At 53.3% G+C, this 112,811-nt stretch carries 109 protein-coding genes and 1 tRNA gene (2 of these 110 only partly in view); 59 read left to right on the top strand and 51 right to left on the bottom strand.

The annotated features are described in order from the left end of the window. On the bottom strand, positions 1 to 2,472 hold the 5' portion of the coding sequence (locus ACQ66Q_RS14945) for a M14 metallopeptidase family protein (protein ID WP_430457533.1). 72 nt of this gene lie to the left of the window's left edge; 2,472 of the gene's 2,544 nt are visible here — the first part of the coding sequence; its start codon is at positions 2,470 to 2,472; the stop codon falls past the left edge of the window. A 128-nt stretch (positions 2,473 to 2,600) separates the two neighbouring features. Here ACQ66Q_RS14945 and nfuA point away from each other — a divergent pair, with 128 nt between their 5' ends. The 3 genes from nfuA (at position 2,601) to ACQ66Q_RS14930 (ending at position 4,432) form a co-directional block, all read left to right on the top strand. Next, the gene (nfuA, locus tag ACQ66Q_RS14940; RefSeq protein ID WP_430457532.1) at positions 2,601 to 3,179 is read left to right on the top strand and encodes a Fe-S biogenesis protein NfuA; all 579 of its coding nucleotides are present in this window, start codon (positions 2,601 to 2,603) and stop codon (positions 3,177 to 3,179) included. Between the two features lie 64 nt (positions 3,180 to 3,243). Then, complete coding sequence (locus ACQ66Q_RS14935; protein WP_430457531.1) at positions 3,244 to 3,417, top strand: hypothetical protein; 174 nt, start codon at positions 3,244 to 3,246, stop codon at positions 3,415 to 3,417. Continuing rightward, positions 3,407 to 4,432: a polysaccharide deacetylase family protein gene (locus ACQ66Q_RS14930; RefSeq protein ID WP_430457530.1), complete on the top strand. Its 1,026-nt coding sequence runs from the start codon at positions 3,407 to 3,409 to the stop codon at positions 4,430 to 4,432. The genes ACQ66Q_RS14935 and ACQ66Q_RS14930 overlap by 11 nt, the downstream gene beginning before the upstream one ends. Before the next feature lie 14 nt (positions 4,433 to 4,446). Here the strand turns inward: ACQ66Q_RS14930 and ACQ66Q_RS14925 are convergent, their stop codons facing one another. Genes ACQ66Q_RS14925 through ACQ66Q_RS14905 form a run of 5 tightly spaced genes read right to left on the bottom strand, consistent with a single transcriptional unit; the run spans position 4,447 to position 8,343 of the window. Then, positions 4,447 to 5,094 carry an SCO family protein gene (locus tag ACQ66Q_RS14925; RefSeq protein ID WP_430457529.1) on the bottom strand — a complete coding sequence of 216 codons (648 nt, stop codon included), beginning with the start codon at positions 5,092 to 5,094 and terminating at the stop codon, positions 4,447 to 4,449. Between the two features lie 39 nt (positions 5,095 to 5,133). Then, entirely contained in the window at positions 5,134 to 6,042 is a 909-nt protein-coding gene (gene cyoE / locus ACQ66Q_RS14920; RefSeq protein ID WP_430457528.1) for a heme o synthase, read from the bottom strand. After that, positions 6,039 to 7,091, bottom strand: a complete 1,053-nt coding sequence (locus ACQ66Q_RS14915; protein WP_430457527.1) for a COX15/CtaA family protein — start codon at positions 7,089 to 7,091, stop codon at positions 6,039 to 6,041. The genes cyoE and ACQ66Q_RS14915 overlap by 4 nt, the downstream gene beginning before the upstream one ends. Next, on the bottom strand, positions 7,088 to 7,615 hold the full coding sequence (locus ACQ66Q_RS14910; RefSeq protein WP_430457526.1) for a hypothetical protein: 528 nt from the start codon (positions 7,613 to 7,615) through the stop codon (positions 7,088 to 7,090). Before ACQ66Q_RS14910 ends, ACQ66Q_RS14915 begins: the two co-directional genes overlap by 4 nt. Further along, positions 7,615 to 8,343, bottom strand: coding sequence for an SURF1 family protein (locus ACQ66Q_RS14905; RefSeq protein WP_430457525.1), 729 nt, complete (start codon positions 8,341 to 8,343; stop codon positions 7,615 to 7,617). The genes ACQ66Q_RS14910 and ACQ66Q_RS14905 overlap by 1 nt, the downstream gene beginning before the upstream one ends. 13 nt (positions 8,344 to 8,356) lie before the next feature. Here ACQ66Q_RS14905 and ACQ66Q_RS14900 point away from each other — a divergent pair, with 13 nt between their 5' ends. Beyond that, complete coding sequence (locus ACQ66Q_RS14900) at positions 8,357 to 8,566, top strand: DUF2909 domain-containing protein (RefSeq protein WP_430457524.1); 210 nt, start codon at positions 8,357 to 8,359, stop codon at positions 8,564 to 8,566. 54 nt (positions 8,567 to 8,620) lie between these two features. Here ACQ66Q_RS14900 and ACQ66Q_RS14895 read toward each other — a convergent pair whose 3' ends face one another. The 5 genes from ACQ66Q_RS14895 to lexA form a co-directional block, all read right to left on the bottom strand. Beyond that, on the bottom strand, positions 8,621 to 9,502 hold the full coding sequence (locus ACQ66Q_RS14895; protein ID WP_430457523.1) for a cytochrome c oxidase subunit 3: 882 nt from the start codon (positions 9,500 to 9,502) through the stop codon (positions 8,621 to 8,623). Position 9,503: 1 nt separating this feature from the next. Further along, positions 9,504 to 10,070 carry a cytochrome c oxidase assembly protein gene (locus tag ACQ66Q_RS14890; RefSeq protein ID WP_430457522.1) on the bottom strand — a complete coding sequence of 189 codons (567 nt, stop codon included), beginning with the start codon at positions 10,068 to 10,070 and terminating at the stop codon, positions 9,504 to 9,506. 9 nt (positions 10,071 to 10,079) lie between these two features. Next, positions 10,080 to 11,672, bottom strand: coding sequence for a cytochrome c oxidase subunit I (ctaD, locus tag ACQ66Q_RS14885; RefSeq protein ID WP_430457520.1), 1,593 nt, complete (start codon positions 11,670 to 11,672; stop codon positions 10,080 to 10,082). 3 nt (positions 11,673 to 11,675) lie between these two features. Beyond that, entirely contained in the window at positions 11,676 to 12,824 is a 1,149-nt protein-coding gene (gene coxB / locus ACQ66Q_RS14880) for a cytochrome c oxidase subunit II (RefSeq protein ID WP_430457519.1), read from the bottom strand. A gap of 260 nt (positions 12,825 to 13,084) precedes the next feature. After that, positions 13,085 to 13,717, bottom strand: a complete 633-nt coding sequence (gene lexA / locus ACQ66Q_RS14875; RefSeq protein ID WP_430457518.1) for a transcriptional repressor LexA — start codon at positions 13,715 to 13,717, stop codon at positions 13,085 to 13,087. A gap of 154 nt (positions 13,718 to 13,871) precedes the next feature. On the opposite strand from lexA, the gene plsB reads away from it, so the two are divergent. Beyond that, positions 13,872 to 16,298: a glycerol-3-phosphate 1-O-acyltransferase PlsB gene (gene plsB, locus ACQ66Q_RS14870; protein ID WP_430457517.1), complete on the top strand. Its 2,427-nt coding sequence runs from the start codon at positions 13,872 to 13,874 to the stop codon at positions 16,296 to 16,298. 27 nt (positions 16,299 to 16,325) lie between these two features. Here the strand turns inward: plsB and tesB are convergent, their stop codons facing one another. Next, positions 16,326 to 17,201 (bottom strand): acyl-CoA thioesterase II, encoded by an 876-nt coding sequence (gene tesB, locus ACQ66Q_RS14865; protein WP_377248847.1) that lies wholly within the window; start codon positions 17,199 to 17,201, stop codon positions 16,326 to 16,328. A 71-nt stretch (positions 17,202 to 17,272) separates the two neighbouring features. After that, on the bottom strand, positions 17,273 to 17,575 hold the full coding sequence (locus ACQ66Q_RS14860; protein ID WP_430457516.1) for a hypothetical protein: 303 nt from the start codon (positions 17,573 to 17,575) through the stop codon (positions 17,273 to 17,275). Positions 17,576 to 17,672: 97 nt separating this feature from the next. On the opposite strand from ACQ66Q_RS14860, the gene ACQ66Q_RS14855 reads away from it, so the two are divergent. Both ACQ66Q_RS14855 and ACQ66Q_RS14850 read left to right on the top strand, forming a co-directional pair. Further along, complete coding sequence (locus ACQ66Q_RS14855) at positions 17,673 to 18,152, top strand: EVE domain-containing protein (protein WP_430457515.1); 480 nt, start codon at positions 17,673 to 17,675, stop codon at positions 18,150 to 18,152. Between the two features lie 57 nt (positions 18,153 to 18,209). After that, complete coding sequence (locus tag ACQ66Q_RS14850) at positions 18,210 to 18,449, top strand: hypothetical protein (RefSeq protein ID WP_377248856.1); 240 nt, start codon at positions 18,210 to 18,212, stop codon at positions 18,447 to 18,449. A gap of 9 nt (positions 18,450 to 18,458) precedes the next feature. Here the strand turns inward: ACQ66Q_RS14850 and ACQ66Q_RS14845 are convergent, their stop codons facing one another. Next, positions 18,459 to 18,980 carry a hypothetical protein gene (locus ACQ66Q_RS14845; RefSeq protein WP_430457514.1) on the bottom strand — a complete coding sequence of 174 codons (522 nt, stop codon included), beginning with the start codon at positions 18,978 to 18,980 and terminating at the stop codon, positions 18,459 to 18,461. Positions 18,981 to 19,076: 96 nt separating this feature from the next. Next, positions 19,077 to 20,798, bottom strand: a complete 1,722-nt coding sequence (locus ACQ66Q_RS14840) for a DUF885 domain-containing protein (RefSeq protein WP_430457513.1) — start codon at positions 20,796 to 20,798, stop codon at positions 19,077 to 19,079. A 332-nt stretch (positions 20,799 to 21,130) separates the two neighbouring features. Between ACQ66Q_RS14840 and ACQ66Q_RS14835 the strand changes: the two genes are divergently transcribed. The 13 genes from ACQ66Q_RS14835 (at position 21,131) to hemB (ending at position 31,722) form a co-directional block, all read left to right on the top strand. Continuing rightward, a complete protein-coding gene (locus ACQ66Q_RS14835) occupies positions 21,131 to 22,147 on the top strand; it encodes a diguanylate cyclase domain-containing protein (RefSeq protein WP_377248865.1) in 1,017 nt (338 codons plus the stop codon). Positions 22,148 to 22,152: 5 nt separating this feature from the next. Continuing rightward, a complete protein-coding gene (locus ACQ66Q_RS14830; RefSeq protein ID WP_430457512.1) occupies positions 22,153 to 23,238 on the top strand; it encodes a DNA alkylation repair protein in 1,086 nt (361 codons plus the stop codon). 74 nt (positions 23,239 to 23,312) lie between these two features. Beyond that, positions 23,313 to 24,080, top strand: a complete 768-nt coding sequence (gene ubiE, locus ACQ66Q_RS14825) for a bifunctional demethylmenaquinone methyltransferase/2-methoxy-6-polyprenyl-1,4-benzoquinol methylase UbiE (protein ID WP_430457511.1) — start codon at positions 23,313 to 23,315, stop codon at positions 24,078 to 24,080. 11 nt (positions 24,081 to 24,091) lie between these two features. Beyond that, positions 24,092 to 24,718 carry a ubiquinone biosynthesis accessory factor UbiJ gene (locus ACQ66Q_RS14820; protein ID WP_430457510.1) on the top strand — a complete coding sequence of 209 codons (627 nt, stop codon included), beginning with the start codon at positions 24,092 to 24,094 and terminating at the stop codon, positions 24,716 to 24,718. Next, positions 24,715 to 26,343, top strand: coding sequence for a ubiquinone biosynthesis regulatory protein kinase UbiB (gene ubiB, locus ACQ66Q_RS14815; RefSeq protein ID WP_377248877.1), 1,629 nt, complete (start codon positions 24,715 to 24,717; stop codon positions 26,341 to 26,343). The genes ACQ66Q_RS14820 and ubiB overlap by 4 nt, the downstream gene beginning before the upstream one ends. Positions 26,344 to 26,443: 100 nt before the next feature. Next, the gene (gene tatA, locus ACQ66Q_RS14810; RefSeq protein WP_377248880.1) at positions 26,444 to 26,749 is read left to right on the top strand and encodes a twin-arginine translocase TatA/TatE family subunit; all 306 of its coding nucleotides are present in this window, start codon (positions 26,444 to 26,446) and stop codon (positions 26,747 to 26,749) included. Next, positions 26,749 to 27,234 (top strand): Sec-independent protein translocase protein TatB, encoded by a 486-nt coding sequence (tatB, locus tag ACQ66Q_RS14805; RefSeq protein WP_430457509.1) that lies wholly within the window; start codon positions 26,749 to 26,751, stop codon positions 27,232 to 27,234. The genes tatA and tatB overlap by 1 nt, the downstream gene beginning before the upstream one ends. Then, a complete protein-coding gene (gene tatC, locus ACQ66Q_RS14800) occupies positions 27,212 to 27,979 on the top strand; it encodes a twin-arginine translocase subunit TatC (RefSeq protein WP_430457508.1) in 768 nt (255 codons plus the stop codon). Before tatB ends, tatC begins: the two co-directional genes overlap by 23 nt. A gap of 13 nt (positions 27,980 to 27,992) precedes the next feature. Continuing rightward, positions 27,993 to 28,499, top strand: coding sequence for a hypothetical protein (locus ACQ66Q_RS14795; protein WP_430457507.1), 507 nt, complete (start codon positions 27,993 to 27,995; stop codon positions 28,497 to 28,499). 100 nt (positions 28,500 to 28,599) lie between these two features. Beyond that, positions 28,600 to 29,118 carry a hypothetical protein gene (locus tag ACQ66Q_RS14790; RefSeq protein ID WP_430457506.1) on the top strand — a complete coding sequence of 173 codons (519 nt, stop codon included), beginning with the start codon at positions 28,600 to 28,602 and terminating at the stop codon, positions 29,116 to 29,118. Beyond that, complete coding sequence (locus ACQ66Q_RS14785; RefSeq protein ID WP_430457505.1) at positions 29,108 to 29,911, top strand: TatD family hydrolase; 804 nt, start codon at positions 29,108 to 29,110, stop codon at positions 29,909 to 29,911. The genes ACQ66Q_RS14790 and ACQ66Q_RS14785 overlap by 11 nt, the downstream gene beginning before the upstream one ends. Continuing rightward, complete coding sequence (locus tag ACQ66Q_RS14780) at positions 29,904 to 30,725, top strand: GGDEF domain-containing protein (RefSeq protein WP_430457504.1); 822 nt, start codon at positions 29,904 to 29,906, stop codon at positions 30,723 to 30,725. The genes ACQ66Q_RS14785 and ACQ66Q_RS14780 overlap by 8 nt, the downstream gene beginning before the upstream one ends. Then, the gene (gene hemB / locus ACQ66Q_RS14775; RefSeq protein WP_430457503.1) at positions 30,709 to 31,722 is read left to right on the top strand and encodes a porphobilinogen synthase; all 1,014 of its coding nucleotides are present in this window, start codon (positions 30,709 to 30,711) and stop codon (positions 31,720 to 31,722) included. The genes ACQ66Q_RS14780 and hemB overlap by 17 nt, the downstream gene beginning before the upstream one ends. 64 nt (positions 31,723 to 31,786) lie before the next feature. On the opposite strand, the gene gppA is transcribed toward hemB, so the two are convergent. Together gppA and rhlB are read right to left on the bottom strand one after the other, a co-directional pair. After that, positions 31,787 to 33,331, bottom strand: coding sequence for a guanosine-5'-triphosphate,3'-diphosphate diphosphatase (gppA, locus tag ACQ66Q_RS14770; protein WP_430457502.1), 1,545 nt, complete (start codon positions 33,329 to 33,331; stop codon positions 31,787 to 31,789). After that, a complete protein-coding gene (gene rhlB / locus ACQ66Q_RS14765) occupies positions 33,297 to 34,583 on the bottom strand; it encodes an ATP-dependent RNA helicase RhlB (protein ID WP_430457501.1) in 1,287 nt (428 codons plus the stop codon). Before rhlB ends, gppA begins: the two co-directional genes overlap by 35 nt. A gap of 162 nt (positions 34,584 to 34,745) precedes the next feature. On the opposite strand from rhlB, the gene trxA reads away from it, so the two are divergent. The 4 genes from trxA to ACQ66Q_RS14745 all read left to right on the top strand — a co-directional run bounded on the left by trxA (position 34,746) and on the right by ACQ66Q_RS14745 (position 39,316). Continuing rightward, complete coding sequence (gene trxA, locus ACQ66Q_RS14760) at positions 34,746 to 35,072, top strand: thioredoxin TrxA (protein ID WP_430457500.1); 327 nt, start codon at positions 34,746 to 34,748, stop codon at positions 35,070 to 35,072. A 192-nt stretch (positions 35,073 to 35,264) separates the two neighbouring features. Continuing rightward, positions 35,265 to 36,533 carry a transcription termination factor Rho gene (gene rho, locus ACQ66Q_RS14755; protein WP_430457499.1) on the top strand — a complete coding sequence of 423 codons (1,269 nt, stop codon included), beginning with the start codon at positions 35,265 to 35,267 and terminating at the stop codon, positions 36,531 to 36,533. A 271-nt stretch (positions 36,534 to 36,804) separates the two neighbouring features. Further along, positions 36,805 to 38,100 (top strand): NAD(P)/FAD-dependent oxidoreductase, encoded by a 1,296-nt coding sequence (locus tag ACQ66Q_RS14750; RefSeq protein ID WP_430457498.1) that lies wholly within the window; start codon positions 36,805 to 36,807, stop codon positions 38,098 to 38,100. Between the two features lie 145 nt (positions 38,101 to 38,245). Beyond that, on the top strand, positions 38,246 to 39,316 hold the full coding sequence (locus tag ACQ66Q_RS14745; RefSeq protein ID WP_430457497.1) for a DUF3083 family protein: 1,071 nt from the start codon (positions 38,246 to 38,248) through the stop codon (positions 39,314 to 39,316). Here the strand turns inward: ACQ66Q_RS14745 and thpR are convergent. The 9 genes from thpR to ACQ66Q_RS14700 all read right to left on the bottom strand — a co-directional run bounded on the left by thpR (position 39,313) and on the right by ACQ66Q_RS14700 (position 48,899). Then, positions 39,313 to 39,867: an RNA 2',3'-cyclic phosphodiesterase gene (thpR, locus tag ACQ66Q_RS14740; RefSeq protein WP_430457496.1), complete on the bottom strand. Its 555-nt coding sequence runs from the start codon at positions 39,865 to 39,867 to the stop codon at positions 39,313 to 39,315. The two genes, ACQ66Q_RS14745 and thpR, sit on opposite strands and share 4 nt — an antisense overlap. Continuing rightward, positions 39,857 to 40,396 carry an isochorismatase family protein gene (locus ACQ66Q_RS14735; RefSeq protein WP_430457495.1) on the bottom strand — a complete coding sequence of 180 codons (540 nt, stop codon included), beginning with the start codon at positions 40,394 to 40,396 and terminating at the stop codon, positions 39,857 to 39,859. The genes thpR and ACQ66Q_RS14735 overlap by 11 nt, the downstream gene beginning before the upstream one ends. 25 nt (positions 40,397 to 40,421) lie before the next feature. After that, positions 40,422 to 41,483 carry a DUF418 domain-containing protein gene (locus ACQ66Q_RS14730; protein ID WP_430457494.1) on the bottom strand — a complete coding sequence of 354 codons (1,062 nt, stop codon included), beginning with the start codon at positions 41,481 to 41,483 and terminating at the stop codon, positions 40,422 to 40,424. A 163-nt stretch (positions 41,484 to 41,646) separates the two neighbouring features. After that, positions 41,647 to 42,963, bottom strand: a complete 1,317-nt coding sequence (gene deoA, locus ACQ66Q_RS14725) for a thymidine phosphorylase (RefSeq protein WP_430457493.1) — start codon at positions 42,961 to 42,963, stop codon at positions 41,647 to 41,649. Between the two features lie 9 nt (positions 42,964 to 42,972). Continuing rightward, positions 42,973 to 43,401 (bottom strand): cytidine deaminase, encoded by a 429-nt coding sequence (locus ACQ66Q_RS14720; protein WP_377248932.1) that lies wholly within the window; start codon positions 43,399 to 43,401, stop codon positions 42,973 to 42,975. 94 nt (positions 43,402 to 43,495) lie between these two features. Beyond that, a complete protein-coding gene (locus tag ACQ66Q_RS14715; RefSeq protein ID WP_430457492.1) occupies positions 43,496 to 44,692 on the bottom strand; it encodes an MFS transporter in 1,197 nt (398 codons plus the stop codon). 192 nt (positions 44,693 to 44,884) lie between these two features. Next, positions 44,885 to 46,774: a methyl-accepting chemotaxis protein gene (locus tag ACQ66Q_RS14710; protein WP_430457491.1), complete on the bottom strand. Its 1,890-nt coding sequence runs from the start codon at positions 46,772 to 46,774 to the stop codon at positions 44,885 to 44,887. 141 nt (positions 46,775 to 46,915) lie between these two features. Then, positions 46,916 to 47,728 carry an amidohydrolase gene (locus tag ACQ66Q_RS14705; protein ID WP_430457490.1) on the bottom strand — a complete coding sequence of 271 codons (813 nt, stop codon included), beginning with the start codon at positions 47,726 to 47,728 and terminating at the stop codon, positions 46,916 to 46,918. Positions 47,729 to 47,738: 10 nt separating this feature from the next. After that, the gene (locus ACQ66Q_RS14700) at positions 47,739 to 48,899 is read right to left on the bottom strand and encodes a methionine aminotransferase (RefSeq protein WP_377248944.1); all 1,161 of its coding nucleotides are present in this window, start codon (positions 48,897 to 48,899) and stop codon (positions 47,739 to 47,741) included. A 178-nt stretch (positions 48,900 to 49,077) separates the two neighbouring features. Here ACQ66Q_RS14700 and mtnB point away from each other — a divergent pair, with 178 nt between their 5' ends. From mtnB to ACQ66Q_RS14670, 6 genes are all read left to right on the top strand, one after another. Then, positions 49,078 to 49,698 carry a methylthioribulose 1-phosphate dehydratase gene (gene mtnB, locus ACQ66Q_RS14695; protein ID WP_430457489.1) on the top strand — a complete coding sequence of 207 codons (621 nt, stop codon included), beginning with the start codon at positions 49,078 to 49,080 and terminating at the stop codon, positions 49,696 to 49,698. A 238-nt stretch (positions 49,699 to 49,936) separates the two neighbouring features. Beyond that, a complete protein-coding gene (locus tag ACQ66Q_RS14690) occupies positions 49,937 to 51,181 on the top strand; it encodes an efflux RND transporter periplasmic adaptor subunit (protein WP_430457488.1) in 1,245 nt (414 codons plus the stop codon). A gap of 38 nt (positions 51,182 to 51,219) precedes the next feature. Then, complete coding sequence (locus ACQ66Q_RS14685) at positions 51,220 to 51,918, top strand: ABC transporter ATP-binding protein (protein ID WP_377248953.1); 699 nt, start codon at positions 51,220 to 51,222, stop codon at positions 51,916 to 51,918. Beyond that, entirely contained in the window at positions 51,915 to 54,356 is a 2,442-nt protein-coding gene (locus tag ACQ66Q_RS14680) for an FtsX-like permease family protein (protein ID WP_430457487.1), read from the top strand. Before ACQ66Q_RS14685 ends, ACQ66Q_RS14680 begins: the two co-directional genes overlap by 4 nt. 51 nt (positions 54,357 to 54,407) lie before the next feature. Continuing rightward, positions 54,408 to 55,757 carry a sigma-54-dependent transcriptional regulator gene (locus ACQ66Q_RS14675; RefSeq protein WP_430457486.1) on the top strand — a complete coding sequence of 450 codons (1,350 nt, stop codon included), beginning with the start codon at positions 54,408 to 54,410 and terminating at the stop codon, positions 55,755 to 55,757. After that, positions 55,757 to 56,977 (top strand): ATP-binding protein, encoded by a 1,221-nt coding sequence (locus ACQ66Q_RS14670; protein WP_430457485.1) that lies wholly within the window; start codon positions 55,757 to 55,759, stop codon positions 56,975 to 56,977. Before ACQ66Q_RS14675 ends, ACQ66Q_RS14670 begins: the two co-directional genes overlap by 1 nt. On the opposite strand, the gene ACQ66Q_RS14665 is transcribed toward ACQ66Q_RS14670, so the two are convergent. Beyond that, positions 56,974 to 58,266 carry an NCS2 family permease gene (locus tag ACQ66Q_RS14665; RefSeq protein ID WP_430457484.1) on the bottom strand — a complete coding sequence of 431 codons (1,293 nt, stop codon included), beginning with the start codon at positions 58,264 to 58,266 and terminating at the stop codon, positions 56,974 to 56,976. The genes ACQ66Q_RS14670 and ACQ66Q_RS14665 overlap by 4 nt on opposite strands. A 69-nt stretch (positions 58,267 to 58,335) precedes the next feature. Here ACQ66Q_RS14665 and ACQ66Q_RS14660 point away from each other — a divergent pair, with 69 nt between their 5' ends. The 6 genes from ACQ66Q_RS14660 to ACQ66Q_RS14635 all read left to right on the top strand — a co-directional run bounded on the left by ACQ66Q_RS14660 (position 58,336) and on the right by ACQ66Q_RS14635 (position 62,468). Next, positions 58,336 to 59,280: a glutaminase gene (locus ACQ66Q_RS14660; RefSeq protein WP_430457483.1), complete on the top strand. Its 945-nt coding sequence runs from the start codon at positions 58,336 to 58,338 to the stop codon at positions 59,278 to 59,280. Positions 59,281 to 59,435: 155 nt separating this feature from the next. Beyond that, a complete protein-coding gene (locus ACQ66Q_RS14655; protein WP_377248971.1) occupies positions 59,436 to 60,314 on the top strand; it encodes a LysR substrate-binding domain-containing protein in 879 nt (292 codons plus the stop codon). A 113-nt stretch (positions 60,315 to 60,427) separates the two neighbouring features. Then, positions 60,428 to 60,880, top strand: a complete 453-nt coding sequence (locus ACQ66Q_RS14650; RefSeq protein WP_377248975.1) for a hypothetical protein — start codon at positions 60,428 to 60,430, stop codon at positions 60,878 to 60,880. A gap of 30 nt (positions 60,881 to 60,910) precedes the next feature. After that, the gene (locus tag ACQ66Q_RS14645; protein WP_377248978.1) at positions 60,911 to 61,111 is read left to right on the top strand and encodes a hypothetical protein; all 201 of its coding nucleotides are present in this window, start codon (positions 60,911 to 60,913) and stop codon (positions 61,109 to 61,111) included. Positions 61,112 to 61,269: 158 nt separating this feature from the next. Next, positions 61,270 to 61,692 (top strand): DUF3010 family protein, encoded by a 423-nt coding sequence (locus ACQ66Q_RS14640; protein WP_430457482.1) that lies wholly within the window; start codon positions 61,270 to 61,272, stop codon positions 61,690 to 61,692. A 101-nt stretch (positions 61,693 to 61,793) separates the two neighbouring features. Beyond that, a complete protein-coding gene (locus ACQ66Q_RS14635; RefSeq protein WP_430457481.1) occupies positions 61,794 to 62,468 on the top strand; it encodes a polysaccharide deacetylase family protein in 675 nt (224 codons plus the stop codon). 15 nt (positions 62,469 to 62,483) lie between these two features. Here the strand turns inward: ACQ66Q_RS14635 and ACQ66Q_RS14630 are convergent, their stop codons facing one another. The 3 genes from ACQ66Q_RS14630 to ACQ66Q_RS14620 all read right to left on the bottom strand — a co-directional run bounded on the left by ACQ66Q_RS14630 (position 62,484) and on the right by ACQ66Q_RS14620 (position 65,135). Then, positions 62,484 to 63,116 (bottom strand): flavin reductase family protein, encoded by a 633-nt coding sequence (locus ACQ66Q_RS14630; protein ID WP_430457480.1) that lies wholly within the window; start codon positions 63,114 to 63,116, stop codon positions 62,484 to 62,486. Next, entirely contained in the window at positions 63,113 to 64,558 is a 1,446-nt protein-coding gene (locus tag ACQ66Q_RS14625) for an alanine/glycine:cation symporter family protein (RefSeq protein ID WP_430457479.1), read from the bottom strand. The genes ACQ66Q_RS14630 and ACQ66Q_RS14625 overlap by 4 nt, the downstream gene beginning before the upstream one ends. Positions 64,559 to 64,688: 130 nt before the next feature. Further along, positions 64,689 to 65,135, bottom strand: coding sequence for an SRPBCC family protein (locus ACQ66Q_RS14620; protein WP_430457478.1), 447 nt, complete (start codon positions 65,133 to 65,135; stop codon positions 64,689 to 64,691). A gap of 214 nt (positions 65,136 to 65,349) precedes the next feature. Here ACQ66Q_RS14620 and ACQ66Q_RS14615 point away from each other — a divergent pair, with 214 nt between their 5' ends. Further along, the gene (locus tag ACQ66Q_RS14615) at positions 65,350 to 66,597 is read left to right on the top strand and encodes an alkaline phosphatase family protein (protein ID WP_430457477.1); all 1,248 of its coding nucleotides are present in this window, start codon (positions 65,350 to 65,352) and stop codon (positions 66,595 to 66,597) included. Positions 66,598 to 66,602: 5 nt separating this feature from the next. Here ACQ66Q_RS14615 and gloA2 read toward each other — a convergent pair whose 3' ends face one another. Next, entirely contained in the window at positions 66,603 to 66,989 is a 387-nt protein-coding gene (gene gloA2, locus ACQ66Q_RS14610) for an SMU1112c/YaeR family gloxylase I-like metalloprotein (RefSeq protein WP_430457476.1), read from the bottom strand. 9 nt (positions 66,990 to 66,998) lie between these two features. After that, a complete protein-coding gene (locus tag ACQ66Q_RS14605) occupies positions 66,999 to 68,186 on the bottom strand; it encodes a dipeptidase (RefSeq protein ID WP_430457475.1) in 1,188 nt (395 codons plus the stop codon). 245 nt (positions 68,187 to 68,431) lie between these two features. Here ACQ66Q_RS14605 and ACQ66Q_RS14600 point away from each other — a divergent pair, with 245 nt between their 5' ends. Continuing rightward, positions 68,432 to 68,743, top strand: a complete 312-nt coding sequence (locus tag ACQ66Q_RS14600; protein WP_430457474.1) for a hypothetical protein — start codon at positions 68,432 to 68,434, stop codon at positions 68,741 to 68,743. A gap of 70 nt (positions 68,744 to 68,813) precedes the next feature. On the opposite strand, the gene ACQ66Q_RS14595 is transcribed toward ACQ66Q_RS14600, so the two are convergent. Beyond that, positions 68,814 to 69,599, bottom strand: a complete 786-nt coding sequence (locus ACQ66Q_RS14595) for an arylamine N-acetyltransferase family protein (RefSeq protein WP_430457473.1) — start codon at positions 69,597 to 69,599, stop codon at positions 68,814 to 68,816. 204 nt (positions 69,600 to 69,803) lie between these two features. Between ACQ66Q_RS14595 and ACQ66Q_RS14590 the strand changes: the two genes are divergently transcribed. From ACQ66Q_RS14590 to ACQ66Q_RS14570, 5 genes are all read left to right on the top strand, one after another. Then, on the top strand, positions 69,804 to 70,121 hold the full coding sequence (locus ACQ66Q_RS14590; protein ID WP_430457472.1) for a hypothetical protein: 318 nt from the start codon (positions 69,804 to 69,806) through the stop codon (positions 70,119 to 70,121). Positions 70,122 to 70,288: 167 nt separating this feature from the next. Continuing rightward, entirely contained in the window at positions 70,289 to 71,389 is a 1,101-nt protein-coding gene (locus ACQ66Q_RS14585; protein ID WP_430457471.1) for a hypothetical protein, read from the top strand. 86 nt (positions 71,390 to 71,475) lie between these two features. Next, positions 71,476 to 72,678: an S-methyl-5-thioribose kinase gene (mtnK, locus tag ACQ66Q_RS14580; protein WP_430457470.1), complete on the top strand. Its 1,203-nt coding sequence runs from the start codon at positions 71,476 to 71,478 to the stop codon at positions 72,676 to 72,678. A 30-nt stretch (positions 72,679 to 72,708) separates the two neighbouring features. Further along, the gene (locus tag ACQ66Q_RS14575; protein WP_430457469.1) at positions 72,709 to 73,071 is read left to right on the top strand and encodes a VOC family protein; all 363 of its coding nucleotides are present in this window, start codon (positions 72,709 to 72,711) and stop codon (positions 73,069 to 73,071) included. Continuing rightward, positions 73,056 to 74,039: a sialidase family protein gene (locus tag ACQ66Q_RS14570; protein WP_430457468.1), complete on the top strand. Its 984-nt coding sequence runs from the start codon at positions 73,056 to 73,058 to the stop codon at positions 74,037 to 74,039. The genes ACQ66Q_RS14575 and ACQ66Q_RS14570 overlap by 16 nt, the downstream gene beginning before the upstream one ends. A gap of 20 nt (positions 74,040 to 74,059) precedes the next feature. Here the strand turns inward: ACQ66Q_RS14570 and ACQ66Q_RS14565 are convergent, their stop codons facing one another. After that, positions 74,060 to 74,839 (bottom strand): GGDEF domain-containing protein, encoded by a 780-nt coding sequence (locus tag ACQ66Q_RS14565; protein WP_430457467.1) that lies wholly within the window; start codon positions 74,837 to 74,839, stop codon positions 74,060 to 74,062. Between the two features lie 587 nt (positions 74,840 to 75,426). Between ACQ66Q_RS14565 and ACQ66Q_RS14560 the strand changes: the two genes are divergently transcribed. From ACQ66Q_RS14560 to ACQ66Q_RS14545, 4 genes are all read left to right on the top strand, one after another. Beyond that, a complete protein-coding gene (locus tag ACQ66Q_RS14560) occupies positions 75,427 to 77,664 on the top strand; it encodes a TonB-dependent receptor (RefSeq protein ID WP_430457466.1) in 2,238 nt (745 codons plus the stop codon). A 629-nt stretch (positions 77,665 to 78,293) separates the two neighbouring features. After that, positions 78,294 to 78,965 (top strand): hypothetical protein, encoded by a 672-nt coding sequence (locus ACQ66Q_RS14555; RefSeq protein WP_430457465.1) that lies wholly within the window; start codon positions 78,294 to 78,296, stop codon positions 78,963 to 78,965. A gap of 169 nt (positions 78,966 to 79,134) precedes the next feature. After that, positions 79,135 to 79,497, top strand: a complete 363-nt coding sequence (locus tag ACQ66Q_RS14550; RefSeq protein ID WP_430457464.1) for a hypothetical protein — start codon at positions 79,135 to 79,137, stop codon at positions 79,495 to 79,497. A gap of 143 nt (positions 79,498 to 79,640) precedes the next feature. Then, a complete protein-coding gene (locus ACQ66Q_RS14545; protein WP_430457463.1) occupies positions 79,641 to 80,255 on the top strand; it encodes a DUF5610 domain-containing protein in 615 nt (204 codons plus the stop codon). A gap of 9 nt (positions 80,256 to 80,264) precedes the next feature. Here the strand turns inward: ACQ66Q_RS14545 and ACQ66Q_RS14540 are convergent, their stop codons facing one another. From ACQ66Q_RS14540 to ACQ66Q_RS14515, 6 genes are all read right to left on the bottom strand, one after another. After that, the gene (locus ACQ66Q_RS14540; protein WP_430457462.1) at positions 80,265 to 80,663 is read right to left on the bottom strand and encodes a thiol-disulfide oxidoreductase DCC family protein; all 399 of its coding nucleotides are present in this window, start codon (positions 80,661 to 80,663) and stop codon (positions 80,265 to 80,267) included. 138 nt (positions 80,664 to 80,801) lie between these two features. Next, a complete protein-coding gene (gene ppc, locus ACQ66Q_RS14535; RefSeq protein ID WP_430457461.1) occupies positions 80,802 to 83,432 on the bottom strand; it encodes a phosphoenolpyruvate carboxylase in 2,631 nt (876 codons plus the stop codon). Positions 83,433 to 83,683: 251 nt separating this feature from the next. Then, complete coding sequence (locus tag ACQ66Q_RS14530; protein ID WP_430457460.1) at positions 83,684 to 84,457, bottom strand: EAL domain-containing protein; 774 nt, start codon at positions 84,455 to 84,457, stop codon at positions 83,684 to 83,686. Next, positions 84,399 to 85,820, bottom strand: coding sequence for a cation:proton antiporter (locus ACQ66Q_RS14525; RefSeq protein WP_430457459.1), 1,422 nt, complete (start codon positions 85,818 to 85,820; stop codon positions 84,399 to 84,401). The genes ACQ66Q_RS14530 and ACQ66Q_RS14525 overlap by 59 nt, the downstream gene beginning before the upstream one ends. A gap of 65 nt (positions 85,821 to 85,885) precedes the next feature. Then, positions 85,886 to 86,683: a hypothetical protein gene (locus ACQ66Q_RS14520; RefSeq protein ID WP_430457458.1), complete on the bottom strand. Its 798-nt coding sequence runs from the start codon at positions 86,681 to 86,683 to the stop codon at positions 85,886 to 85,888. Positions 86,684 to 86,773: 90 nt separating this feature from the next. Then, positions 86,774 to 86,847 (bottom strand) — tRNA-Gly (locus ACQ66Q_RS14515). A gap of 350 nt (positions 86,848 to 87,197) precedes the next feature. Between ACQ66Q_RS14515 and ACQ66Q_RS14510 the strand changes: the two genes are divergently transcribed. Beyond that, on the top strand, positions 87,198 to 88,751 hold the full coding sequence (locus ACQ66Q_RS14510) for an L-lactate permease (RefSeq protein ID WP_430457457.1): 1,554 nt from the start codon (positions 87,198 to 87,200) through the stop codon (positions 88,749 to 88,751). Between the two features lie 146 nt (positions 88,752 to 88,897). On the opposite strand, the gene bfr (ACQ66Q_RS14505) is transcribed toward ACQ66Q_RS14510, so the two are convergent. From bfr (ACQ66Q_RS14505) to ACQ66Q_RS14475, 7 genes are all read right to left on the bottom strand, one after another. Continuing rightward, a complete protein-coding gene (bfr, locus tag ACQ66Q_RS14505) occupies positions 88,898 to 89,365 on the bottom strand; it encodes a bacterioferritin (protein WP_377249056.1) in 468 nt (155 codons plus the stop codon). A gap of 5 nt (positions 89,366 to 89,370) precedes the next feature. Next, positions 89,371 to 89,844, bottom strand: coding sequence for a bacterioferritin (gene bfr / locus ACQ66Q_RS14500; protein WP_377249059.1), 474 nt, complete (start codon positions 89,842 to 89,844; stop codon positions 89,371 to 89,373). 257 nt (positions 89,845 to 90,101) lie between these two features. Then, complete coding sequence (locus ACQ66Q_RS14495) at positions 90,102 to 91,040, bottom strand: hypothetical protein (RefSeq protein ID WP_430457456.1); 939 nt, start codon at positions 91,038 to 91,040, stop codon at positions 90,102 to 90,104. Next, the gene (locus ACQ66Q_RS14490) at positions 91,037 to 91,369 is read right to left on the bottom strand and encodes a PadR family transcriptional regulator (RefSeq protein ID WP_430457455.1); all 333 of its coding nucleotides are present in this window, start codon (positions 91,367 to 91,369) and stop codon (positions 91,037 to 91,039) included. The genes ACQ66Q_RS14495 and ACQ66Q_RS14490 overlap by 4 nt, the downstream gene beginning before the upstream one ends. Before the next feature lie 222 nt (positions 91,370 to 91,591). Beyond that, a complete protein-coding gene (locus ACQ66Q_RS14485) occupies positions 91,592 to 92,116 on the bottom strand; it encodes a hypothetical protein (protein ID WP_430457454.1) in 525 nt (174 codons plus the stop codon). 88 nt (positions 92,117 to 92,204) lie between these two features. Continuing rightward, positions 92,205 to 93,560 carry a DUF1501 domain-containing protein gene (locus ACQ66Q_RS14480; protein WP_430457453.1) on the bottom strand — a complete coding sequence of 452 codons (1,356 nt, stop codon included), beginning with the start codon at positions 93,558 to 93,560 and terminating at the stop codon, positions 92,205 to 92,207. 10 nt (positions 93,561 to 93,570) lie between these two features. Beyond that, positions 93,571 to 95,190 (bottom strand): DUF1800 domain-containing protein, encoded by a 1,620-nt coding sequence (locus tag ACQ66Q_RS14475; protein WP_430457452.1) that lies wholly within the window; start codon positions 95,188 to 95,190, stop codon positions 93,571 to 93,573. A 185-nt stretch (positions 95,191 to 95,375) separates the two neighbouring features. On the opposite strand from ACQ66Q_RS14475, the gene ACQ66Q_RS14470 reads away from it, so the two are divergent. Further along, complete coding sequence (locus tag ACQ66Q_RS14470) at positions 95,376 to 96,089, top strand: VC0807 family protein (protein ID WP_430457451.1); 714 nt, start codon at positions 95,376 to 95,378, stop codon at positions 96,087 to 96,089. On the opposite strand, the gene ACQ66Q_RS14465 is transcribed toward ACQ66Q_RS14470, so the two are convergent. Then, positions 96,031 to 96,804: a substrate-binding periplasmic protein gene (locus tag ACQ66Q_RS14465; protein WP_430457450.1), complete on the bottom strand. Its 774-nt coding sequence runs from the start codon at positions 96,802 to 96,804 to the stop codon at positions 96,031 to 96,033. The two genes, ACQ66Q_RS14470 and ACQ66Q_RS14465, sit on opposite strands and share 59 nt — an antisense overlap. A gap of 58 nt (positions 96,805 to 96,862) precedes the next feature. Continuing rightward, the gene (locus ACQ66Q_RS14460; RefSeq protein WP_430457449.1) at positions 96,863 to 98,053 is read right to left on the bottom strand and encodes a cystathionine beta-lyase; all 1,191 of its coding nucleotides are present in this window, start codon (positions 98,051 to 98,053) and stop codon (positions 96,863 to 96,865) included. Between the two features lie 161 nt (positions 98,054 to 98,214). On the opposite strand from ACQ66Q_RS14460, the gene ACQ66Q_RS14455 reads away from it, so the two are divergent. The 7 genes from ACQ66Q_RS14455 to ACQ66Q_RS14425 all read left to right on the top strand — a co-directional run bounded on the left by ACQ66Q_RS14455 (position 98,215) and on the right by ACQ66Q_RS14425 (position 105,805). Beyond that, positions 98,215 to 99,276, top strand: a complete 1,062-nt coding sequence (locus ACQ66Q_RS14455; protein ID WP_430457448.1) for an ABC transporter substrate-binding protein — start codon at positions 98,215 to 98,217, stop codon at positions 99,274 to 99,276. A gap of 87 nt (positions 99,277 to 99,363) precedes the next feature. Further along, a complete protein-coding gene (gene ubiD, locus ACQ66Q_RS14450; RefSeq protein ID WP_430457447.1) occupies positions 99,364 to 100,857 on the top strand; it encodes a 4-hydroxy-3-polyprenylbenzoate decarboxylase in 1,494 nt (497 codons plus the stop codon). Beyond that, positions 100,857 to 101,159 carry a 2Fe-2S iron-sulfur cluster-binding protein gene (locus tag ACQ66Q_RS14445; RefSeq protein ID WP_430457446.1) on the top strand — a complete coding sequence of 101 codons (303 nt, stop codon included), beginning with the start codon at positions 100,857 to 100,859 and terminating at the stop codon, positions 101,157 to 101,159. The genes ubiD and ACQ66Q_RS14445 overlap by 1 nt, the downstream gene beginning before the upstream one ends. A 21-nt stretch (positions 101,160 to 101,180) precedes the next feature. Further along, the gene (gene fre / locus ACQ66Q_RS14440) at positions 101,181 to 101,903 is read left to right on the top strand and encodes an NAD(P)H-flavin reductase (protein ID WP_430457445.1); all 723 of its coding nucleotides are present in this window, start codon (positions 101,181 to 101,183) and stop codon (positions 101,901 to 101,903) included. Positions 101,904 to 101,915: 12 nt separating this feature from the next. Further along, entirely contained in the window at positions 101,916 to 103,151 is a 1,236-nt protein-coding gene (locus ACQ66Q_RS14435) for a DUF3142 domain-containing protein (RefSeq protein WP_430457444.1), read from the top strand. A 10-nt stretch (positions 103,152 to 103,161) separates the two neighbouring features. Continuing rightward, positions 103,162 to 105,336, top strand: a complete 2,175-nt coding sequence (locus ACQ66Q_RS14430; RefSeq protein ID WP_430457443.1) for a hypothetical protein — start codon at positions 103,162 to 103,164, stop codon at positions 105,334 to 105,336. A gap of 61 nt (positions 105,337 to 105,397) precedes the next feature. Beyond that, entirely contained in the window at positions 105,398 to 105,805 is a 408-nt protein-coding gene (locus ACQ66Q_RS14425; protein WP_430457442.1) for an acyl-CoA thioesterase, read from the top strand. 53 nt (positions 105,806 to 105,858) lie between these two features. Here the strand turns inward: ACQ66Q_RS14425 and ACQ66Q_RS14420 are convergent, their stop codons facing one another. Next, complete coding sequence (locus tag ACQ66Q_RS14420) at positions 105,859 to 106,833, bottom strand: LytR/AlgR family response regulator transcription factor (protein WP_430457441.1); 975 nt, start codon at positions 106,831 to 106,833, stop codon at positions 105,859 to 105,861. 114 nt (positions 106,834 to 106,947) lie between these two features. Between ACQ66Q_RS14420 and ACQ66Q_RS14415 the strand changes: the two genes are divergently transcribed. Further along, on the top strand, positions 106,948 to 108,159 hold the full coding sequence (locus tag ACQ66Q_RS14415; protein ID WP_430457440.1) for an acyltransferase family protein: 1,212 nt from the start codon (positions 106,948 to 106,950) through the stop codon (positions 108,157 to 108,159). 319 nt (positions 108,160 to 108,478) lie between these two features. Continuing rightward, the gene (locus ACQ66Q_RS14410) at positions 108,479 to 109,798 is read left to right on the top strand and encodes an ABC1 kinase family protein (RefSeq protein ID WP_430457439.1); all 1,320 of its coding nucleotides are present in this window, start codon (positions 108,479 to 108,481) and stop codon (positions 109,796 to 109,798) included. Between the two features lie 178 nt (positions 109,799 to 109,976). Here the strand turns inward: ACQ66Q_RS14410 and ACQ66Q_RS14405 are convergent, their stop codons facing one another. Continuing rightward, a complete protein-coding gene (locus ACQ66Q_RS14405) occupies positions 109,977 to 111,371 on the bottom strand; it encodes a pre-peptidase C-terminal domain-containing protein (RefSeq protein ID WP_430457438.1) in 1,395 nt (464 codons plus the stop codon). Positions 111,372 to 111,790: 419 nt separating this feature from the next. Here ACQ66Q_RS14405 and ACQ66Q_RS14400 point away from each other — a divergent pair, with 419 nt between their 5' ends. Continuing rightward, positions 111,791 to 112,811: the 5' portion of a TonB family protein gene (locus tag ACQ66Q_RS14400; RefSeq protein WP_430457437.1), read on the top strand. Its footprint extends 311 nt past the window's final position; only the first 1,021 of its 1,332 coding nucleotides appear in the window; the start codon lies at positions 111,791 to 111,793; its stop codon lies off the right edge, out of view.

The raw sequence follows: 112,811 nt of genomic DNA, 5'->3' as shown, positions 1-112,811 counted from the left end.
CCGGCCTGACCCGACAAAATAACCGCGAAATACCGGGTTATCGGTCATCGCAACAATACGGCCGTCGCCGACATTCTGTGCCAGCACCGTTGCACTGTTGCGAAACGCCTTCACTAACGCCGGATCCGCATAACCAGCCAGCTGAGCCTGGTCGCTATAACGCGCGACTGTGACAAATGGCTGGGCCGACGGCTCCAGTAGCAACAAATCATTCTTAAATACCGGCAGTTGCTGCCTTGCGATACCAAAGCTCAGCGGATGGCTTAAATCGAGTTCCGTCTGAAAAATCGCGCCGGCAATGCGCTGACGGCCCGCCAGCTGTTCTTTGTCACCATAAGCTGGTGCATCCATCGTCACCAGTGCCTTCAGTTCACTGGCTTTTTTCACTTTGGCCTGCAGCAGGTTTTTTTCCACTAACCAACTGACCGCAGCTTTTTGCGCCCACAGTACACCGCCCTGTTCCAGCCAGGTCTTCAGCTGAGCGACTTCAGCTTCGCCCCAGCTACTGTAATTACCGTCCGGCATTAACAGGTGGGTATAACGGCTCAAATCGAGTTTTTTCAGCCGCGCCGGCTCTGCCATCGACGGAGAAATGCCCGCCAGCCGTTCGGTGGCAAACCACAACTCACCGGCTTCGGTAGAATTCATCCCTGGCCCGGCGATCAGTAACACTTGCGGTAACTTCAGAGGTTTCACCTGATTACTGCCAAGGTCCTGACCTTTCGGAGTTAAGCCGGAAGTCAGCGCCACCAGCGGCAATTGATGTTGCTGCTGCAAACTCACAAGCTTTTGTTGCCAGCCGTCTTGCTGCAGACCCGCCGGCAACAGCACGGTGCCCGCGGCAAATTCAACCGGACCTGTTGCCGTCAATGCGCTGAATGCTTTTGGCGCCACGCGCAGTTGAAAACCAGCCTGCAGCAACCTGGCGGTCTGCACCGGAGCTTGCTGATCGGCCCAGTGCAGAGCATAAGCATACGCATCGGCTTGCAGTGCCACAGGCTTATCTGCAGGCGCGGTCCAGGCTTGATCAGACAAGGCCGATGGCACTTTGCGGCTGGCAGCAAATTCGATGTTATAGGCGTACGGCAAGGTCCAGGCCGACACATCATAAAAAGTGTTGTCGCGGAAATTGGTGTCAGTGTTAAACGCCGCTTTAATCAGGTTGTACTGGTTTTGCTCCACAGGCACAAAATAACTGCTGCCTGCTGCAAATGACTTGCCGTTGATCTGAAAATCTTCAGTCAGCGCATAAGCCTTGATCTGATGTTGTTGCAACAATGTCAGCAAGGCCTGTAACCGGCTTTTATCCGCTGATTCATGTAATAAATAGCCGCGCACCACGTCCAGACGCGCCTGCTCTATGGAGTTTTGCGCAAACTGGTACTGCGCCTGCTGCAGATCCTTTTTGTGCGCCACCGCGCCAGTCAGCGTCGAAAACGACGTGCGGTACTGGTTATCAATAGCAAAAGGGAAGCTTAAATCAGACTGCAGACTTTCCTGCAGATGACCCCGGCTGCTGCCCTGCTCAAACAAAATACCGACGCTGCCATGCACATCCGGATAGGTCGAACCTTTGCCGACATAAAAATCATCAAAGGCTTCTTCGGTAAAATACAGCCGGTTCACTTCATCCAGCGCTTTGGCATGGAACTGCGCCAGCTGATTGGTCAGTTTGATGGTGGACTCCGGCGCAAAAGGACTGTTGCGGCTCGGGATCCCTGGCTGGAAAAAAAAGGTGCTGTTGGTGCCCATTTCGTGGAAATCCGCCACGATTTGCGGCCGCCAGCGGTGGAACTGCTTAATCCGCGCCTGACTTTCCGGGTGTTGCAGCAACAGCCAATCACGGTTCAAATCAAACCAATAATGATTCGGCCGGCCATTCGGCCAGGGTTCGACATGCTCACGGTGTTGCGGGTCCGCGACTGGCGAGGTGCCCTGATGCATATTAACCCAGGTCGCAAAACGGTCATTGCCGTCCGGATTCAGGCTGGGCTGCAACAGGATAATGCTATTGTCGAGTAAGGCCTTCACTTGCGGATCGTCAGAGGTCAGCAACTGATGCACCACCCGCATGGATGCATTGGCGCCACTGGCTTCATTGCCGTGAATGCTATAGCCGAGCCAGACAATGGCCGGCAGCGACGGATCTGGTTGTTTTTCGCCACGACTGATCGCCAGATGTGCTTCGCGGATTTGCTCCAGTCGCTGCATATTACTGGCCGAACTCAGCGTCAGTTGCAATAACGGCCGTTGTTCATGAGTCCGGCCTATCACTTCAAACTGAGTCCGCTCGGGTGCAGCAGCAGCGACAGCGCGCAGATAAGCTTCAATCTGATCGTGGCGGGCGTGCCATTGGCCGGGTTCAAAACCCAACACTGTTGCCGGTGCCGGCACCATCGGCGCCGTTTGCGCAGAAAGTGCACTGTGAAATACCGATGTTGTCAGAAACACCATAAGAGCTAAATTTCGCACCAGCCGTCCTCCATCAATTCGACGCCCCACCTTAGCAATAAAGACCTGCTCCGCTCAAGCAGGCTTGGCAAGGCCGATTTGCGGGCGTATCATAGGCATTAACCTAGTAATTTAGTCAGGTACTACCGATGATCATGATCTCCGAATCGGCACAAGCGCATTTTGTGAAACTGTTAGAAAAACAGGCCAGTGGCACCAACATCCGGGTGTTTGTGGTCAATCCCGGCACGGCCTCCGCCGAATGTGGTGTGTCTTATTGTCCGCCGGACGCGGTTGAATCGACCGACCTGACCGTGCCTTTTAATGGTTTTGATGCCGTCATCGATGCCGACAGTAAGCCGTTTCTGGTTGACGCCGAAATCGATTTTGTCACCGATCAGATGGGCTCCCAACTGACGTTAAAAGCGCCGAATGCCAAAGTGCGCAAGGTGAGTGACAACGCGCCGCTGAAAGAGCGGGTGCAATATGTCATCGATGCCGAGATTAATCCGCAGCTGGCCAACCATGGTGGCCGTGTCTCAGTTGTTGAAATGACCGATACTGGCGTTGCGGTACTGCAATTTGGCGGCGGTTGTAACGGCTGCTCTCAGGTCGATCTGACACTCAAAGAAGGCATTGAAAAAGAGTTGCTGAACCGTTTTCACGGTGAGTTGAATGGGGTGCGGGACGTCACTGACCATCAACGCGGCGAACACTCTTATTATTAACAGCATGCCCAAACTTCCTGTAACAGCGGCCCAATGTGGCCGCTTTTTTATCGCAGGACTCTGCGTGTTTTGGCTGTTGTTACTGGCGATTTGGCTGGTACCAGCGAAACAAACTGGTTTGCTAATGGGGTTACAATGGGTCTGGCTCAGCAGTTTTGTGCTGACACTGACCAGCTACATACTGATATTGCTGCAACGCATCGGTATATCGTTGCTGCAGGAGTCTGATGATGAATAAATTGCTGTTTCTTGCCTGTGCGCTGGTCGCTTCGTTTGCCACGCAGGCTGCTGTCATTTTGCAATACCACCATGTCGCCACCGACACACCGCGCACGACCAGTGTGACACCTGCCGAATTTCGCCAACAGATGCAGCATTTAAAGGATTTGGGTTATCAGGTCGTCAGTCTGGATACGATTATCGATGGATTGGTCCGCAATCAGCCACTTGCCGATAATGCGGTTGCCATCACCTTTGATGATGGCTTTGCCAATGTATTCACCAACGCCCGACCTATCTTAAAAGAGTTTAATTACCCCTATACGATGTTTCTCGGGCCGGCACTGATTGACCGGCGCGAAGGCCCGGTGCTCAGCTGGCAACAAATTCAGACTATGCAGCAAGAAGGCGCCATCATCGCCAACCATAGCTCCTATCATCATCGCCTTGCCGTCCCGAACAAGGGCGAGAGCAAAGCACAGTGGCGGCAACGGGTTAAAACGGACATTTTGCTGGCGCAGCAACAGCTTGAAGAAAAGCTCGGACAACAGCGTAAATGGCTGGCGTATCCATATGGCGATTTCAGTGCCGAACTTGAAGCGCTGGTGAGCGAACTGGGCTTTATCGGCATAGGACAGCAATCAGGCGCAGTTGGGCCAGGAGTATCACTGACTCGCATTCCGCGTTACCCGTCTTCCAGTCAATTTGCCGCGATGAAACACTTCGTGCCTAAGCTGAAAACTTTGGCTTTGCCGGTGACGGATTACAGCGGCGCCGATCCGGTTAGTACTACAAACCCGCCAGTACTGACACTCAGTGTCGATAGCAGCGATTTTCGCACAACCAGCCTGAATTGCTTTTTTGACGGCAAACCACTGCCATTAAAGTGGTTGGACGCCGACACGTTCAGGGTACAGGCGACCGCCCCATTGAAACTCAATCACAATAGATACAACTGCACAGCGCCGAGTCGTAGCAAACCCGGCTATTTTTATTGGTTTTCACAGCCGTGGGTCTTTGTCAGCGACAAATAAGCATCCGCAAAAGGTCAAGGAGTGACTTGCTGTACTACCTCAGGAAAATCGCGCAGTAATTGTGCCTTGGTCACCACCGGCACACTGTTTTGGTCTGTGCCCAGCTCTGGTTTAAACATCGCAACCAGTTGTCCTTTAGGGTTAATCAGTACGACAGAAGCACTGTGATCGACACGGTAATCTTCATCGGTGGTGGTGCTGATCGCGTACATCAGCCCCAATTCACGCACAAAAGGAAACAGCTGGTCATGGTTGGCAGTCAAGCCAATAATGGCGGGTTGCTCGAAATAGCCCACATAGTTATTCAGCTGTGCCACTGTATCCCGTTTCGGATCTACGGAGACAAACCACAGTTGCAGAGCTTGTCCGGCCGGCAATGCTTTCGTCAGTTCTGCATAGCTGCCCGACAGCATCGCCATCGTCATCGGACAAATATCCGGACAAAATGTGTAACCGACAAAGGCCAGAGTCCAGTGTCCATTCAGTTGCTCACGACCAGCAGGTTGTCCGGTATGACTGGTCAGACTAAAAGATTTCAACTCCCGTGGCGCCGGATAGACCAGCACATTGGCAAATCCCGCCGGCTGTTGTAATTGTCGGTACACCAACACGCCCGCAACCACTGCTGCCAGCAACAACAACGTCGCCCAGATTTTTTGCATGTTCGCTTTCCTTATGGTTGTCACCCTACTGCGCTGGCCTTATTGCCAGCGCCAGAACCATTGCTGGTCCAGAATCAGCAGCAAGAATAACAACATCAGATGGTAAATGGAAAAGCGAAACATCAGCATCGGTTGTTTTGGATCGTCCGCAAACTTCAGCCGCCAGGCATGACTGATAAAACCCAGATTCAACAACAAACTGCCTGCCAGATAGAGCACGCCAGACATGCCAACTAAATAGGGCATCAGACAAACCAGCGTCAGGATCAGCGTATAAAACAGAATTGCGGTCTTGGTAAATTCGATGCCATGGGTCACCGGCAGCATCGGCATGTTGACCTTGGCGTAGTCATCCCGCCGATGAATGGCCAGCGCCCAGAAATGCGGCGGGGTCCAGGCAAAAATAATCATCACCAGCAGCCAGGGCTCAGCCGATAAAGTCCCGCTGATACTGGTCCAGCCCAACAGCGGTGGCATAGCACCGGCAAGCCCCCCAATAACAATATTCTGCGGCGTGGCACGCTTCAGAAACATCGTATAGATCCCGGCATAGCCAAACAGACTAGCCAGCGTCAGCCAGGCCGTCAGCGGATTGACCCAACCGTACAACACGACAAAACCCACAGCGGCCAACGTCAGTGCGAACCCCAATGCCTGTTGACTGCTCACCCGGCCAGTGGCCACAGGCCGACGCTGGGTACGGGCCATTTTCGCATCAATATTTTGGTCCAATACATGATTCAGTGCCGCCGCCGCTGCGGATAGCAAACCGATACCGCATAAAGCAATCATCATCACAACAGGCTGCGATTGTGCAGATGGCGCCAGCAGCATCCCGACCCAGGCGGTCAACAACAACAATGCCACCACTTTGGGCTTGGTCAGTTGATAATAATCCCGCCAGCTTTGCTGCTGTGCCTGCGTTAACGACATCTTACTGATACTCATGCCAGACTCCCTGAAGATGATGGACGTTGCATTCCAGAGTGTTGCCGCATTGATTGCATAGACCTGCTTAATTGCACCCGCGCGATAATAGTGGCAGCAAGCAGATTGGCCGCGACAAAGTTATGTGCCACGGCATTTGGCAACGGTAATAACCACCAGATGTTTAAGACACCCAATACAAATTGCAGACTCAGTAAAAACAACAGCAGCAGCGCCTGCCGGCGGTACACAGCGCCTTCTGCCTGATGGCGGGCACCAAAGCGCCAAAGCCGGATGGCAAAAGCACCGACCAACAACACCGTCAGCACGGCTCCCAGCCGATGGCTGATATGAATGGTCTGGCGCGCCTCTTTACTCATCACACCAAATTCATAATTGTCATGCCCCAGGTGCAGGTCAAAGGCCTCATCGAATTTCAGCTGTTCGGTCCAGCCGGCATGACACAAGGGCAATTCAACACAGGCCATCGCGGCATAATTGGCAGAGGTCCAGCCGCCAAGCGCAATCTGTAATACCAACACCAGACTCGCGCAGGTGCCGAGCAGGCGCAGCCGCGATGGCGCTGTCAGCGCAGGTGGTGCGGCCGCTACGGCGAGCTGTCGGCGATACAACCATAACAGCGTCAGTAAACTGAAACCGCCGAGCAAATGGCCCATGACCACCAGCGGGAACAGGTTCAGTGTCACAGTCCACATGCCGAGTGCCGCCTGAAAGACCACCAGCGCGAGCAATGTCGCAGGTAACAACCTGACTCTGCGCTCTGCCAATGTACTCAGAACAAATATCGCCGCGATCACCAGTCCCAAGGTACCGGCAAAATACCGATGCACCATTTCATTGCGTGCTTTATGCGGCTCCAGTGGCCGTTCCGGGTAACGACTGGCGGCGATGTCGGCATGATGCTCCTGCGGCAACTGCATAAAGCCATAACAACCTGGCCAGTCCGGACAGCCCAGGCCGGCATCGGTTAACCGGGTATATGCGCCCAGCACAATCACTACCATCGTCAGAGCAATGGCAAAACTAACCAGCCGTTTTAAGCCGTTCATACCGGCCCCCGGTCGAATTTCATCAGTTTCTGCAGGTCAGCCATCACATCTTTACCCAATAACGGAAAACTCTCGACTGCTGCCGGCAGCGGATAATGCAGCAACGCCAACCCCTGATGCTCGACGATAATCAGGCTACCGGCCGGCAGCCCGGCAAACGTACTTTGCACAACTGGTATCTGTGCTTTGGTATCGACGCTCACTGTCGGCAAAGCCGCTGATTGCGCGGCAAGTATTAGCAAATCCAGTTGATCTTGTTTGCGCCCAAGAGCCAGATGAATTTGTTGCATTAAGTTCACGACCGCCTGGCAATGACTGTCGCAGGTATCCGGTTGCAGATAGACCAAGCGCCAATGCGCCGAATTTGGCTCTGAGGCCGGCAACAGGCGGATCTCCTGCGGATACCAAACGCCTTTATTATTGACACCAGACTGGTACCAGCCGGTTTTTAGCAAGACAAAGGCCGCCAGCAATGGCACAGCCCCTACCAACAAAAACAAACTGAGAAAACGCTGCTTATTCATCAACTCTCCTTCTGATACCGGACTGCGACTGCTACAAAAACCACGGCGACCGCGAGCAGCGCCCACTGCAAGGCATATGCGCGGTGTTTTTCCGGGGGGAGAATCACCGGCGAATAATGCGGTTGGAATTCGCTGTGCTGCTGATAGAACACGGCATCGACCAGCGTCAGCCCGCTGCTGTGCGCTAAATCAGCCGGCACAATAGCCTGCACTCGTTGCGGGTAATTTTGACTCACTTCCACATTTTGCCCGATTACAAAAGGACGCGGTGCGTCGCGCAACACACCGCTTAATTCGAATGATGCCGGGACTTCGACCTTGGGTAAAACTGAGCGCTCAGACATGCCCGCCGTCCAGCCGAGGTTGACCAGTAGCACTAGCTTGCTGTCTTTGACCTGTACCGGAATTAACACGTCGTAACCGACAACACCGTTCAGGATTTGATTGTCGACCAACCAGATATAAGGGGGCAGCCAGAATGCTTCGCCTTGCAGCGGCGCACCGTCAAACTGGGCCAATTCAGCCACAGAAAGCTGTTGCAGCGGTACGCCATCCTGTTGTTGCCACGCAGAAATTTGCTGTAATTGTTGTGTTTTTTCTTCAGCGCGCTGCCATTGCCACCAGGCCAACTTGCTTAACAGTAAAAATGCCGCCACAGTTATCAGCACAGCCGCATATTGCCAGCGATTACCGGCACCACGCGCTGAATTCCCTGGTATATGCGTCATAAGGACACCTGCCATGCTGATCAAAATTGTCTTGGTTTGTTTGTTATTTTTTGTCGTGTTTCAGTTGTTCCGTGCCTTATGGCTGATGTTAAAAAACGACCCGAATCAGGCTTCGATGTCCAAGCATCTGGGCAGGCGCGTGATGTTCTCTGTGTTGGTTATGGGGTTAATCATTCTGGCACTGGCGCTAGGCTGGATCGAGCCGCACCAGCGGCCATATTGACAAAACCCGGTGAGCACGGACGAATTCAGTCGAATCCGTCCGGATCTGTTTCAGCTACAACACATAAACAAACACAAACAGGCACAACCAGACCACATCAACAAAATGCCAATACCAGGCAGCCGCCTGAAAGGCGAAATGGTTGTGCGCGGTAAAATGATTTTTCAACATGATGCGCAACCAAATGATCGCCAGAAATAACGCGCCGAGTGTCACATGCAGGCCATGAAAGCCGGTCAGCAAGAAGAATGTATTGCCGTAAATGCCCGAATCGAGGCGTAAATTCAGTTCCTGATAAGCATGCATATACTCATAAGCCTGCAATCCAAGAAAACTGGCGCCGAGCAGTACCGTCAGCAATAACATCAACCGCAGCTGCAGTCTTTTACCCTGCTCAAGAGCCACATGAGCAAACTGCAGCGTTACCGAAGACGTTAGCAGGATCAGCGTGTTATACAAAGGTAAGCCCTGCCAGGGCATTGCAGTGGTTTCGATACCACCGGGGGTTTTGGTCATAGGCCAGTGTGCGGAGAAGTCAGGCCATAGAATTTCTGCAGTCATGGCATTGTTGCTTTCGCCATCCAGCCAGGGCATCGCTATCATCCGGGCGTAGAATAACGCGCCGAAAAAGGCGGCAAAGAACATCACTTCAGAAAAGATAAACCAGCTCATTCCCTGACGGAACGATCGGTCCATCTGTGCGCTATACAGCCCGCCCATCGACTCATCGATAACATTGCGAAACCAACCCACCAACATAAAAACCAACAGCGCCACCCCGGCCAGCAGCATATATTCACCGTGGCCTTCTTTGTTGCGCGTGACTTCATTTACAAAATGGCCGGCACCAAAAGCCAGCAAAAATAGAGCAATAGCCCCGACAATAGGCCATGGGCTTTGCTCCGGTACATAATAGGTTTGATACGTCTTGGCCATGTTACTTCCCCGTCTGATAAACAGCAGCCACTTGCGCAGCTGGACTATGCTGGGTTACGTCGTACAGCGTGTAAGACAGCGTAATGGTTGAAAACTGCTCCGGCAGCGCCGGATCTACGTAGAACTGCAAAGGCATCAGCAATTTCTCGCCGGCTTTTAAAGTCTGGCGCTGAAAGCAGAAACATTCCATCTTGTTAAAATATAAAGCAGCCTGTCCGGGCGATACTGACGGCACTGCTTGTGCGACCATCAATGCCTGTGTCGGATTTTCTGCTTCGTAATACACCAATTTTATTTCGCCAGGATGCACCTGAATTTGCCGGGTTTGCGGCTGAAATAACCACGGCATTTTCGGATCCGGTTTCGCCAGAAACTCAATAGTGACCTGTCTTTTCAGATCGGTAACCGCTTTGTCTGCAGTCGCAGCCATACTGCTGGTTTTGCCATTCAGCCCGGTCAAATCACAAAATACGTCGTACAACGGCACCAATGCATAACCGAATCCAAACATGCCTCCGGTAATAAGTAGCAGTTTAAGTAACAGTGGTCTGTGATTGGGTGCCGTCATAAGTGGGTCCTATTTCACATCGGGTGGCGTCGTAAAGCTGTGATAAGGCGGTGGTGACGATAATTGCCACTCCAGCCCTTCCGCACCTTCCCAAACCTGCGCCGTCGCCGCCGGTCCGCCCTTGATACATTTCACCAGCAGCCAGACAAACAGCAGCTGTGACAAGCCAAAAGCAAAACCGCCGATACTAATCAACGCATTGAAGTCAGCGAACTGCAGCGCATAATCCGGGATCCGGCGCGGCATACCGGCAAGGCCAACGAAATGCATCGGGAAAAACAGCACATTGACAGAAATGAGCGAACACCAGAAATGCCACTGCCCCAGCGTCTCGTCGTACATATGTCCGGTCCATTTTGGCAACCAGTAATAGGCCGCAGCGATGATGGAGAATATGGCACCTGTCACTAATACATAGTGGAAATGTGCGACAACAAAATAGGTGTCGTGGTACTGGAAGTCAGCCGGTGTAATAGCCAGCATCAAGCCAGAAAATCCGCCAATGGTGAACAACACGATAAAGGCGATAGCAAACATCATCGGCACTTCAAACGTCAGTGCGCCGCGCCACATTGTCGCCACCCAGTTAAACACCTTCACGCCGGTTGGCACCGCAATCAACATGGTGCAGTACATAAAAAACAACTCAGCAAACACCGGCATCCCGGTGGTAAACATGTGATGTGCCCAGACCAGGAAAGACAACAGAGCGATGCTGGACGTGGCATAGACCATCGATGCATAACCAAACAACGGCTTACGTGAAAAGGTCGGAACTATGCTGGAGACGATGCCAAAAGCCGGCAGGATCATGATGTAGACTTCAGGATGACCAAAGAACCAGAAGATATGCTGGAACAAGACCGGGTCTCCACCACCTGCAGCATCAAAAAAGCTGGTGCCAAAGTACTTATCTGTCAGCACCATTGTCACGGTACCGGCCAGAACAGGCATCACTGCAATCAGCAAAAATGCCGTAATCAGCCAGGTCCAGACAAACAATGGCATTTTCATCCAGCTCATGCCTGGAGCACGCAGATTAAAGATGGTCACTATCACATTGATTGCGCCCATAATCGACGAAATACCCATGATATGTACCGAAAATACAAATAAAGCTGTGCTGTCACCGCTGTATTTGGTTGACAGTGGTGCATAGAACGTCCAGCCGAAACCAGGCCCGCCACCTTCCATAAACAGTGACATCAGCAGAATGGCAAAAGCAAACGGCAGGATCCAGAAACTCCAATTGTTCATCCGTGGTAATGCCATGTCCGGCGCCCCAATCATCATCGGGATTAACCAGTTAGCCAGTCCGGTAAAAGCCGGCATCACAGCACCGAACACCATGATCAGACCATGCACTGTGGTCATCTGATTGAAAAATGCTGGCTCTACCAGTTGTAAGCCGGGCTGGAACAGTTCGGCACGGATCACCATGGCCATCGCACCACCAATAAAAAACATGGTCAGCGCAAATAACAGATATAAAGTCCCGATATCTTTGTGGTTTGTCGTATAAAACCAGCGTTTCAGACCCGCTGGTGGATGGTGATGACCATGGTCGGCGTGATGATGTGGCTCAGTTGAGATTGTGCTCATGCCTTACTCCTTCTGTCCATTTTTCGCGGCCTGTATGTCAACTGCCTGGATCAGATCGCCGGTATTATTGTCCCAGGCATTGCGCTCATAGCTAATCACCGCAGCAATTTCCTGCAGGCTTAACTGTTTGCCAAATGCCTGCATCGCTGTGCCCGCCTTTCCGTTCAGCACAATGTTGATGTGCGCGGCTTTTTGGTCAGCTAAGGTTGCCATTTTACTGCCTTTGAGTGCCGGAAATACGCCAGGTAGACCCGTGCCACCGGCCTGATGACATGCAGCACAATAACCCTGATAAACTTTCTCCCCCAATGTCATCGCCTCGGCCATCGTCATTTGCATCGACAGCAATTCCTGCTCAGCCGCTTTGAGTTTGGCCAGCCTTACCCCTTCGGCCTCAATCCACCGGTTAAAATCATCGGGCGTTTTTGCGACGACCACGATCGGCATGAAACCGTGGTCTTTGCCGCACAGCTCAGCGCACTGGCCACGATATGTCCCTGGCTCATTGACCTGAGTCCAGGCTTCATTGATATACCCTGGATTGGCATCTTTTTTCACCGCAAAAGCAGGCACCCACCAGGAATGGATCACATCGTCTGAAGTCATCAGAAAACGAACTTTTTTACCAGTCGGGATCACCAGTGGGCGGTCAACTTCCAGTAAATAATTTTCGTTTTTCTGCAGTTTGTTCTGGATTTGTTTGGCAGGTGTCGCGAGTAGCGAATAATACTCCACCGGGTATTCAAGATATTTGTAGTGCCATTTCCATTGTGAGCCGGTGACCAATACCGTCACCTCGGATTTAGTGGTGTCTTCCATCGCAATGAGCGTCTGGGTGGCGGGGATTGCCATTAACACCAGAATAACGACGGGAATTGCAGTCCAAAGCAGTTCAACTTTGGTACTTTCATGAAATTGCGCAGGCTGCACACCTTTTGCTTTGCGATGATGGACAATGGACCAAAACATAGCTCCAAAGACCACCAGGCCAATTCCGCAACAAATGTAGAAAATAGTCATATGCAGGTCATACACCTGCTGACTTATCTCCGTAACCCCCTTGGTCATATTCAGGGGCATTTCTGCGGCAATAGCCGAATCGACACACAACAAGGCCAGCAGCGAGCAACGACTTACCATCGTGTTCGCCACAGCACGTCTCCTCTGTCAGTTTGCATAAACTGTTGCCAGAATCCGACGCGCCCACCGCTTTGCATCCCGATTCTGCAACTTATCGTTGTTATTTTTTCCTGTAAGAAACCGCCCTTGGCCTTCTAGTTGACCATTTGTTTTGGCCGGTTCTGGTTAAGAATTAGACAGATTCCGTGAAAAGCCAAGGTGAGAATGAAAAAAAACGCCACAATGTCTAAAACTGTGGCGCATCTGTGTAAATCAATGATTTGTTTTAAAAATCACCAGGTCTGAGTACGGACAACTCCGACGGCTAAACCTTCAATTGCAAAGAACTGCTGGGTTAAGTCTACTTTTATCACATTAAAGTCGTGGTTTTCAGGGTGTAAGTAAACAAACTGCCCCTCCTTGCGGAATCGCTTCACGGTGACATCTTCATCGACCCGCGCAACTATCACTTCACCTTGCCTGGCTTCTGTTGTTTTGTGCACAACCAGTAAATCACCATCCAGAATGCCGATGTCTTTCATACTCATGCCAGACACTTTAAGCAGGAAATCAGCTGATGGATGAAACAAGTTGGCATCGATCTGATGGTATTGTTCAATATGTTGTGTTGCCAGAATCGGCTGACCGGCAGCCACCCGGCCAATCAGTGGCAGTCCCTGAATTTCCGGCTCATTGGCCGCCACTTCAGTGGTATCTTCGATGAGGCGGATCCCCCGTGAAGTGCCCGGCAACATTTCAATAAAACCTTTTTTTGCCAGCGCTTTTAAGTGCTCTTCAGCAGCATTTGCCGACTTAAATCCGAGCTGTGTTGCGATTTCCGCTCGCGTCGGTGGCATCCCGGTCTGGGCCTGATAATCTTTCAGAAGTTGCAGAATTTCGGCTTGTCGTGGTGTAAGTGGTCGCATGATGCTGAATGCCTATACAGTGGATACTGGGAGTATATACAGTGAAAAGCGGTGTGCCAAGCGCGTTAAGGCACAATTTACTGGTAAGACCTGAATTTGGCGCTGTTTTTCATTCCGTGCTACAGTAGCGGGCTGTCGTTTTTGCAGGTTTCTTATGTTCGCCCGACTCACTTTTTTGGCCAGGATGCTTTATTGGCCACTCAAACCGCTGGTGCAGTGCAAAATTGTTGCAGCCCCGCCACCTCAGTCTGCATTGAGTGCAGACAAGCCTTTGTTTTACATCACCAAAGTATCTTCAGCCAGCGATCTGGCTACGTTGATGCGGGTCTGCCGCCAGCTGGGATTACCAGCACCGGATGACGAAGTGCAACTGGGTTCAGTGCGCTTGCCGCGCACATTGTATCTGGAAAATCCAAAAACCCTCAGTGGGCATCAGAACCCATCTGCAGCGCTGCAAATTGGTCAGCAGCTGTTAGAAGCTCATCTGGATCATACCCAGGATGCTCAACTCATACCGGTTTCGATCAATTGGGGCCGCGCTCCTGGCAAAGAAGCTAGCGTCAAAGCCATTATTGGTGAACAAGCCGCACCAAACTGGCTACGTAAGCTGTTGATAGTGCTCATTTCCGGCCGCCATACGCTGGTACAATTTTCCGATGCATTGTCATTACGGGACATGGCCGGCCAATATGGGGCGGCGGCTGATACTGCGCATAAGTTGTTGCGGATGGCTCGTTTCCATTTCTATCGCCAACAACTTGCCGCAACCGGCCCGCGCCAGCCTGACCGTGCCGCCCTGTTTAATGCGTTATTAGGGTCCGCCTCCGTTCGGCAAGCCATTGAAGAAGAAGCGCTGCAGAAACAAATACCATTGCCGGCAGCCCGACAGGAAGCACTCTTGTTGCTCGAAGAAATTGCCGCTGATCAACGTGAATCCACAGTGCGGCTTGGCGAGCGCTTTTTGCGCTGGTTGTTTGACAAACTCTATACCGGTATCCAGGTTCGCAATAACGAACAAGTACGAGAGCTGGCTCAGCGCGGGCACGAGATTGTTTATCTGCCCTGTCACCGCAGTCATATGGACTATTTGCTGCTCAGCTATGTGATTTATCAGCAAGGTCTGGCATCACCGCATATTGCAGCCGGTATTAACCTGAATTTCTGGCCAATCGGCAAAGCGTTTCGTCGGGGCGGTGCGTTTTTTATCCGGCGCAGTTTCAGTGGTAATAAGCTGTATTCAACGGTATTTCGCGAATATCTGACGCAATTGTTCCGCAAAGGTTATGCGGTAAAATACTACAGCGAAGGCGGTCGCAGCCGCACTGGCCGGCTGTTACAGCCCAAAACCGGCATGCTTGCCATGACTATTCAAGCGATGCTGCGTGGCATTGACCGGCCGGTCACTATCGTGCCGGTTTATCTCGGTTACGAACATGTGATGGAAGTGGGCACTTATTTACGTGAACTCAAAGGCACTCATAAAGCGAAAGAATCTGCGTTTGGTATTGTCAAAGCCGCGACAAAGCTCAGAAATTATGGTTTTGGCTTTGTAAATTTTGGCGAACCGCTGTCACTGAATCAGTTTTTGCAACAACAAGTGCCCGACTGGAAAACTGCCATTGACCCGCTGGAACCGCCAAGACCAGACTGGCTGAACCCGGTCGTGTCAGTACTAGCCCATCAGGTGATGCTGCGGATTAATCAAAGTGCCGCTGTCAACAGCGTGAATCTGCTGGCAACTTGTATTCTGGCCGCACCGCAACAGGTGTTGCCAAAGCCGCAACTGCTGGCGCAAATGGAGTTGTATCTGCGACTGTTACGCGACGCGCCTTATCATGCAAATGTGACACTGGCGGCAGGCTCTGCGACCGAATTATTACAGCATGCCGAGCGGCTGCAAAAAGTGCAGATTGAGCAGGATGACTTCGGCGCTTTGGTACGATTTGCACCACATGATCAAGTGCTGATGAGCTATTACCGCAGTAATATCAGTCATTTGTTTATGATACCGGCGATTCTCGCTACAGCTTTGTTACAACAACCACAGACCAGGCATGCTTTGCTGCAGTTAACTCAACAGCTGCAGCCGTTGCTGGAGCAAGAACTATTCCTGGCCCCTCAGCATCTCAGTCACTATGTCGATAGCCTGATTCAATTTATGCAACAGGAAGGTCTGATTGACTGTCAGGCAGAAACCGATATGTTCAGCGTGGCCGAACCAAAACGCGCCCAGCTGGAATTGCTGGCCTGTCTGGCTGATGCGGTCTTGCAAAGGTACAGTATGGTCCTGCAGCTTATCCGCGGCGCTGAACCGATGGAACGTGACGCACTGGAGCAAAAGGCACACCAGCTGGCGCTGCGGCTGTCGACGTTACATGGACTCGACTCGCCGGAGTTTCACGACAAGCGTCTGTTTGTCACGCTGATTAATGCACTGAAAGATCTGGGTTATATCCATGCGGATGCGCAATACAAACTGCAGATCAGTGAAAGCTTTGACGGATTGGATCAGCAAATCCAGCAACTGCTCAGTGCGACCGTCAATGCCAGTATCCGCCAAATTGGCAGTCAATCCGTTTAGGATCGGCCCCAAGCGACAAATGGGCGATCACTCGCCCTTTGCTTTGTCGTAACTACGGATCACGCCTTCCTGCATCGTCGACGCAACTAAAGTACCGGCACGGTTAAAAAACTGCCCCCGCACCAGCCCCCGGGCGCCGGATGCACTCGGGCTGTCCACCGAGTACAACAACCAGTCGTCGAAGCGGAAATCTTCATGAAACCACATCGCATGGTCAATTGTGGCCACCTGCATATTCGGCGCCATAAAAGATTTTCCATGCGGCTGCAGCGCAGTCGGCAGGAAATTGAAGTCAGACGCATACGCCAATAAATACTTGTGTACTCGCAAGTCATCCGGCATCGCGCCATTGGCTTTAAACCAAACGTGGCGTTTGGCTTGACTCACTTGCGGCCTGAACGGATTGTGAAAGGCCACCGAACGCATCTCGATAGGCTTTTCACAGATAAATTTACTACGGATCGATTCCGGGATCGAAGCAGCATGCTCGCGATAAAACTCCAGATCTGAGACTAACTCTTCAGGTTGAGGCACTTGTGGCATCAAATCCTGATGCGCAAATCCCGGTTCATCAGCCTGAAAGGATGCCGTCAGATAAAAGATTGGCTTGCCGTATTGGATCGCACTGACGCGCCTCGTACTGAAGCTTTTGCCGTCACGGATGTTTTCGACTTCATAGACAATAGGTCTGGCTGCATCACCGGGCCGCAAAAAATACGAGTGAAAAGAATGGACTTTCCGGTCTTCCGGGATGGTCTCTTTAGCGGCAGACAAGGCTTGCCCCATGACCTGACCACCAAAGACCGCTTTAAATCCGAGGTCCTGACTCTGCCCGCGATACAGGCCGTATTCGATAGTTTCTAACTTCAACAGCGACAACAGATCTGACAGTACCTGGCTCATCCGATGTTCCTCAAAATGCGGGATAAGCTACTATTTTGCAGGAACATCGGCCAAAGTGCCAAGTTTCTTACTCAGCCGCCACCGCCCAGCGACTGTTGTAAAGTGCGGTCATTGACCATTTGTTGTGCTTGTTTACGCTCATCATTCTGTTGGGCAATTGTTTTACAGACTTTCACGGTACGATTGCTTCCCAGCGTTTTTTCTTTGCGACACACGACAGCGTTTTTGTCCGTGTCTTTATTATATGACTTCACCACCGCCACTTTGGCTGGTGCGCTGGTCGGCTTAGCGGCAGACGCGGTTTCTGGTGGTGTTGATGTGCAAGCTGCCAAGCTTATACAACCCAGCAACAACATCCATTTCGGCTTGAACATAGTGTTTCCTTGTTATCAATAATGCAACATCTAACTTACCCCGCCTGACCTTGCTGTGCAAGTACGACAGTGATAATTTACCTACAATGATTACAAAATGAAAAATCAGCAGCCTATGTATTGGGTGTTTAAAACTGAACCTGCGGAATGCAGTATTGCGGATATCGAAGCAGCGGGCTCCACAGGCGTGATCTGGGAAGGCGTACGCAACTATCAGGCGCGTAATTTCCTGCGGGATCAGGTAAAAACCGGTGATATGGTGCTGATCCACCATTCCAGCTGTGCTGCAGTCGGTATTGCGGGTGTCGCCACCGTTATTGCTGAAGCATTTACCGATCCCAGTCAGTTTGTCGCCGACAGCCTCTACTACGACCCAAAATCCAGTGCAGACAAAGCGCCCTGGGTAGCCGTCAGAGTTGGATTTGTCCGGAAGTTCCCGCAGATCCTGTCCATGGCAGACCTACGCGCAGTAGAAGGGCTAGCGGAGATGCAATTGTTGAAAAAAGGCAACAGATTGTCGATTATGCCGGCAACAAATGCAGAATTTGACCTTGTACTTTTGGCGGCAAAGGCTTAGAGTCTAAAGTGCACCTCGAAGGAGGATCTGTAGCCGACTTAAGACGGAGTTGTTAACATGGTCGCTGTAGCTGAAGACAGACGCGCAGAAGAAAGGGATCTCAACTACTTTTGGGATCGATTGAATATCGCACAAAAATTTTCGGTGTCTGAGTTACAACGCTTTGGCTACGAACTGGCATTTGTTCGCCGCAGCCCAAGCTTCAGTATGGCGGTGTTGAGATCTGGCGAACGTCTGGCTGCGGTTGATCAGGATGGTCAAATCGATACTACCCCGACGATTTCATTCCGAAGTTAAGATTACCGTTCAATTGCTGACACTTGCTTGCGTCGGTCTCTGTACATCTTTATGTGAAAACTCTTTTGCCAACAAGTACATCTGCTGACACATCTGTAAATACCCTGCAAAATTTTGCTTTTGCCAGCCGTTAATTAATCGACCATGTTTGCCAATGACGGCTTCAACAGCCGAATATTCAAGATCTGCATGTAATTTCAGTGCACGCTGCAACGCGGGCTGCAATGCCAGTTGGCGGCTGGACATTTCCTTACATAAGGTTGGGATCAATTGGATTGCTAGTTCAAAGATATACATCTCATCTTCTGCCAGACGACTCATCCGCCGGACGCTACCAAGCTGCAGCAACAAAAACTGGCTAAATTCCTCAGCCAACTCATAGGTAAATTGCTGAACCTGCGAAGACTCCTGATCTAACAGTCTGAACTGCGCTAACAACCGTTTGTGTTCAGAGGCCAGGCTGTCGGTCCTGACCAACATCACGACCATTAATACCAGCAGACAAGCAAAGGCGAGAACCCACCAAACCACAACAATTTTCCCAATCAATGACAGATAATGTACTGAAATTTAACACAAACAGTGGTTAGTCAGCCAGCGCTGACCAACCATTGTTCCCTTGCCATCTTATCGAGTCTGCTCGATATACAAATCTATCTGCTGTTCCAGAACTGGCAACGGTACACTACCATTGGACAACACAGCATCATGGAACTCGCGTACGTTGAATTTTTCTCCTAGCACAGATTCTGCTTTTTGCCGCAACCGTTTAATGGTCAGCTCACCGAGTTTGTAGGACAGCGCCTGAGCTGGCCAGCTGATATAACGGTCAACTTCAGTCGTGACATTGTGCATCGACAAAGCGGTATTTTGTGCAAGATAATCAATAGCCTGCTGCCGACTCCAGCCCATAGTATGCATACCGGTGTCAACGACCAGACGACAAGCACGCCACATTTCATAAGTCAGGCGGCCGAAATTGCTGTACGGGTCCTGATAAAAGCCCACTTCCAGGCCAAGATATTCAGAGTACAAACCCCAGCCTTCACCAAACGCAGACGTGTAAAAACTGCGCCGGTACGCAGGCAAACTTTCCTGTTCATTGGCCAGTGCGACCTGTAAATGGTGGCCGGGCACCGCTTCGTGCAATGTCAGAGCTTCCAGTTCGTACAAGGGCCTGCGGTCCAGCGCGTAGGTGTTGACCCAATAAAACCCTGGATCGCCTGCAGCGCGACCGCCTGAATAGCGGCCTGTGGTGTATTTAGGTGCGATCTCAGCCGGTACAGCCTCTACACCGTACGGTGTGCGTGGTAAGGTTTTAAACAACTTTGGCAGCTGCGCATCAATTTTTTTCGACAGATACGCGGCTTCTTTCAGCAATTGTTCCGGCGTGTTGACATAAAACTGCGGGTCAGTCCGCAGGAACTGCACGAAATCGGCGAAACTGCCTTTAAATCCTGTCTTATCAATAACCTGCTGCATCTCAGCCCGAATTCGCGCCACTTCTTTCAGACCAATATCATGTACCTGCTGTGGCGTCATTTTCAGTGTGGTGTAATGCTCCAACCGGTTTTGATAAAAGGCGGCGCCATCCGGCAGTGCAACTGCGGCGATATTATCCCGGGCTCCCGGTACATACTGGCCGACAAAAAAATCCAGATATTGTTGATACACCGGTGTGATCTGGCTGGTGATCAGGGTTTTAGCTTGTTGCTGCAGCGCCAGCCAGCGCGTGGCATCCGTGTCTGCTGGTTGCTTCAGTAATGGCCGGTAAAACGGACTTTTTGTCGGATCGACCGTAATAAAAGATTTGATGCTGTCTTCGTATCCTGCCAACACGGCTTTGGGTTGGGTATAGCCGGTTTTCAGCCCCTGCTGCATCCAGCTGATCTGTTGCTGCATGTAAGTGGGTAATGCTGCCAGTTTCTCCAGATATGCCTGTACATCCTTGTCTGTTTTCACTGACGACATATTCAGCATAAACAGCACGTCGCTGTGGAAGCCTGATTCAGCGGTCAACGGCATGAAATGGGCGCCATACCGATATTCATCGATATCATTCTGCAACCGGTATTGCAGGATAGCGAAATTGATTTTCTGTTGTTCTGATAGATGACTGACGTTGGTTTTATTCAGCTCTGCGATCAGCAGTAAACGTTGCTTTTGGGCTTTCTCCAACGCAGCCGCAGACATGTCGGGTAACCCTGATTTGGTATTCGGCTGCACCTGACCAACCTTTTCCCACCAATCATTGGCAAAGCGGTCAAAATCAACGGGGGAGTTTGCAGGCTGTTGTGCACAGGAGATCAAAGTGGCGCAACAGAGGGCAACCAACAGTTTTTGCTTCATATCTGGCAATCCAAATGGCTAATTATGTCGATTGATTGTATACAATTCTGCACGTCGCTCAGTCGCTAACCAACTTGCATTTCTGCCTGTTGAACCGATTTAGTCTGCGGTCGACGTATATTCAGGTTCTGATACAAAGCAAATACCTGAATAATTTGAAAAAAGTGTAGGAAACAGATAAAAAACGCTTGGCGGGATCCACTTGTCCCGTTATTTTAACGATGACAGCGCTGTAATTTCCCTGCAGTGCTTGCGTTGGCATGGCATTTCCGTAACATATCGGCCTTAAGTTACGCTAAGTCTATGCAGTATCCATTGGAGTTTTACTTGGCATGATGTATCAGGATTCAATCGAGCAAGCGAGCGAGAAGGCGGCATTAGCCATAGCCTTCCTGCAGCGGCATCGTTTGGCCGCTCACCCGGTAAACTTCACGGTCGCCTATGAATATATCAGCGGTGTGATCGCTGAATTATGTCAGGCGATCGAAGACAAACTCAGCGCCCGTATCCCGTTTGACGACTTCGTCATGACCGAATTGTACAGCAACTACATAGTCCCGACCGGTCGCCAGAACGAGCAGATGATTGCGGCTGTGTATAAGATGGTCAGCACGCTGAATCAACAATCTGAACAAGCCGGCGAAGCGATCCACGACTATATCGATGTGTTGGATCATAGTTTGGTTGCGTTGAAAACTGACACCCCTGTGCAGGCTCGCGACACCATCAGCCGGATCATGAGCGCGACCTACGAACTCAAAGCCACTCAGCAAAAGCTGCGCGACCAGCTGGCACAATCCAATGACCAGAGTTATCAGTTACGTGCAGAATTAGAGCAGCTCAAACGCGAACGCCACGTCGACGCATTAACAGGTTTGTATAACCGGTTGGCGATGCAAGAACATATCGACCAATGGCTGGCAGAAAACCCGCAGCGGCGGATCGCTGCCATTGCTGTTGATTTAGACCACTTTAAGCAATTTAATCAGGATTATGGCTACAACATCGGTGACGTGATCCTGTCGAAAGTGGCGAAGAAAATCAGTGCTTACGTGCAGGAAAGTGGTCTGCCGGTGCGTGCGGGCGGTGAAGAATTTTTGATCTTGCTGCCCGATGTCGACCTGCGCACTGCCAGCGAAATTGCTGAGCAAGTGCGCCGGGGCGTAGAGAAACTGCGTTTTGTCTCTTCCCGCAGTAAAAAAGCCCTGCCAAAAGTGACTATCTCTTTAGGTGTGGCGTTATATCAGGCACAAGAAAACTGGCATCAGTTTTTGGCACGCTCCAATCAGGTTCTCAGTATCGCGAAAAAACGCGGCCGCAATCAGGTCGCCACTGAAGCCATGCTGTAAGCACGATGAGTGCACCACTTCTCAAAGACCTGTTAGACCTGCCGCTACTGCAGCGTCTGGCAACTTCAGTACAACAACAGCATACCGCGTTTGACTCAAGCCGATTTATTAATGCTTTGTGGGATGCAGAGTACGCTGAGCAAAGCCTGAAGCAACGGGTGCGGCGGATTTCGACCACCTTGTACCATCAACTTGATGTGCCTTTTGCCGAGGCGTGCACGCTGCTACAACCGGTCAGCACAGAGATCACCGGCCTGCCCGGCTTTATTTTTCCCGATATCGTTGAGCAGTTTGGTCTTGATAACTTCTCAACGTCGATGCAGGCGCTGGCACACTTCACCTGTTATTCCACCGCTGAATTCGCCATCCGGCCATTTTTCCGCGCTTATCCTGACCAGAGCCTGCAACAACTGCAAATCTGGAGCCAGTCGGCCAATGTGCATCATCGCCGGCTCGCGTCTGAAGGTTGCCGGCCGCGTTTGCCCTGGGGCCAGGCTTTGCCGCAGTTTATCGCTGATCCGACACCGATTTTACCGGTGTTGCAGGCGCTGAAGCAGGATCCGGAAGATTATGTCCGGCGCAGTGTTGCCAATAACCTCAATGATATCAGTAAAGATCACCCGGCATTGGTGCTGCAACTGGCACAGCAATGGCGTGGTGCCCACGTGCATACCGACTGGATCTTAAAACACGCATTACGTGGTTTGTTGAAACAACGCAACAGCGCGGCGCTGGCATTATTCGACTGTGCCCCGCGGCAACTCGTCAACGCCACGCTGAAGCTTGAACAGTCGGCGGTAAATTATGGCGAGACGCTGCAATTTCACGTTGCATTGACGCTTACCGACGGCCCATCGCCGCTCCGTGTGGAATATGCCATTGATTTTGCTTCAAAGAACGGTGCCAAACGCCACAAAGTATTTCAGTGGACCCAACGGGAACAGGGGCCGGGCATGCTGTCGCTGCAAAAATCATATCGTTTTGCTGATTTGACGACGCGTAAGCACTATGCCGGCGCCCATCAACTACACCTGATCGTCAACGGCGAAATTGTCGTAACACAACGGTTCGACTTGATCCGCGACAATTGATCTACCGCTTTCGGTTGGACTCTGCCCGAGGATCTTTTACACTAGCGCCAACTTCTTCTGGCTAAGGCAATTTCATGTCCGAACAACAGCATTCTAGCAATCAAGACAGTACTCACTTTGGTTTTAAAACTGTTGCGCGCGATGACAAAGTCTCGCTGGTTGCCAACGTATTTCATAGTGTTGCCGCCAAATATGATGTGATGAACGACCTGATGTCATTGGGTATTCACCGGTTGTGGAAACGCTTCACGATTGACTGCAGTGGTGTTCGTCCGGGTCAGAAAGTGCTGGATTTAGCCGGTGGTACCGGTGATCTGACCGCATTGTTTTCCCGCCGGGTTGGTCCGACCGGTCAGGTCGTACTGGCAGATATTAACGAATCGATGCTCAATGTCGGTAAAGACAAACTGCGTGATCTGGGCCTCGTCAACAATATCAGCTATGTACAAGCCAATGCCGAAGCGCTGCCATTTGCCGACAACAGCTTTGACATCATAACCATCGCGTTTGGCCTGCGTAACGTCACTGATAAAGACGCTGCACTGCGCTCGATGTTCCGCGTACTAAAACCGGGTGGCCGGTTACTGGTACTGGAATTTTCCAAACCAACTGAAGCCTGGCTCAGCAAAGTGTATGACGTGTATTCCTTTAAGCTATTGCCGGCGATGGGTCAGCTGGTCGCTAATGACCGCGAATCTTATCAATATTTGGCGGAATCGATCCGGATGCACCCGGATCAGGAAACACTGAAACAGATGATGGAACAAGCCGGTTTCAGCGAGACCAGCTACCACAATCTGACCGGCGGCATCGTCGCGTTACACCGCGGTTATAAATTCTGACGGAAATCATCATGTTAAAACTGCTGTGGCCCGGCCTGCTCTGTACGCTCGGCGAGAAAGTCCTGAATCCACTGATCAGCATGGATCCGGACGCTTTAATGCGACTACAGCGGCTACAAGGCAAACAATTAGCAGTGTGTTTACGCGGCATCGATATACGGCTGGTGCTGACCGCTCAGCCGAACGGCATCTGGCTGAACAGCCATCAGGAAGTCGTGGATTGTGCCGTAGAAACTGAATTCGGCGCCTTGCAGCAATTGTCAGATCCGAGCCAGCTGACGCGGCTGATCCGCGAAAATAAATTACAAATTGACGGGGACCTGCAGACTTTGCAGCAATTCTCGCAGTTTTTCCAACAGCTGAACCCGGACTGGCAGGAGAAACTATCGGCCTTGTTGGGTGATGCAGTTGCCCACAAAACAGCCCGCGCCATTGCCGCGCTGCAACAGGGCATCCGTAATTATCTGCAACAGGCTGACCAGACCATTCAGGAACTGGCACAGGATGAATTACGTCTGACGCCGGTCGCAGCCGAGGTTCAGCAATTCAGCCGGGAGGTCAGTACTTTGGCTGGCCGTACCGAATTATTACAACGCCAGCTTGCTGGCCTGCTCCCGCAGCTACAGGCGTCCTCATGAGTATCAGTCGTTTTTACCAGATCATTAAAACCTTGTTGCAATACGGCTTAGACGAGCTGATCCCGCAGGCGCGACGGCCCTGGTGGCTGGCTCCGCTGCGTACTGCGCTGTTCTGGTTGCGTAACCGTCATCCTGAGCAAAGCCCGGGCATGCGGCTGCGCCTTGCACTGCAAAGCCTCGGGCCGGTTTGGGTCAAATTTGGTCAGATGTTATCAACACGACGTGATTTGTTCCCACCAGAACTGGCCGACGAACTGGCCAAACTGCAAGATCAAGTGGCACCTTTTGATGGCCACGCAGCTCAGCGCCTGATAGAACAGGCGTTAGGTCTGAATGATATCAATGAGTTGTTCGCTGATTTTGCAATAAAACCACTGGCATCAGCATCCGTGGCGCAAGTGCACACGGCGCGGCTTCGCCTGCCAGACGGCACAGAGCCGGAAGTAGTGATCAAAGTGATCCGGCCGGACATCCGACAGCAAATTCTGGCAGATCTGGAACTGATGGCCGATTTAGCCATCGCAGCAGCTCGCTTTTTACCGGATGGCAAACGCCTGCGGCCACGAGAAGTCGTCGCCGAGTATCGCAAAACCATTCTGGATGAATTGGATTTACAACGCGAAGCCGCGAACGCCATTCAACTGCGGCGCAATTTCGAGGGCTCTGAGTCGCTGTATATTCCATTTGTGTACAGCGACCACAGCCGGGTTAACGTGATGGTGATGGAGCGGATTTACGGTATTCCGGTCTCAGAAACCGAACGGCTCATCGCCAATGGCACCGACATGGAATTACTGGCTAAACGCGGCGTTGAAGTCTTTTTCACTCAGGTATTCCGCGACAGTTTTTTCCATGCCGACATGCATCCCGGCAATATTTTTGTCGCCGCGGACAAACCACTGAACCCACAATATATTGGCATCGATTGTGGTATTGTCGGCACCCTGAACCGCGAAGACAAACGTTATCTTGCGGAAAATTTTGTCGCCTTTTTTAATCGCGATTACCGCAAGGTGGCAGAGCTGCATGTCGATTCCGGCTGGGTGCCGGCAGATACGTCGATTGAAGAATTTGAAAGCGCGATCCGGACTGTATGCGAGCCGATTTTCCAAAAGCCACTGGCCGACATATCTTTTGGTCAGGTGCTGATGAATCTGTTTAATACCGCGCGACGCTTCAACATGCAGGTACAACCACAGTTGGTGCTGCTGCAAAAGACCTTGCTGTACATAGAAGGGCTGGGCCGACAGTTGTATCCGCAGCTGGATCTGTGGAAGACCGCAAAGCCATTTCTGGAAAACTGGGTCAAACAGCAAATGGGACCCTGGGCTGTGCTGCGGCAAATTAAAGAGAATCTGCCGTTCTGGGCCGAGAAACTGCCGGAAATGCCGACGCTGCTACATAGTTACCTGCAACAACATCCGCGCTCTCAGCAACAGCTACTAAGCCAATTGCAACAACTGCAGCTCAAGCAGCTGGAACAAGGCAAAAGCCTGAAACTGGTGATTCTGGCGGCAGCTTTTGTCGTCAGCGCGACCATCCTGCTGGCACTCGGCCACTCAGGGTTAGCGCTTGCCGCCTTTGTGGTTGGTTGTATCGGCGCTATCAAAGCGATTTTGTCATAATTTTTTTATAGAATCGGCATCGTTCGCGAAACCGGGCATGGAGTTCGGTTAGACAACAAGCGTATACTGGAACGGTTTTTACTCTGAGGAAGTACATATTATGGGTCTTGGCGGCGTAAGTATTTGGCAATTACTGATTATTCTGGTGATTATTGTGTTGCTGTTTGGCACCAAACGGTTGCGTAACATCGGCAACGATTTGGGTTCTGCTATTCGTGGATTCCGGAGTTCAATTAAAGATTCTGAAGAAAACACTGAACAGGACGCGACATTTCCAGCTGAAGTAAAACGTGACCCGGCAGTGACTGCACAGCCAACTGCCGCGACACAGCCAGCTGCACAACAAACGACTACGCCTGCGCAGCCAGCAGCAGCACCGGTCAATCAGGTTCAAGATAAGCACTGATGAGCTTCTGGGAACTGGTTGTTGTTGGCGTGGTAGCTTTACTGGTGTTAGGGCCAGAAAAGCTGCCGGGCGCAATCCGCTCAGTCACTGGCACTATCCGCTCCATCCGGCAATTTGGCCATCAGATGAAGTCGGAATTGTCAGACGAGCTGCGTGTGCATGAACTGCATGAAAAACTGCGCCAGGCTGAAGAAAAAGGCTTGCTAGGTTTATCCGCCGACGAAATTAATGCACTGGCGGAATTGCGTCAGGCCGCTGCCGACGTGAACAATCCTTATGGTCAAGGCAACACAATGCCAACCACTGAACCCCCAAGCGGCTTCAGCGCGGCGGCACCAGTACAAATTGCAGCGACGCCGGCTCCTGTCCTCGCCGCAGCAACACCGGTAACTTCAGTTCCGCCATCCGCAGCAACAGCCCCGGCTGCTGCACCTGCCAGCAATAACCACACAGCACAAGTGAATGAGCAAAAAACATCGTCATGACCCCAACAGCCTGATGGGGCACCTGATTGAACTGCGTAACCGCCTGCTGAAATCTATTGCTGCGGTGGTATTGCTGTTTTTAAGTCTGGCCTATTTCGCTAACGACATTTATCACATGCTGGCGCTGCCACTGCTGGCGTCTTTGCCCAAAGGCACCACGATGATCGCCACCGGCGTGGCCTCGACGTTTTTTGTGCCTTTTAAGCTGACCTTTATCGTCGCATTTGTGCTGGCGATCCCTTATGTGTTGTATCAAATCTGGAGTTTTGTCGCGCCGGCTTTATACAACAAAGAAAAACATTTGATAGCGCCGCTGATTGTGTCGTCGACATTGTTGTTTTATGCCGGCATTTCTTTTGCGTACTTCTTTGTATTTCCTTTGGTTTTTGGCTTTTTTACCAGCGTCACGCCGGAAGGTGTGGTTAATGCGCCGGATATCAGTACCTATCTCGATTTTGTCCTGCAGATGTTCTTCGCCTTCGGCCTCAGCTTTGAAATTCCGGTGGCTATGTTGCTGTTGATTTGGTCTGGCGTGATGGACAGAGCGACACTGATTGAAAAACGGCCGTATTTTATTGTAATTGCCTTTGTCGTCGCGATGTTTCTGACCCCACCAGACGTGTTGTCTCAAACCTTGCTGGCAGTGCCGATGTGTATTTTGTACGAAATTGGCATTTGGCTGGGCCGGTTTTATGAAAGACCAGCCGATCCGGAAGACGAACAACCGGAAGAAAAAACCGAATAACGGGAGTCTGTACATGCGTTGTTTTCCCGCGTTTGTAGTGGTTTGCAGCTTGTCTATCGCAACGCAGGCAGCGGCAAACTCACTGCAACAGTGTCGCGCCCTGACTGACGCCAACGCGCGCTTGTTATGTTATGACCAGTTAGCCGACACCGCTACCACCCAGACCAATACCTTGACTGTTGCTCCAGCAGCGCCGCAACCACTGGCAACAGCAAAGGCCGCACCTGTCGCTGCAGCAGTAACGGCGCAAAACCGTGATGAAGCCTTGTTTGGCACCAGTGGTGAGACCATTGAGTCTGCCATTGCTGATTTAACCGTGCAGGTTAAAACTGTGGCACAGGACTCACGCCAAAAATTACTGCTGACGATGAGCAATGGTCAGCGCTGGCTGCAACTGGATCAGGCTTTCCTGAAAGTCAGTGCTGGTGACAGCTGCGTGATCAGCAGCGGTATGTTTGGCTCCTTTACCATGAAATGTCAGCAAGGCCGTAAAGCAATCAAGGTAAAGCGGCTGCAATAACGCTGTGTCAGCCCAATCGGTGTGCTGATTGAGCGTTCGAACCTGACCATAAAAAATAAAGATTGCGGACTGGATACGCAACAACAAGACAGGAGTAGATATGCACCACATGTGGTTGATAACCGGTTTGATGGTCGGCACAGCCCAGGCCCAGAGCGCCGATCTCAGCACACAGCTGCAACAATGTCTGACGAAGTCGCAGGAGCAGGCCCGCCTGCAATGTTATGACCAGCTGGCTCGTGGCCTGAGCACTGTGCCTGCTGTGCCTGCTGTGCCTGCTGTGCCTGCTGTGCCTGCTGTGCCTGCTGTGCCTGCTGTGCCTGCTGTGCCTGCAACAGTAACCCCGGCAGCAGATCCTGTCGATAGTTTTGGCCTGGAAAACCGCGCACCGGAACAACAAGTGGACGACTTACGTCTCGAAGTGAAATCAGTGCGGCTCACAAAAAAAGGCCGTGCCGAAATCACCATGCAAAATGGTCAAATCTGGTTACAAAGCGACGATAGTCGTTTGGATATCAAAGCCGGTGACGTTTGTACTATTGAGCGCGCCATGTTGGGTTCTTTCCTGCTGAATAATGGCCGCAGCAACCGCAAGATCCGGGTGCGTCGTGTCGACTGACCCTGCTCGCTGGTTTGATGCTGGCGTTAATCTGTTCAGTGCACAGTTTGATGCCGATCGCCAGCAAGTCGTCATGCAGGCACAACAGGCCGGTGTTAATGAGCTGCTGCTGATCAGCAGTGACCTCAGCGAAACCCTTGATAATGTCCAATTCTGCCGGCAACAAACCGGCTGTTACACCACCGCCGGTGTGCACCCGCATCAGGCCGACCACGTCAGCGCCGATTGGCTGATACAGCTGGAACAACAACTGCAGCAACCTAATGTGGTTGCAGTTGGCGAATGCGGGTTGGATTTTAACCGGATGTTCTCTGAAAAAGCGCAGCAGCTTCGCGTGTTTTCTGCCCAACTTTCTCTTGCCAAACAACAGCGAAAAGCGGTTTACTTACATGAACGTGACGCTTTTGCCGACCAGATCGCTCTGCTGCAGTCGCACCAAATCAACCATGGCATTGCCCATTGTTTTACCGGTGATGAAACTGAGTTGCGCGCCTATCTGGACCTCGGTTTATACATCGGCATTACCGGCTGGCTGTGTGACGAACGCCGGGGTCAGTCGTTGCAACAGGCGTTGAACTATGTGCCGCTGGACCGCTTGGTCCTGGAAACGGATGCACCTTATTTGTTACCGCGCAATTTGACCGACAAACCGAAGAACAGGCGCAATGAACCAGCCTTTTTGCCCGCTATCGGCGCAAAAGTCGCCGCGTTGCTGCAGCTGGAACTCAGTGCTGTTGCAACAGCCAGCCGGCAGAACGCCCTGCAGCTGTTCGGGATAAACGCCGATGCCTGATTTCCAGCCTGTACTTTTTTTCTTCAGCCCACTGTTACAATTTCCGTGGTTATTCATCTTTGTCACCAGTCTGAGTGTCAGCATCGGTGCAGCGCTCTGCGCTTTAGTGGTCTATCGCAAGCAATTGATCTGGCAGCGCGAAACAGCTGAACGATTAGAAGACAGTATTCAGTCCCGCACACTGGAGTTACAGGTGGCGCTAACCGAACTGGGTGAGAAAAACCGCGCGCTGGAAGAACAGAACACGCTGGATGCGCTCAGCGGCGTGCGCAACCGCGCGTATTTTGACAAAAAAATCCAAGCAGAAATGAAGCGTAGCCGGCGGGAACAACGCCCGCTGGCATTGGTGATGCTGGATATTGACCACTTCAAACAAATTAACGACCAACATGGTCATCTTGCCGGTGATGCGGTGATCCGTGGGGTCGCACAGCGTATTCAGTCTTTACTGAAGCGGTCCAGTGACCATGTCTGCCGCTACGGTGGCGAAGAATTCGCGCTGATCCTGCCAAATACTGATGCCGACGGCGTGGTGGCATTGGCCGAGCAGATCCGTCAGAGCATCGCCGATACGCCGTTTGATACGGAGATTGGCGCGCTGAGTGTCCGGATCAGCGCAGGTTGTTATGCCGCCATCGCCGAATCTGCTATGGTCAGCAGCAATTATATTCAGGCCGCCGACGAAGCGCTGTATCGCGCCAAACATGCCGGGCGCAATCAGGTTCAACTGACGCCGGCGCCAGCAGCAGAAACAGCCGCCGGACAGCCTGTGACCGAACCAACCGAAGGAACTGCGGATGAATCCGAACTCTAGTTATTTCCCTGCCGGCCGTCTGCGCCGGATGCGTGCCGACGATTTCAGCCGCCGGCTGATGGCCGAACACCAACTCACTGTCAACGATCTGATTTACCCGATGTTTATTATCGATGGTGACAATAAACGCGAAACCATCGCTTCGATGCCTGGCATTGAACGCATGACGCTGGACCTGTTGTTGCTTGAAGCGCGTGAACTGGCAGCTTTAGGCATTCCGGCTATCGCCATTTTCCCGGTGACCGCTGCAGATAAAAAATCGCTGGCCGCAGAAGAAGCCTGGAACCCGGAAGGTTTAGCACAACGCGCAGTGCGCTTGCTGAAACAGCACGTACCGGAGCTCGGCATCATCACCGACATCGCACTCGATCCGTTCACCACACACGGTCAGGACGGCATTATCGACGACAAAGGTTATGTGCTGAATGACATCACCACCGATGCATTGGTCAAACAGGCGCTGTCACACGCGGCGGCCGGTGCCGATATTGTTGCACCGTCGGATATGATGGATGGCCGCATTGGCGCCATTCGCGAAGCGCTGGAAGCTGAAGGTTATGTCAACACCCGCATCATGGCGTATTCGGCCAAATATGCATCGAGCTACTATGGCCCATTCCGTGATGCCGTCGGCTCGGCCGGCAATTTAAAAGGTGGCAATAAAAAAACCTACCAAATGGACCCAGCCAACAGCAATGAAGCGTTACGTGAAGTGGCGATGGATCTGGAAGAAGGCGCCGACATGGTGATGGTGAAACCCGGCATGCCTTACCTGGATATTGTCCGTCGGGTCAAAGATGAATTTGGCGTACCCACTTTTGCTTATCAGGTCAGCGGTGAATATGCGATGCATGTCGCGGCGATTCAAAATGGCTGGCTGGCAGAAAAGCCGGTGGTGATGGAATCGCTGCTGGCGTTTAAACGCGCTGGCGCCGATGGCATCCTGACTTATTTCGCGAAAAAAGTGGCGATTTGGCTGAAAGAGCAATCGGTCTGAGCGTCGCACTGTCCACAAATAAAGAAGGCCGCAATTGCGGCCTTCTTTATTTGTGGACAAGAGATCAACGTACCTGCAGTTGCCAGCCAGCGGCTTGCTGGTAAGCGACTTCTTGCTCCAGCTCAGCCCGCATTAACGGATGTTGCTCTAGCCAGCCTTTTGGCAATGCGACCAACAACACCTCGGCCTGTGCACTGATCTGCACTTCGGGCAGCGCCTCATGCTTACGCCGCATCGACAAAATAACCGCCAGACGCAGAAGTCGGGTCAGCCTTACCGCCAACAACACCGACGTCATCGTCTGCTTGGCAATAATGTCACGCTGAATATCGGCGCGGTGATTAAATACCAGTGCCATCAGCAGTTGTTGCTGCGCACGGGTAAAACCAGGCAATTCGGTATGGCTAATAATATATGCACCATGATGATGGTGATTTTTGTATTCGATGAGTAAACCCAGCTCGTGCAGCAAAGCGCCTGCCCGCAGCATACTCAGGCCTTCGAATTTAGCGAGGTTCCATTGATCCTGCAGTTGATGCGCCAGTTGCAGCGCCATTTCTGCGACACGGTTGGCGTGTTGCTGGTCGATGTAATAGCGCACCATCAGACTGGCAATAGTGCGATTACGGACGTCGGTATGCTGCAACTGTGGCAACATGCCGTACAGAATGCCTTCGCGCAGCGCACCGCCGGACAGCGTCATGCCGGGAATATGTAACTGCCGGAACAGGCCAATCAGGATCGACAACCCGGACGCAAACACTTGTTTGCGCTCCTGCGCCAGGCCGACGATATCGAGCTTATCGATCTGACCACAGGCAATGCTCTGCTGCATGATGGTCTCCAGCCGCGCTAGGGTGATGACTTCATCCATGCCCTGACCGACCAGAATTTCCTGCATCGCCTGCACAGTGCCGGAAGCGCCAACTGACAACTGCCAGCCAGTCCCGAGAAATAAAGCGGCGACGCCTATGGTTTCAGCTTCTGCGGCGGCAATTGCCGCATTAAAGTTGTCTTCGCTGAGTAAACCGTCGCTGAAATATCGATCGAGATAAGTGACACAGCCCATATGCAGGCTGGCCAGATGCAGCGGAGAAAAGCCGTGGCCGATCACCATCTCGGTTGATGCACCGCCGATATCAATCACCAGCCGGTTACTGTCTGAACTGGATGTATGGGCCACACCAAGGTAAATCAGTCGAGCTTCTTCTTCGCCGGAAATGACTTCTATGCGGTGGCCGAGGATTTTCTCAGCTTCGGTCAGGAAAACTTTGACGTTGTGAGCGAGGCGTAACGTCGCAGTGCCGACGATACGGATATTATTTGATGGAATGTCCTGCAACCGTTCGGCGAACAGCGCCAGGCATTCCCAGCCACGGGTCATGGCTTTTTTACTGAGGACCAGATTGTCATTCAGACCACTGGCCAGACGCACTTTGCGTTTGACGCGGCCAATCACCTGCACACTGCCACCAACAACTTTCACCATCAACATGTGAAAGCTGTTGGAGCCAAGATCAATCACAGCATAAATATCCTGATGCTGTGTAGAACCCGGCAGCACAAAGCCGGTATCAACGAGGTCGGGTGCGAGCTGGTCTTGGTCCATTCGAACTTCCACGGCCACCACTACGATTTTGACCTGGTCTTGGCTGGCCCATCCGACGCCGTACGCGCGCCTTTGGTACCACTAAATCGGTCAATAACGCACTGGCATCGTATTGAGTAACAGCGATTGAGTGTTTGATATAGTCTTCAATGGCAGTCAGATTCAGCGCATAACGTTCGCAGGCAAAACTGATCGCTTTGCCGCTCTCGCCGGCGCGGCCAGTCCGGCCAATCCGGTGCACGTAATCTTCACAGTCATCCGGCAGATCAAAGTTAAACACATGGCTGACTTTTGGTATATGCAGACCACGCGCCGCAACGTCTGTCGCGACCAGAATATCTAGCTTGCCACTGGTAAAATCGTCGAGAATCTTCAGCCGTTTTTTCTGAATAACATCACCGGTCAGCATACCAACCCGGTGACCGTCAGCTTCCAGCCAGGCGAAAATATCTTCGCACCAGTGTTTAGTATTGGCGAATACAATGGCTTTATCCGGCCACTCTTCTTCCATCAGTGACAACAACAATGGAATTTTGTGGTCGCTCGATGGATAGAAAAGTTCTTCACTGATGCGGCTGCCGGTCATTTGTTCCGGCGCGATGTGGATATGTTCTGGTTGGTTCATCTGTTCAAACGCCAGTTCCTGCACTTTATAAGATAAAGTGGCAGAAAACAGCAGGCTCAACCGTTCTGTGGCAGGTGGCATGCGGCGGAACATAAAACGGATGTCTTTAATAAAGCCCAAATCGAACATCCGGTCGGCTTCATCCAGCACTACTACCTGGATTTGCGACAGGTCATACAGACCTTGTTTCAGGTAATCAATGAGCCGGCCTGTGGTACCGATCAGAATGTCAGCACCTTTTTCCAGCATCTGGCGTTGAGAATCGTAACCCTCGCCCCCATAAATCAGAGCAAGCTTAAAACCGGCACTTTTTGCCAGCGCTTCTGCGTCGTTGTGAATTTGTACGGCCAGTTCACGGGTCGGCGCCATAATAATAGCGCGCGGCTGACCTGAACCTTTTGGCTCATGGTTCAGTAAATAGTGAAAAGTCGCTGTCAGAAAGGCCAGGGTTTTCCCAGTACCGGTCTGAGCTTGTCCGGCAATATCTTTGCCCGCTAATGCTAACGGCAAAGTTTGCGCCTGGATCGGCGTACAATATTGATAACCTTGTGCACTCAGTGCATCAAGGATCTGAGGCGCCAGCGCGAAGTCGGCGAACTTATGTGTAGTGAGATGTGTTTTATTCATAGCCACTAAGCATAACCGTTGCGCTTGCAATAAGGAACAGTCCGGATAAAATTGAAGCGAGTTTTTTAACAGGTATTTCAGGCCTTGCCGACGATGCGGCCAGGTCCGGTTTAATGGCAACACAGCCGTGCAGATAACGGCCCTGCCCCAGTGGAGAGAGTAATGAGCGACAAAATTTTACAAGTGACCGACGACAGCTTTGAAGCGGACGTGTTAAAGGCGACAGGCCCGGTTCTGGTTGACTTCTGGGCTGAATGGTGTGGTCCTTGCAAAATGATCGCGCCAATCCTGCATGATGTTGCTGAAGAATATGCAGGCAAAGTGACTGTGGCAAAAGTGAATATCGACCACAATCCGGATACACCACCGAAATTCCAGATCCGCGGCATCCCAACATTACTGTTGTTCAAAAACGGTCAGGTTGCGGCGACCAAAGTCGGCGCTCTGTCAAAAACTCAATTAAAAGAGTTCCTTGACAGCAACATCTGATATCGGTTGCAGAAAAGGCGTATTTTTTATACGCCTTTTTTTTGTTTGAACTAGACGGCCAAAACTTATCCTGCTAAGGTGTAATCCAGCAACTTTTCTAAAACCCGCTTGCTCGTTGACCAATCCAAACCCTTACTGCATTTGCTCAGCGAAAAGCTTTCTTTCCGTTTTGATACACAAGAATCCATCAATATGCATTTAACCGAACTGAAACTGAAGCCGATTAACGAGCTGGTTGATCTGGCTGAGTCCATGGGCCTCGAAAACATGGCCCGTCTGCGCAAGCAGGACATCATTTTCGCCATCTTAAAATCTCACGCCAAAAACGGCGAAGAAATCTACGGCGATGGTGTTGTGGAAATTCTGTCCGACGGCTTTGGTTTCCTGCGTTCTTCTGATAGTTCTTACCTGGCAGGTCCGGATGACATCTATGTGTCGCCGAGTCAAATCCGCCGCTTTAACCTGCGCACCGGCGACAGCATCTCAGTCCTGATTCGCCCGCCAAAAGAAGGCGAACGTTATTTTGCCCTGCTGAAAGTGAACGAAGTCAACTTCGGTCGGCCGGAACAAGCGCGCAACAAAATTCTGTTTGAAAACTTAACGCCACTACACGCCAATTCCCGTCTGCGGATGGAACGTGGTAACGGCAGTAAAGAAGATATCACTGCCCGGGTACTGGATTTGGCCTCGCCAATCGGTCGCGGTCAGCGTGGTTTGATCGTTGCTCCGCCAAAAGCCGGTAAAACAATTCTGCTGCAAAATATCGCTCAGTCGATTGCATCGAATTACCCGGAATGTGTGTTGATGGTACTGCTGATTGACGAGCGTCCGGAAGAAGTCACCGAGATGCAACGAATGGTTAAAGGTGAAGTGGTCGCGTCCACTTTCGACGAACCAGCCAGCCGTCACGTGCAGGTTGCTGAAATGGTGATCGAAAAGGCTAAACGTCTGGTCGAACACAAAAAAGACGTGATCATTTTACTCGACTCTATCACCCGTCTGGCCCGAGCCTACAACACCGTGATCCCGAGTTCAGGCAAAGTGCTGACCGGTGGTGTCGACGCCAACGCGCTGCATAAACCAAAGCGTTTCTTCGGTGCAGCCCGTAACGTCGAAGAAGGTGGCAGTCTGACCATTATCGCTACCGCGCTGGTTGATACCGGTTCGAAAATGGACGAAGTGATTTACGAAGAATTTAAAGGCACAGGTAACATGGAATTGCACCTGTCGCGCAAAATCGCTGAACGCCGTGTATTCCCGGCCATCGATTTCAACCGCTCAGGTACCCGTCGTGAAGAACTGCTGGCGTCGTCAGAAGAGCTGCAAAAAATGTGGATCCTGCGCAAAATTCTCAATCCGATGGATGAGACCGATTGCATGGAATTCCTCATTGACCGGCTGCAAATGACCAAAACCAATGACGAGTTCTTCGATTCGATGAAACGGGCGAAAAACAGTTAACCCTTAAACCGGCCCTCGAGCCGGTTTTTTTATAGCCATGGACGGTTGCACACAGCACGCAGCGTGTGGCAAGACCACCAGGGATGGTGGTAATGAAGCAGAATCTTGCTGTTTCTGATGTTGGGCTGCTTCGGCAGATCAGGTAGAGCAGGATTCAGTCGTAGAAACCCGGTGGTGTCTGCGCCGTTGTCAGTTGCAGGAGTTGGGCCTGCCACTGTCAGCGTACAAGACAAAAATCTTGTATCTCGATAACAAACAAAGGTTAGGAAAAATGGCAATTCCCCGTATTCTCGTTATTGGCGGTGGCGCAGGTGGGCTCGAACTGGCAACCAGTTTGGGCAACAAACTCGGCAAATCTGGCCGCGCCGCAATCACTCTGGTCGACCGCAATCCGACCCACATCTGGAAACCGCTGCTGCACGAAGTAGCCACCGGTACACTGGATGTCGATATCGATCAAATTACCTATCGTGCTCACGCCAGCGCCCACCATTTTGAATTCCAGTTGGGAACAATGACCGGGCTGGACAGAGACCAGCGCCAGGTCATTCTGGCACCGCTGACCGATGAACAAGGCGAAGAAGTATTGGCTGAACGCCGTGTTGGCTATGATTATCTGATACTGGCCATTGGCAGTATTTCCAATCACTTCAATACCCCAGGTATCGCCGAACACTGTATTTTCCTCGATAGCCCTGCCCAGGCAAATCGCTTTCAGCGGCGTTTGCTCGAAGCCTATATCAAACTGAATTCACCGCAACATCCAAAAGAAAACCTGAATATCGCCATCGTTGGCGCTGGCGCCACCGGCGTGGAACTGTCGGCAGAGTTGCATCATGCCGCCCGTGAACTGAATCAGTACGGTTTTAATGAGATGAAACGCGACCGGCTGAAAATTACTGTGGTAGAAGCAGGTCCGCGTATTCTGCCGGCACTGCCGGAGCGGATCGCGGCCGCGGCACATCAGGAACTGGTCAAACTCGGTGTTGATGTGCGGGTCGCAACCAAGGTGACGGCAGCGACTGAAGATGGTCTGCAGTTAGGTGATGAATTCCTGCCGGCAGAACTGATGGTGTGGGCAGCTGGTATTAAAGCGCCGGATTTCCTGAAAGATTTAGCGGGTCTGGAGAACAACCGGCTGAACCAGTTGCTGGTATTGCCGACGTTACAAACCACCCGCGACAGCCAGATTTATGTCATTGGTGATGCCGCCGGTTGTCCGCTACCGGACAACAAATGGGTACCACCGCGCGCCCAATCGGCGCATCAGATGGCGTCACACGTACTGAAAAACCTGACTGCGGCGCTGAATGGCAAACCGCAAACTGACTACCAGTATAAAGACCATGGCTCGCTGATTTCGCTCAGCCGTTTTGGCACTGTCGGTAGTCTGATGGGTAATCTGGTGGGCGGCGCGATGATGATTGAAGGGCGCATTGCCCGGATGGCCTACATCTCGCTGTATCGGATGCACCAGGTAGCGTTGCATGGCTGGTTACGCACCATTGCCATTTCGGTGATTGGCCGGATCAACAAGATTATTCGCCCACGGCTGAAACTGCACTAGAACAGATATATTGAGAGCACACAGGGACCTTTTCGGTCCCTATTTTTTTGCCTGATTTTCACCAAAGCTTGCGCCAAGACAACTTCCCGTCCCGAAAAACTTCCTACACTGTGCGCCGAATCCTGAGACCGAACACGGAGCCGTTATGCACTCTTCTTTGCACAAAGTTTATATTCCGCAAACCGCCAAAGATAATCAGTATCTATTGGCCGAACTGCAGGTCAGCGAAGCCTTACTGGCGCAATATGATGATCAGGCCAGTTGTTACAAAGAGCTCGGCCAGCTGTTTTTCACGCTGTGCCAGCAGGCGGGCTTGCGCCATGTCAGCTTTATCGCCAATGACAAATTGCCGGTGGTGCGTTACCACACCGAAGCCTTCAGCTTCCAGACTCAAGACCAAATCCTGTTTTTTTATAATCCGCGTTATCACGAAGCTCAGCATAGCTTTATCGACCCGTACCACCGCGCCCGAAAAATCAGCCTGTTATTTCTGGCCACCGGCAGCGAGATCCGGCCGCAGGCGGCGGCGTTCCATCAGCAGGTGGTGCAGGTCGTACAACAGTTCCGGCAACGTTTGCCGTTGCCTGAGCAGACGATGAAGCTGCGCGACCATCAGCATTTGTCTTATGATTTATTTGCCCGGCAAAAAGGCTGTAACGACAGCTACGGCTACAAATTACGCGATCTGGAAAAGCGCTACGAAGCACGTGACGTGGCAATTCCGCCGTCCCATCAAACGATGAATTACGCCATCGTCAGCCTGCCATTTAGCCGCAAAATCAAAGAAGTGCTGGGCGTAGATCCAGAGCAAATGCCGCCTTGGTCTGGGTTATTTGTGCGCCTGGAACATTTACTGACAGACGCGGCTAGTGCCAACCAATTGCTGCATGTTGCACTGGTCGCTGACGGGACTTTACCGCTGGTGCGCAATAGCCATTTGGATAAAGCCCGCGCCGGCCGCGAGCTGCGGATGCTGAATTTTGATTTAACCAGCCCAGTGCTGCAGCTGCAAAGCCATTGGCAACCTGATGTGCTGCCAGACACCGTGCATCTGGTGTTCGCCGCGGGCCGGGATGACAGCTCGGAGTGGGGTTACGGCCATTTTATGAATCAGGTCGAAACTGCATTAAAACAGCTATGCCGTAACCTTGCATTGCAGGGCGATACTGACGACTGCGTGATCCGTTTTCACCAGCATCTGAGCTATCTACTCTAAACCGTTACCAGCGGCAAAGACGCCAGTACCGGGTAACGCACCCCTGCTGGCGTCGAGACCGACTGATACAAGTGCAGCTCAGATGGCTGCACTTGTAATGCAGGCACTGTGACAGGCGACTGTGGCAATTGTTTTGCACTGCGCGCCAATGTCAGATGCGGGTGCAACGGATGTTGTGATGGTGGATAACCAGCGCTGGCAGCAGCCTGCGTGATACTGATATCCAGATCCCGTAATGCCGGATCTGTAATCTCCCCTGCCAGACACAACACCTTTGGCCCAGGCCAACACAGCAGTTGCTCCAGCCTGACCGAGAACGCCGGCAATGATGTTGCGCTCAGTTGGCCCCAGAGCACACGAGCCTGTGTTTCGCTGCTTTGACCTAAAAACCTCAAGGTCAGATGCAGGTTCTCTGCCGGTACCGGTTTTAATCCAGCCGGTAATGTCGCTAACACAGCCGCAATTTGCTGCTGTTGCGCCGGATTTAAAGCCACACCGACAAAGAGCCGGCAATCACCACCTGGCCAGTGGAATGCGTGGTCAGTTGGCAAACAACACCTCTGCCGCCGGTATTGGCCGGATCGGGACACCAAAACTGCGAACAGCTGCCAAAGTCGCATTATGGTGGGCCCGGATACTGGCCGCAGCTAAATGCGGCTTATCGTGCGTCGTATGGCTGTCTGCCACTAAATCGACGGCATAACCATGTGCGGCAGCACTGCGGACCGTCGTATCGACACAAAATTCGCTGGCATAACCGGCAATCACTAGCCGGCTGATCTGACGCTGCTGCAGTAATTGCTGCAGATCGGTACGTAAGAATGAATCCGGCGTAGTTTTACGCACCAACAAATCATCCTGAGCCAGCTGCAACCCCTCGACCAGTTGCCAACCTGCGCTTTGATAAGCCAATACTGATCCCGGCGCTTCGTGACAAACAAATATCACCGGTCGTTGTGCCTGACGGGCTGCCTGGTATAGCTGCTGCAAACGTTTTAACACGCCGGCATAATCATCCGGCAGCCGATCGGCAAATAACCCTTGTTGCATATCGATAATAACCAGTGCAGTCGCGTCCAATCTTGTACTCCTGTGCCTTGCCACTTTATGCAGATCTGGTGGCGCCGGCGACTTTTCGCAAGCACCATTCCAATGGTCCGCTGTGAAAATGCCGGCGATGCCAGACTGAAAATAACCCAAACAACATTAAATAGACGCAGGCGCTGGCCACAGCCAACGGCAAAGATGCCTGCTGTAACAGCCCCAGTGCTTCGAGTATGCCAAGCCCTAACAGAATATGCGTCAGGTACAAGGTCAGCGCCAATCTGCCCAGATGTTCAAGCTGTTGCACCAGTGGATGGCTGGCATACAAGCTGGCTACTTTCACCGCCAGTACCAGCCAGATCAGCGTTGAGCCCATGGCAGAACATACATATAAGGGTAAAGGGGGCATTGGCGATGTTGTTCCGAGCCAGACAGACCACTGCGGATCAGTACAGAATCGCGCCAGCGCTTCTGCCAGCAGAACCAGACCACCGCCAGCCACCAACAGCCGCCATTGCACTGTTTTGTGTTGCCAGTTCAGCCGCCCCAGCCACAACCCGAGCAGTAAGAACGAGAACCAGGGCAACAACGGATGAAACCCATTCAGCCACAAATTGCGCCAGAAACCAGCCCACGACCAGAATTCAGGGTAAGTCAGACTAGGCCAGTGCCAACCATCGTTGTAGTCAACCCCGAGCCACAGTGCGAACGGAAACGCCAGCACCACCACCAATGCCAGACTCAACAGCAGACTACCGCGCCAGAATAGCAGCAGACTGGCAAGCGCCAACATAACCCCGTAATAATGCAGAATATCGGCCGGCCAGACCGTGACAAAGCCGAGTCCAACAATAAACAGAAATACCGCCCGGCGTAGCACTTGTCGCCGCGCTTGCTGTTGTACGGCCACGGAGCCCAGTAGCCGTGCCTTGGCACTGAGCAGGCTCAGCCCAATGCCCGCCAGCGTGACAAATACAGCCGCAGCACGGCCGTCCAGCAGGTCCAGTCCAAATCCGCTGTCCGCGCCAGCACCGCTGAGCATCGCGACCTTAAAATTGACCAGCACCATCACCAGCATGGCGATGGCCCGTGCCAGATCAAAACCTGTAATCCGTTGTGACATTCAAATTCTCCGTAGTTGCACGCGCACAGCATGCGACCACGCGGGATCCGTCGATAGCTGGAAAGTGTCAGCGCAGCAGGCGAAAATGCTACAAAGTTTTTCCGGGGCTGGGCATTAGGCAAAAAAAAGCCCGGTCATAAACCGGGCTTCATCTGCGTTTGTGTTAATCAATCACTTTATGCACAATCGGCTGCAAACTTACCGCGTTGTCACTGAAACTCAGCGCCGCCAGATATTCAGCAGAGGCTTTGGCCGCCGCTTCAACAGAAGCTGCATGTACCCGCGCCAACACGTCACCGGCGGCGACTTTCGAACCAAGCGCCTGCACGTCACTAAAGCCAACCACGGGGTCAATCACCTGCGCCGGATGCGCACGACCACCACCTAAACGCACCACAGCCATACCGACCGCAGTGGTATCGCTGGCCGCCAGGTAACCGGCTTGTGGTGCGACGATGTCCTGCACCACTGGCGCTTTGCCGAGATACAGCTGCGGTTTTTCCAGCAAATCGGCCGGACCACCCATCGCAGCGACCATCTGTGCAAAAATTTCCGCCGCTTTGCCTGACGTTAAGCTTTGCTCCAGTGCCGCTACAGCGCTGGCTTTGTCGGCAAATAAGCCAGCCAGTTGCAGCATGCTGGCGCCCAGCTCCAGCGTGACCTGATGCAGCCGTGGCTCGCGGTATTTACCGGTCAGATAATCCAGCGTTTCCAGCACTTCCAGTACGTTACCGGCAGTGCTGCCGAGGCATTCGTTCATATCGGTCAGCAGCGCCTGCGTCGGCACGCCGGCGCCTTTGGCGGTGTTGACGATACTCTGCGCCAGTGCTGAGGCATCGTCGATATTTTTCATAATAGCGCCGGAGCCGATCTTGACGTCCATCGTCAGCACGTCCAAACCCGCCGCCAGCTTTTTCGATAAAATCGACGCGGTGATCAGCGGAATGGATTCAACTGTCGCAGTCACGTCACGAATCAGGTACAGCCGGCGATCGGCCGGTGCCAGTTCACCACTTTGGCCGACAATGACACAGCCCAAGCGCGCCACTTCACGCTGAATAACATCCAATGGCTGCGTGCAGCTATAGCCCGGAATAGTTTCCAGTTTATCGACGGTACCACCGGTATGACCGAGGCCGCGGCCGGCAATCATCGGTACATAGCCACCACAGGCGGCAATCATCGGCGCCAGCATCAGGCTGACTTTGTCACCAACACCACCGGTCGAATGTTTATCGACCACCGGGCCATTCAGTTTGCCCTGCCAGTTCAGCACGGCGCCGGAATCGCGCATCGCGCGGGTCAGCGCAACCGTTTCTTCGGTGGCCATGCCGTTTAAATAAATCGCCATGGCAAGCGCCGCCGTTTGGCCTTCGCTGAAACTGTTGTCGGTCAGCCCGGTGACAAACTGCTGAATAGCCGCTTCCGGCAGCTTGCCGCCATTACGTTTTAACTTGATGATTTCCTGCGGTAAATACATAAAGAGTCCTTAAGATTTAACCTTGGTACTGGCCGCCAAATAAGTCGGCGTGAAGGCATCAGGCAGCAATTCGGCGAGAGTCCAGCTTTGCAGTGCACCTAAGTGGTTGCAGCTGGCGACCGGGCTGTCCGGCGTAAAGAATTCAGCAATGACCTGACGGCAAATACCACAAGGTGGCGTCAGTTTGTCTTGCGGGGTGTAGACGACTAAAGCGGCAAACTGGCGTTCACCGGCGACGACAGCAGCGGCGATGGCGTTGCGTTCAGCACAGGTCGTGCCGCCATAAGAAGCATTTTCGACATTACAGCCAGTATAAATGCGGCCTGAGCTGGCCAGGATGGCAACGCCAACCGGGAAATGACTATAAGGCGCGTAGGCCTGATCCGATGCAGCTTTTGCCTGTAATTGCAGTTGTGCCCAATCGATAGTTGTATTCATCCTCAATCTCACAGGATAGTTCGGGCAGCATGTTATGCGCTTAAAAGCCCCAACAATCAAGAGGCTCGTGGCGAAAACATCATCAGTTGCTAATTTAATGTACGATTTTTGTAGGATTAGATGGCTGGACTGCCGGCATTGCCAGCCGACTGAACCACCAGACCGAGGCCAATAACCAAACCGCCAGCAGCGGTAGCATCCAGAAGGCCTGGCCAATACCAGCTTGTTGTGCCCACAGGCCAGTGCCGAGGCCCGCCAGCTGACAACCCAGCGAACCCGCGATATTCGACAAGCCTGACAGGACCGGGCCGTTATCAGCATCCAGATCCATCGCCGTTGATAACAACAGCGGATAGACGCCGCCAAGGCCAAGCCCTAACAGCAAATTACCCAGCGCCAGTGCCGTCGCACTATCCATGGTTTTTACCAGCAATGCGCCGCTGACCATCAGTAAAACCAACACCCGGAGCAGCTTTTTACTGCCGAGCAGCGGAATAAACCAGGCAAAACCCAGGCGGCTAATCACCATCCCGGCAGTGAAAAAGGCGAATATGAGCCGGGCCTGTTCAGTATCAAAAGGTAATGCCGCACTGGCATAACTGACAAACCAGTTGCCATTGCCCCACTCAACGGCACCATAACCAAACATGGCAAAAGCCAGCGCCCAGAATACTGGTTTTTTCAGCACCACCCGATACGACAGGCTACGCCGTACCGTGTCAGAGTGGCCGGCCAGTTCCAACTGCTGTCTGGATAACCAGAACGCATAACCCGCCAACCCGACTAAACTGAGCGCCATCAACCGCACCGGCCAGCGCCAGTCTTCCTGCCACCAGTACAACACCACAACCAGAAAAGGCGCTGCCAGCGTGCCGAGGCTAAACATAAAGTCCATCAGCCCCATCATTTTGGCGCGTTTATTTGCGTGCAGCCGCGCAATCAGTGTATGACCAATGGTAAACATCACTGAGGCAATCAAACCAAATAAGAAGATGCCGGCAAACAGCTGCCAGCGTTGCTGTAGCATCGAGATGCCAAACAGAATGACGGTTTCAAGCAGCGCCAGCACGGCAAACAAGCGCAGAAATTCGAACTTCTGCACATATTTACCGCCGATAAAAGCGCCGCTAATGGTACCCAGCGCCATCGTCATGAAAAACCAGCCGCTTTGCGCCGGATCCAGCTTCAGTTCACGGCTCAGATCCGGCAGCAGAATGCCCCACAGGATGATCAGAATCCCCAGCAGGAAAAAGCCGCCAAAAATCATGGCTGTGGGGTGAAAGCGTGACATAAGGCGAACTCCGGACTGAATGATCATGCAGCTGTGCCTGACTATTATACCGGTGTAAGCGCTTTACCGGCAGCGCTTACCGAGAAAACAGTCTGGGTTCACCAACTTTCGTAATTGCCAGCCGCCTAAGATCGCAGCAACGGTTTCGCTCCGTATACCAGCCACCAGTCCGGCGCGAAACCGTTCGAATCATTACACCTTAAATTTCAGCACCATGGCTTCGAGCTGATCAAACTGCTGTTGCAAGGCCTGGCATTCCTGCAGGGTCGCCTGCAGATTCTGCTGACCTTGCGCGGACAAGGCGCTGATCTGGTGAATATCGTGATCAAGCGAGTGGATCACGCTGTTTTGTTGTTCGGTGGCATCGGCCACTGCATGGTTAGCGCCGTCGATCGCGTGAATCGCCTGATTGACCTGCTGCATCCGTTCGCCGGCTTCACTGGCCAGTGCGACGCTGCGGCCCGAATCGGCGATACTGGCTTTCATCACGCTGACTGCGCTGGCCGATCCAGCCTGCAACTGCGCAATGATAGTTTGCACCTGTTGCGTCGATTGCTGGGTGCGCTGTGCCAGTTGTCGCACTTCGTCAGCAACCACAGCAAAACCACGGCCGGCATCGCCGGCGCGCGCCGCTTCAATCGCAGCATTCAGTGCCAATAAATTGGTTTGCTCTGACACACCGCGGATCACTTCCAGCACCTGACCAATACTGGCGGTGTATTGCTCCAGACTATCCATCGTTTGTTGCGCTTCGGCCATTTTGGCTGCTAAGGCCTCAATCGCCTGAATATTCTGGTTCAGCGCCTGCTGGCTTTGTGCAGCGGTGTGATTGGCGGCACTGGCCAGCTCAGACGCCTGACCAGCATTGCCGGAAATACCGGCCGCGCTGGATGACAACTCATTAATGGCGGTCGCCACACTGTCCGTGCGTTGCACTTGCTCGCTGTACATCTGCATACTGGACTGCGTTTGTTGCAACAAACTGTGGATGGACTGATCGAGACTTTCCGTTGTGGTTTTGACCTGGCGGATCGAGCCATGGATTTTGTCGACAAACTGGTTAAATGCATGCGACAAACGGCCAAATTCATCGTTATTCTGCACCGTCAGCCGGCGGGTTAAATCACCTTCGCCCTGAGCAATATCTTCAATCGCCTGATTCAACACCACCATGGGCCGCATCAGCACCTGTAATAAGAATTTCATCAGTGCGACAATCGCCAATACACCCAACACGATGTACAGCAGTGCCATATTGCGGAATGAATCCACCGAGGCATACACCAACTGCGGGTCCACGACGACACCTAAATACCAGTTAACGTTGTTGATGCCGGTTACCGGAATAAAAGACACCAGCCGTTCCTGACCGGCAATAGTGACCTCGGCAAAGTCTTTTTCCAGAGGTAAGGCTTTGCCAAAATACTCGGACATCAGTTTATCGTTTTGCTGTTTTTCCGGATGGCTGAGGATCCGGCCTTGTTCGTCCAGCAAAATGGCAAAACCAAAGCCTAAAAAGTCGGTTTCATTGACGATGCGACTGACGGTTTGCATGTCGATATCACCGCCGGCGACACCGCTAAACTGGCCATCGCGTTGCATCGGCACGACGGCAGTCAGCGTCAGATCATTGGTCGTGACATCGACATAAGGCGTGGTAAAGGCTGTGTCGCGTTTTTGCTCGCCGAGTTGATACCAGGGCCGGCCGGTCGGGTCATAATCAGCCGGGAGCTGTACGGTCGGGTCGTCGAGTAAAAAAGTCCGTTCAGCGGTACCGATATAGACGTTTTTAAAGGCACCGGCGCTGCGCGCATCCTGTAATCGACGGATAGTGGTGGCTTTGTCGTCGCTGGTTTGATGCCCTTCGGCCACCGCTTTGACAATTTGCAGCCGCGCATTGAGCCAGTTTGAGATATTGCGGGACACTGACTCCGACACTTCGGTCAGCACAGCTTCGAGCTGGTCATGGGTCTGACCCCGTAGCAGCACAAAATTATTGATGGTAAACAAACCCAACACTGTGACCAGTAGCAGCGAAGCCGCCAGCGTGACTTTGGTGGTGAACTTAAATGTCTGAAACATAGGTACGCCTTTGTTTTTATGTCGGTTTGTACTTTTCCTTTGTAACAAAAGCCATCCGCAAAGTCTCGTCTCTACGCTATCAATTTTGCCGGTGATCCCGACAAAACAGCCTGCACAGCTGTTGGCGCCAGCAGCTGAAACTTATTCAGCTGTCAGGATAAATGTATCGGCATCAAGCCCCGCTGGAAATTGCCGGCGAAATTGTTGTAATGCCAGCAAATCCAGGCGGCAGCGCAATACACCGGCTTCGCCCGGCGCCAGTTCAGCTAATGGCTCGCCCAGATAATTCAGTATCACCGAATCGCCGCTATAAGCATGACCGTTTGCATCCTGCCCGACACGGTTGCAACCCAATACAAAAGCCTGATTTTCAATAGCGCGCGCCTGCAATAATGTACTCCAGATCCGGCTGCGTGCTGCCGGCCAGTTCGCCACATAAATCACTGCGTCGTAATCGTTCTGATTGCGCGAAAACACCGGAAACCGCAGGTCGTAACAGACCTGCAGTAGGAGGCGGAAGCCTTTAAATTCAACGATCACACGGCGCTGACCTTGCTTGTAATGCTGATCTTCGCCGGCCATACGGAATAAATGCCGTTTATCGTAATAAGCGATTTTGCCTTCTGGCTGCACCCATAACAGCCGGTTAAAAATACCGGCATCGGTTGATACCGCCATCGAACCACAAATCACCGCACCAAGCTGCTGTGCCTGTTGCTGCAGCCATTGCAAAGTCGGGCCTTGCATAGTTTCTGCGATCTGCCGGCTTTGCATCGAAAAACCACTGTTGAAGGTTTCTGGCAAAATGATCAAATCAGCACCTGAGGCTTGCCACAACAAAGGCTGCAATAATTCACGGTTCGCTGCGGCATCCTGCCAGATCAGTTCAGTCTGGATCAGTGCCACATCCAGGCTATCAGTTTGGACCTGTCCGGCAGTGACATTCTGGCTCATGTTGCATTCCTCACGATGCTATCGGAGACAGCGCCTGCAGTCTGGCCGCGGCCTGCTCTAAGGTGTGCTGTTGTTTGGCAAAACAAAAACGGATGATCCGGCTGTCCTGCTCCTGACGGGAAAATACCGACAGCGGGATCGCCGCGACACCCACTTCGGTGGTCAGCCAGTCGCAAAAACGCACATCATCCAGCGTACTGACTGCGCTGAAATCGACCAGTTGAAAATAAGTGCCCTGACAAGGCAATAACCGCAACGCAGAACCACTGAGTAACTGCTGAAACAAATCACGTTTTTGCTGATAAAACGCCGCCAACCCTGTCACCAGCTGCGGAGCAGTATCAAGTAGCTCAGCGATGGCATATTGCGCCGGCGTAAAACTGGAGAAAGTGACGTACTGATGGATTTTGCGAAATTCCGCGCTCAGCAGTTTTGGGGCTGTGCAATAACCAAGCTTCCAGCCGGTGACATGGAAGGTTTTGCCAAAAGATGACACGATAAAACTACGCTCTGCCAGAGCCGGATACTGTCGGGCACTTTGCGGCTTGCGGTCATCAAACACCATATGTTCGTAAACTTCGTCACTGATACAAAACAGGCCATGACGCTGCACCAGATCCGCCAGCGCTTGCCAGTCCAGATCGGTGAATACCATGCCGGTCGGATTATGTGGGCTATTAACAATAATCAGCCGGGTGCGGTCACTGATGCGTCGCTCGACCGCGGCCCAGTCCACCCGATAATCCGGCGCACACAACTGAATATGCACGGTTTTACCGCCGGCCAGTTCGACGGCTGGCTGGTAACTGTCATAGGCCGGGTCAAATACGATGACTTCGTCGCCTGTGCGCACCAGCGCCTGAATGGCGACAAACAAGGCCTCAGTGGCGCCGCTGGTGATGGTCACTTCGCTATCGGCACAAACCTGCACCCCATAAACCCGCTCGATCAGCCTGCTGATTTGTTGTCTGAGCTCCGGCACACCCGGCATCGGCGCATATTGATTGCGACCCGCCAGTACCTGACGGTTTAACGCGTCCAGCAAGCGTGGCTCGGCCGGAAAATCCGGAAAGCCCTGCGACAAATTCAGCGCGCCATGTTGCTGCGCCAACTGTGACATCCGGGTAAAAATGGTCGTCCCGACCGCCGGTAATTTACTTTTCAGTTCCATCAGGGTGCCTTCGCCGTACTGCTTGATCTGTACGCCATGCTAGCACTTCAACCGCGGCCCGCCTATCCGTCCAGCTGTGCACAACGGCAACGTAAGGAAAAACGACTTGGCCGCTTTTTTATCCGGTGCTATCATTCCAGACAGTTTCACGTATAGACGTCTAAACATAAAGATGAACATGACAGCCAGCCTCCAACTGAACCCTTATGCTATCCAGCTCTGTACTATCGGCCGCTGGATCGCGCAAAAAAACTGGCTGCCGGCCACCGGCGGCAATTTGTCGATCCGCGCATCTGAGCACAGCTGCTTACTGACCGGCCAGAAAGACAATCATGAATTCAGTCCGCAGGATCTGCGTAATGTCAGTTGGGCCGATGGCGATTTGCGCTGTAGTGGCGCGCCGGCGGCAGAAACTGCGTTGCATGTGGCGTTTTACCAGTTATTTCCACAGTGCAAAGCAGTGTTGCATTCGCACTCACTAAGCAGCACCGTTTTTTCCCGGCTGATCCGCGCCGACGGTTATCCGATCAGCGGTTATGAGATGCAAAAAGGCATTGCAGGTTGCAGCGACGCAGACGAAGCGCTGCAGCTGGTGATCCTGGATAATGCACCTGAAGTCACGCAACTGGCGGCGCAATTACGCCAACGCGCCGGTGAACTGCATTCTGCAGTACTGGTTCGGGGCCATGGCCTATACGTCTGGGGCGATACACTGGAACAGGCCAAGCGCCATCTGGAAAGCTGGGAGTTTTTGATCGCCTGCGAATTGGAACGGCTGAAAATCGCCGGCGGCGTCTGACGCGGGTCTGGTTGTGGCGCCACCGGCTTGGCCGGTCGCGTCCGCCAGCATTGTTATAAAACCTGCCTCCGTTACCTGCTCTCAGTGCTATTTCGCGTGCGATTTCGCACATCGCTCCGTTTCAGGTGTGAAATCGCACGCCAGCAAAACACATAAGATATTGTATTTAAACAAATTAAAACTTGGCATAGCTTTTCCATAATCCATCGCACAGCATTATTGTTTCGGACCTTGTGTGATGGATATTCAGCTCGACCCACCTGCCCGCTGGCGGCGCTGGTTGCCTTCAGTCCTCGGGCTCATCATTCTGGCCTTCCTGATAGCTTTATTGCTGCGTCCAATCAGTCCGGTTCTCAGCGCCGGCAGTACACCAAATAGCGCGGTTCAGTTTGGCGATTTGCAGCTATTCAGTGAAGCTCTGGGGACACTGCAATCCGCAGAACAACGCCTATTGACCGCCGAAGTTGGTGCTACTGTCGTCGCGATTTTGCAGCAACCGGGCGCCACACTGACGCCGGACAGCCCAGTATTGCAACTCGATAATCCACAACTAAAACTTCAGGTGCAAAGCGCCAGGCATCAGGTCGCCAAACAACAAAGTGCCTTGCAGGCGTTTGCGGCAACACAGCAACATCAGCTGCTCAGTCAGCAGGCAGAAGTCGTCAGGCTGGAAACTGAAGTGGCGGCCAGCGCGCTGGAGTTTCGTCTGCATCAGGAGCTGGCAGAGAAAGGCATCGCTGCACGGGTCGAGCTGCGCCGGGCCGAATTCCGTCTGCAACAGCAACAACAACTGCTGGCGCTGGAGCAACAAAAAATCATTCAGTTACGTCAGCAGCAACAGGCTGAGCTGGCACAACAACAGCTGACTCTGCAACAACATCAGGAAGAATTGCAGTTGTTGATCCAGCAACAACAACAGTTGACGGTCACCGCCGGTATGCATGGCATGCTGCAGCAGCTGGATGTTGAATTGGGCCAGAGTGTGGCTCAAGGTCAGGCGCTAGCGCGGATTGGCAGCCAGCAGTTGCTCAAAGCGCAAATTCAACTGGACCACCGGGACGCCGACAAAGTTACAGTCGGCACTGAAGTGTTGCTGCAAACGGTCGCTGGCAACATCCGTGGCGAACTGAGCCGCATCGAGGCCATAGTGCAGGAAGGCACAGTCAATGCTGAAGTGCGGCTGCCGGCCAGTCTGCCGGCACAGCTACGACCAGCGCAGCATGTTCAGGCCAAAGTCCGGCTTGGCGAGCGCAAGAACGTCGCCTATATCCGCCAGTTGCCGGGCTTAACGCCGCATCAGACCCACCGGGTTTTTCTGCAACCGGCCAACACAGATCAACACCGCGCTTTTGCCCGCGAGCTGACCTTTGGTGCGCTCAGCAACGGCTTTTTGATCATTGAACAAGGCGCCAGCGGCGGCGAAGTGCTATGGGCACCGGATCCGGCACGCTGGCCTCAGCCCGAAATCAACACCGGCGCCTGATGCCGGCATCCCAGATTCTGTACAAGGAGAAAAAACAAATGACAGATTTACTAATTGAAGCACGCGCTATATGCAAAAGTTTCCGCCAGGGCGAAGTGGCGGCTCTGGCCATCCAACAACTGGATTTACAGATCCGCCGCGGCGAGTTTGTTGCAATCACCGGGCCTTCGGGCTGCGGTAAATCCACCGTGTTACATTTGCTTGGCCTGCTGGACAGTGCTGACAGCGGTCAGTTAAAACTGGCGGGAATTGACGTCAGCACGCTGAGTATGGACCAGCGTAGCCGCATCCGGAATCAACATATCGGCATCGTATTTCAGGCGTTTCACCTGATTGACCGCCTCAGTGTCTATGACAACGTGGCCTTACCACTGAGACACCGTGGCTGGAAAGAGCAGCAAATCCGGCCGCTGGTGCAACAATGTCTGGCCGACGTAGATGTGGGCCACCGTCAGGACTTTTTCCCGTCGCAACTCTCTGGCGGACAACAACAGCGGGTCGCGATAGCCCGCGCGCTGGTGACGGATCCGGATTTATTGTTACTGGACGAACCCACCGGCAATCTGGACAGTAAAAATGGCGACAGCGTGCTGCAGCTGCTGCAACGGTTGCATCAGCAAGGCCGCAGCATTGTCCTGGTGACACACGACGCCCGTTACGCTCGCTGCGCAAGCCGGCAGATCCAGTTACTCGATGGCCGTCTGCTCAGCGATCAGCAACGCCAGGAGGTGGCATGATGTTGTGCTGGCATGCCGTGAAAGCCGGTTTGTTCCGCTTGTTATTGCAACCCCGCAGCAGCGTTCCTGTCGTGCTCAGTCTTGCACTGACTCTGGCGGCACTGCTGACGGTTGCAGTGCTGTACCGTCAGCTGCATCTGGCGCCTTTGCCGCATATCACCAAACCTGAACAGCTCAGTGTGCATCAGGTCAATTTACAAATGGGCAAAGGCGACAGCTGGCAATGGCCGGCATTGATCAACGATGTCACCTTCGGCCAGGCGCTGCGACAGCTCAAAGCGTATGGCCAGTGGGGGTATTTGCAGCGCAAAGGTCAGCTCGACTGGCAAAATATCGACCGGCAGCGCCTCAGTCAGACCGACAGCTGGCTGGCTGCCGCCGGCACTGCCGAAGTGCTGGGCCTGCCGCTTTTGCTAGGCAAATCCACTACGCTGGCCAATCCGGATGAACTGTGGATCAGCGACGCCTTATGGCAACAACAATTTCAGCGCAACCCGGCCGTCATTGGCCAGGCGCTGACGCTGAAACAGCGCCAATACCGGATTGCCGGTGTACTGGCGACAACAACAGCCTTACCGATGATAGGACCAATTCGCAGCCAGCAGATCTGGCAGTTTTTTCAGCCAGCTGAAACGCTGCAGCAGGAATTCTCGCTGATGTCCGGTACTTTGCTGATTTTACGCAGCCCCAATCGCCAGCAACCAAGTGCTCAGTTTCTGCGTGATTTGCAACTGACGCAGCAACCGCTTACCAGCAAAAAGCTCAGTCATTTTGCCGACCAGTTTGGCCTTGGCATCTATCAACGCGATTATCGCCAGCATCTGCTAGGCAACAGTGCCACCCTGCTGTTGGTCACAGGCGTAGCTGCCGGCCTGATGGTGTTGCTGGCGGTGCTGAATCTGACACAATTGTTGCTGGCGCAATATGCCGGCCGCCAGCACGAATTTGCCGTGGAACAACTATGCGGTAGCTCGGCGACGAAACAACGGCTGCTGCTGGCACTGGAAAATCTGAGCTGGTTGCTGCCGGCGCTGGGATTAGGCCTGTTGTTATGCCACTGGTTGTTACAATGGGTGCCGTTATTAGCCGGCACCGCTTTGCCGATGACTGACAACCTGCAGCTGGCCGGCGCTGATGTCGTTGTTGCGCTGGGCTTGTTACTGGTCCTGCTGACATGGTTCAGCCTGATTTGGCGACCAGGGACTTCTCCGCTACAACAACTTAGCGGCAGCGGCAAAGGTACCCCTCGCCAGCTGGGACGCTGGACAGGCCCGCTGTTGTTATCCGCCCAGCTGGCACTGGCAGTGATACTGGTCGGTTGCAGTGGTTGGCTAGCCTGGCATCAGGCGGGGGAGCTGACCTGGGCCCGTGGTTTTAGTCTGGATCACAGTTATGACCTCAGTGTTCAGCTGCCGCAAGCTCCGAAAGACAGCCGGATCCAGCTCGACCGGCAGGCCTACATGCAATATAACCAACTCCGTCAGGCCACACTGAGTCAGCTGAAACAGCGACTGCAACAACAATGGCCGGACTTGCAGGTGCATCAGGGCCAAGTGCCATTTACCAGCAATATAGTGCGGAATTTCCAGTCGGTGCAGCAACCGGACCTGAAGTTCAGCAGTCTATTGCAACAGACAGAAACCGGACTCTTTGCCACTTATCAGATGCATGTTCTGGCGGGGCAACTGCCGGCAGCGACGGATACCAAAGCAGCGCTGGTGCTGGATGAAGCAGCTGCTCGTTTAATCAGCCCAGCCGACCCGGCCAAAGCCGTCGGACAGCAGCTGACCCTGCAAGGTAAAGCGCTGCCGGTGCTGGCCGTGGTCCGCGACATTAGCAGCAACAAAGGCGAAGGGAATCTACCGCAGCTATATCAACTGGGCCAAACCCTGACAGATGCCCAGACAATCAGTCTGACTTTAAAATTCGCCCGGCCAGAACCAAAGGCCGAATCACAGGTACGCGCACTGCTGCAGGATTTATATCAGGGGCAGGCGCTGCAATGGCAGGATAATCAGCAAGAATGGCTGGACCGGACCGCGCAGTCGCGCCTGTTGCTGTTGCTTCAGCTGCTGTTTTGCCTGAGTAGCCTGGTGCTGGCCCTGTTAGGCTGTGGCGGCCTCAGTCTGCAGCTGGTACGGCAGCAAAGTTATGAGCTGGCGATCCGGTTGGCAACCGGAGCCAGCAAGGGACAACTGCTGTGGTGGCTCAGCCGTCGTCAGCTCGGTGCAGCACTGGTTGGAGCCGCCATTGGCTGCGCCGGCAGCATTCTGCTGTATCAGCAATTACCACGCTGGTTCAGCAGTATTCCGCCACTGCCATGGCTGGCTTTACTGCTGCTGGTATCCTTGTTACTGTGCAGCGTTTTTGTAACCATGTTGTGGCCTGCACAGCAACAATTGCGGCGGGATCCGCTGCAAAGCCTGCGCAGCAGCTAGGCCTGCGGACCAGACCAGCGACATTGGATAGTGGAAAAGCCGGAGTTTTTTATGCAAAGCCCTGCCCGTATTCTGGTAGCAGACGACGATGCCGACATCATTCTGGCGTTGGAGTTATTGTTACAACAAGCCGGTTATCAGGTGCTAACGGCCAGCACACCGGCACAGGTTCTGCAATTTGCCGCCATCAAGCCCGATCTGGTCCTGCTGGATATGAATTTTTGCAGCGACACCACCAGCGGACACGACGGTCTGCAACTACTGCCGGCACTGAAACAACTGGAACTGAGTGTGATCCTGATGACAGCCTGGGCCAGCATTGATTTAGCCGTGCAGGCGATGCAGCAAGGCGCCGACTATTTCCTGCAAAAACCTTGGCATAACAGCACTTTGCTGCAATTGATCGCCGACCGGCTGGAACTGCGCCGGCTGCGGCAACGCCAATGGCAGCAGCAGCAGCTGGCACAGCAGGATCGCAGTGCTTGGGTAGCCAACAGCGAGGTGATGCAACGGTTGGAAAAACAACTAAGCCGTATCGCTGGCAGCGACGCCAATGTGTTGATCCTGGGTGAAAGCGGTGTTGGCAAATCGGCGCTGGCTGCACGGATCCATCAATTGTCAGCGCGCCACAGTGGCGCCTTTGTCAGCGTCAATATGGCAGCGATCCCGCAGCAGTTATTCGAAGCTGAGTTGTTTGGCCACGAAAAAGGTGCTTTTACCGATGCAAAGCACAAACGCACCGGACGTTTTGCGCTGGCCGATGGTGGCACTTTGTTTCTGGATGAAATTGGTTGTTTGCCGGCTGAGCTGCAACCAAAGTTATTGCGGGTGCTGGAAACCGGCTGGTTTGAACCGGTCGGTGCCAGCAAAAGTCAGCGCAGTGATGCGCGGATCATCAGTGCGACCAACAGCGAACTAAGCAACGACCAATTCAGGTCGGATTTATTGTTCCGGCTGAATACCCTGGTCATAGAGATCCCGCCATTGCGCGCACGGCCACAAGATATTCCGGCGCTGGTCCAGCAGCTGTTGCCGGCATTGTGCCGCAAACACCACAGGCCGCAGCTGCAACTGAGTCCATCAGCCTGGCAACAACTGCAGGATTACGCCTGGCCCGGCAACGTCCGCGAACTGCAGCATGTCCTTGAACGCGCAGTCGTGCTGGCTGAACAGACCGAATTACACAGCAGCGATTTGGCCCTGCAACCGTCACCCCCGCAGCCACCTTCGGACCTGGCCACACCACTGGCACCTATGGGTCTGCCACCTTTTGATTTGCAGTGGCATCAGCAACAACTGATTAATGCCGCGCTGCAGGCAGCCGAAGGTCAGCAGGCGGAAGCAGCGCGTTTGTTGGGGATCAGCCGGTTTGCGCTGGCACGCCGGTTGGAGAAATCCTGATGGCGGCAATGGGTCAGGGGCCGGTATCCGTCTGGTGGGCTTTAGGCTGTGGCTGGGCCTTATGGGCGTCACTGCTTGGACAGTTTTATGGCCACTGGTCGGTGCTGGCATGGCTGACCATGGCCTATTGCAGCGTCTGGCCCATGGCAGGTTGGTCCTGGTGGTTGTGGCGCCGGGCCCGGCAATGGCCACAACATTTATTGCTGGCGATCCAGCAACAGCCGCATCCCGGCCCGCAAGTCGACGCACACTGGCACTGTTTGTGGGAACTGACGCCACAGTTGCAGCAGCCAGGCCTACCGGCAGAACAGGTCTTGACCGCAGTCCTGGGTAGTCTACCGTTTCCTTTGTGCCTGTTTGGTCCGGACCAACAATTACGTTTTGCCAATGACGCCGCACAACAATGCCTGCAGCGCCCTTTATTGGCCGGCAGTACGCTACAGACGCTGGGATTTCAGGGACAAGCGCCGCTACTCAACCATCCAGATCTTCGCTCGGGCTGGCAACAGTTTAGCTTGCGGGTGCAACTGCCAGAGCAAAGTTTTGGCCTGTTTTACGCCCTGGATCTGCGCCATCCACTTTATCAGCAACAACGCCAGAGTCAGCAAAAGCTGGTGCGGGTCCTCAGTCATGAACTACGTAATTCACTGACACCGATGCAGTCGATGACGGAAACGCTGCTGAGTCAGCCGGAACTGCCGCAAACGACCACCCGTCAGGTACTCAGTCGGATCCAGGCCCGTAGTCAGCGCCTGTTGGCTTTTCTCGACGGTTATCTGCAACAGCAGCAACTGCCGGCTGCCCATCCCGTCTGGTTTGCTCTACCCCAGTTGGTGGATGAATTGAGTCAGAGTCTGCAACTATCGCTGGACTATCAGGGCGAACCACAATGCTACGCCGACCCACTGCTGTTTCAGCAGCTACTGCAAAATCTGCTACTGAATGCGGCTCAGGCGCAGCAACAAAACGGCAGTTTAGCCGTACTACAACTGCGGTACGGCATTGATGGCCGGCAACAGTGGCTGGAGCTGCGGGACCACGGCTGCGGCATTCAGAACCCGGACAATCTGTTTACCCCTTTTTACACCACCAAAAATGCCGGCCAAGGCGTGGGCCTGCTGTTATGTCAGGATATTTTGGTGCGCCATCACGGCAGCATCCGACTGACCAATCACCCGGATGGCGGTGTTGTTGCCAGTTTGCAGTGGCCGCTGGCCTAACTTAAAAACACAATCTTCAGCACAAACAACGCGGTCAGCAGCCAGATACTCCAGCTGACTTCGCGATGTTTGCCGCACAGCGCTTTGGTCAGCGCGTAGGTGATAAATGCCAGTGCGATGCCATGCGCGATGGAAAACGTCAGGGGTGTCAGCAGCAACACCACAGTGACAGGCGCCGCTTCGGTGATGTCATGCCAGTCGATTTCCTGCAGATTAAACAACATCAGCACCGCGACATAAAAAATCGCGCCAGTGGTGGCATACACCGGCACCATCGCCGCCAGCGGGGCAATAAAAATACAAAGCGCAAATAACAAACCGACCACCACTGCGGTGAGGCCGGTACGCCCACCGGCAGCGACGCCAGCCGCACTTTCGACATAGCTGGTGGTCGTTGACGTGCCAAGTGCTGCACCTGCTACCGCAGCCAGGCTGTCTGCGGCTAAAGCGCCGCCGAGGCGTTCGACATTGCCGTCTTTATCCGCAAGACCGGCTTTTTGCGTCACCGCCAGCAAAGTGCCGGAGTTATCAAAAATATCGACAAACAAAAAGGCGAAAATAACGCTGAGCAGCGCGACATCAAAGGCCGCAGCGATATCCATCTGCAGGAAAGTCGGCGCCAAGGACGGCGGCAACGCCACCAGCCCCTGATAGACCACATCGCCACGCCCCAGCGCCACGGCCGTCATCAGCAGCACGACACCGAGCACAGCGCCATGCCAGCCACGGGCATGGCCGGCGGCAATCAGGAAAAAGCCCAGAATCGATAACAACGGCGTGGCACTGGTTAAATCACCAAGCGTGACCAATGTCGCCGGATGGGCGACGATAATGCCGGCATTTTTCAGCGCGATCATCGCCAGAAAAGCACCAATACCCGTGGCGATACCGAGTTTCAGCGTGCGCGGGATCACATTGATAATCCACTCGCGCACCTTAAACAGGCTCAGCAACAAAAACAGTACACCGGCAATAAACACGGCACCGAGCGCAGTTTGCCAGCTGTGGCCCATGCCGAGCACCACGCCATAGGTGAAAAATGCATTCAGGCCCATGCCCGGCGCCAGCGCGATGGGATAATTGGCTATCAGCCCCATCAAAATCGAACCCACCGCGGCCGCCAGACAGGTCGCGACAAAGACCGCGCCTTTATCCATGCCGGCTTCCGCCAGCATCGCCGGGTTGACAAAAATGATGTAGGCCATCGTGAAGAACGTAGTCAGTCCCGCCACCACTTCGCGGCGCACTGTGGTGCCGTGGGCGGTTAATTTGAAGAATTGTTCCAGCATAGTGATTCCGGCCAGGTGAAAAATGCTTATAGTACACGCTGTTGACGATTTTTATAGTCAGGAGCAACGATGTCTGGCACAGCACCGGCAGTAGATTATCAGGCCATTCTCGACCAAATCTGGTTGGAAGTAGCCCCGCGGCTGGGTGAAGGCAAAGTCGCCAGTTATATCCCGCAACTGGCGACAGTACCGGTGGCGCAATTTGGTATGTCGATATACCGGCTGGACGGGCAAATGTTCAGCATCGGCGCGGCGCAGACGCGTTTTTCCGCCCAATCCGTGACAAAATTATTTGCCCTGGCGCTGGCCTATACCCGGGTTGGCGATAGCATCTGGCAGCGACTTGGCAAAGAACCTTCGGGCACGGCGTTTAATTCGCTGGTTCAACTTGAACTGGAACGTGGCATTCCACGCAATCCGTTTATTAACGCCGGCGCTTTGGTCATCACGGATATTCTCGCCAGCTGTTTTGTCGGCTCTGAAATCGCTTTATTGCAGTTTATCCGTCAGCTCTGTGGCAGTACCGCCCCGGATTTTGACCTCAAGGTGGCAGAATCCGAATTACAAACTGCCCACCGGAATTTTGCGATTGCCCATCTGATTAAAGATTTCGGCAATCTGCACAATTCAGTTTCGGCCGTGGTGCGTAGTTATTGCCGGCAATGTTCCATCACGCTCAGTTGCGAAGAGCTGGCGCGAGCTGCGGCTTTTCTGGCGAATCACGGGACTATGCCTGCCTGTGTGCCCGGTGGCACGCAAATTCTCGATGCCAGTAGCGCCAAGCGCATCAGCGCGGTGATGCTGACATGCGGCACCTACGATGCCGCCGGCGAGTTTGCTTATCGGGTCGGTCTGCCGGCAAAAAGCGGCGTCGGCGGTGGCATTGTTGCTGTGATCCCCGGCGAAGCAGCCGTGGCGGTCTGGTCGCCCGGTTTGGACGCCAGCCATAACTCGGCGCTTGGTACTTATGCGCTGGCGCGGCTGACTGATTTAACGCGACATTCCATTTTCTGAGCCAGATGCCGCACAGAAATGCACCAAGATAGTGCAGCACTGCGCCAGTGTCAGGCATTTAAACCGGAACATAAATCATAACTAGTTGAATTTATTAAACTCACATCATTGCACAGGCCTTGCATTGAAAGCGTTTTCCTTGCGGAGTTTTCAAGATGGCGGTGCATACCCCGTTGCGTGGCCTGCGCTGTTTTTGTGTCGCAGCCGAATGCCTGAGCTTTAAAGACACCGCGCGTCAGTTATATCTGACGCCTTCTGCGGTCAGTCATCAAATCAAACAACTGGAAGAGCAGTTGGGTTTTTCGCTATTTGAGCGCCAGACCCGGGCTGTGGTACTGAGCCGGCAAGGCCAGCAATTTTACCAATCCATCAAGCCGTTACTGCAGGGTATCGAAAGCACTGTGCAGCAATTTTGCCAGCAACAACGCGAGCAAAAAGTCAGCATCACATTGCCGGAATTTTTTGCCAGTGAGTTTTTTGTGCCACGTTTAGTCGGCTGGTCAGAACTGCATCCGGACATTAATTTGCAGCTGGAAACAGTGAAAAGCCGCAGTGATCAGGGCCGCCATACCGATCTGCAGATTGTGCTGGCCAGCAGTAAACCAACCGACAAAACCAGCCATCAGCTGTTTCCGATCAGTTACGTGCCAGCCTGTAACCCGGAATGGTATGAAAAATTGCAGACTGAAGAGCAATCACCGCTGGAGCAAGTGCCGCTGATTGTGCATCAGGCGCGGCCCTGGTGCTGGCATCAATGGGCAGACCAGGCCGGTTTTGATGATTTCCGCCCCAAGCAAATTATTCAGCTCGACAGCATGTTCAGTGTGGCCCGTGCCGCACAACAAGGCTTAGGAGTCGCCCTGATCCCGTTGCCGATCAGTGCAGCCTGGTTCGACAGTGGCAGCCTGGTGCGGTTATACGAAGAAGAACTGCGCACGCGCGACCACTATTACCTGATCCAACACGAAAGTGCCGAACACAGACCTGAAATCAAATTACTGGTGGACTGGGTACTGGAGCGTTTCCAGCTATAGCTGAAAACGGGTCAGGCATCGGCTGCATTTTTCTCGTTTGTCAGCAGCACAGGGACAGCACTACCATTCATCTCAACAGCAGTATCCGCTGCTGTGTGATGGAGGAAAATCTGATGAATACCAAAACTGTAACTTTAATCCGCTCTGCTTTGATCCTTGGCTTATTGACCGCGGCGTTTGCTGGCCAGGCAAGCAGCTACAAAATGGTTCAGCTGAAGGACGACGCACAGCATCAGGCCGACCTTCCGACCGTGCAGGAAATGAAGTTTGATGAAGCGATGAACCGTTGTGTGCAGCTGACCACCACCGCCACTTTGCAGGCCCAGGCCGCCTGTCATCAGGCCGTCACGCACTCGCGATACGCTGCAGGCAATCACGGCAAAGCCAGCCGCACGCTGAAGTCTTACGCCTACAACAACCGTGGCGTACAAAAGCTGAAGCAACAGGACAAAGTTGGCGCTTTAGCTGACTTCCAGATGGCGGTAGAGCTGAATGCCGATGATATTACCCAGCACAATCTGTCGTTGCTGGTCAAACAGCTGAACAATGCCGGGACCGCAGACTAAGTCAACACGACCCGCACGGAGATGGAGGCCATGATGATGAAAGCCAACGATTCAATACTGCCAAGCCACACCAGTAACATGGCGATTGTGTTACGCCAACTGGGGCAGGAGTTGCTGAGCCTGTGGCAATTATGCCGGCATATCGCTGTCAGTCAGTGGGACCCGGAGCAGGAGAGACGCAAACTGGCCTTGCAGATGCGTAAGCGTTCGCACCGACAGCGTCAGCACTGAAATAATTGTGTGATAACCCATCTCTGTCTGTCCGGAGCAGTGTTGTGTAGCACGACCTGCTCCGTTTTTATATCCGCTGAAAGGCGGCGAAAAACTTGGGCCGTCTCAGCGCTCATGGCATAATGGCCGGCTATTGTGTTCAGACAGGCGGATTTACCATGCGGATTTGTGGCGTAGATATTACCGGCAACGATGCCATTTTATGTTTGATGGAATTTAAAGATGGCCTGATGTCGTTACCGGATTGCCGCACAGTGCGGGTACAACTGGTAAAAGATCAGGAGCTGGAAAATATGCGCAAGTTCCAGTTCGCCATGGCCAAGCTGGCTGAAGACTACAAAATCGAAAAATTCATCATTCGCGAACGTGCCCAAAAAGGTAAATTTTCCGGTTCTGCCGTTGGTTTTAAAATCGAAGCAGCGCTGCAGCTGATCCCCACCGTGGATACCGTAATTGCCACCAATGCTGCGATGAAACTGAAACTGGCAGCGAATCCAATCCCGATTGATTTTAAAGAAACTGGCTTAAAAGGTTTTCAGGAAGTGGCTTTTACTACAGCCTATGCCTACCTGATCAACTAGGTCAGGTTACACAACACAGCTGCAGGCTGCACATAGCCTGCAGCGCGGAGGTCCACATGTGGCTGCGGGGGATTTTAATTCATCCCGGCTTTTTGATTCTAATGTTATTGAGCGGCCTGCTGAGCAGCAGTGGCTACTGGCTACATCAGCGCTCCGGAACCAATTCCTTTCAGTGGATTGGTGAATCAGTGGACCGGGTGTCCACGCAAAAACCGATGGTCGCGCTGACCTTTGATGACGGCCCGCGCGGGCCAGTGTCCCGTCGGCTTATGTTGGAGCTGAACCGGCTGAATACCAAAGCGACTTTTTTTCTGGTCGGCCGCCAAATCAAACAATTCCCGCACCTCACCACCGAACTGTGGCGCAGCGGCCATCAGCTGGCCAACCACAGCTTTGCTCATAAAGCGATGGATAGCGGCAATCTATGGCGTTTTTGGCAGGAAGTTCGCGACACGGACTTACTGATCCGTCAAAGTGGCTACACCGGTCCTATTCATTTTCGCGCCCCAATGGGCAAAAAGCGGCTGGCGCTACCTTTAGTGCTGGCGCTGGCGCAAAAGAAACACATTCTGTGGGACGTGAACCCACACGATTACAAAAACACCGCGCCGGAGCTGATGGTCCAAACCGTATTACAAAAAGTGCGGCCCGGCTCTATCGTGTTGCTGCATGACAGGCCCAATACAGTCGCAGCATTGGCCGGTATGGTCGAAGGACTACGCGCCAAAGGCTATCAACTGGTCACCGTCGACCAGCTGCTGGCGCAGCAGCGCTGATCGGCAGACGCAGGTTTAACGTCGCGGCGTGGCCTGATTGGGCCGCGCCAACGTCAGATTATCTTCGTGTTGAGTATGGCAATACCACTGCCCGCCTAACCGCGCCAGCCAGTCAATCTGATCATGTCGTATGCGGCCTTCAGCATTGAGCAAACTATCGTCGATATGCAAACACAGTACTTTGGCCAGGATCAGGTCACAGGCCGGCGCCTCAGCCGGATAAGCGCTTAAGCTGACACATTCACATTCAAAACTGACCAGACTGTGCGCGAGACGTGGCGGTTTCACCATTTGCGCCGGCACAGTGGTTATTTGCAGCGCATCAATTTCACTGACATCCGGTGCATAATCTCCGGCCGTGGCGTTCATCAGCGCTAAATCGGCGGGGCTGACCAAATGCACGACCAACTGCTCGGTCGCGGCAATATTGCGCGCCGTATCTTTCTGCGCACCACCGGCTTTGCGATTGACCGACAACATCAACGTCGGCGGCGCATCACAGACCAACTGGAAAAAGCTAAATGGCGCCAGATTGCTCTGGCCGTTAGCATCGATGGTACTGACCCAGGCGATAGGCCTTGGCACTATGGTGCCGGCGAGCAGCGGATACAGCTCGGCGGCGGTTAAGGTGTTGCAATCGAAGATCATGCTGCCGGCGCCCCTGTTTTCACAGCTGTCTGCACCGCCGCCGTTTTACCGGCGGCGATTTTCTTTAAATACACCTGCAAATCCTGCCGTACTTCCGGCAACAATAAATACAGCGCCAGAATATTCGGCACCGCCATCAGGAAAATCATCGAGTCGATAAAATCAAACACCGCCAGCACATTCGGCACCGCGCCAATCGCCACCACCGAACAAATCAGTACTTTATAAAGCCGGATACTGTGTTTGGTTTCACCAAATAAAAAGCCCCAGCCTTTTTGACCGTAATAAGCCCAGCTGACCACTGTGGAATAGCCGAACAACAGCAGCGCGACCATCAACACCATTGGGAACCAGTCAAAGGCGGTAGCAAAGGCGTAAGAAGAGATCTGTACACCATCCAGACCCGTTTGCAGATAAGCGCCGGTGATCACGATGAGCACAGCAGAAATGGTACAAATCACCACAGTATCGATAAAAGGCTCGAGTAAACCGACAAAACCTTCCGACACCGGGTCATTGGTGCGCGCGGCGGCGTGAGCTATCGGCGAGGAACCGATACCGGCTTCATTGGAATAAGCAGCACGACGGAAACCCTGAATAATCACACCAATCATGCCGCCGTAAGCGGCTTCAGGGGCAAAAGCGCCTTTGAGGATAGTCCAGAGCGCCGCCGGAATTTCAGTGTAATTAAGGCCAATCACCGTCAACGCACCCGCCAAGTAAATGGCGCACATTGCCGGTACCAGTTTTTCAGTGACACGGGCAATGCCTTTGATGCCGCCGATGATGACGAGGCCCACCAGCAGCGCGTAGATAAATCCGAACAACCAGGCATTATCAAAGCCGGTGACGGTTTTGACCTGGGAAAAGCCCTGATTCACATGGACAAAACCGGCTGAGCCAAACACACAGGCCAAGGCAAAAAAGCCGGCCAGCACTTTACCTAAGCGTGGCAAACCATACTTTTCCAGCGCCGCTTTGATGTAATACATCGGGCCACCAGCGACAGTGCCATCCGGCAAAATCTGCCGGTATTTCACCGCCAGCGTACATTCGACAAATTTGGTGGTCATGCCCAAAAAGCCAGCCACAATCATCCAGAAGGTTGCACCGGGCCCGCCGAGCGTAATCGCTACCGCCACCCCGGCGATATTGCCAGTACCTACAGTGCCGCTTAAGGCCGCTGACAATGCCTGAAACTGCGTGATTTCGCCTTTCGCCGCCGGATCGGCATATTTACCGCGCACTACGCGGATGGCATGAGCAAACCCACGGATATTGATAAAACGCAGATAAAAAGTGAAGACGATAGCGCCGGTGATCAGCCACAATACAGTGACCGGGATCGCCACGCCATCGACGTTAAACGAATAAAACACCACGCTTGCCAAAGCGCTGCTGAAAGCCTCAAAGGCCTGCTGGAAGCTAAAGTCGCTGGACATCTGGAAATCTCTGGACGCAAAAACCAGCAGCGTAACATAAAGCGCTTACAGGCGTGATGCCCAAAGCGCATGAGTTATATCTAAAATACGCCGGATAACCAGTAGGTTGCGACAGCACCGAAGATGGCACTTACTCCGCCGGCACTTCTGCTTCCACCAATAGCGCCAGAAGTTGTAGCGACTCCTGCCAGCCCAGGTAACACATTTCAGCGGGGATCTCGGCCGGAATGCCTTCTTGAACTACTTTGAGCTCAGTGCCACAGAGCACTGGTGTCAGGGTGACGCTGGTGACCATCTGGCCGGGCAGATTTGGGTCGTCAAACACGTCGGTATAGCGGATTTGCGCATTGGGCGTCAGCTCAAGATATTCGCCGCCAAAGCTGTGGCTCTGGCCATTGCTGAAGTTGGTGAAGCTCATCTGAAAACGACCGCCTTTCCGCGCATCCAGCGCATGTACCGAGCAGGTGAAACCATGCGGTGGTAACCATTTCGCCAAGGCGTCAGCAGTTAAAAAAGCCCGGTACAGTCGTTCGGCCGGGGCGCGAAACACACGATGTAAAGTTACGGTATGGCTCATCAAAAGTATCCTTTGCGCCAGATTGAGTGCGGGAAACCGCAGAAAAACCAGCTTAGCGCCATCAGGCTGCAGATACCAGCACGCCCGGTGCAGTTAGTCGCTGTCATCGTTTTGTGACCAAAGATTCACCACGTTGCCATCTGCACGGCGCGGCGCTGTCATAAATGCGCTGTAGTCTGCAGTTCCGGAAAGCCCACACTTACCGGAGTCTGTGATGTTGCTGAAGCTGTCTGCCCGTTACTTATGCCTGTCCATGCTGGTCTCAACTTGCTGGCTGCCGGCACAAGCTGCGCCTGCTCCAACTGTGAAAAGCCCCAAAGTAGTGTTGGTCAGTATTGATGGCCTGCGCTGGCAAGAAGTATTTCACGGCGCGGACCCCGAGATCCTGCGCAACAGCCAGTTTATCCGCCATGCCGACCAGTTGGCAGAATTACCCACCAAACCGCAGCAGCTGATGCCTTTTGTCCATCAGACCATTGCCTCACAGGGTATGTTAGTCGGCGACCGCCGCCGCGGCTCAGCGATGCAGGTCAGTAATCCGTGGCATTTTTCTTATCCGGGTTATAACGAGCTGTTAAGCGGCTACCCGGACCCTGCAATCAACAGCAATGGCAAAATCGCCAATCCGAATGTCACAGTGCTGGAATGGCTGAATCAGCAACCGGGCATGGCGCAGCGAGTCGCGGCTTTTGGCTCCTGGGACGTGCTGCCTTTTATCCTGAATACCGAACGCAGTAAATTACCGGTCAACGCTGGTTTTGCGCCAATGAATGAACAAATGGCGGGGCCACTGACGCCGCAGCTGAAGCTGCTGAATCAGCTGCAACGCCAGACCCCAAGCCCCTGGGCTGCGGTGCGGCTCGATGTTTTCACCCAGCAATTTGCACTGGAATATCTGACGCAGAAAAAACCGCGTTTGCTGTACATCGCGTATGGCGAAACCGATGATTTTGCCCACGACGGTCAATATGACCAGTATTTAAAAGCCATTCGCCGCACCGACGGTTTTATTAAAGAGTTATGGCAACAGCTGCAGAGTGACCCGTTTTACGCCGGCCAGACCACGCTACTAATCAGTACGGACCACGGTCGCGGCGACAACGCCAGCAGCTGGCAGCATCATGCCAGCGGCCGGGCTATCGCTGGGTATATGAAAAAACTGAAGAATTTCGGCAATGGCGTCAGTGGCTCTGACCAAATCTGGCTGGCCGCGTTAGGCCCACAAATTCCGGCGCGCGGTTTAGTGCAAACGCAACAGCCGTGGAGCCAAAGTCAGGTTGCCAGCACTGTGGCGGAACTCTTAGGGTATGACTATCAGGCTTATCAATACAAAGCAGCTGCGGCTATTCCGTTGGGTACAGCGGATGAAGCGACGGTTCAGCTGGCTGACCGGCGCATCGTTAACCCAGCAGATGGTGCAGGCAGCGCCCCTCCGCAGGGCTCAGCGCTGACACCGCAGTAAGCGAGCTACAGCCGCTGGTAAATCTCCAGCGGCAAACCGTCCGGGTCCTGAAAAAAGGTAAAGGCAGCGCCGGTATAAGGGTCAATACGCACCGGCTCTGTTGCCACTCCCCGGCTATTGAGCCACACCACTGTCGCCGCAACATCATCGACAACAAAACTGAGATGCCGCAAGCCTTGCGCCTCAGGCCGGCTTGGCCGCTCCGGCGCACCGGGAAAGCTGAACAGCTCGAGCTGCGTACCGTCCGGCAGCTGCAAATCCAGCTTCCAGCTGTCGCGGGCTTCGCGATAATGTTCAGCCAGAATGCGCAGCCCCAGCGTTTCGCAGTAGAACGCTTTCGAGCGCGCATAATCACTGCAAATCAGCGCCACATGGTGCATGCCGCTTAGCATTAGAACTCCTTAAGCCTGACTGGCTGCAGCCACAGCTTCGACCTGCCGCCACACTCGCAGCAAATTACCAGACATGATTTTGACAATATCCGCTTCGCTGTAGCCGCGCTTTAACAAGCCTTCGATCAGATTCGGATACATCGACACATCTTTTAAGCCATCCGGTAAAGAGTCACCGACGCCATCAAAATCAGAACCAATCCCGACATGCTCAATACCAACCAGCTTCACCACATGATCGATATGTTTGATCACCGTATCGACATTGGCAAAAGGATACGGATGCTTTTGCAGATATTCAGCCCGATATGCCTCGTCGTCCTGCGATTTACCAGCAGCTTTGGCAGCAGCTTTAAACTGCAGGCCCCACTGATTGGCCTGACTGATGACAAAAGACGAGCCGAAGTTGATTTGAATCACGCCGCCATTTTTCGCCAGCGCCTGAATCATTTTATCGTCCATATTGCGTTCAAAGCCCGGCACAAAAGCCCGCAACGACGAGTGCGACGCAATCACCGGCGCTTTGGTCAGGCTCAGCACTTTGTAAAATGCCGCATCTGACACATGCGAAATATCGATCATCATGCCGAGTTTATTCATCTCGGCCACCACCTGCTCGCCAAAAGCGCTTAAGCCTTTATGCGGCCGGCGCAGGTCATAACTGGAGTCGGCGATATGGTTGGATTCAGAATGCGCCAGCGTGATGTAACGAATACCACGCTGATAAAAATGCCGTAAGTTTTCCAGTTTGCCATTGATTGGCGTGCCGTTTTCCATGCCCAGTGCTAACGAGATTTTGCCTTGTTTAAACTGCACAGCTAAATCGTCGCTGCGATACGCCATGGCAAATTTATCCGGCGCGCGGCCAACTAAGGCTTCCATCGAATCGATCAGCTGGTTCGCCAGTAACGCGCCACCACCGGTTTTTTCATAAGATGCCGGTATATACACCGACATAAAAGGCGCATTCAGGCCGCCTTTTTTCGCCCGCGGATAATCAAACTCGCCTTTGGCAGTCGCCTGCGTGACGTCTTCCCAATGCTCTTGTAAACGGTACGGGACATCAATATGGGTGTCGATCAGCAGATACTGCTGCGCGATGCGTTGTGCTTCTGCGGCCAGATCGGCGGCTTGTGCGGTATGAGCCTGCAGCGCGAACAAGCTGCAGAGCATGGCTATTTTGCTGAATTTCATCATGTTCCTGCTGTATTTGGATTTATGTTCCGTGTTTGAACCCAGCATAAAGCAATTGCTTTAACCACGGCAGCAACTTTATCGCGTTGCAGCATCCACCAATCGCGGTACTAAACCAGTACTTGTTAAAGTTTGTAACTAACACATCAAAGATTGATTGCAGATTAACCAATCTGGTAAGGTGTTTAGCACACAAGTTCGCATATTGCAGCGCCACTGATTTCAGCGCAAATAACGGAGAAAGACCCATGTATAAAATGATCATTGCGCTAAGCCTCGGTGCCCTGTTGGCCGGTTGTGGCAGCACCAACAACGCCACTTCGACGAACCTCAGCAAAACCAATATCGTCAAAGCCAACGATATTGAGAAAAAACAAGGCGCAGCGCCGGACGGTACGGCAGAAAAAGCCGGTTTTATCTGCAAAACTGAACGTCCACTCGGAACCCGGTTTGGCAAAAAATCCTGCCGTACTCCACAACAAATTGAAGCTGATCGACAAGCGGCCAAAGAAGCGTTGCCACGCCACCGTGAATGCGGTGCCGGTTCGATTTGTAACTAAACAGTCCGCGCTTAAAATACAAAAACCGCAGTTTTCGCTGCGGTTTTTTGTTGCGATGAGACCCACAGTTTTAGCGTTGCAAACCAAATTCCTGCAACAACACTGCATCCAGCTCGTCTTCTGCCACTGCCCTGCTTTGCGTGATCCCCGCCTGACTGTGTTTCAGTTCCCGACCAACCAACATGGTTCGGCCTTGGGCATGCTGACGGATCAACAGCAGCTTTTGCACAAAGACCGTATCCGGATGCGTCGAATTCAGATAATTGGCCGGCATAAAATCAATCCACTCGGCCGGATGTAAATCAAAACCAAACTGGCTGACCCAATTGCCGTCGACCTGCGCCTGCATCACATAGTCGCCTGGTGTCGGCGTTAGCAGACGGAACTGGTCAAAATCCTGCTGCTGCGGCAGATTGACCTGCGACAACGCCAGTGGCGCGCGCATGCCATAACTGCCAAAACCTAAATCACACAGATAACGTTCGGTACCGATGGTGACGATCAACGCCATATGGGTTTTTGGCCGGCGCATTGGGTAAAACATCGGCCGGCAAGCGACAAAAAAATACGGAATTTGCAGCGCTGTCAGCGCCATCGCAAATAAGCCATTCAGTTCGTAACAATATCCACCGCGTTTTGCCAGGCCGTCGCTGCCCAAGATTTTGCTGACAATATCTTCCGGCACCAGCGAGACAACTTTACCCGCCTGCACATCCAGATTCTCAAAGGTGATGCTGCGCAGCTGTGCCTGCATCATGCGCTGCAGTGCCGCAGCATCAAAGTCAGTCGCTGTTGGTGTGTGGTCAAGGCCAATGCGGCGGGCATATAAATCGAGGTTAAAATTAGCGGCGTACATCACAATCTCCCATGCCGGCGGCAAAGCGCCGATTGTCGCTGATTTCGCAGCCGCCTGCCAAGCCGGTGTTAAATCATCCCGCCGCGCGATAAGTGACGCGCCATTCTTTGCAGGAATTCATTTACCTAAGCGCTGAATATTTGTAAAAAAAGAAACTTAATGCTAACGTCAAACGGCCATTTACGCAGAATAAGGACGATTCGGATGTATAAAGTGATCAGCGTTGCCCTCTGTACCCTGATGTTAACCGCTTGTGGCAGTACCCCGCCGGACAGTTTTGCCCGCATTGCCAAAACCAATGTGGTCAAAGCCAATGAGATTGAAAAGAAAAAAGCCACCCCACCGGATGGCACTTTGGAAAAACAAGGTTATATCTGCCGCACCGAACGCCGGATGAATTCGCGTTTTGGTAATACCGTGTGCCGCAGCCCAGCACAAATTGCTGAAGAAAAAGCCATGGCGCGTGAATCGGTGCCACGCCATCGCGACTGTCTGGCCCCTTCATATATGTGTAACGGCTAATAGCGCGCAGGGTTAGGAATACGGATACGCCCGATCAAAATGACCGGGCGTTATTTTTATCTATCTCGCTGATTTGATTGTTTTTGCACAAGACTTTCACGGCTTGCCCAGGGTCACCAGCTCCCGTAATATCGACACTGTGCTTATTGCAGGGAGCCTGTGCAGGGATGTGGATTTTTTTTAAACTGGCAGTGACAGTGATTGCCATCATCAGCCGTTATATTCGTCAATTTGAACCCGACCAACCGGAGCCCAGCGGGCACTGTGATGAAGTCCCGTACTTCGAAACTGAGAAACGTGATAAGCAGGATAAAATCACCGGCTACCAGCTGGGTTATACCTTGCAGACCGACGTGCCCTTTCAAATCGATGCCGAAAGCTCCGCCAGCGCATTTTTTACCTGGTTGGGGATTAGTCGGGAATTTCAGACCGGTGATGAATCCTTTGACCGCCAAGTCTATCTGGGCTGTGACCACCCGCTGCTGCTGAACGCACTACAACAGCACGAGCCGGCGCGGCAAGCCATCCTGGCCTTGCTGAAGTTGCCTGGAGCGAACAAAATCTGGTCGGATGGCACAACCCTCTGGTTTTCCCGAACCTGTGAACACACCTCTGGAGGCACTGAACAGCAGTTACTGCTGCAAGTGGTGCGAGCCTTAACACCAACCGCGGAGGCCACACGACAACAACCCACCCCGTTTTTCTGGCGCTACTTGAGTATTGAGGCTGTGGTCTGGGGCATTTTTGGATATGCCGGTGTTTCGTTTCTCGAATCACGCTTTGTTGGCCACGATTATCATCTCAGCAGCTCTGCAGTGTTACAGACAGGGATATTGGCTAGCCTGATACTTTTTGCAGTGTTGATGACGCTGATAGTGCTGTTACTGCGTGGTTCTTCACGCAGCCACCAGATTGTCACCGAGAGCTTTTTCTTGCTGCTGTTAGCCATCCCCGTTTGCGGGACTCAACTGGTGTCTGATCTCAATCGCAGTCAGGATCAGGCACAAGCCGAGATGGTGCTGGTGCCGATCAAAGACATGAACAGCTACAGCCGCAAAGGGCCTGACGCCTATATCCTGTATGTATCTGCGTCACCTCGATTATTCGGTACGGCTATTCCTCACAAAATCGAAGTCACCGAGGACATTTATCGCATCGCCGCAATCGACAAGCAGCTACTGCTGGTGGTGAAACCCGGCTGGCTGGGTCTGCCTTGGTATCAACGCATGGACGTTTACCCACAACATGCCCAGCTGCGGCCGCGCTAGAACAGTGATGGCTCCCGCACACGCCGCAACCCGTGCTAAAGTCTGCGCCAGACAGCGATAAGCTCAGTATTTATCAAGGAGCCCCTATGCCGGCTTTTAGCCCTTTTACCCCTGAACAGGCCGCTATTTTTGCCAATGATCACAGTGAGTTATTTGGCGAGCACAGCCAGCTGCAAAGTGTCGCTGTTGGCGTGAACACGCAAAACCGGGTGTTTCGGGTGAAAAATCAGTACGGCACCAGTCTGATTGTGAAACAAGTGCTGCCTTATGTCGGTGGTGCCGGTGAAAGCTGGGTTCCAACGCAGGACCGGGCACGGATTGAAGCGGAATTGCTGAAAATTCATGGCGCTTTGGTGCCTGAACATGTTGTCGAAGTGCTGCATTATGATGCCAGTTATTCCGCATTGTTACTGGAAGACCTGAGCCAACTGCAGCTGCTGCGCACCGGGCTGATTGGCGCCAAGCAATATCCGCTACTGGCAGACCATATCAGTACTTATCTGGCACGTTGCAGTTTTTACACTTCGGATTTTGCAATGGACGGCCCGTTTAAAAAAGCCCGGACCACGCAGTTTATGAATCCGCAGTTGTGTCTGATGAGCGAAGAGCTATTTTTTACCGATCCTTACTGCAATCACGACCGCAACCAATTCGACATGGCGTTGCGCCCGCTGGTGCAACAACTGTGGTTTGATGAAGCACTAAAAGCAGAAGTGGCTGAGTTGAAAGCTAAATTTGAGTCTTCCACACAAGCCCTGCTACACGGTGACCTGCAAATCGGTAGTATTTTTGTCGATACTGAACAGACCAAAGTGATTGATGGCGAATACGCCTTTTACGGCCCGATTGGTTTTGATTTGGGTAATTTTCTCGGTAGTTTGCTGCTGCACTATACCGCGCTGCCTGGCCTGATTGCCGATCCTCTGAACCGCCAGCAACAAGCTGAGTATTTACGACAGCAGATTGAACAAACCGAAAGCCTGTTTTGCCAGAAATTCCTTGCGCTAGCGGCACGCGAAACCAAAGATCTTGCGCTGCAAAGTGAGTTATACCAGCAGCGTTTTGTCGCTCAGGTGATTAAAGACGCGCTGGGTTATGCCGGTACTGAAATTCTGCGCCGCGTAATCGGTCAGCAAAAAGTGGCAGACTTCAGCAAAATCAGTGATAAACGGCTGAAGCTGCAATGTGAAACTGCGGCCTTACACCTGGGGCGTAAGCTGATCCTGCAGCACGCTGAGCTTAGCAGTGTCAGCACTGTGCTAGGCTGGTTACAGCAACAACAAAGCTAGTCCTCCACAGAGCAAATCAGGGAGCACATCATGGAAAAAATCACCGGCATTGGCGGCATATTTTTACGCGCCCGCGACCCCAAAGCGCTGGCCGCTTGGTATCAGCAATATCTTGGCGTCATCATTGACGCTGGCCAGACCTATGGCTGTCTGATAGCTAAGGCGGAAGATATGACGGTTTGGTCGACGTTTTCTCATGACACCGACTACTTCGGCAGTCGCCAGCAACAATGCATGGTGAACTACCGAGTCTCGGATCTCGATGCGATGCTGGCGCAATTGCGTGCCGGCGGCGCTGTGGTGGACGACAAGGTGCAGGACGAAGACTACGGCCGCTTTGGCTGGGCGAGTGATCCGGAAGGAAACAGATTCGAATTATGGCAACCAAAATAATCCAGCGCGGCAAACAGCGTTTTTATCCGAAGCAACCAGCATTTTTACAGCTTCGCACAGCCAAAGCACGCTGCATCTGGCGTCGCGGCGACCACAATGCTTTTACCGATTTAGTCTTATTTCGTGGCGCGTTATTTTGTGTATTTCGCGAAGCCTATGCCCATGTATCACCGGATGGTGCGCTAAGGATCCTGAAAAGTAGCAATGGCGGCAAAGACTGGCATTCAGTCGCCTGTATCCGCAGCGACTCCGCTGACCTGCGCGACGGGAAGTTAATCCAGATGCCTGACGGCCGGCTGCAGTTACTCGGCGCCGGTGCTTTACACGACCGCACTCACGGCTCGCATCAGTCATTTATCTGGTTATCCGACGATGGCGAGCACTGGAGCGACGCCATCCCATGTGGTGAAATCAACATCTGGCTATGGCGGTTAACCTGGCAGCAAGACACTGCCTGGGCTGTGGGCTATAGCTGTTTTGCTGATCGTTATGTGCGGCTGTATAAAAGTGACGATGGCGTCAATTTTGCGCCCTGGGTCAGCACGCTGAATAATGCCGGTTATGTTAATGAATCCGGCCTGCTGTTTTTACCGGACGGCCGCGCCATGTGTTTACTGAGGCGCGACCCGCACGTCAGTTTACTCGGCATTGCCAGCCTGCCCTATTTTGACTGGCAATGGCGCGAGCTAAACAAACGCATCGGCGGTCCTGCCTGTATCCAACTGCCCGATGGCCGGATTCTGGCCGCCGTCCGGTTATACGACTATAAAGTCCGCACCAGCCTGTGCTGGCTTGATATCGACAACGCCACGCTGCGCGAATGTCTGGTGCTGCCATCGGGCGGTGACACCAGCTATCCGGGCTTAGTGCTGGATCAGGGCCTGCTGCATATCAGCTATTACTCGTCGCATCAGGGCAAAACCGCGGTGTATCATAGTCAGGTGAGACTAGATGCGCTGAAAGGTTGAAGGATTCGAAGTAGCAGGCACTAGACGTCGCCGTGAATTCTGATCCGCTCGAGACTGTTGTCTGCTGAGGCAATACTGTCGGCAATATAGCCTTTGTTGGCAAAGACGATTTGATTGCGTCCTGCAATTTTCGCCTGATACAAGGCTTTGTCGACTTCCTGATATAGAGCATCGCTATCAAGCTGCCGATTCGCGACCAGCGACAGCAGCCCAATACTTACAGTCACCACTTGCGTCTGCGCGTAATTCATCTGCAGATTTCTGACGTCCTGAAGGATTGATTGGCCAATCACCAATAGATTTGCCGGGTCGCTGATCCGCAGCAGCAGTGCAAACTCATCGCCACCAATCCGCATCGCGAGGTCGCCCGGCCTGCGGGCATGCGCCTGCAGTACCTCACCGACCCTGTACAAGCATTGATCGCCGGCAGCGTGACCAAATTCATCATTAAAACTCTTAAAATGGTCCACATCGATCAGTGCCAGACCGATCAGAGTCTGGTCACGCAGACTACTGCGGATTTCTTGTTGCAGCGACAAATCGAACTGTCGGCGGTTGCCAAGTCCGGTGACAGGGTCTTGTAAAGCCAGCGCCTCAGCGCGCTCTTCGGCCAGTTTTCTCTGAGTGACGTCATGGTGGGAGACGACAAAATAATCAGACACCGCACTGTCACCGAGCTTGCATACCCGCATGGTAAACCAGCGTTGTTTCGTTGGGCTATGGCATGGATATTCATAATAAAAAGATGCTGCTTCTGCATCAACGACGGTCATCATGCCGCTGAGTATTTCAGAGGCCATGCTATCGCCAGTCACGCAGGAACGCCTCAGTACCTCCAGATAATTTTGTCCAATCCACGAACAGCAAGCTGACACGCCGTTGTCGATACCAAATGTCTGCCATGCTCTGTTACACGTCACGATCTGGCCCGATCGATTGATCACCGCTATATGCTCTTCCACCGAATGGAATATGGATTCAAATAATTCAGGAGCTATTGACGTATTTTCCATCTAAATGAATCTTGCTCATGTCCTTATGCACTAAGTTCTGAGACTAGCCACAGATGTCTGGTTGTCAAATAGCAACACCTCCCCGTCCGATCTAGATGACCCATTTTTGCCGGTACAACTATTTACCTTGATGCCACACAAATCACACCAATTAGCAGCGAATATCAGCGTTTTTCGGTAATTACAGCGATATCAAGCAGATGCTGATATAATGACCTGCCGTTTTCTCAGGTGCGTGGTCACTCCAAACCTGAACTCAGCTGACAGATGTGGTTCGGCCTGCTACACCTTAGCAGGCAGCGATTTCTGCTCCGGCGGCATAAGCGCAAAGACGCTTTCTCTATAACAGACAAACACCTAAGGGTAATCCATTGATGAAAAGCAAACATTCTGTGTTAGCCATGCAGATCCATGCGGCATTATTTGCAGCTGCTGTTGGTCTTTCTCCTGTAGCGATGGCGCAGGAAAGTGACAAAGCCAAACAGGACGATCAGCAACTTGAGCGTATTACAGTCACAGCGCAAAAACGCGTCCAGAGCACGCAGGAAGTGCCGATCTCTGTTGCCACTTTAGGCGGCGAGAAATTCGATGCAATTTTTGCCGGCGGTGATGACATTCAGGCGTTAGCGGTCAAAGTACCAGGCTTGTATGCAGAATCATCAAACGGTCGTGCCGCACCACGTTTTTATATCCGTGGCCTCGGCAACACCGACTTTGACCTGGCTGCTTCTCAGCCAGTGTCCATCATCATGGACGACGTGGTGATGGAAAACGTGATCCTCAAAAGCTTCCCGTTATTTGATATGGAAGCAGTAGAAGTGATCCGGGGCCCACAAGGCACTTTATTCGGCCGTAACACCACAGCCGGTATCATCAAGTTCAATACGGCCAAACCACGGCAGGATTTTGATGCATATACCAAATTGTCGGTCGGTAACCTCGGCACGATGAATTTCGAAGGTGCTGCCGGTGGTGGTCTCAGCGATACGCTGTCAGCACGGGTGTCTGTGCTGTCACAAAACCGCGATGACTACATCGACAACGGCTTTAAAAAAGAGAAAGACGTGATGGGCGGCTTCGATGAGAAAGCCGGTCGTGTGCAGTTCCTGTACGAAAGTGGCGATATTGAAGCGCTGTTAAACGTGCATGGCCGCAAACTAGACGGTACTTCGTCAGTATTCCGCGCCAACGTATTTGATAAAGGTAGCAGCGGTCTGAACGGCAATTACGACCGTGATACCGTGTCTTACAACGATGGCGGCAACAACTTCCAGAAATATGACAACTTCGGTGCGTCGTTAAAGCTTGATATTGATTTATCCGGCGGCATGACATTTACCTCTATTACCGCGCAGGAAAATGCCGACGGTAAAGGTAAAGGCGATATCGACGGTGGTACTGAAGCAGGCCCGGGTTTTATCCCGTTCCAGGCCGTGACTGAAGACCAGTTAAAAGATTTAGAACAGTTCACCCAGGAATTCCGCCTGGCCAGCGATACAGCAAGCGACGTGGACTGGCAGGTTGGTGCTTATTACTTTGACTCTTCGTTTGGCGTCACCAGCGTCGACGGTTTCTTTGGTGCCACCACTGTGTACCATGAAAACACCAGCTGGGCGCTGTTTGGTCAAAGCACTTACAACCTGAGCGACCGTTGGGATGTCACTGCTGGCGTGCGTTACACCTACGACGAAAAAGGCTTCACTGTCGGTGAGCAAAACGTCGACGGTTTTGCCTTAGTCATCGGCGCTGCGCAAATCCAGAAATATGCACCGGTTGACGTTGATGACGATGAAATCAGCTGGGAACTGGCGACCAACTATCGCGTGACCGACAACTATTCAGTGTTCGGTCGTCTGGCACACGGTTTCCGTGCCCAGTCGATCCAGGGCCGTGATCTGGCCTTTGAAGGCAATCCTTCAGTCGCTGACTCAGAAACTATTGATTCGGTTGAGTTCGGTGCCAAAGCAGACCTGCTGGGTAATACGCTGCGCTTAAACGGTGCTGTGTTCTACTACAACATCAACGACATTCAATTGTCGGCGATCGGTGGTGCATCACAGGGCAACGCGCTGCTCAATGCCGACAAAGGCACAGGTTATGGCTTTGAAGTGGACGCCGACTGGCGTGTGACGTCTAACCTGACCTTAGGCGGCGGCTTCAGCTACAACGACACTGAACTAAAAGATGCCAACCTGCTGGTGGCGACTTGTGGTTCAGGCGCCTGTACGCCAACCGACAAACTGAATGCGCAGGGCCGTGCTTTTGTTGATGGCAACCCGTTCCCGCAAGCCCCAAAAACCATTCTGACCTTCAATGGCCGTTATGACTTCCCGGTGCCAACCGGTGAGATCTACATCTATGGTGACGTGGCGTTCCAGGGTGAAACTAACCTGTTCCTGTACGAAGCCAAAGAATTTGTCGTCGACGACAATCAGGAAGCCGGTCTGCGCATCGGTTACATGAACTACGACGGTAACTATGAAGTGGCGTTGTTTGGCCGCAATATCACCGACGAAGACAACGTCAAAGGTGCAATTGATTTCAACAACAACACTGGTTTTGTCAACGAACCACGGATCATCGGCGTCGAATTTAAGAAGAACTTCTTCTAAATCCGTCCCGCGATGATCGCACGTCGCGTGTTTGCATGAAAAAAGGAGCTGATTTCAGCTCCTTTTTTGTCATTAATTCAATTGGATACTGTATTTGTCGCGACCGACAGAGACAGTGAAAATGCCATTTTCACTCTGCGTAGCAAACTGATAGGCATGCTCGATGAAGCCGACTCTTCAAGTGCGCTGCCAATCAAAACCACAAGACGCAGGGCATCCTGATCTTCGTTGTGGATCTGCAAGCGACACAACGAATTCAGGTACTCGATGTATTTGACCTTTAACGCCTGTCATTGCTCCCACGAAGTCGCCCCTGACATCAGCACGCACCGCCTGCCACAAAGTCGAATGCAGGGAAAAGCCCTGACGACGATGACACTACCACAGTCACCCCAAACTACACCCGCTGGTCACGCTCTGCACCACATGACTACACCCGCCCTTTAACCTTAACCTTCAAACTCATTGATTAGGGAAATATGATGGGCCTGCACAAGTGGCGATTTATCTGGCTGCTCCCGATTTTTATAGCAGCCTGCGGCGGACAACAAACCGAGACGGCCCCAACGCTGCCCCCGGTCAGCACAGTCCCGACCGAACCGCTACCTGAAACTGGCCCGAATCAAGCTGTGCCGGACAATCGTCAGCTGAATTCGTTGCAGATTCTGCTGTTTGGCAATAGTCATTCCGGCAGCCACAATTTGCCAGGCACTTTGCAGACCTTGTTACGGCAAGGGACCAGCAAAACGGTCAGTGCGCTGCGCGCCGGTGGCGCGCCGTATCTGGACGAACGGCTCGACGATCAGGTCAGCCGGCCTTTGCTCGAAAGCAGCCAATGGAGCCATCTGATCCTGCAAGCGCAGAAATACTCGACCACCGGACTCTATAACTATTCAACAGCGGGCGCTAAAAGCTGGATTGCGCTGGCAAAAGCCCGTGGTGTCACACCAGTGCTGTTTCCCGAACATCCACGCGCGGGCAACAATGAAGAAGGCATGCGCATCTTCCGGTTGCATCAGCAAATTGCTGCCGAACAGGCGGCCTGTGTCGCGCCGGTTGGGCCGGTTTGGGATCAGGTACTGCAACAGTATCCGGATATGACGCTGCACAGCGAAGATGGTAATCACGCCGCACCTGCCGGCGCTTTACTGACCGCGTACATTTTATATGAGGTAATTAGCGGCCGGCCGGCCGATGCATTACCCGATTTACCCGATCTGGCAGTGCCGGTGAGCAGTCAGCGCATCCTGCGCAATGCCGCATCGGCAGGGGTACGCCAATATCCGGCGTGCCCGTTCTGAGCCGATGCCAGGTCAGAACCGACCAAGGATTGATAAAGTTCAGATATTGTTGTGATTTTTGCGACAGAGACATGTTGTATCCCGATGAGGCGGGTTAGCGTTTGGCTGACCGGAAGCTCCGGGCTACATCTGATTATTTCTGTAAAACAACCATCCAAGGGACAATATCATGAAAAAATCATTACTGACTGCCGCACTGTTACTCAGCGCGATGGCAACTGGCACCGCACAAGCTGCTGATATGGAATGCCGCGTCGGTACCACGCAAAACAGTGGCTGGAGCAACTATTGCTTTGGCATGAATTACACGCTGAACTACAACCCGGTCAACGCATATTTCCGCATCCAGAATCTCGCCGCACCGGTGGCGCAGGTACTTTGGCAAGGCGGCCAGAACTGCTCAGCGACATCAACCAGCTGCAACTTCAAAATTACGCCTTACCAGGAGCATGTGGTCAGCGCAATTGTGCTTTATACCAACGGCACCTACGAATCTGTATCAGCCACGGCACAGTTTGAAACCGGTTTCTAAGCCGGATTTTGCCGACTGCAGGCCGGATCATTCCGGCCTTGCTGAAAAAAAACGCAACAACGGCAAATTCTTGCTCAAGTAGCGGCAACTTCCTGCCGATAACACGGCTATAGTCTGTCTAACTGAGTCAGGGAATCGCCACCATGAGTATCCAACCGACCGTCAGTACCGCCGCCAGCCGCTATCAGGCCAACAGCAACCCCGTTGAAGACACCAGCAAAAAGCCCAGCGCCAGTGAACTGTCCGAAGCCAATAAACGGCAGCTCAATCAAACCATTCTCGATAACCAACTGTCACTAAGTCTGCAATCCGACGATAAAGCGATGAATTTGCTGTATCGGGCGATCAGCGATGCAGTCGAAAAACGCCTGGCCGCGCAGTCGCCGAGAGGGCAAAACCAGGACAACAGTCCTGAGGCGACAGCAGAGACTGGCCTGAATAAAACCTACAGCAACGAAGACACTTCGCCCCAGGCCACCGCCGATCGGATTGTTGGTTTCGCCACTAATTTTTACCAGGCGTTTCGCGAACAAAACCCGGAACTTAACGACGAAGACGGCCTTGAGCAGTTTATGCAGGAGATTGGTAAAGGGATCGATCAAGGCTTTGCCGACGCCCGCGATATCCTGACCGGGCTGAAAAAACTCGAAGGCAAAGTCGCCACGGATATCGACGAGACTTACAGTCTGATCCAGCAAGGCTTGCAGGAATTTAAAGAGCGGACATTAAAGCCAAAAACTGAAGACATCACCGGCTGATCAACAGCATCAGTCGCGCCGGGCGCAGCTGCCACTATCGCAACGCGCCTGACCGGTCAGCCAATACGACACCCGGTAGCGGTTGGCGGCAAACCACAAATAGATTTTATCGGCAAACCAACGGATCAGCGGCCAGCGTAAAAATGCCGTGCGATGGCCTTTGCCCACCGCAGACCAGGCCGCATGCGTTGAATCCAGCCCGCGCAAAATAACGCCATCGGCAGTCAGTGACAGTAAAATACGCCCCGCTTCTGCCACATCGATTTGTGGATACAGTTGCGCCATTTCCGCCTGCTGAATATCCACCAGCGTCAGCTTGTGCCCGTCTGGATCGATACGACGCAAATGCGCCATCTCGCGTACACAGAGCGGACAAAAACCGTCATAAAAAATGGTCAGCGTGGTCATAGCGAAGATCCCATCAAAGTACTGCTGTAACACCCTGTTCTGGTTACGCCCGGGCAGACAGTCCGATCAACCACAGCGCGAAAAAACAAAAAGCCCGTATCTGCACAGACAAATACGGGCTTGTTCAACAACGGCGGTTTAACCCGAGTTGCGCATCCCGGCGGCGATACCGGCGATAGTGACCATCAGCGCCCGTTTGATATTGTCATTGACGGTTTCCGGCGCATGCCGTACCCGTTTCAGCAACTCCACCTGCAGGATATGCAGCGGATCGACGTAAGTGTTTCTGAGCATAATCGATTCGCGGATCCAGGCTTCGTTGGCCATTAAATCCGGCCGGTCGATCAGCTGCAGCAACAACGCTGTGTCGGCCGACAGCTGGCTGCGCAACTGCGCACCAAGGCCAAGCAGATGTTCTGGTACCAGTTTCTCATCATAATATGCAGCAATTTGCGCATCGGCTTTCAGATAAACCATTTCCAGCATCGACAGGCGCGTGGCGAAAAACGGCCATTGCGCCCGCATTTCGTGCAGCAGCGCAGTCTGACCTTGCGCGACGGCTTCGGCCAGTGCGGAGCCGGCACCAAGCCAGGCTGGCAGCATCAAGCGGTTTTGCGACCAGGCGAAGATCCATGGAATGGCACGCAGACTTTCGACGCCGCCGTTTGGATTGCGTTTTGGTGGCCGGCTGCCCAGTGGCAACTGCCCCAGTTCCAGCTCTGGTGTCGCGGCACGGAAATACGGCACAAATTCCGGATGATGCCGCACCACAGCACGGTAGGCGTCGCACGAGGTCGTCGCCAGCTGCGCCATTAATGCACGCCACTCTGGTTTGGGTACCGGCGGTGGTAACAACACGCCTTCGAGCACAGCCGAGGCGTACAAGGCCAACGAGCGCTGCGCCAGTTTGGACAAACCAAACTTAAAGCGGATCATCTCGCCCTGTTCTGTCACACGCATGCCGCCGGCGAGGCTACCTGGCGGTTGCGACAAGATCGCAGCGTGCGCCGGACCACCGCCACGGCCGATAGTACCGCCACGACCGTGGAATAAAGTCAGTTGCACTTTCGCCTGCTGACAGATCGCCACTAAGGCTTCCTGCGCGCTGTATTGCGCCCACGAAGCGGCAATAGCGCCAGCGTCTTTGGCCGAATCGGAATAACCGATCATCACTTCCTGCTTGCCCTGGATATAACCGCGATACCAGTCAATACCGAGCAACTTGCTGATACATTCCGGCGCATTGGTTAAATCCGCCAGCGTTTCGAACAAAGGCGCCACCCGCATCGGGAAACTGATGCCAGCTTCTTTTAACAACAGCTGCACAGCCAGCACGTCAGAAGGTTTACCCGCCATCGAAATGACGTAAGTGGATAATGCTTCAGCACCATGGCGCGCCACAATGTCACAGGTATCCAGCACTTCGCGCACTTCGGCGCTGGGTTGCCAGTTACGCGGGAACAATGGCCGTTTGCTGGCCAGTTCATTTAATAAAAATGCCTGCCGCGCCGGCTCTTCCCAGTGCGCATAATCGCCAATACCAAGATATTGCGTGAACTCACTGAACACCTGCGTGTGACGGCCGGATTCCTGCCGCACATCGAGTTTTAATAAGGTCAGACCAAAAGCATAGGCGCGGCGGATAGTGTCGAGCAGCAAACCATTGGCGATCACGTCCATTTTGCAGTCGCGCAGCGAGTGATAACACAGCAGCAGGGGTTCCAGCAGTTGCTGGTTATGCCACAGCAAATCATCCGGGCGCTGCAGACGATCATGTTTCAGTGCTTCGGTCAGCCAGTCACGCGTGTGCAGCAGTTTGCCGCGCAGCACTTTTAATAAATCCCGGTACGGCTCGGTAGAGCCTGGCACTGCGGCTTGCAGCGCAGCGTTGGCAGGGTTCATTGACAACTCGTTGCCGAGAATATCCAGGTCGTGCGCAAATAAATCAGCGGCTTTCCAGCGACTCAGTAACAGCACCTGGCGGGTGACTTTGGCCGTCACAAAGGGGTTACCGTCGCGATCGCCACCCATCCAGGAAGAAAAACGGATCGGCGCTGCATCCAGTGCCAAACCATGGCCGAGCACCGGCGTTAACGCCTCATCCAGTTCGCGGATAAATTCCGGAATCGCCTGCCACAACGATGTTTCAATCACGGCGAAACCGGATTTGGCTTCATCGACCGGCGTTGGCCGCTGTTCGCGGATCTCATTGGTATGCCAGGCCTGGGTGATTAAATCACTGAGGCGGGCGTCCAGTCGTGCCAATTCGTGCGCGGTTAAATCCTGTTCACGCTGGGCCAGACAATCGGCAATTTGCGTCAGCTTGTAAATCAACGTGCGGCGCGTCACTTCGGTTGGATGCGCAGTCAGGACTAATTCGATGGATAAATCTGCCACCGCCTGACGGGTCTTTTCCACATCGACCTGCTGACTTTTTAATAAGGTCAGTAATTCCTGCAGCGGTTGTGGTTTTTCAATCGACGCTGCGCCGTCTTTACTGATGGTGTGATGTTGTTCGGCCAGATTGGCCAGATTCAGGAACTGGGCAAAAGCACGGGCGACCGGCAGGATCTCATCGTCGGTCAGGCTGGCCAGGATCTGTTTGAGCTGTTGATCCTGTTGTTCAGTGCCGGCACGGGCTTGTTTGGCGAGTAAACGGATTTGCTCAATCCGCTCTAATAACGCAGGTCCGAGCTGGTTACGAACCGTATCCCCTAATTGTGTGCCAAGCAAACCCACGTTCGCTCTTAAGGCAGCATATTGCGACATATTCCCACTCTCCTCGTTGCATTGCCTGCCTTGTTGCTCACAGCCGCCTTGTGGCACGCTCTGGCGTTTTTTTCTGCAGTTTCATCTCACCCTAACCCGATTTTTGTTAGTACTCAACACTGACAGATTACAAAAACAGCAACAAAACAGACTTTCAGGCGTTTAGATGGCTTTATGTCGAGATGGAATTAAATCTTTGAGATCGCAATGATGTGGCGAAAGGTGCGCAAGGCCGGTCTGTGTTGGCAGCGTTAATTCTGCCAACAATGCAGTTCTGCCTCGGTTTGCAGCACTTCCAGCTGCGGCCGGGCAAAGAAATATCCCTGGAACCAGTCAATACCCTGCGCGGCCAGATAAGTCAGCTCCGCCGCAGTCTCAACCCCTTCTGCCAGCACTTTGCAGCCTAATAGCGCACATTGTGTGAGGATCTGCTGCAATCTTTGTTGTTTTTCAGTGGATTGATCAATATCGCGGATCAACGCCATATCGAGTTTCAGCACGCGCGGTTTCAGTGAATGTAACCAGTCTTCATGGGCAAAGCCGGCACCAAAATCATCGATGGCAGTGATAAAACCGCGTGCGGCATAACTCTGGAAGATCTTCAGCAAATGACTGTGGCTGAGGATTTGCTCGCCTTCCGTCACTTCAAACATGATGTTACGGATATCAAAGCCATACAAGTCAGCTGCCTCTATCGTGGCGCGGATGCAGGTCTCAGGGTTATACACCGCATTGGGCATAAAATTGATACTGAGCAGTTTGTTCAGCCCCAGTCGGGTTGCGGTTTCAATCGCTTTGACCCGGCAGGCCTGGTCAAAATAGTACTTATTGTGTTCGTTTATCCGCGCCAGCACAGTGGCAGCGCCTTCACCCTGACTGCCACGCACCAGCGCTTCATAACCAACGATCGACTGACTCGACCACTCGATAATTGGCTGAAACGCCATGCGGATCTCAAAACCAAGGTCAGCGCCACTTAAACAATCGTGGCAGCTTTGTTGTTGAATCTGTGGCGGAAACTGCATCTTTATTGGCTCCTGCTTCAACGGCCGACCGTGGAATCATAGCAGGAACAACAGGCAGCTCCACCTGTTGTTTCAGCGGATCAGACCAATGCCATTTTATTAGGACCGTCGGGGATATTTCCTGCCAGCTATCCGGTTGGCTCAAGCGGATCACTGGTTTATTCTCAGCATGGGCTAAACCGGCCTCGCCGGCAAACCGGAAGGCAAATGCCGCCAGCGGGGGACCGATAGTTTCAAACAGTGTCACAGCGCCCAATACAACGGCGCTGATCACGGCGGCATGTTCAGCACTCAGGCCGCTGCTGGTTTGAGCCAGACCAATCGCCAGCCCGGCCATAGGTACCAGCAACATGCCGGTACTGGCACTGGCCCGCGCACGTTGGCGCTGCATGGTACCGGCCAGCCACAATATCAATACTTTAGCTACCGAGCGCACCACAACCAACGACACTATCACCAAACCAAACTGCCACAGCGCACTGAGCTGTAATTTGGCGCCGGCAAAGACAAATAACACGATGAAAAACAGCTCAAACGCAGCGCCAAAATTCAGTTCAGACACCAGTGGCCCGCGCTCCAGACTGCGTACGGTGATCCCGACCAACAACGGCGCAAACAGTGCCGATAATTGCAGCTGCTGCGCCAAAGCCAGGGTCAGCATCAGACTGCCGATCACCAGCGCCATTTTGTATTGCTCCGCTTTTTGTGTGCGCAGACAAAGGAAATGTAACAGGCTGCCGATCAGCACGCCCAGCAACGCGGAACCAAATAGCAGATACAACGGCTGCAAAATCACCCGACCTAAACCGGCCTGCTGGTCCAATAACAATGCCGGGATCACCGCGGCAAACACCAGAAAAGACCAACAGTTGTTCAGTGCCACCAGCGTTTTAGCCGTTTCGGTGACCGGGCCTTTCGCGCCGGTTTCATGGGCGACGTGCAGCAGTACCGCCGGAGAAGATGAAATCAGAATAGCGCTAATCAGCGCAGACAGTACCACACTGAAATCGAGCCAGTGCAACACAAAAAAACAGGCGATAAAAGTGACACTGGCTTCAGCCAACGAGGTCAGCACCAACGCCGGGTGCTGACGGATAAAGCGTAAGTCCAGTGAAGTACCAAGCCGGTATAAAATCAATGCCAGCGCGATATCAACTAAAATGCGTGCGTCCAGCAGCGTTTGTTTGTCCAGCAAACCAAGACCACTGGGCCCGATCAAAAAACCCACCACCATAAAACCGGTGATGCTGGGTACCCAACGCGTCAGATGCGCCAGATATCCCCCTAAAGCCCCCACCAGCAGTAACAAAGCAAATGCCAGCAAAGGGCTGAAAGTGAAGGCCGTGGTCGGTAAAAAATCCATCGATGCACTCCGCAACCGCAAAAAGGGTAAGACTGAGTCTGATCGAATAGTTCAGCGCTCGCGAGTTAACGCGGGCAAAAACTCAGTTGAAATGCTGGTTCATCGCCAAATTGCCAACGAATGTCAGCGCCAAAAGGCAAATCCAATACTCCGGCAAAAGAGCCGGTGATCAGCACCTGACCAGCCCGCAGCGCTATCCCTTGCGACCGTAAAAAATTCACCAGCCAGGGTAAAGGCGCCCGTGGATTGTCATTTGGATGGCGCGCGGCGTGGATCACAGGTGCCTGATTGCTCTGCGTCAGCGTCAATGCAAAACTGGCCAGCTCCGGGCCATTGAGCACAGGCCCAAGCCAAAGCCCCTGATTAAACAAACCATCAGCCAGCTGATCCGGATAGACCGCACCTGCATCCGGCTGATACCGGCTTTGGATCAGCTCCAGCGCGAGATGCGGCGTGCCGATCAGCGCAAACACATCCGCATCACTTAATGTCTGATCACCCGGTAACAGATCCGCCAGCAGCGGATAAGCATATTCCGGTTCAACCCGGGCCAAGCCGGCGCCAGATGGCCGCAGCGCACATTGCGTCCCTTGCTGCAGCTCGTTTTGATACAAAGGACCCAGCACGATTTTCAACTGACCATTGGCATCGACCGACGGCAAACCACATTTCCAGCCAATCACGGCGCTGTATTGCGTCGCGACCTGTAATTGCACCGCGAGTGCGTCAGCCAATAAAAGCGGTCGGTATTGATCGGCCAACAGACCTGCTGGCTGGCCAATCTGGCGTCTTTGCAGCAGTTGCTGCGCCGCAGCGTCGATTTGATCGGCAGAAAAATTGGGGGTGAGTGGCGACACAGGCATAACACAAGGCTCCGGCTTTTGCTGAAATCAGAAGGACACAACCAGCACTATAACGGCGGAGCAGAACAGACAACAAGCATGCAGCTGCAGTGGAGCGGGCGATGGGAATCGAACCCACGGCACCAGCTTGGGAAGCTGGGGTATTACCATTATACGACGCCCGCATCTTGAGATGCCGGCGCAGTGTGGCAAAAATGCCGGCGTAGTTCAAGTGCTTGCATTCACGCAGCAGATTCGCGTCTGTCGGTTGCTGATAAATTATGCGATTCTAGCCCTGCCAGAATTCCAGGCCTTGCAACCTTGCGTAGGCTTGGCACGTCAATACTCTCAGTTCGCGACCAATATTCACCGACTTCGACACTCGCATGTTCTCTGTTAGTGAAGCTTCATATTACACTCAGCAGTGCCGGCTGCCGAGACAGTCGGGATATGCACCGAACTTGCTGATACGTAATGCGATGCAAACCGACGAATGTCGCTACCCTTTCTAATTGTGCCGTCCGGAGCCTGACCGTTGATCTTATTAACCGCCTTAGCCCCACTTCTGCTGGTCCTGATTTTGTTGATTGGGTTTCGTTTAAAAACTTCTGTTGCCATGGCAGTAGCTTTCGCCGTCAGCAGTGTCCTCGCTTACCACTATTGGGAAATTCCACTGACAAATCTTGCTGCAGCGACTGTCGAAGGCGTCATTATCGCTGCAACCGTCTTGTGGATTATGGCGGGTGCCTTGTTTCTGTTGGCCTATCAGAAGCAAACCGGTCAGCTTGACGTCATTCGCCACGGTTTTGCTAAATTAAGCCCCGATCCTCGCCTGCAGCTGCTGTGGGTCGGCTGGTTTGGGGTGGCTTTTCTGGAAGGGATCGCCGGCTTTGGCACACCGGCCGCCATTTTGGCACCTCTGTTGGTCACACTCGGCTTTTCCCCGATTGCTGCCGTGGTGCTGACGCTGATTGCTGATTCTGCACCGGTCAGTTTTGGCGCTTTAGGCACCCCACTGCTGATTGGTGTCGCGCAGGGCGCTCAATTGCCAGCAACCGAACTACTGGCTGTAGCAAACCAATTGGTGTTGTTAGACTTGTTTGCCGCGCCGGTACTGCCTGTGCTGATGTTGGTGCTGTATTGCCGGCTGTTTAATCCAAAGCTTCCGCTAAGACCGGCGTTGCCACATGCACTGGTGGCCGGCTTTGCTTACAGCATCAGTGCCTGGTGCTGGTTACAACTGGCTGGTCCGGAATTTCCATCTGTGCTGGCTGCTTTGTCAGGTTTTCTGGTCAGCTACCTGTACCAGCGCTGCAGGCCAATGGCCGGCGCGGTCACAGTGACCACACCCGACAGCGGCAACAGCGTCACCTCCCGACAAATCTGGTCGGCACTGGCTCCCTATCTGGCTGTCATTCTGCTGTTACTGCTCAGTCGTTTACCCGAGCTACCATTTAAAGCAGCGTTATTATCTTACCAATGGTCATTTGACCACCTGTTTGGCACGACCATCAGCACACAGGTCACCCCTTTGTATCTGCCTGGCACGCTATTTATCCTGGTGGTTCTGCTATTTCTGTTGAACCGATGCAAGCCGGGCGCACTGTTATTGTCCTGTTGGCAGGATTGCTGGCCTAAGCTCAGTGGCGCAGCGCTGACGCTGCTGTTTGCGCTGCCGCTGGTCCGGCTATTTGTCCATTCAGAGGTCAATACTGCCGGATTACCTGCGATGCCAGCGTATTTGGCGACTGTGGCAGGCAATTCTCTGGCTGAGTATTGGTTAGGCTTTAGCGCCTTATTGGGTGCACTCGGCGCTTTTATCGCCGGTTCGGCGACTTTCTCGAATCTGTTGTTTGCAGAAATGCAGCTCAATTTAGCAAAACAAGCTGCGCTTGACCCAACGCTGGTCCTGGCATTGCAGATGCTCGGCGCCAATGCAGGTAATATGGTCTGTCTGCTTAATTTGGTTGCGGCGGCCAGCGTTGTTGGCTTACAGGGGCAAGAACGCTCCCTGCTCAAACTAACCGTTGGTCCGATGCTGATTTATCTGTTGCTCGGCAGCGTTACCGCTTGGGCACTCTTTGGCTGATAGTTGTTGGGTCTTGATTAAGCTGCACGACGAATGCCGGATAAAAAAAGGCCGGGAGTTCCCGGCCTGTAAAGAGTTGCCTGCCTGTTATTGTCTGGCAAAGCCAGCGATTAAAGCGGTCAGCGCGCTTACAGTTGCGACTGTAGCTAAATTTGTGACTGTAGATAATTCGGTAAGCCAAACAGTTTGATCTGGCGCAGTTGCTGTTCCAGCCAGTGCGCGTGATCGTTTTCGGTATCATCCAGCAACTTCTGCAGCATGCTGCGCGTGACATAATCCTGTTCCTGCTCACACAGCGCCATGGTTTGCTTCAGCAATTTGCCTACGCTGTATTCGACATTCAGGTCGTTTTGCAGCATCGACGGAACATCGGTTCCGATCTGCAGTGCATCGCGCTTGCTCATGTCCGGTGTGCCTTCGAGGAATAAAATCCGTTCGATAATGGCGGAGGCATGGGCCTTTTCATCGGTGACTTCGTGATCAATACGCTCGTACAGCTTGTGCAGCCCCCAGTCCAGATACATGCGGGAATGGATAAAATACTGGTCCATCGCACTCAGTTCATTGGCCAGCAGCACGTTCAGTGCATCAATAATCGCTTGTTTGCCTTGCATGCTGCTTACTCCCCGCTGACTTTGCTTTGCAGATAATTTTCAATGCCCATCGCACCAATCTGGTACTGCTGCGCATTGATCCAATCGATATGTTCTTCTTCGTGTTCCAGAATTTCCTGCAACATTTCCCGGCTGACGTAGTCCTGCTTTTGCTCGCACAACGCAATGGCATTTTTCAGCAGCGGTATTTGTTCCAGTTCAAATTCGAGGTCACATTGCAACATTTCTGCGGTGTCTTCACCGATCCGTAACCGGCCCAGCGCCTGCAGATTGGGCAAGCCTTCGAGGAACAGAATGCGTTCAATCAGCTCGTCGGCCTGTTTCATGTCGCGGATAGATTTTTTATAACAGACGTTATTCAGTTCTTGCAGGCCCCAGTTTTTGTAAATGCGGGCATGAAGGAAATATTGGTTGATCGACGTCAGTTCAGACGTCAGCACCTCATTGAGGATACTCAGTACAGCGGCATCACCTTGCATCGCCGGGCTCCTTTTTAATAAACACAGGCACTGAAAGCGGGAAATTGTTGAGCATTGTAGTCAGATTTACGGCGGGGGTCGAGTTTTAGATTTTAGAAAATCTTAATTAAATCATACACATGCAATTGAGAATGCTTCGCTTTAATGCCAGAGTTCTTGTTGAAAAAACAATCATTGCAGAATCATTTACTTAGGCTGTGACCAACGTCACAGCTTAGAGCACCGATTAGTTTAAATCGGTGCTCCAGATCGCTTTTTCACAGCCGGCGCAGCTGCCGGTATTCCGTTATCGCCAAAAACACCAGCACCGCAGCGGTCGCTAACAGGATGTAAGAGATGCTGCCGGCCGCATGAGTCCAGAAAAAGCGGGCGCCATCGCTGATTTGCTGAGGTTCAGTGAATACACCGCCTTGTAACGCCATCGCGGCAAAAATTGCAGCAAACACCAGATGGTCGGCGATGTAACACCACTTACTCCAGCGCTGCCAACTCAGCTGCGTCAGCCGGTATAGAGCGAAAGCTGTCGACAAAGCGGCAAACAAGGTCAGCAAGTAACGCCAGTGCTCCATACCATCTGCCAACCGGACCGGCAGATGCTGCTGCGCTTCAACTGACAACCAGAACGGCGTCCACAACAGCAGCAGCAAAAACAACGTGCTGGTTAAATCGGTGATGCTGTCCGACAACTTCATCCGAGCCAGCGGATAACGCGGCAGCCGGGTCGGATGCCACTGGCGTTGCCGCCATTCTTTGGTCCAGCCAGCGCGGCCGCACAGATAAAACAATGTGGTCACCACCAGCAGTAAGGTCGCAAAGCTGTCGATAAAATTAAAGCCTAATTGCAGGAACAGCCGGACCGGATTGATTGAATCGGCCAGGATCAAACCGCCCAGACTCTTCAGCAGGGCAATGACTGCCAAAAGCGCGGCGCCATGCCATAGCACGGTTTTGTAGAGCGGCATATCTTCACTGGCTACCAACGGCGCACTCGGCGCAAAACGTTGGGCCATGTCGACCGGATGGCCTTGCTGCAGCAGTAACTGGTTGAGCTGCGCATCGTCTAACGGGCCATCCTGCTGTATCGCGTCGATTTGATCGAGTAAATTAGCTCTGAGTTCGCGGATAATGTCTTGCTGCTGGTCAACCGGCAGCTCAGCTGCCACCGCAGCCAGATAACGTTCCAGTAATTCCATCATTGTTGCTCCAGTAAAGTCGCCAGACTGCCATGTAACTGCTGCCACTCTGCGCTCAGTTGCGCTAACACTTCTGCACCAACGGCTGACAGCTGGTAATAACGCCGCTCGCGTCCTTCCGCCATTTGCCACTGGCTGTCCAGTAATCCCTGCTCGGCCAGCCGGCGGACCAGCGGATACAAAGTGCCTTCATCAATTTCAATGCCGTTGTCATTCAGCTGCTTACGCAGTGAATAGCCGTACTGTGGGGTGCGGCTGGATGCCAGCACGGCCAGCACTAACACGCCGCGGCGCAGTTCCAGCCTGAGTTTGTCGAGTCTGTCATCATTCATTTGTAGGTCCTGCCGGCGATATCCGCCTGATACTATGTGACACATACTGTGCACCACACAGCAAATACTATGCGCGATACAGTATAAGTGCAAGGCTTTGCGCAAAATTTAAACGCACAGCCCGCCGGCGCAGAAAAAAGGCTGGGTACTGATGCCTGGTGTCAGACGCTGAGGATAAAAAAAGGCGCCGGATGGCGCCTTTGTCTGTATGAATTAAGTGCTTCAGCTATTTGGGTATTTCACCACAGTGACGCGCTGCGCGCCGTCACGGATTTTGGTGCAAACATGATGCTTGCGGTTGGAACCAATCACCGCAGCATCTTTGGTACAGGACATTTTTTGTGCCTGCACACCGTAAAGTTCGATACGTTTTTTGATTAAATCGTCCAGCATCGCTTTTTGCTCTGCCGACAATTTTTTGGTGATGTTTTCAAACGCACGTTGCCATTCGGTCGTACGTTGTTCCAACGCAGTGCCCATCCAAATCAGGCCTTCGGTCGGATTAGACTCAGTGCCAATTCCTGCCAGATAAAAATTACCCACCATATATTGCGCCAGCTTTTCGCCATTTTTGGCATATTCCAGCAAAACCGGGAAGGCTTTGCCTTTATCGTCATGCTTCGCCTGGCGTAAGGCCAGTTCATATTTATTGGTGTATTCAAAATCGTTGATTACGACTGTTTCTGGCTCTGCAGCCTGTAACTGACTACTCAACAATGCAACGCCCAGCGTCATCAGCATTTTCATCGGGAACTCCTGTTAATTTGCGTTTCACCGAGTCTTGCTTACTTTCTGTCGCACAGCAATCAGTAATTCTTAACAAATTATTTCCAGTTCAGCGTTTAAACAGCGGCAATGTACCCGTATCAAAATTCGCCAATTCCGGCAGTAACAGTTGTAGAGCACTTTGGTCTGCACCAAACCATTGCGCCAGACTGCCAAACAACTGACTGTTCGACAGTGCCGGGATCAATCGGCCTGCGCCCATATCCATCGGGCTGCCCAGTCGCTGCGGCAATAACTGTCCATATAGATCGCCGCCGTTCACCGCGCCACCTAATACCAGTTGATTGCCGGCCCAGCCGTGATCGGTGCCATCGCCATTTGAACTTAAGGTGCGGCCAAAGTCAGACATCGTAAAACTGGTAACCTGCTCCGCCAGCCCCAGCTCCACGGTCGCCTGATAAAAACTGCTCATCGCCTCAGCGACTGTCCCCAATAACGCCGGTTGCACAGTATTTTGCGCATCATGTGTATCGAAACCACCCATACCGACGAAAAACACCTGACGGCCAACACCTAATAATGACTGCACGCTGATCAGTTTGGCGACCATCTGCAGCTGCAAGGCCAGTGGATTGGCATTGTTAAACCCGGTTTGTAATGCCGGTGCCTGCTGCAGCGCTGTTGCGACAATAGCGCTGCGACTTTGTGCCTGACTGTGCGACAACGCAAACTGATCTGCCAGCGGATGCTGCTGCGCACTGAATAGCCGGTTTTGCATGTCCCGCAGCAATGCCGCCCGTTTGCTGGTGCCTTTGAGCGCGGTCAGCTCCGGCACGCCCGCTGCTGACATGCCAAAGGGGCTTAGCGCGGCGCCGCGCTGCCATAAATTAGTGCCAGCCAGACTGATGCAACTGCTGAAATCCGGCACGTCGTACATCAGTTCCAGTAACCGGGCGCCCCAGCCGCTATCCGGGCTATGCGGATCCTGCCCGCGCATCCAGGTCGCCTGCTGGTCGTTGTGCGAAAACAGATTTTTTGGCAATAGCGCTTTACCAGCCTGCACCTCGGCCAAAGTGGTGGGTCGGATCAAAGATCCCACGCCGCCAGCCAGCGCCAATGCGCCATTGCTAAATAACGGTTCCAGAGCCGCCAGCGCCGGATGCAAACCCAGACCATCAGCAATGGCCGTGCGCGGTGTCAGCGCAATTGGCTCCGCCACTGCCAGGCTTTGCCGGGCGGCCTGGTAGTCCAGCAGACTTTGGCCTGATAGCGGCAACAACATATTCAGCGAGTCATTGCCGCCGAACAAAAACACACAGACCAGCGCTTTATAGCCGTCAGGTGTCGCACGGCCGGCAGCCAGCGCCTGTGGTAACAGACCCAGCTGCAGACTACTCAGCGTTGCCAGACCAAAACTGCCTTTTAATGCCAGTTTTAACCATTCACGGCGATCGAGATGACGCATGGCAACCTCCTTACTGCTGCACCGCATATTGCGGCGAGATCAAAATGAAATACCACAGGTAGGCCGCTTTTTGCGCCGGCGCGATATTGCCAAGTCCGCTCGCCAAATCAGAGAGTAACAAGCGCAATTCCGCCGGCATAGCCCCGCCAAAAGCCAGCAAACTGTATTGGTCTAACAGCGGTCCTAGCCCCCGCTGTTGCAACACGTCGGCAAAAGGACTAAACCGCGCGAGCATCTGATATTGCGTCGGATTGGCGACCAGGCCGGCGATACTGCCGACCGTCTGGGTATACAGATGATTCTGCATATTCAGCGCATTCGACGCGGTCAGTAACTGCAGTTCAGGCGCGACCAGGCCGGCTTGTTGCAGTGTGGCCGACGGGCTGAAATCCGGCCGGAAGAAGTTAAACACCGATGGGCTTTGCAGCGGCGCCTGATTGTGGCTGTCCGCTAAGGTGCGCAGATAAATATGGCTGGATGGCGCTGCCGATTGCGTAACCCGCCAGCTATGGGTCGTTTTCAGCAGCGGCTCGCGGATCTTGCCAAAAGGCCGGGCGACGCCAGAAAAGCCACTGCGGGCTTCTTCATCGAGCAAAATAGCTTTGACCACCGCAGCTAAATCGCCGCGCACACCATCACCATTGTCGACAAATACTTGCGTCACGCGGCCGACATAAGCCGGTGACGGATTGCTGGTGACGAGCTTTTGGATCAGCTGTTTACTGATAAAAGGCGGCAGGCTGGGCTCGGCAAATAACAAATCCAGCGCCTGTTTTAAGTCCTGTTGCGGCGTCTGCCCGGCGGGCAATACTACTCCGTTTAACAAATGCTTTTCACCCGGTTCGTGATAAGCCGCAAACGGGATCATCGGTTTCAGGTAGTCCGCTTTGGGTTTGAGAAAATTGCTGGTGCCAGCGCTGGTCCAGCCGGTAAAAACCCGGGCAAAACCCTCGATGGCTTGCTGGTTGTAGGTCGGGATTGGATTGTCAGCGGCATCAAGCTTTTTGCTGCCGTCCGGGTTGAGCTGATACAGGCCTATGGTAAATAACTGCATCAGTTCCCGCGCATAGTTCTCATCGGGTCGAATGTTATTCTGTACATCGGCTTTCTGATTGCCAAGATGACTCAGATAAGTGCCCATCACCGGCGACAAGGTAACCTGTTGCAGCAAATCGCGGTAATTGCCAAAGCTATGGGCCAGCAGCAGATCGTAATAATTGGCCAGAGCTATGACTCTGTTATTCAGGCCATTACCCTGATCGGACACCACCAGAATTTCTGACAAAGCGAATGCCACGCGTTGGCGCAATTGGTCCGGCGCTGTCAGCGCAATGCGCCACCAAGTTTCGAGACGACTCAGCGGCACCGGTGTTTTTTGTTCAGGCAAAGTTTCTATTTTGTCGGCGTGTGTTGTTGCAGGCAGGCTTAACTGCCAGTCGATCCACTGCGCCGCACTGAGCTGGCTGGCCGCCTGAATATCGCTGAGAGTCGGACCAAAACTGGCCTGCTGTAACAAACGTGCCGCTTCCGCCTCGCTTAGCGTGGTTTGTGCCGCATGCAATCCGCAGAAAGGCTGCAATAACAGTGCACAAATCAATAGTCGCGCGGGCATGGTTCTGACGACAAACATCGGCAGTACTCCTGTGGATCAGAGATGTCGCATCAAGATTAGCCTTATCTGATACATCTGCCCACCAGATGCAGGTAAAGGTCTGGTAAAGATCAGGTCAAGCCGTGCGATACCGCCGCGCTACTGGGCGAATTGCCGGCTTTGTGGTACAACAGCGCATCTTCGTTGTTCCGGATCTTGTTGTCATGACGCAAAATTCCCAAACCGCCGCTAAACCACAATCGGCCGGTAATTTGTTTGCCAATCTCGCTTTTAATATCGTTTTACCGGTGTTGATCCTCAGTAAACTAAGTACGGACGAGTATCTTGGTCCCGTCTGGGGACTTGTGGTCGCACTGGCCTTTCCGATTGGCTTTGGTCTGTGGGAACTGAAGCAATCCGGCAAGCTGAACTTCTTCTCGATTGTCGGTATTATCAGTGTGTTACTGACCGGCGGCATGAGCTTGCTGCAGCTTGACCCGAAATACATCGCGATAAAAGAAGCCATGGTGCCGGGCCTGATTGGCCTGCTGATTTTAATCAGCGGCCGTACCCGTTTTCCGTTGGTGAAAACCATTCTGGAAAACATGCAGCTGTTAAATCTGGTGTTATTAAGAGAGAAACTCCGCAGCAGCGGCACGGAACAACAATTTGAACAAACGCTGGATCAGGCCACCCGGATTATTGCCGGCTCGTTTTTCCTGTCTTCCGTGCTGAATTATCTGCTGGCGAAATGGCTGTTGGTCAGTGCGCCTGGCACTGCGGCTTATAACGAAGAACTGGCCAATATGACGGCGCTGAGTTATCCGGTGATTGCGGTCCCGTCGACGCTGATTATGATGGGCGCAATTTGGTTTGTCTTCAGTCGGATCCCAAAACTGACCGGGCAGCCACTGGAGTCGTTTTTTCACGAGCAGTAAGCTGACGATTCAGTGCCAGCACACAACTTTGCTGCACTGTGACTTTGCTCAGCATCAGATGGATGTCGGCCTCGTTCAGAAAAAACGGCAGGATCTCAAACTGGCTGCCGTCTTTGCGGGCCGCCAGATCGAGCTGCACAGCCGCATTGTCTGCAATGGTGTAATCCGCTCTGCGTCCGGACACCAGATCCAACCGGCGATCAGGTTCATACACCGCCAGACTGCGTTGTTTGACCGCAGGCTGTTGTTTCAGCTGCTCAAAAGTATCGCCATAAAACCCGGCCGGATTATAGACGCCAATCAACTTGCGCTGCGCCAATGCCATAAACGCCTCGCGTTGGCGTAATTCAGGATACAGCGACAAAGTTTGACGATGCATCAACACCACGTTCTGTTCTTTACGGTAGGCATCGCTGAACCAGGCAAATTCAGCACGTTGTGGCGTATAAGATGCCGCAAACAGCATATCGACCTGGCCTTGTTGCAACATTTGCATCGCACGTTTTTCCGGCACAAATTGCAACTGCAAACGGCTGTTGACCTGCGACAACAGCTGCCGGATCAAATCAATATCAGTACCGCGCACGACTTCATCAGTAACTTCAATATAAGGCCGCCAGCTGGCGTTATAGGCCATCCGCAGCTGCGACGGACACTCAGCCGCAACCACAACCTGGCTCCACATGCACCACAACACCGGGCACCACAGACGCATCAGCAAATACCATCGTCGAAGATAAAAACTGACTATAGCGCAAATCTATTGCCGGCGATTAGCCGGCATCGTGATCTCGCTGAATTGTCTGTAGCCGGTCAAATGCGGCAGATAAATCAGCAATCAGGTCGGTTGGATCTTCCAGACCGATATGCAGCCGGATCAGCGGCCCTTTGTAGGGCCAGAGTGTCGCCGTGCGCAATGCCTGGACGTCCAGATTCGCCAGCACCAGGCTTTCATAGCCGCCCCAGGAAAAGCCCATCTTAAAGTGCTGCATCCCTTCGACAAAAGCGGTTACCGCGGCCAGGTCGCCTTGTTTCAGCACAAAAGAAAACAGACCGTTACTGCCGGAGAAATCGCGGACAAACAAATCATGCCCCGGATGTTGCGGTAAGGCCGGATGCAGAATAGTCTCGATTTCTGGTCGTTTGGCCAGCCATTCAATGACCTGTAACGTATTGCGCTGATGCTGTGCCAGCCGCACACCCAGCGTTCGCAAGCCACGCGCCGCCAGATATACATCATCGGCCGAGGCACAGTAGCCTAACAAATAACTGTGCTCACGTAACTGCGGCCAGTGACGGGCATTGGCGCTGGCAGTGCCCAGCATCACATCAGAATGCCCGCAGATATATTTGGTAGCCGCCTGGATCGAAATATCAACACCGAGCTCAAAAGGCTGACACAGGATCGGTGAGGCCCAGGTGTTGTCGAGCATAGTCACAATATTGTGGGCTTTGGCCACCGCACAAATCGCCGGGACATCCTGCACTTCCATCGTCAGTGAACAAGGCGATTCCAGATAAATGACGCGGGTATTTGGCCGGATCAATGCCGCGATACCGGCACCAATCAAAGGGTCGTAATACGTGGTTTCAATGCCAAGCGGCTTTAATACTTTGTCGCACAGTGCGCGGGTGGGCTCGTAGGCCGCGTCCACCATCAGCAGATGGTCACCGGTTTTAAGAAATGCCAATAAAGCACCGCTGATGGCGGCAGCTCCGCTTGGGTATAATGCGCATCCGGCACCGCCTTCTAACTCACAGACGGCATCACTGAAGGCAAAATGGGTTTGCGTGCCGCGCCGGCCGTAATAAGGCACCTGTTCGCCGCGATGCCGCACCGCATGTTTCATTTCGGCCATGCTATCAAACACCACGGTCGACGCCCGCACGACCGGCACATTGACACTATAACCCGCCCATTTACGTGCCCGACCGGCATGCACAATCCGCGTTGCAACTTTCATTGAATCACCTTTAGACATCTGGAAGTCTTATCTTAGAAGATAGTCCGCAGTCTTGACCAGAAAAATAACTGCAGTGGCCCGTTACAACCTTCTGTATTGCTGTCACAGGCCCGGTCAGCATACACTGAATGCTTCCGCTGACCTGACAAGAGAATGTCTGCATGCGCTGGCTGCTTTGCTGCTTGTTACCTTTCTTTGCAATGGCCCGGCCTTCCGTTCTGTTCGTTAACCCGTCGCTAATCTCCGATCCGTTTTTTATGCAGGTCGAGGCAGTCGCCCGTATCGCGGCCAGTCAGCTGGATGTGGACCTGACCATTATCAATGGTGATGCGAACCGTCTGTTACAGCAGCAAAAACTGACCGAGTATCTGCAAAAGCACAAACCCGATTATGCCATCGTTCAGCCTTACACCGGCGCCGGTGTGCAATTGATGGAGCTGCTGGCGCAATATCCGGTCAAAATTGTCACGCTGGAACATATGTGGCAACCGGAAGAAGCGCCTAAAGTCGGCAGGCCCGGCGCACTCTACCCAAACTGGCTGGCCGAATTGTATTTCGACAATGTAGAAGCCAGTCAACAACTGACACTGGCATTACAGCAAGCTTGTCCTGCAGCCGATCAGTTGATTGGGATAAACGGTATGATCAACTTTGAAACCGACCGCAGGGCCGAAGGGGTCTATCAGGCCATGCGCCAGCGTGGCGGTACCGTGCATCAAATCGTCAACGGCAAATGGGACCGCCAACTCGCCGCAGAACAAAGCCTGCAGTTATTGCGGCGCTATCCCGCCAGCCGGTTGATCTGGACCGCATCTGACTGGATGGCACTGGGAGTATTAGATGCGCTGGGGCCAACCGCAGCGGGCCAATATTGTATTGGCGGTTTTGACTGGATCCCGGAAGCGCAGAAAGCCATCGAACAAGGCAAACTGCAGGCATCAGCGGGTGGACACTTCACGATGGCCGCTTTTGCGCTGGTGCTGATTTATGATCATGTCCACGGCAAATTACCACAACCGTTACCCGACGTACCGCTATTACAGCTGGATATTCTGACCCGGGAAAACCTGCCCGCTTATCAGCCATTATTGCGCGCCGGGCAGTGGCAACAAATTGATTTTCGTCAGTTCAGCCGCACTCACAATCCGGCACTGCCGCATTACAACTTTTCCGTACATACTGCACTAAAACAGCTCAAGCCGCGTAATGAGACGGGTCAATAACGCAACGCTGCTGCCGAGCCGCTTGGCGCGCGCAGGCTTCACTGTATAATGCCGGTCCATTACCGGCGCCTTTTCAGCAGGTCCTGAATGAAATACAAAGACTTACGTGACTTCATCGCGCAACTGGAACAACGCGGCCTGTTGCATCGCATCAGCGCCGAAATCGATCCGGTGCTGGAGATGACCGAAATTGCCGACCGCACGCTACGTGCCGGTGGCCCTGCCTTATTATTTGAAAATCCAAAAGGTTACGATATTCCGGTGCTGGCAAACCTGTTCGGCACGCCCGAACGCGTCGCGCTGGGGATGGGGCAGACCGAAGTATCGGCGCTGCGTGAAGTCGGCAAATTACTGGCATTTTTAAAAGAACCTGAACCGCCAAAAGGCTTAAAAGATGCGTTCAGCAAGCTGCCGATTTTTAAGCAAGTGCTGAATATGTCACCAAAAGAAGTGCGCAAAGCGCCTTGTCAGCAAGTGGTCAAAAGCGGCGATGCGGTGGACTTAACCAAATTACCGGTGATGACCTGCTGGCCCGGCGATGCTGCGCCGCTGATCACCTGGGGCTTAACCGTCACCCGCGGCCCGCATAAAGAACGGCAAAATCTGGGCATCTACCGCCAGCAAGTGCTCGGCAAAAACAAAGTCATTATGCGCTGGTTGTCGCATCGCGGCGGCGCGCTCGATTTCCTTGAATGGCAAAAAGCCCATCCGGGCCAGCGCTTCCCGGTGTCTGTGGCCTTAGGTGCCGATCCGGCCACTATCTTAGGCGCGGTCACGCCGGTGCCGGATTCCTTGTCGGAATATGCCTTTGCCGGCCTGCTGCGTGGCGACAACACCGAAGTGGTTAAATGCGTCAGCAATGATTTGCAGGTGCCTGCCAGCGCCGAATTTGTACTGGAAGGTTATCTGGAACCGGGCGAAATGGCGCCGGAAGGGCCGTATGGCGATCACACCGGTTATTACAACGAAATCGATTCGTTCCCAGTGTTCACCGTCACGCACATCACGCACCGTGAAAAACCGATTTATCACAGCACTTACACTGGCCGGCCACCGGATGAGCCGGCGATTCTCGGTGTGGCGCTGAATGAAGTCTTTATTCCGCTGTTACAAAAGCAATTCCCCGAGATCGTGGATTTTTATCTGCCGCCGGAAGGCTGTTCTTATCGCCTCGCCGTGGTCACGATGAAAAAACAGTACCCGGGACATGCTAAACGCGTGATGATGGGCGTCTGGTCGTTTTTACGCCAGTTTATGTATACCAAGTTTGTCATCGTCTGTGATGATGACATCAACGCCCGCGACTGGCAGGATGTGATCTGGGCCATTACTACGCGGATGGATCCGGCACGCGATACGCTGCTTATCGAAAACACACCGATTGATTATCTGGATTTTGCTTCGCCGGTGTCAGGCCTCGGCTCGAAAATGGGCATGGACGCGACGAACAAATGGCCGGGTGAAACCACGCGAGAATGGGGCGAACCTATCGTGATGCGGGAAGATATCAAGCAAAAAGTCGATGAGATTTGGGATTCGCTCGGCATTCCGCTGCCGGTACAGCCACGGGGTTTATACTGATGACAGACACCCTGACGAGCGACAAAAAGTTTTTGGTACGGATTGAGCCTTCAGGCGTCACCTTTGCTGCATGTCCGGCTGAAACCCTGTTAGATGCCGCCTTAAGCGCTGGTATCGATTTTCCATATCGCTGCCGCCAGGGCGTTTGTACCTCCTGTGTCTGCCGGTTAAAAAGTGGCGAAGTGCGTTACGACGCGCCGTCGCCGCTCAGTCCGGCGGATATAGAACAAAAATTTGTGTATGGCTGTCAGGCCTTTGCCGACAGTGATCTGGTGTTACACCATCCATTTATCCGGCCCTGAGCCGTCAGAGACAAAAAACCGATGTCAGAACAGTTTTCAGCCCATGCCAGCAATAAAGTGTTGGCCGATGTGATCAGTATCGAAGCCTTAACCGCTGGCGTCCGGCGCGTCCGGTTAAAACCACAGGAAGCGGTGCATTATCTGCCCGGCCAGTACCTGCAGATTTTTTTATCGGACAGCGACAAACGGCCTTTTTCGATTGCCAGCGCACCGGGCGATGAATATATCGAACTGCAAATTGGCGGTAACGTGACGGATGCTTATGCCGGTCAGGCGTTAACACATCTGCAGGACAACCCGACTGTGCTGATCCAGGTTGGTCTCGGCGAAGCCTACTTGCGTCCGGACAGCAACCGCCCGGTACTCCTGTTGGCAGGCGGCACCGGTTTTTCTTATGCTTGTAGTATCGCCAAAGCCATGGCGCAGCAGCCGGATGGCCGCGCAGTAACACTGTACTGGGGTTTGCGTAATGAAGCTGCTTTGTATTATCAACAGGAGCTGGCTGAACTACAGGAAATGCGTCCCGGTTTGCAGCTGGTGACAGTGTTGCAGGAGCCTGGCCAGGATTGGACCGGCCGCACGGGTCTGGTGCACGAAGCCTTATTGGCAGACATCCCTTCATTGACCGGTTATGACATTTATATCGCCGGGCCATTCCCGATGGTCAAAGCGGTGCGCGACGTTTTCCTGACGGCCGGCGCTGAGCGTGGTCATATGTATGCCGACGCTTTTGCCTGGATTTAACCAGCCACTGTGATGCGATCAGCCTGGCGGCGTTGTTCACCATGGCTGCTGATGTGCCTGATCGCGGGTTGCACACCGCCCGCTCAGGTCCAGCCGGCACAGAGTTTTGCGCAGCACCTTTATATCTGGCAACGGGTCTGGCGCCCTGCGCATGCCGAAGCGATAGCGCAAAGCCGCGCCGATTTTCAGGCGCTGCGGCTGCTGTCGCTGCAATATCATCTCAGTAGCACCGGTCCGGTCTGGACCACGGCTCGTCCTGACTGGCAACTGCTGGCTAGTGATCAGCGCCCGGTCACGCTGGTGCTGCGTCTGGACGGACAGCTGCGACAACTGCCAACGGCCGCAGTGTTGTGGCAGCAACTGACACTGCAGCTCGCCGCAGCGCAGCAAGCAGGGGTCAAACTGCAAGCGATCGAAATTGACTATGACGCCGCCCGCTCAGCTTTAGTGGCTTACCGTGACTGGCTGCAACAATTGCGCCCGCCACTGCCCAATCATATGACGCTACAAATCACCGCATTGCCGGATTGGTTGCAGTCAGCGGATTATCCGGCTTTATGTCAGGCGGCAGATCAGCTGACCTTGCAACTGCACTCGGTGTTATCGCCATCACAAGGTTTATTTGACAGCACTAAAGCAAAGCAATGGACCCAAAGCGCTGCAGCGAACACGCCATGCCCGCTGTTTCTGGCGCTACCGGCCTATCATTCTGCACTCATCACCACAGCCGATGGTGGCCGGGTTGAAAGTGAAACGCCGCTGCCGATCGCGGGCCAACGCCAGGCTTTGATCAGTCGGCCTGAGGCGGTGGCAGATTTTTTAAGTTGGCTGCACCGTCAGTCATTGCCGCAGATCCAGGGGCTGGTCTGGTTTCGCCTGCCATTACCGGATGACCAGCGCAGCTGGCCGCTGCAGACATTACAAGCGCTGGTGCGGGGCGAAGTGCTGACCGCAAAGCTGCACACTGAGCTGACACAAGATCAGGGCCGTGTTGATATTCAGCTGCGAAACAGCGGCAATCTCAGTGCGACCCTGCCGGACAGACTCAGGTTTCGCGGCGTACAATGTTTAGGTGGTGATGCTCAGCACGGCTATCAGTGGCAGCAACAAGGCGCTGAATGGTGGCTGCAGCGCGAGATAATGCGCGAAGGCAGTGCCGAGGCCCCACGCATCGCGCCGCAGCAACAGCTGACTGTGGCCTGGTTACGCTGCCAGCAGTTACATCACAGCAGCCCCCCAACGGATTAAAAGGATGTTTATGACGCATGTTCGTTTTTCCGCGCTGGCATCTGTGGTGCTGCTCAGCCTCAGCAGCGCCCCGGTGTACAGCTGTGGCCCGGATTTCCCGCTGCAGTTGTTGTCCGAACGCGGCACTCAACTGCAAAACCTGCCAGAGCCGGAGTTCGCGGTGCTGGTGACACAATTAGCCAGCCTGCCGACGTCCTGGCCGGTGCCGGAAAAAGCCTTTCACAGTCAGTATGACTATCAGGCCGACCGGCTGGTCAGCGCCACTGAACAGGCTGAACAGCAGTTATTGCCTGCCGCCGAGGCGAAGCTGGTTGCGGCGATGCGCCAACAACCGGACGCTGCAGCAGCATTACAGACCGGCAAAGATCTCAGCGACGAACTGCGTTTATACACCGCAGGCGCGGTGGCTTTTTCACAAGATCCCAAAGCAGCTGCCGTGTTATTTCAGCAAGTGCTGGCTTTACCCGCCGAAGCACAAAGCCAAAGACGCAGCTGGGCGTTGTATAGTCTGGCCCGGCTGCAGGCACAAACGTCGCCAGCAGAAGCCTTGCAGCTATGGCAGCAACTACGCGATGAAGTGAACCAAGGGCTGGCTGATCCACTGCAACTGGCCGTCGCCAGCTTGGGAGAAGCAGCCCGTCTGCGCTTGGCAGCACAGCAGTGGCATGATGCGATTGGGTTATATGCAACGCAGGCGCATTATGACGCCTCGGGTTATGCCTCATTGCTGCAACTGAGCCGGCAACTGCTGGCGATGCCGGATGCAGACCTGCAACCGCTGTTGCAACAGCCCGCAGTCAGCCGTTTGCTGAGTATCTATCTGCTCAGCCAATTATCCGGGCTGCAATACAGCGCGCCGCAGCAGCTGACGCGCTTACTGCAGCTGCTACAACAAACTCCGGATATTCAGCTGGCCAATGCGCTGGAACTGGCCGCCGTCAGCTACCAGCAAGGCCAGTATGACAGTGCCACCACCTTGTTACAGCAAGCCGCCGACAGCCCGCTGAAATGGTGGCTCAGTGCCAAACTTGCGCTGCACAATAACGATTTAGCCGCCGCTGCTGCAGCCTACGCCAAAGCCAGCAAAGCCTTTCCAACCGCGCTGCCAAGCCCGGCGAAAGCGCCTGAATTCCAATACGACGAAGCCTTTAGCCGCCAAATCAGCCGCAAACAGCTACAGACCCAATGCCGGGTCGAAGCAGAAGCCGGCGTGTTGGCGCTGCAGCGCGGCGAGTATCTGCAGGCGCTGCGGTTGCTGTATCAGGCCGGTAGCGAGTTCTGGCAGGATACCGCTTATATCGCCGAGCGCGTGCTGACCACAGCGGAACTGCAGCAGTTCGTCGACACCGAAGTGCCGGCGGGCGCGCCTAAAGCACAAAGTCAGTGGTCCTGGTTTGGCGATACCGAACCGAATACCTTGTTGCGGCAGTTACTGGCGCGTCGTCTGTTGCGCGAAGGTCAGACCGACACGGCGCAACGCTATTTTGTCGAGCCGCAGCTGCAGCAGCTGGCAAAACAATATCAGCAGCTGCAACAGGACAGCAGTGCCAATGCGCTGCAAAACCAGCTGGAACGCCTGGGGATCCGGCTGCAGCTTAATTTGGGTCAACTAGAACGCGCCGACGCGCTGTTCCAGCTCGCGCGGCTGACCCGCCAGCATGGCCTCGAACTGCTGGGCTACGAAATGGCGCCGGATTATCAGGTGTTTTATGGCCAATTCGAATTCTATACTGACAGCACGCCGCCACTGTGGCCAATCCCAGCCGCAGAACAGCAACGGCTGACACAAACAGTGGCCGTGCCGGATAAACGTTTCCATTACCGCTATGTGGCAGCCGATCTGGCGGCGCAAAGTGCTGAATTGTGGCCACAAAACAGCCATGCTTATGCCGCCAGCTTATGCGCAGCAACCACCTGGCTGATCAACCGCGACGCGGAGACGGCAGGCAAATACTATCAACGTTATCTGCAGCACGGCGCTTATGTACCCTGGGGCGCTGATTTTGGCATCCGCTGCCCGCAGCCTGACGCTGCCAGCGCGGCCAACCGACTGCAGGCAAACTTTAAAGCCAGCTTGCCACGGCAACGCTACCTGGCAATAGGCGGCGCAGCATTACTGCTGGCAATGGCCGGCTGCTGGGCGTGGTGGCGGCGGACCAAGCGCGCGGGCGAGCCGTCAAACTGATTGCCGGCAGCCCGCATTTTCTGCACAATGCAGCAAAACAGGTCCAACCAGAGAGCAAGGCATGCCACATCTTACACAGATTAAAGTCCGCGGTTATCATTTAGATATTTATCAGCACGTCAACAACGCGCGTTATCTGGAGTTTCTGGAAGAAGCGCGCTGGGCGTATCTGGAAGATTGCGGCGACGTTGATTATTTCACCAGTCAGCGTCTGGCCTGGGTCATCGTCAATATCAATATCAATTACCGCAATGCTGCCACCAATGGTCAAACGTTACAGATCGCCACACAGTTTTCGAAAATTGGCGGTAAAAGTGCGGTGATCCATCAGGTGGTGACGGTCGCCGGCACGGATACTGTGGTTGCCGACGCCGACATCACTTTTGTTTGTCTGGATCAGCGCAGTGGCAAAGCCGTCGCGATTGAAGGCGAATTACTGGCACGTCTCAGCCCCCATTTAACCGACTGAGCCACTACAAACAACACGCCGGTTTTGCCCCGAGCCCGCAACAGCTTGGCTTGTTAGCGAACCGGCAACAGCCCGGCACGAAATTCGTCTTTATAACGGCGTGACAGCGGCACTGTGACGCCGCTTTTTAAGCGGATCTCACCATCGCCGCTCGGTTCGTAACTCAATTCAGCCACCACCGCGTGGTTCACGGCGAAACTGCGGTGCACCCGGCTAAACCCCTGAGTTCCCAGCTGTTCAATCAGATTGGCCAGCGTACTGCGCAGCGGATAGATCCGGCCCTGACTATGCAAATTGACATAGTTGCCACAGGCTTCCAGATATTCGATGGCGCTCACTTCCAGCAGAAACTCTTTATCGAGCTTTTTCACCAGCAAATGCTGCAGCGGCCTGAACTGTGGCTCTTTTTGTGACTGACTGTTTGACTGGCTGTGTGACGCATCTTGCGTTGCATCTGTCAGGTCGTTTTGCGGCCCGTCGGTCTCCGCCACCGCCAACACTGAAGCTTCACCGCGTAAACGTCGCCAAACCATCGCAATCAGCTGATAGGTCACCAGCAGATTCAGATAACCCCAAACATCTTTGCGGTATTCATACCAGAGCTCACGCGCAATGGGTCCAAAGTGATAGTCATCGCCGGTCCAGCCATAAACCAGTTCCCGCATCCCGACCATCAGCGCAACATGCGCCAAACAAAACAACAAAGACACGCCAAAATGCCAAATACATTGCTGCAGCGGTTGGCCAAAGCGCAGCGGCTGGCGGTCGAAACTTAAAAACAACAGCGGTGCCAGCAACAAAGTGCTGAAAGCACTACTGATTTCCCATAACCACGGCTCCCACCAATCCAGCGTATTCCGTGGGTCGCGGCTGTGCTCCAGCCAGACGGTATTGGCTTCGATACTGTTATTCAGCAAGATAAACACGGCATAAACCAGCCAGCCATACAGCAATGGCCGCTGGCTGATGGTCTCAACCCACCATTGCTGGTCACGGTGCCGGGTGATGCCTTCAACAGTTTTCGTCACAGCTATCCACCTGTTATCCCTGAAATCCACCACAAAACGATTGCCCGATAGCGTCTGCGCGCGGGTTCAGCTGCAATAGCCATATCCTTGAACAGACAACTTTTGGACTTCAGCATGACACAACCTTATCCACAGCGTCGAGCCGATCTGGACTGGCTGCGCATCGGCGCTTTTGCGCTGCTTATTTTGTATCACTGCGGCATGTATTACGTCGCTGACTGGGGCTGGCATGTGAAAAACAGCCAGACCTACGAGTGGTTGCAGGATCTGATGAAACTAACCAACCCGTGGCGGATGTCGCTGTTGTTTTTGTTAAGCGGGATGGCGCTCGCGCTGGCGCGGCCTAAATTCAGTGGCTGGACTTTGCTGCGTGTGCGTAGCAGCCGGTTGTTGGTGCCACTGCTGTTTGGCATGTTTGTCGTGGTGGTGCCGCAAGTCTATTTCGAAGCGCGCAGCCAGCAACTGATTGAACCGGGATACCTGCAGTTCTGGTGGCAGTACCTCAACCCTAATACTGATTTACTGCGTGAACACCATAGCCCGATTGGTCTGCTGACCTGGAATCACCTGTGGTTTCTGCCGTATTTGTTCTGCTATTCAGTGCTGCTGTTACCCCTGCATGGCCTGATGCAACGCATCGCGAATGCTGCAGGCGCAGTGCCGCTCTGGTTCTTTGCCGCACTGCTGATTGCGCTGCATCTCTGGGCCGTTTGGACCTTACGCGAAGCCTTTCCAACGACCCACGCCTTGCTCGATGATTGGTATAACCATGCCAAATATGGTCTGGTGTTTGTGGCCGGTTATTTGCTGGCGCTGCAACGGCATTGGTGGGCCACGTTACCGCGCTGGCGCTATGGTTTCTTGTTAACTGCGCTGCTGGGTTACATGTTAGTGGTGCTGGATAATCACGATGTTTTTGATGGCCTTGACGACGCTTCGCTGTTGTTACAATTGCTGTATAGCCTTTGTTCGGTGCTGAATCACTGGGCCTGGCTTGGTCTCGTGTTGGCTTTTGCCGCGCAATATCTGCAACAACCGGCGTTTGACCCGGCTGGAAAGATCCGTCGTTACGCATCCGCCGCGATCCTGCCCTGGTATGTCTTACATCAGACGTTAACGGTGGTATTTGCCGTCGCCCTGCAACCTTTGCAGTTACATGATGGCGTGGAAGGAATGTTACTGATCAGCCTGACTGTTTTGGGTTGTGGTGTCGGGTATGAAATCATCCGCCGCCAGCCATTGCTGAACTGGCTGGCCGGCGGCATGCCTGCAACCAGGCGGCAACGCCCGTCACATGCGACGCAGCCGGAGACAAAAACCGCTTAGTACGTGACTGTTCCGGACCGGACCTATCGTCACAGATGCCCGTAACGTGCTGGAAGCAGTGAAATAACAATGTTGTCGCATGGCAAGAGCCTATCCCCTTATTCCTTGAAGGTTTTAGGTTGTTGCCTGCGCTCCTGCGGTTTCGTTCACTTGTCGCCTCCCCGAATCTTCAATGATTTGAGTTCACTACACCTGCAGAAATGAGCCTGGTCTGTGCGCTATTTTGGCCATACCTGCTGCCGGTTTTTCAACTGTCCGGTGCTCTAGGTTTATAGTTGTGCCGTATAGCCCACTTTCACAGGGTCAGGTAGAGAAGCCGATGAGCACAGCCAAAAGTAGCAAAGTTCCAACCAGTCGTTTGGCGCGTTTCGGCAGTTTAGCCAGCCTCGCCGGCAGAGTTGCAGGCGGGATGTTGGCCGAAGGCGCGCGGCAGTTGGCGCAGGGACAAAAACCTGGCTTGCAGCAAATGCTCTTAACACCGGCAAATGCTCAACGCGTGACGAGTCAGTTAGCGCAAATGCGTGGTGCCGCCATGAAACTGGGGCAGTTGCTATCAATGGATGCGGGTGATTTATTGCCGCCAGCATTGAGCGCAATTTTGGCGCAACTACGCGCCAACGGCAGCCCGATGTTACCCGCCCAATTGGCGACACTGCTGCAACAGCAATGGGGCAAAGATTGGCAGCGCAACTTTAGTACCTTTTCTTTTGCGCCAATGGCTGCGGCATCTATTGGCCAAGTCCACCAGGCTCATCATGATAATGGCGAGTTGCTCGCGGTAAAGATTCAATACCCGAGTATCAGTGCGAGTATCGACAGTGATGTGGATAACGTCGCCACACTATTGCGCATCAGTGGCTTATTACCCGAAGGCATTGCCCTTGAACCGATGTTGCTTGAAGCGAAACAGCAACTACACAAAGAAGCTGATTACCAGCAAGAAGCCGCCTATTTACAGCGTTATCGCCAACACTTAGCCGACGATAACAACTTTTTACTGCCAAAATTTTATTCTGAACTATCGACTCAACAAATCATGACGATGAGTTTTGTCGACGGTGTGCCAATGGATGACTTATTGCAACAACCGCAAGCCCTGCGTGACCGCGTGATGAGCCTGCTATTTGTGTTGTTGTTTAAAGAAATTTTTCAGTTTCGCTTAGTTCAAACCGACCCTAATTTTGCGAATTATCGGTTTAATCTGCAGACAAACCAGTTAGTGTTATTCGATTTTGGCGCTTGTCGCGATTATGCCGCCTCTGTCAGCGACGGTTATCGCCTGCTGTTTCAAGCTTTGCTGCAACAAAATACCGATTTGCAATTGCAGGCCTTGCAGCAAATCGGCTATTTCAGCACTGCGATAAAACCCGAGCAGCAGCAAGCTGTGATGGCCTTAGTGAGTTTGGCAGGCGAGCCATTGCAACAAGACAGCTATGATTTTGCCAGTTCCGATTTACCCAGTCGCATGCGCGATGCTGGCATGCAGCTGTCGATGCAACTGCAGTATTGGCATACCCCGCCGGTCGATGCGTTATTTTTGCATCGTAAAATGGCTGGGTTATTTTTATTGGCAAAGACCTTAAAAGCCAAAGTACCGATCCGGGCTTTGTTGCTGCCATTTATACCCAAAATCATCTGATAACGGCGACAGCGTGACGCCTCGATAAACTGTTGGCGATGCAGATGCCAGTGCTTGCCAAGTCAGCGCGCACTGCATCCACTTCAGTTTACCGGAAGCATCCACCGCCCCGGACCACAGGCGGCGCTGTCGCACAGCTGCGCGCTTGAACAGCGCTACAGCTGGCCACAGCAATCACTTAGTACGGACTGACTGGTGTATAAAACGCCGTGTTACGACCGTCGATACTGATACGGATCGGTGTCACGGTTGTGCTGTTGCTGAGCAGGTTGTAACTCTCCCCCGGCAACAGTTTAAAGCGCAGTAAATCTTTGATCACAACCGGCTGGCCACAACTCGTTTGGGTGTACTGCGTTTGCGCATCGGCACGCAGTACATAGACTTCGTTGGTGCCGTCGACAATGCCCTGGCCATCCGCGGTGACAAACAACGACGTGGCTTCAGATACCGCAATCACCCGGCCACTGCTGCCCAATTTGGCCTGGAACACCGCCGAGCGGCCCATCCGATCACGCTGACGGAAGTGGGTATCGTTCAGTGTATTGGCCAATTGCGGGAAGCTGAGGAAATTACTGCTGATATTGATAGTGTTATGGCAATAATCAGTCACCACTTCAGCGCTAACCGCGCCACTGACGCCATCCGGATCATAGACATGCTGACTCAGCACATGGTCACCGGCCGAAGTCCCGCCGACCACACCGCCTTTGTCATAGACGTGCTTCAGCGCAGTCTGCACCAGCGTGCCTTGCCAGGCGTTCAGATAAGCGGATTGATCGCCACCGGCGATAAACACCGCTTCGGCCGATTTGATCGCCCATTCGACATAGGCCGAGTTCGCTTTCGTGACCGTATCAACAATCAGTGTTTCCACCGAAGCCGCACCGGTCAGCCCTTGCAAATAGGTGTTGTAGGCATCAGTCCCCGCAGCACGCAGCACGACGATATTGCCCGCTTTGATCTGCGGTCCGACTCTGTTACTAAACGCTGCATCCACATCGGTACCACCGCCCATCAGCAGCAAAGCGCCCTGACCTGAAGTTAAGGCTGGACACACATCAGCACTGCCGCCGAGTAAATAGCTGGTTTGATTACTCGGTTTGGCCGGGCGGACACCATAGCTGCAACTCGTTGGTGGTGTGGTACCACCACTGGCGCTGCCGTTAAAGGTCACCGTCAGGCCATAACTGCCGGTACCGCTGTAGCGCGCCACTTTGATAAAGTGCTTACCGGCAGTCGCCGCGCGATAGATACCGGTTTCCGGCCTGCTGCTGCTCTGGCCCGACAAAATATAACTGCCGCTGCTGCGATACAGATAAAAATCAAAGTCGGCACTGGTGCCATGACTCAGGCTGATGCTGATATCACCGGTATTGGTAGTGTCGAAACTAAACCAATCCGCATCAGTGCTGCTACCGATACTGCCATTGACCACCTGGCCACTGCAGAGGCCGGGATTGGCTTTTGCTTCGGTATTGTTGTTTTCCGCTTCCTGTTGCAGACAAGCTGCCAGCGCAGGGCTGCCAGCCAATAACATAGTCGCCATAGCGACGGTTTTGAACGTTGCTTTCATTGTTGCTTTCCTATTGTTTTTGTTGTGTGTTTGAACGTCGAACGATGCACGGCCCAACAGGCCGATGACTTCAGGAACCAGGCTGGCGCAAGACAGCATGGTGCCGGAATTCCGGGTTATTTAGCGGGGGACAAACTTATAGGTCGAACCACTCGGATAAGTGGTAATCAGTGGCGCAGGCGTGCAGACAAACAGGTTTAGCAACCTGTAGTGACAGCGGCAACCAGTGGGTTGGGTTCTGCGGCATCACCAGCACTCTGCATAAAATTGCATCAGGAGAGTTTTAATATGCGGTAGGGCTGCCCCTGCTGTCAATCAACGAAAAACGGGAATATCGCAAGCAATATATTAATTATTTGGAGTGGTTATGTAACAATCATCGGTATAAACTATCTTTTTACCCCGAAAAGGAACTTCTGATGCGTAAAATCACCTTATTGGCGCTGTTGATCAGCGCATTTACGACGCGAGCCGACCTGCTGACTGCACTACAAGCCTATGATAAAAAAGACTTTGCTAAAGCCGCAGTTGAGTTCAATCAGCTCATTCCGCTGGCCAGCGACCAAGCTGCTTTTAATCTCGGCGCCATGGCATATAACGGCGAAGGCCAGCCACGGGACCTGGTTAAGGCTCTCAGCTATTTCGAGTTTGCTGCGTCCCGGCAACACACTGAAGCCAAAACTCTGGCAGACAAGATCCGCCCAACCTTGTCCGCTGCGCAATTGGCACAGGCAGACGCAGCACTGCAGCTGCTGCAACAACAAGTACAAGTCGACCAGGCATCGGACAAAGCACTGGCTGCTATGGCCGAGCCGGATCGGCTGCCACTGAAACGGGTCCCGCCACAATATCCGAAAAAAGCGGCATCTCTGGGCGTGTTTGGCTCAGTGACCATGCGTTTACTGATCAACGAACAAGGCGATGTTGAAGCCGTAGATGTACTGAACGCCTACCCGAAAGGTCTATTCGAAAACGACGCGGTCCGCGCACTAAAACGCTGGAAATATCAACCGGGCGACAGTAAATCTATCAGCCGCGTCATGCTGACATTTTCTATAGGTGAGATTGACCACCGTAAAGTTCAGCGCATTTTCACCGAACACAAACTGTGGGAATTCTCTGCTTTAGGTTCACCGACGCATCAGAACGCGTTAGCAAACGTGCTGCAGTTAGCGCGCACCCAAAGTGACTCGACCCAGTTTGTGGATAAAACGCTGCCGCCGGCATTGGGGCCGCTTAATCGTGAATTTGTCGCAGAAGCCAAAACAGTGGCTAACGAATTAAATTTGCCGGCCGGTTACCAACTGGACACTTTTGTCAGCTTGGATGAAAAAGGCGTGGTAACGGCGGTTCATGATGACAACCCGGAACGTCTGCAACAAGCCAGCGCTATATTGCTGCACAAACAACTGACCCATCAGGATGTACCTGCAGGATTTT

Source organism: Rheinheimera sp., assembly GCF_965283995.1.
Taxonomy (GTDB): Bacteria; Pseudomonadota; Gammaproteobacteria; order Enterobacterales; family Alteromonadaceae; genus Pararheinheimera.
The sequence above is the reverse complement of the archived record's forward strand: the minus strand, read 5'-3'. Positions and strand labels throughout refer to the sequence as shown.

What these genes read in the sequence shown, in the direction of transcription:
- fre (WP_430457445.1), top strand. Translation starts at nt 101,181, where the DNA reads ATGTCAGAACAGTTTTCAGCCCATGCCAGCAATAAAGTGTTGGCCGAT.
- gloA2 (WP_430457476.1), bottom strand. Translation starts at nt 66,989, where the DNA reads ATGCTAAGCGGCATGCACCATGTGGCGCTGATTTGCAGTGATTATGCG.
- ACQ66Q_RS14625 (WP_430457479.1), bottom strand. Translation starts at nt 64,558, where the DNA reads ATGTCCAGCGACTTTAGCTTCCAGCAGGCCTTTGAGGCTTTCAGCAGC.
- ACQ66Q_RS14530 (WP_430457460.1), bottom strand. Translation starts at nt 84,457, where the DNA reads ATGCAGTTTCCGCCACAGATTCAACAACAAAGCTGCCACGATTGTTTA.
- deoA (WP_430457493.1), bottom strand. Translation starts at nt 42,963, where the DNA reads ATGTATTTACCGCAGGAAATCATCAAGTTAAAACGTAATGGCGGCAAG.
- ACQ66Q_RS14460 (WP_430457449.1), bottom strand. Translation starts at nt 98,053, where the DNA reads ATGAAAGTTGCAACGCGGATTGTGCATGCCGGTCGGGCACGTAAATGG.
- nfuA (WP_430457532.1), top strand. Translation starts at nt 2,601, where the DNA reads ATGATCATGATCTCCGAATCGGCACAAGCGCATTTTGTGAAACTGTTA.
- ACQ66Q_RS14910 (WP_430457526.1), bottom strand. Translation starts at nt 7,615, where the DNA reads ATGAATAAGCAGCGTTTTCTCAGTTTGTTTTTGTTGGTAGGGGCTGTG.
- mtnK (WP_430457470.1), top strand. Translation starts at nt 71,476, where the DNA reads ATGCCGGCTTTTAGCCCTTTTACCCCTGAACAGGCCGCTATTTTTGCC.
- rhlB (WP_430457501.1), bottom strand. Translation starts at nt 34,583, where the DNA reads ATGAATAAAACACATCTCACTACACATAAGTTCGCCGACTTCGCGCTG.
- ACQ66Q_RS14490 (WP_430457455.1), bottom strand. Translation starts at nt 91,369, where the DNA reads ATGAATGATGACAGACTCGACAAACTCAGGCTGGAACTGCGCCGCGGC.
- ACQ66Q_RS14525 (WP_430457459.1), bottom strand. Translation starts at nt 85,820, where the DNA reads ATGGATTTTTTACCGACCACGGCCTTCACTTTCAGCCCTTTGCTGGCA.
- cyoE (WP_430457528.1), bottom strand. Translation starts at nt 6,042, where the DNA reads ATGAGTATCAGTAAGATGTCGTTAACGCAGGCACAGCAGCAAAGCTGG.
- trxA (WP_430457500.1), top strand. Translation starts at nt 34,746, where the DNA reads ATGAGCGACAAAATTTTACAAGTGACCGACGACAGCTTTGAAGCGGAC.
- ACQ66Q_RS14915 (WP_430457527.1), bottom strand. Translation starts at nt 7,091, where the DNA reads ATGAACGGCTTAAAACGGCTGGTTAGTTTTGCCATTGCTCTGACGATG.
- ACQ66Q_RS14830 (WP_430457512.1), top strand. Translation starts at nt 22,153, where the DNA reads ATGAGTGCACCACTTCTCAAAGACCTGTTAGACCTGCCGCTACTGCAG.
- ACQ66Q_RS14680 (WP_430457487.1), top strand. Translation starts at nt 51,915, where the DNA reads ATGATGTTGTGCTGGCATGCCGTGAAAGCCGGTTTGTTCCGCTTGTTA.
- ubiE (WP_430457511.1), top strand. Translation starts at nt 23,313, where the DNA reads ATGTCCGAACAACAGCATTCTAGCAATCAAGACAGTACTCACTTTGGT.
- mtnB (WP_430457489.1), top strand. Translation starts at nt 49,078, where the DNA reads ATGACAGCCAGCCTCCAACTGAACCCTTATGCTATCCAGCTCTGTACT.
- tatC (WP_430457508.1), top strand. Translation starts at nt 27,212, where the DNA reads ATGAGCAAAAAACATCGTCATGACCCCAACAGCCTGATGGGGCACCTG.
- ACQ66Q_RS14670 (WP_430457485.1), top strand. Translation starts at nt 55,757, where the DNA reads ATGGCGGCAATGGGTCAGGGGCCGGTATCCGTCTGGTGGGCTTTAGGC.
- ACQ66Q_RS14850 (WP_377248856.1), top strand. Translation starts at nt 18,210, where the DNA reads ATGGTCGCTGTAGCTGAAGACAGACGCGCAGAAGAAAGGGATCTCAAC.
- bfr (WP_377249056.1), bottom strand. Translation starts at nt 89,365, where the DNA reads ATGCAAGGCAAACAAGCGATTATTGATGCACTGAACGTGCTGCTGGCC.
- ACQ66Q_RS14795 (WP_430457507.1), top strand. Translation starts at nt 27,993, where the DNA reads ATGCGTTGTTTTCCCGCGTTTGTAGTGGTTTGCAGCTTGTCTATCGCA.
- ACQ66Q_RS14620 (WP_430457478.1), bottom strand. Translation starts at nt 65,135, where the DNA reads ATGAGCCATACCGTAACTTTACATCGTGTGTTTCGCGCCCCGGCCGAA.
- ACQ66Q_RS14665 (WP_430457484.1), bottom strand. Translation starts at nt 58,266, where the DNA reads ATGCTGGAACAATTCTTCAAATTAACCGCCCACGGCACCACAGTGCGC.
- ACQ66Q_RS14840 (WP_430457513.1), bottom strand. Translation starts at nt 20,798, where the DNA reads ATGAAGCAAAAACTGTTGGTTGCCCTCTGTTGCGCCACTTTGATCTCC.
- rho (WP_430457499.1), top strand. Translation starts at nt 35,265, where the DNA reads ATGCATTTAACCGAACTGAAACTGAAGCCGATTAACGAGCTGGTTGAT.
- ubiD (WP_430457447.1), top strand. Translation starts at nt 99,364, where the DNA reads ATGAAATACAAAGACTTACGTGACTTCATCGCGCAACTGGAACAACGC.
- ACQ66Q_RS14615 (WP_430457477.1), top strand. Translation starts at nt 65,350, where the DNA reads ATGTTGCTGAAGCTGTCTGCCCGTTACTTATGCCTGTCCATGCTGGTC.
- ACQ66Q_RS14895 (WP_430457523.1), bottom strand. Translation starts at nt 9,502, where the DNA reads ATGGCCAAGACGTATCAAACCTATTATGTACCGGAGCAAAGCCCATGG.
- ACQ66Q_RS14905 (WP_430457525.1), bottom strand. Translation starts at nt 8,343, where the DNA reads ATGACGCATATACCAGGGAATTCAGCGCGTGGTGCCGGTAATCGCTGG.
- ACQ66Q_RS14405 (WP_430457438.1), bottom strand. Translation starts at nt 111,371, where the DNA reads ATGAAAGCAACGTTCAAAACCGTCGCTATGGCGACTATGTTATTGGCT.
- ACQ66Q_RS14430 (WP_430457443.1), top strand. Translation starts at nt 103,162, where the DNA reads ATGACGCATGTTCGTTTTTCCGCGCTGGCATCTGTGGTGCTGCTCAGC.
- ACQ66Q_RS14745 (WP_430457497.1), top strand. Translation starts at nt 38,246, where the DNA reads ATGCACTCTTCTTTGCACAAAGTTTATATTCCGCAAACCGCCAAAGAT.
- ACQ66Q_RS14465 (WP_430457450.1), bottom strand. Translation starts at nt 96,804, where the DNA reads ATGCGTCTGTGGTGCCCGGTGTTGTGGTGCATGTGGAGCCAGGTTGTG.
- ACQ66Q_RS14820 (WP_430457510.1), top strand. Translation starts at nt 24,092, where the DNA reads ATGTTAAAACTGCTGTGGCCCGGCCTGCTCTGTACGCTCGGCGAGAAA.
- ACQ66Q_RS14520 (WP_430457458.1), bottom strand. Translation starts at nt 86,683, where the DNA reads ATGCCTGTGTCGCCACTCACCCCCAATTTTTCTGCCGATCAAATCGAC.
- plsB (WP_430457517.1), top strand. Translation starts at nt 13,872, where the DNA reads ATGTTCGCCCGACTCACTTTTTTGGCCAGGATGCTTTATTGGCCACTC.
- ACQ66Q_RS14890 (WP_430457522.1), bottom strand. Translation starts at nt 10,070, where the DNA reads ATGACGGCACCCAATCACAGACCACTGTTACTTAAACTGCTACTTATT.
- ACQ66Q_RS14480 (WP_430457453.1), bottom strand. Translation starts at nt 93,560, where the DNA reads ATGCGTCATCTCGATCGCCGTGAATGGTTAAAACTGGCATTAAAAGGC.
- ACQ66Q_RS14930 (WP_430457530.1), top strand. Translation starts at nt 3,407, where the DNA reads ATGATGAATAAATTGCTGTTTCTTGCCTGTGCGCTGGTCGCTTCGTTT.
- ACQ66Q_RS14710 (WP_430457491.1), bottom strand. Translation starts at nt 46,774, where the DNA reads ATGTTTCAGACATTTAAGTTCACCACCAAAGTCACGCTGGCGGCTTCG.
- ACQ66Q_RS14415 (WP_430457440.1), top strand. Translation starts at nt 106,948, where the DNA reads ATGACACAACCTTATCCACAGCGTCGAGCCGATCTGGACTGGCTGCGC.
- ACQ66Q_RS14590 (WP_430457472.1), top strand. Translation starts at nt 69,804, where the DNA reads ATGTATAAAGTGATCAGCGTTGCCCTCTGTACCCTGATGTTAACCGCT.
- ACQ66Q_RS14410 (WP_430457439.1), top strand. Translation starts at nt 108,479, where the DNA reads ATGAGCACAGCCAAAAGTAGCAAAGTTCCAACCAGTCGTTTGGCGCGT.
- tesB (WP_377248847.1), bottom strand. Translation starts at nt 17,201, where the DNA reads ATGAGCCAGGTACTGTCAGATCTGTTGTCGCTGTTGAAGTTAGAAACT.
- ACQ66Q_RS14470 (WP_430457451.1), top strand. Translation starts at nt 95,376, where the DNA reads ATGACGCAAAATTCCCAAACCGCCGCTAAACCACAATCGGCCGGTAAT.
- ACQ66Q_RS14640 (WP_430457482.1), top strand. Translation starts at nt 61,270, where the DNA reads ATGCGGATTTGTGGCGTAGATATTACCGGCAACGATGCCATTTTATGT.
- ACQ66Q_RS14730 (WP_430457494.1), bottom strand. Translation starts at nt 41,483, where the DNA reads ATGTCACAACGGATTACAGGTTTTGATCTGGCACGGGCCATCGCCATG.
- hemB (WP_430457503.1), top strand. Translation starts at nt 30,709, where the DNA reads ATGAATCCGAACTCTAGTTATTTCCCTGCCGGCCGTCTGCGCCGGATG.
- ACQ66Q_RS14780 (WP_430457504.1), top strand. Translation starts at nt 29,904, where the DNA reads ATGCCTGATTTCCAGCCTGTACTTTTTTTCTTCAGCCCACTGTTACAA.
- ACQ66Q_RS14790 (WP_430457506.1), top strand. Translation starts at nt 28,600, where the DNA reads ATGCACCACATGTGGTTGATAACCGGTTTGATGGTCGGCACAGCCCAG.
- ACQ66Q_RS14925 (WP_430457529.1), bottom strand. Translation starts at nt 5,094, where the DNA reads ATGCAAAAAATCTGGGCGACGTTGTTGTTGCTGGCAGCAGTGGTTGCG.
- ACQ66Q_RS14855 (WP_430457515.1), top strand. Translation starts at nt 17,673, where the DNA reads ATGAAAAATCAGCAGCCTATGTATTGGGTGTTTAAAACTGAACCTGCG.
- ACQ66Q_RS14860 (WP_430457516.1), bottom strand. Translation starts at nt 17,575, where the DNA reads ATGTTCAAGCCGAAATGGATGTTGTTGCTGGGTTGTATAAGCTTGGCA.
- ACQ66Q_RS14540 (WP_430457462.1), bottom strand. Translation starts at nt 80,663, where the DNA reads ATGACCACGCTGACCATTTTTTATGACGGTTTTTGTCCGCTCTGTGTA.
- ACQ66Q_RS14585 (WP_430457471.1), top strand. Translation starts at nt 70,289, where the DNA reads ATGTGGATTTTTTTTAAACTGGCAGTGACAGTGATTGCCATCATCAGC.
- ACQ66Q_RS14690 (WP_430457488.1), top strand. Translation starts at nt 49,937, where the DNA reads ATGGATATTCAGCTCGACCCACCTGCCCGCTGGCGGCGCTGGTTGCCT.
- ACQ66Q_RS14600 (WP_430457474.1), top strand. Translation starts at nt 68,432, where the DNA reads ATGTATAAAATGATCATTGCGCTAAGCCTCGGTGCCCTGTTGGCCGGT.
- ACQ66Q_RS14570 (WP_430457468.1), top strand. Translation starts at nt 73,056, where the DNA reads ATGGCAACCAAAATAATCCAGCGCGGCAAACAGCGTTTTTATCCGAAG.
- ACQ66Q_RS14455 (WP_430457448.1), top strand. Translation starts at nt 98,215, where the DNA reads ATGCGCTGGCTGCTTTGCTGCTTGTTACCTTTCTTTGCAATGGCCCGG.
- ACQ66Q_RS14720 (WP_377248932.1), bottom strand. Translation starts at nt 43,401, where the DNA reads ATGAATACAACTATCGATTGGGCACAACTGCAATTACAGGCAAAAGCT.
- gppA (WP_430457502.1), bottom strand. Translation starts at nt 33,331, where the DNA reads ATGGACCAAGACCAGCTCGCACCCGACCTCGTTGATACCGGCTTTGTG.
- ACQ66Q_RS14750 (WP_430457498.1), top strand. Translation starts at nt 36,805, where the DNA reads ATGGCAATTCCCCGTATTCTCGTTATTGGCGGTGGCGCAGGTGGGCTC.
- ACQ66Q_RS14595 (WP_430457473.1), bottom strand. Translation starts at nt 69,599, where the DNA reads ATGTACGCCGCTAATTTTAACCTCGATTTATATGCCCGCCGCATTGGC.
- ACQ66Q_RS14655 (WP_377248971.1), top strand. Translation starts at nt 59,436, where the DNA reads ATGGCGGTGCATACCCCGTTGCGTGGCCTGCGCTGTTTTTGTGTCGCA.
- ACQ66Q_RS14560 (WP_430457466.1), top strand. Translation starts at nt 75,427, where the DNA reads ATGAAAAGCAAACATTCTGTGTTAGCCATGCAGATCCATGCGGCATTA.
- ACQ66Q_RS14715 (WP_430457492.1), bottom strand. Translation starts at nt 44,692, where the DNA reads ATGTCACGCTTTCACCCCACAGCCATGATTTTTGGCGGCTTTTTCCTG.
- ACQ66Q_RS14700 (WP_377248944.1), bottom strand. Translation starts at nt 48,899, where the DNA reads ATGGAACTGAAAAGTAAATTACCGGCGGTCGGGACGACCATTTTTACC.
- tatB (WP_430457509.1), top strand. Translation starts at nt 26,749, where the DNA reads ATGAGCTTCTGGGAACTGGTTGTTGTTGGCGTGGTAGCTTTACTGGTG.
- ACQ66Q_RS14660 (WP_430457483.1), top strand. Translation starts at nt 58,336, where the DNA reads ATGTCTGGCACAGCACCGGCAGTAGATTATCAGGCCATTCTCGACCAA.
- ACQ66Q_RS14675 (WP_430457486.1), top strand. Translation starts at nt 54,408, where the DNA reads ATGCAAAGCCCTGCCCGTATTCTGGTAGCAGACGACGATGCCGACATC.
- bfr (WP_377249059.1), bottom strand. Translation starts at nt 89,844, where the DNA reads ATGCAAGGTGATGCCGCTGTACTGAGTATCCTCAATGAGGTGCTGACG.
- ctaD (WP_430457520.1), bottom strand. Translation starts at nt 11,672, where the DNA reads ATGAGCACAATCTCAACTGAGCCACATCATCACGCCGACCATGGTCAT.
- ACQ66Q_RS14565 (WP_430457467.1), bottom strand. Translation starts at nt 74,839, where the DNA reads ATGGCCTCTGAAATACTCAGCGGCATGATGACCGTCGTTGATGCAGAA.
- ACQ66Q_RS14645 (WP_377248978.1), top strand. Translation starts at nt 60,911, where the DNA reads ATGATGATGAAAGCCAACGATTCAATACTGCCAAGCCACACCAGTAAC.
- ACQ66Q_RS14835 (WP_377248865.1), top strand. Translation starts at nt 21,131, where the DNA reads ATGATGTATCAGGATTCAATCGAGCAAGCGAGCGAGAAGGCGGCATTA.
- ACQ66Q_RS14685 (WP_377248953.1), top strand. Translation starts at nt 51,220, where the DNA reads ATGACAGATTTACTAATTGAAGCACGCGCTATATGCAAAAGTTTCCGC.
- ACQ66Q_RS14550 (WP_430457464.1), top strand. Translation starts at nt 79,135, where the DNA reads ATGAAAAAATCATTACTGACTGCCGCACTGTTACTCAGCGCGATGGCA.
- ACQ66Q_RS14605 (WP_430457475.1), bottom strand. Translation starts at nt 68,186, where the DNA reads ATGATGAAATTCAGCAAAATAGCCATGCTCTGCAGCTTGTTCGCGCTG.
- ACQ66Q_RS14635 (WP_430457481.1), top strand. Translation starts at nt 61,794, where the DNA reads ATGTTATTGAGCGGCCTGCTGAGCAGCAGTGGCTACTGGCTACATCAG.
- ppc (WP_430457461.1), bottom strand. Translation starts at nt 83,432, where the DNA reads ATGTCGCAATATGCTGCCTTAAGAGCGAACGTGGGTTTGCTTGGCACA.
- ACQ66Q_RS14900 (WP_430457524.1), top strand. Translation starts at nt 8,357, where the DNA reads ATGCTGATCAAAATTGTCTTGGTTTGTTTGTTATTTTTTGTCGTGTTT.
- ACQ66Q_RS14575 (WP_430457469.1), top strand. Translation starts at nt 72,709, where the DNA reads ATGGAAAAAATCACCGGCATTGGCGGCATATTTTTACGCGCCCGCGAC.
- ACQ66Q_RS14475 (WP_430457452.1), bottom strand. Translation starts at nt 95,190, where the DNA reads ATGTTTGTCGTCAGAACCATGCCCGCGCGACTATTGATTTGTGCACTG.
- ACQ66Q_RS14705 (WP_430457490.1), bottom strand. Translation starts at nt 47,728, where the DNA reads ATGAGCCAGAATGTCACTGCCGGACAGGTCCAAACTGATAGCCTGGAT.
- ACQ66Q_RS14445 (WP_430457446.1), top strand. Translation starts at nt 100,857, where the DNA reads ATGACAGACACCCTGACGAGCGACAAAAAGTTTTTGGTACGGATTGAG.
- ACQ66Q_RS14650 (WP_377248975.1), top strand. Translation starts at nt 60,428, where the DNA reads ATGAATACCAAAACTGTAACTTTAATCCGCTCTGCTTTGATCCTTGGC.
- ACQ66Q_RS14545 (WP_430457463.1), top strand. Translation starts at nt 79,641, where the DNA reads ATGAGTATCCAACCGACCGTCAGTACCGCCGCCAGCCGCTATCAGGCC.
- ACQ66Q_RS14435 (WP_430457444.1), top strand. Translation starts at nt 101,916, where the DNA reads ATGCGATCAGCCTGGCGGCGTTGTTCACCATGGCTGCTGATGTGCCTG.
- ACQ66Q_RS14425 (WP_430457442.1), top strand. Translation starts at nt 105,398, where the DNA reads ATGCCACATCTTACACAGATTAAAGTCCGCGGTTATCATTTAGATATT.
- ACQ66Q_RS14630 (WP_430457480.1), bottom strand. Translation starts at nt 63,116, where the DNA reads ATGATCTTCGATTGCAACACCTTAACCGCCGCCGAGCTGTATCCGCTG.
- ACQ66Q_RS14485 (WP_430457454.1), bottom strand. Translation starts at nt 92,116, where the DNA reads ATGAAAATGCTGATGACGCTGGGCGTTGCATTGTTGAGTAGTCAGTTA.
- tatA (WP_377248880.1), top strand. Translation starts at nt 26,444, where the DNA reads ATGGGTCTTGGCGGCGTAAGTATTTGGCAATTACTGATTATTCTGGTG.
- ubiB (WP_377248877.1), top strand. Translation starts at nt 24,715, where the DNA reads ATGAGTATCAGTCGTTTTTACCAGATCATTAAAACCTTGTTGCAATAC.
- ACQ66Q_RS14495 (WP_430457456.1), bottom strand. Translation starts at nt 91,040, where the DNA reads ATGATGGAATTACTGGAACGTTATCTGGCTGCGGTGGCAGCTGAGCTG.
- lexA (WP_430457518.1), bottom strand. Translation starts at nt 13,717, where the DNA reads ATGCGACCACTTACACCACGACAAGCCGAAATTCTGCAACTTCTGAAA.